The organism is Mesonia aestuariivivens, assembly GCF_019311235.1.
Lineage (GTDB): Bacteria > Bacteroidota > Bacteroidia > Flavobacteriales > Flavobacteriaceae > Mesonia > Mesonia aestuariivivens.
This window is the reverse complement of record NZ_JAHWDF010000010.1, coordinates 1-115343: the sequence shown is the minus strand read 5'-3', so window position 1 is coordinate 115343 and position 115343 is coordinate 1. Positions and strand designations below refer to the sequence as shown.

The 115343-nt window shown below is 33.1% G+C and carries 120 protein-coding genes and 2 pseudogenes (1 of these 122 running past the window's edge); 66 read left to right on the top strand and 56 right to left on the bottom strand.

Features of this window, described 5'->3' with window-relative positions; genetic code table 11:
* Window positions 1–5536: the 5' portion of an alpha-2-macroglobulin family protein gene (locus KW502_RS10540; protein ID WP_219040515.1), read on the bottom strand. 974 nt of this gene lie to the left of the window's left edge; only the first 5536 of its 6510 coding nucleotides appear in the window; the start codon lies at window positions 5534–5536; its stop codon lies beyond the left edge, outside the window.
* A 105-nt stretch (window positions 5537–5641) separates the two neighbouring features.
* On the opposite strand from KW502_RS10540, the gene KW502_RS10535 reads away from it, so the two are divergent.
* The 6 genes from KW502_RS10535 (at window position 5642) to KW502_RS10510 (ending at window position 11502) form a co-directional block, all read left to right on the top strand.
* On the top strand, window positions 5642–6376 hold the full coding sequence (locus KW502_RS10535; RefSeq protein WP_219040514.1) for a tetratricopeptide repeat protein: 735 nt from the start codon (window positions 5642–5644) through the stop codon (window positions 6374–6376).
* Between the two features lie 124 nt (window positions 6377–6500).
* Window positions 6501–7853 (top strand): UDP-N-acetylmuramate--L-alanine ligase, encoded by a 1353-nt coding sequence (locus tag KW502_RS10530; RefSeq protein ID WP_219040513.1) that lies wholly within the window; start codon window positions 6501–6503, stop codon window positions 7851–7853.
* Between the two features lie 150 nt (window positions 7854–8003).
* Window positions 8004–8702, top strand: a complete 699-nt coding sequence (gene radC, locus KW502_RS10525; protein WP_219040512.1) for a RadC family protein — start codon at window positions 8004–8006, stop codon at window positions 8700–8702.
* The gene (locus KW502_RS10520; RefSeq protein ID WP_219040511.1) at window positions 8699–10000 is read left to right on the top strand and encodes a DUF7033 domain-containing protein; all 1302 of its coding nucleotides are present in this window, start codon (window positions 8699–8701) and stop codon (window positions 9998–10000) included. Before radC ends, KW502_RS10520 begins: the two co-directional genes overlap by 4 nt.
* Entirely contained in the window at window positions 9993–10676 is a 684-nt protein-coding gene (locus KW502_RS10515) for a YjjG family noncanonical pyrimidine nucleotidase (RefSeq protein WP_219040510.1), read from the top strand. The genes KW502_RS10520 and KW502_RS10515 overlap by 8 nt, the downstream gene beginning before the upstream one ends.
* Before the next feature lies 1 nt (window position 10677).
* Window positions 10678–11502, top strand: coding sequence for a hypothetical protein (locus KW502_RS10510; RefSeq protein WP_219040509.1), 825 nt, complete (start codon window positions 10678–10680; stop codon window positions 11500–11502).
* A gap of 3 nt (window positions 11503–11505) precedes the next feature.
* Here KW502_RS10510 and KW502_RS10505 read toward each other — a convergent pair whose 3' ends face one another.
* Entirely contained in the window at window positions 11506–12783 is a 1278-nt protein-coding gene (locus KW502_RS10505) for a replication-associated recombination protein A (protein ID WP_219040508.1), read from the bottom strand.
* Between the two features lie 75 nt (window positions 12784–12858).
* On the opposite strand from KW502_RS10505, the gene KW502_RS10500 reads away from it, so the two are divergent.
* On the top strand, window positions 12859–13635 hold the full coding sequence (locus KW502_RS10500; protein ID WP_219040541.1) for a rhomboid family intramembrane serine protease: 777 nt from the start codon (window positions 12859–12861) through the stop codon (window positions 13633–13635).
* A 4-nt stretch (window positions 13636–13639) separates the two neighbouring features.
* Here KW502_RS10500 and rlmB read toward each other — a convergent pair whose 3' ends face one another.
* The 8 genes and pseudogenes from rlmB to KW502_RS15620 all read right to left on the bottom strand — a co-directional run.
* Window positions 13640–14377 carry a 23S rRNA (guanosine(2251)-2'-O)-methyltransferase RlmB gene (rlmB, locus tag KW502_RS10495; protein ID WP_219040507.1) on the bottom strand — a complete coding sequence of 246 codons (738 nt, stop codon included), beginning with the start codon at window positions 14375–14377 and terminating at the stop codon, window positions 13640–13642.
* Between the two features lie 65 nt (window positions 14378–14442).
* Window positions 14443–16353: a S8 family serine peptidase gene (locus KW502_RS10490; protein ID WP_219040506.1), complete on the bottom strand. Its 1911-nt coding sequence runs from the start codon at window positions 16351–16353 to the stop codon at window positions 14443–14445.
* Window positions 16354–16418: 65 nt separating this feature from the next.
* Entirely contained in the window at window positions 16419–17246 is an 828-nt protein-coding gene (locus tag KW502_RS10485; protein ID WP_219040505.1) for a hypothetical protein, read from the bottom strand.
* 11 nt (window positions 17247–17257) lie between these two features.
* Window positions 17258–18124: a hypothetical protein gene (locus KW502_RS10480; RefSeq protein WP_219040504.1), complete on the bottom strand. Its 867-nt coding sequence runs from the start codon at window positions 18122–18124 to the stop codon at window positions 17258–17260.
* A 10-nt stretch (window positions 18125–18134) separates the two neighbouring features.
* Window positions 18135–19571, bottom strand: a complete 1437-nt coding sequence (locus KW502_RS10475) for a RagB/SusD family nutrient uptake outer membrane protein (protein ID WP_219040503.1) — start codon at window positions 19569–19571, stop codon at window positions 18135–18137.
* A gap of 11 nt (window positions 19572–19582) precedes the next feature.
* Entirely contained in the window at window positions 19583–22654 is a 3072-nt protein-coding gene (locus tag KW502_RS10470) for a SusC/RagA family TonB-linked outer membrane protein (protein WP_219040502.1), read from the bottom strand.
* 118 nt (window positions 22655–22772) lie between these two features.
* Entirely contained in the window at window positions 22773–23222 is a 450-nt protein-coding gene (locus KW502_RS15405) for a BamA/TamA family outer membrane protein (protein ID WP_255554207.1), read from the bottom strand.
* Window positions 23223–23792: 570 nt separating this feature from the next.
* Window positions 23793–23921 (bottom strand): annotated as a pseudogene (locus KW502_RS15620) (POTRA domain-containing protein); the annotation flags it as partial.
* Between the two features lie 699 nt (window positions 23922–24620).
* Here KW502_RS15620 and rpsL point away from each other — a divergent pair.
* The 37 genes from rpsL to ctlX all read left to right on the top strand — a co-directional run bounded on the left by rpsL (window position 24621) and on the right by ctlX (window position 48008).
* A complete protein-coding gene (rpsL, locus tag KW502_RS10460; protein WP_010230128.1) occupies window positions 24621–24995 on the top strand; it encodes a 30S ribosomal protein S12 in 375 nt (124 codons plus the stop codon).
* A gap of 24 nt (window positions 24996–25019) precedes the next feature.
* Window positions 25020–25496, top strand: coding sequence for a 30S ribosomal protein S7 (gene rpsG, locus KW502_RS10455; RefSeq protein ID WP_219040501.1), 477 nt, complete (start codon window positions 25020–25022; stop codon window positions 25494–25496).
* 5 nt (window positions 25497–25501) lie between these two features.
* Window positions 25502–27610 (top strand): elongation factor G, encoded by a 2109-nt coding sequence (fusA, locus tag KW502_RS10450; RefSeq protein WP_219040500.1) that lies wholly within the window; start codon window positions 25502–25504, stop codon window positions 27608–27610.
* 10 nt (window positions 27611–27620) lie between these two features.
* Window positions 27621–27926, top strand: a complete 306-nt coding sequence (rpsJ, locus tag KW502_RS10445) for a 30S ribosomal protein S10 (RefSeq protein WP_007094989.1) — start codon at window positions 27621–27623, stop codon at window positions 27924–27926.
* Window positions 27927–28061: 135 nt separating this feature from the next.
* The gene (gene rplC, locus KW502_RS10440; RefSeq protein ID WP_219040499.1) at window positions 28062–28679 is read left to right on the top strand and encodes a 50S ribosomal protein L3; all 618 of its coding nucleotides are present in this window, start codon (window positions 28062–28064) and stop codon (window positions 28677–28679) included.
* Window positions 28679–29308 carry a 50S ribosomal protein L4 gene (rplD, locus tag KW502_RS10435; protein WP_219040498.1) on the top strand — a complete coding sequence of 210 codons (630 nt, stop codon included), beginning with the start codon at window positions 28679–28681 and terminating at the stop codon, window positions 29306–29308. Before rplC ends, rplD begins: the two co-directional genes overlap by 1 nt.
* A 5-nt stretch (window positions 29309–29313) precedes the next feature.
* A complete protein-coding gene (gene rplW, locus KW502_RS10430) occupies window positions 29314–29604 on the top strand; it encodes a 50S ribosomal protein L23 (protein WP_219040497.1) in 291 nt (96 codons plus the stop codon).
* A 9-nt stretch (window positions 29605–29613) separates the two neighbouring features.
* A complete protein-coding gene (gene rplB, locus KW502_RS10425) occupies window positions 29614–30441 on the top strand; it encodes a 50S ribosomal protein L2 (RefSeq protein WP_219040496.1) in 828 nt (275 codons plus the stop codon).
* A gap of 6 nt (window positions 30442–30447) precedes the next feature.
* On the top strand, window positions 30448–30726 hold the full coding sequence (gene rpsS / locus KW502_RS10420; RefSeq protein WP_219040495.1) for a 30S ribosomal protein S19: 279 nt from the start codon (window positions 30448–30450) through the stop codon (window positions 30724–30726).
* Window positions 30727–30734: 8 nt separating this feature from the next.
* Window positions 30735–31142 carry a 50S ribosomal protein L22 gene (rplV, locus tag KW502_RS10415; RefSeq protein ID WP_219040494.1) on the top strand — a complete coding sequence of 136 codons (408 nt, stop codon included), beginning with the start codon at window positions 30735–30737 and terminating at the stop codon, window positions 31140–31142.
* A gap of 8 nt (window positions 31143–31150) precedes the next feature.
* The gene (gene rpsC, locus KW502_RS10410) at window positions 31151–31870 is read left to right on the top strand and encodes a 30S ribosomal protein S3 (protein WP_219040493.1); all 720 of its coding nucleotides are present in this window, start codon (window positions 31151–31153) and stop codon (window positions 31868–31870) included.
* Window positions 31871–31888: 18 nt separating this feature from the next.
* The gene (rplP, locus tag KW502_RS10405; RefSeq protein WP_219040492.1) at window positions 31889–32308 is read left to right on the top strand and encodes a 50S ribosomal protein L16; all 420 of its coding nucleotides are present in this window, start codon (window positions 31889–31891) and stop codon (window positions 32306–32308) included.
* A 12-nt stretch (window positions 32309–32320) separates the two neighbouring features.
* On the top strand, window positions 32321–32524 hold the full coding sequence (rpmC, locus tag KW502_RS10400; protein ID WP_219040491.1) for a 50S ribosomal protein L29: 204 nt from the start codon (window positions 32321–32323) through the stop codon (window positions 32522–32524).
* Between the two features lies 1 nt (window position 32525).
* A complete protein-coding gene (rpsQ, locus tag KW502_RS10395) occupies window positions 32526–32783 on the top strand; it encodes a 30S ribosomal protein S17 (RefSeq protein WP_219040490.1) in 258 nt (85 codons plus the stop codon).
* Between the two features lie 2 nt (window positions 32784–32785).
* The gene (gene rplN / locus KW502_RS10390; RefSeq protein WP_150313912.1) at window positions 32786–33154 is read left to right on the top strand and encodes a 50S ribosomal protein L14; all 369 of its coding nucleotides are present in this window, start codon (window positions 32786–32788) and stop codon (window positions 33152–33154) included.
* A 10-nt stretch (window positions 33155–33164) separates the two neighbouring features.
* A complete protein-coding gene (gene rplX, locus KW502_RS10385) occupies window positions 33165–33476 on the top strand; it encodes a 50S ribosomal protein L24 (protein WP_219040489.1) in 312 nt (103 codons plus the stop codon).
* Window positions 33477–33478: 2 nt separating this feature from the next.
* Entirely contained in the window at window positions 33479–34030 is a 552-nt protein-coding gene (gene rplE / locus KW502_RS10380) for a 50S ribosomal protein L5 (RefSeq protein WP_219040488.1), read from the top strand.
* 2 nt (window positions 34031–34032) lie between these two features.
* Window positions 34033–34302 carry a 30S ribosomal protein S14 gene (gene rpsN, locus KW502_RS10375; RefSeq protein WP_219040487.1) on the top strand — a complete coding sequence of 90 codons (270 nt, stop codon included), beginning with the start codon at window positions 34033–34035 and terminating at the stop codon, window positions 34300–34302.
* 59 nt (window positions 34303–34361) lie between these two features.
* Entirely contained in the window at window positions 34362–34760 is a 399-nt protein-coding gene (gene rpsH / locus KW502_RS10370; RefSeq protein ID WP_219040486.1) for a 30S ribosomal protein S8, read from the top strand.
* Window positions 34761–34778: 18 nt separating this feature from the next.
* On the top strand, window positions 34779–35321 hold the full coding sequence (gene rplF / locus KW502_RS10365) for a 50S ribosomal protein L6 (RefSeq protein WP_219040485.1): 543 nt from the start codon (window positions 34779–34781) through the stop codon (window positions 35319–35321).
* 12 nt (window positions 35322–35333) lie between these two features.
* A complete protein-coding gene (rplR, locus tag KW502_RS10360) occupies window positions 35334–35687 on the top strand; it encodes a 50S ribosomal protein L18 (RefSeq protein WP_219040484.1) in 354 nt (117 codons plus the stop codon).
* Window positions 35688–35693: 6 nt separating this feature from the next.
* Window positions 35694–36218 carry a 30S ribosomal protein S5 gene (gene rpsE / locus KW502_RS10355; protein ID WP_219040483.1) on the top strand — a complete coding sequence of 175 codons (525 nt, stop codon included), beginning with the start codon at window positions 35694–35696 and terminating at the stop codon, window positions 36216–36218.
* A 12-nt stretch (window positions 36219–36230) separates the two neighbouring features.
* On the top strand, window positions 36231–36413 hold the full coding sequence (gene rpmD / locus KW502_RS10350; RefSeq protein WP_219040482.1) for a 50S ribosomal protein L30: 183 nt from the start codon (window positions 36231–36233) through the stop codon (window positions 36411–36413).
* Between the two features lie 9 nt (window positions 36414–36422).
* A complete protein-coding gene (rplO, locus tag KW502_RS10345) occupies window positions 36423–36875 on the top strand; it encodes a 50S ribosomal protein L15 (protein ID WP_219040481.1) in 453 nt (150 codons plus the stop codon).
* Window positions 36876–36884: 9 nt separating this feature from the next.
* The gene (secY, locus tag KW502_RS10340) at window positions 36885–38228 is read left to right on the top strand and encodes a preprotein translocase subunit SecY (protein WP_219040480.1); all 1344 of its coding nucleotides are present in this window, start codon (window positions 36885–36887) and stop codon (window positions 38226–38228) included.
* 2 nt (window positions 38229–38230) lie between these two features.
* Window positions 38231–38446 carry a translation initiation factor IF-1 gene (gene infA, locus KW502_RS10335; protein ID WP_014031991.1) on the top strand — a complete coding sequence of 72 codons (216 nt, stop codon included), beginning with the start codon at window positions 38231–38233 and terminating at the stop codon, window positions 38444–38446.
* A 114-nt stretch (window positions 38447–38560) separates the two neighbouring features.
* Window positions 38561–38677 carry a type B 50S ribosomal protein L36 gene (gene ykgO / locus KW502_RS10330; RefSeq protein WP_013305171.1) on the top strand — a complete coding sequence of 39 codons (117 nt, stop codon included), beginning with the start codon at window positions 38561–38563 and terminating at the stop codon, window positions 38675–38677.
* Window positions 38678–38679: 2 nt separating this feature from the next.
* Entirely contained in the window at window positions 38680–39054 is a 375-nt protein-coding gene (rpsM, locus tag KW502_RS10325) for a 30S ribosomal protein S13 (RefSeq protein ID WP_219040479.1), read from the top strand.
* 9 nt (window positions 39055–39063) lie between these two features.
* On the top strand, window positions 39064–39447 hold the full coding sequence (rpsK, locus tag KW502_RS10320; RefSeq protein WP_027885344.1) for a 30S ribosomal protein S11: 384 nt from the start codon (window positions 39064–39066) through the stop codon (window positions 39445–39447).
* Window positions 39448–39540: 93 nt separating this feature from the next.
* Window positions 39541–40146: a 30S ribosomal protein S4 gene (rpsD, locus tag KW502_RS10315; protein ID WP_219040478.1), complete on the top strand. Its 606-nt coding sequence runs from the start codon at window positions 39541–39543 to the stop codon at window positions 40144–40146.
* A gap of 24 nt (window positions 40147–40170) precedes the next feature.
* A complete protein-coding gene (locus tag KW502_RS10310) occupies window positions 40171–41163 on the top strand; it encodes a DNA-directed RNA polymerase subunit alpha (protein WP_219040477.1) in 993 nt (330 codons plus the stop codon).
* 65 nt (window positions 41164–41228) lie between these two features.
* Window positions 41229–41732, top strand: a complete 504-nt coding sequence (gene rplQ / locus KW502_RS10305) for a 50S ribosomal protein L17 (RefSeq protein WP_219040476.1) — start codon at window positions 41229–41231, stop codon at window positions 41730–41732.
* A gap of 91 nt (window positions 41733–41823) precedes the next feature.
* Window positions 41824–42936 (top strand): glutamine-hydrolyzing carbamoyl-phosphate synthase small subunit, encoded by a 1113-nt coding sequence (gene carA, locus KW502_RS10300; protein ID WP_219040475.1) that lies wholly within the window; start codon window positions 41824–41826, stop codon window positions 42934–42936.
* Window positions 42937–43093: 157 nt separating this feature from the next.
* Window positions 43094–44380: a phosphopyruvate hydratase gene (gene eno / locus KW502_RS10295; protein ID WP_219040474.1), complete on the top strand. Its 1287-nt coding sequence runs from the start codon at window positions 43094–43096 to the stop codon at window positions 44378–44380.
* Between the two features lie 221 nt (window positions 44381–44601).
* Window positions 44602–45888 (top strand): citrate synthase, encoded by a 1287-nt coding sequence (locus tag KW502_RS10290; protein ID WP_219040473.1) that lies wholly within the window; start codon window positions 44602–44604, stop codon window positions 45886–45888.
* 72 nt (window positions 45889–45960) lie between these two features.
* A complete protein-coding gene (locus tag KW502_RS10285; protein WP_219040472.1) occupies window positions 45961–46875 on the top strand; it encodes a dimethylarginine dimethylaminohydrolase family protein in 915 nt (304 codons plus the stop codon).
* A gap of 194 nt (window positions 46876–47069) precedes the next feature.
* Window positions 47070–48008 (top strand): citrulline utilization hydrolase CtlX, encoded by a 939-nt coding sequence (gene ctlX, locus KW502_RS10280; protein WP_219040471.1) that lies wholly within the window; start codon window positions 47070–47072, stop codon window positions 48006–48008.
* A gap of 98 nt (window positions 48009–48106) precedes the next feature.
* On the opposite strand, the gene KW502_RS10275 is transcribed toward ctlX, so the two are convergent.
* Together KW502_RS10275 and KW502_RS10270 are read right to left on the bottom strand one after the other, a co-directional pair.
* Complete coding sequence (locus KW502_RS10275) at window positions 48107–49615, bottom strand: BCCT family transporter (RefSeq protein ID WP_219040470.1); 1509 nt, start codon at window positions 49613–49615, stop codon at window positions 48107–48109.
* The gene (locus KW502_RS10270; RefSeq protein ID WP_219040469.1) at window positions 49590–51023 is read right to left on the bottom strand and encodes an SDR family oxidoreductase; all 1434 of its coding nucleotides are present in this window, start codon (window positions 51021–51023) and stop codon (window positions 49590–49592) included. Before KW502_RS10270 ends, KW502_RS10275 begins: the two co-directional genes overlap by 26 nt.
* A 68-nt stretch (window positions 51024–51091) precedes the next feature.
* Here KW502_RS10270 and KW502_RS10265 point away from each other — a divergent pair, with 68 nt between their 5' ends.
* Window positions 51092–51295, top strand: coding sequence for a hypothetical protein (locus KW502_RS10265; RefSeq protein ID WP_219040468.1), 204 nt, complete (start codon window positions 51092–51094; stop codon window positions 51293–51295).
* 165 nt (window positions 51296–51460) lie between these two features.
* Window positions 51461–51847, top strand: coding sequence for a hypothetical protein (locus KW502_RS10260; protein ID WP_219040467.1), 387 nt, complete (start codon window positions 51461–51463; stop codon window positions 51845–51847).
* Window positions 51848–51927: 80 nt separating this feature from the next.
* On the opposite strand, the gene KW502_RS10255 is transcribed toward KW502_RS10260, so the two are convergent.
* Together KW502_RS10255 and KW502_RS10250 are read right to left on the bottom strand one after the other, a co-directional pair.
* Complete coding sequence (locus tag KW502_RS10255) at window positions 51928–52560, bottom strand: MarC family protein (protein WP_219040466.1); 633 nt, start codon at window positions 52558–52560, stop codon at window positions 51928–51930.
* A gap of 166 nt (window positions 52561–52726) precedes the next feature.
* On the bottom strand, window positions 52727–53149 hold the full coding sequence (locus KW502_RS10250) for a hypothetical protein (RefSeq protein WP_219040539.1): 423 nt from the start codon (window positions 53147–53149) through the stop codon (window positions 52727–52729).
* A gap of 98 nt (window positions 53150–53247) precedes the next feature.
* On the opposite strand from KW502_RS10250, the gene argS reads away from it, so the two are divergent.
* Complete coding sequence (argS, locus tag KW502_RS10245) at window positions 53248–55023, top strand: arginine--tRNA ligase (protein ID WP_219040465.1); 1776 nt, start codon at window positions 53248–53250, stop codon at window positions 55021–55023.
* A gap of 62 nt (window positions 55024–55085) precedes the next feature.
* Here the strand turns inward: argS and KW502_RS10240 are convergent, their stop codons facing one another.
* From KW502_RS10240 to KW502_RS10225, 4 genes are read right to left on the bottom strand one after another with little or no spacing between them, the layout of a single operon-like run.
* Window positions 55086–56057, bottom strand: a complete 972-nt coding sequence (locus tag KW502_RS10240) for a YitT family protein (RefSeq protein WP_219040464.1) — start codon at window positions 56055–56057, stop codon at window positions 55086–55088.
* A 44-nt stretch (window positions 56058–56101) separates the two neighbouring features.
* A complete protein-coding gene (locus tag KW502_RS10235; RefSeq protein ID WP_219040463.1) occupies window positions 56102–58408 on the bottom strand; it encodes a TonB-dependent receptor plug domain-containing protein in 2307 nt (768 codons plus the stop codon).
* Entirely contained in the window at window positions 58401–59306 is a 906-nt protein-coding gene (locus KW502_RS10230; RefSeq protein ID WP_219040462.1) for a FecR family protein, read from the bottom strand. Before KW502_RS10230 ends, KW502_RS10235 begins: the two co-directional genes overlap by 8 nt.
* Before the next feature lie 54 nt (window positions 59307–59360).
* A complete protein-coding gene (locus KW502_RS10225) occupies window positions 59361–59876 on the bottom strand; it encodes an RNA polymerase sigma factor (RefSeq protein WP_219040461.1) in 516 nt (171 codons plus the stop codon).
* Between the two features lie 256 nt (window positions 59877–60132).
* Here KW502_RS10225 and ffh point away from each other — a divergent pair, with 256 nt between their 5' ends.
* A complete protein-coding gene (gene ffh / locus KW502_RS10220) occupies window positions 60133–61461 on the top strand; it encodes a signal recognition particle protein (RefSeq protein ID WP_219040460.1) in 1329 nt (442 codons plus the stop codon).
* A gap of 80 nt (window positions 61462–61541) precedes the next feature.
* Window positions 61542–62432 carry a bifunctional 5,10-methylenetetrahydrofolate dehydrogenase/5,10-methenyltetrahydrofolate cyclohydrolase gene (locus tag KW502_RS10215; protein ID WP_219040459.1) on the top strand — a complete coding sequence of 297 codons (891 nt, stop codon included), beginning with the start codon at window positions 61542–61544 and terminating at the stop codon, window positions 62430–62432.
* Window positions 62433–62473: 41 nt separating this feature from the next.
* On the opposite strand, the gene KW502_RS10210 is transcribed toward KW502_RS10215, so the two are convergent.
* From KW502_RS10210 to KW502_RS10170, 9 genes are all read right to left on the bottom strand, one after another.
* The gene (locus KW502_RS10210; protein ID WP_255554205.1) at window positions 62474–62872 is read right to left on the bottom strand and encodes a YkvA family protein; all 399 of its coding nucleotides are present in this window, start codon (window positions 62870–62872) and stop codon (window positions 62474–62476) included.
* 1 nt (window position 62873) lies between these two features.
* Window positions 62874–63950 carry an AI-2E family transporter gene (locus tag KW502_RS10205; RefSeq protein ID WP_219040458.1) on the bottom strand — a complete coding sequence of 359 codons (1077 nt, stop codon included), beginning with the start codon at window positions 63948–63950 and terminating at the stop codon, window positions 62874–62876.
* 3 nt (window positions 63951–63953) lie between these two features.
* Window positions 63954–64379 carry a VOC family protein gene (locus KW502_RS10200; RefSeq protein ID WP_219040457.1) on the bottom strand — a complete coding sequence of 142 codons (426 nt, stop codon included), beginning with the start codon at window positions 64377–64379 and terminating at the stop codon, window positions 63954–63956.
* A gap of 3 nt (window positions 64380–64382) precedes the next feature.
* Window positions 64383–64619 carry a DUF7218 family protein gene (locus KW502_RS10195; RefSeq protein ID WP_219040456.1) on the bottom strand — a complete coding sequence of 79 codons (237 nt, stop codon included), beginning with the start codon at window positions 64617–64619 and terminating at the stop codon, window positions 64383–64385.
* A gap of 50 nt (window positions 64620–64669) precedes the next feature.
* Complete coding sequence (gene rluF / locus KW502_RS10190; RefSeq protein ID WP_219040455.1) at window positions 64670–65473, bottom strand: 23S rRNA pseudouridine(2604) synthase RluF; 804 nt, start codon at window positions 65471–65473, stop codon at window positions 64670–64672.
* Window positions 65474–65485: 12 nt separating this feature from the next.
* On the bottom strand, window positions 65486–66325 hold the full coding sequence (locus KW502_RS10185) for an alpha/beta hydrolase (protein ID WP_219040454.1): 840 nt from the start codon (window positions 66323–66325) through the stop codon (window positions 65486–65488).
* Window positions 66326–66349: 24 nt separating this feature from the next.
* Window positions 66350–66526 (bottom strand): hypothetical protein, encoded by a 177-nt coding sequence (locus tag KW502_RS10180; RefSeq protein ID WP_219040453.1) that lies wholly within the window; start codon window positions 66524–66526, stop codon window positions 66350–66352.
* 74 nt (window positions 66527–66600) lie between these two features.
* Window positions 66601–67251, bottom strand: a complete 651-nt coding sequence (locus KW502_RS10175; protein WP_255554204.1) for an inorganic diphosphatase — start codon at window positions 67249–67251, stop codon at window positions 66601–66603.
* Window positions 67214–67765: a hypothetical protein gene (locus KW502_RS10170; RefSeq protein ID WP_219040452.1), complete on the bottom strand. Its 552-nt coding sequence runs from the start codon at window positions 67763–67765 to the stop codon at window positions 67214–67216. The genes KW502_RS10175 and KW502_RS10170 overlap by 38 nt, the downstream gene beginning before the upstream one ends.
* Before the next feature lie 141 nt (window positions 67766–67906).
* Between KW502_RS10170 and KW502_RS10165 the strand changes: the two genes are divergently transcribed.
* The 5 genes from KW502_RS10165 (at window position 67907) to KW502_RS10145 (ending at window position 71172) form a co-directional block, all read left to right on the top strand.
* Window positions 67907–68539, top strand: a complete 633-nt coding sequence (locus KW502_RS10165; RefSeq protein ID WP_219040536.1) for a 7-carboxy-7-deazaguanine synthase QueE — start codon at window positions 67907–67909, stop codon at window positions 68537–68539.
* 74 nt (window positions 68540–68613) lie between these two features.
* Window positions 68614–68949: an ArsR/SmtB family transcription factor gene (locus KW502_RS10160; RefSeq protein ID WP_219040451.1), complete on the top strand. Its 336-nt coding sequence runs from the start codon at window positions 68614–68616 to the stop codon at window positions 68947–68949.
* Between the two features lie 43 nt (window positions 68950–68992).
* Window positions 68993–69499, top strand: coding sequence for a DUF6428 family protein (locus KW502_RS10155; RefSeq protein ID WP_219040450.1), 507 nt, complete (start codon window positions 68993–68995; stop codon window positions 69497–69499).
* Window positions 69500–69511: 12 nt separating this feature from the next.
* Window positions 69512–70552, top strand: a complete 1041-nt coding sequence (arsB, locus tag KW502_RS10150; protein WP_219040449.1) for an ACR3 family arsenite efflux transporter — start codon at window positions 69512–69514, stop codon at window positions 70550–70552.
* A gap of 2 nt (window positions 70553–70554) precedes the next feature.
* Window positions 70555–71172, top strand: a complete 618-nt coding sequence (locus KW502_RS10145) for a low molecular weight phosphatase family protein (protein ID WP_219040448.1) — start codon at window positions 70555–70557, stop codon at window positions 71170–71172.
* A 63-nt stretch (window positions 71173–71235) separates the two neighbouring features.
* On the opposite strand, the gene KW502_RS10140 is transcribed toward KW502_RS10145, so the two are convergent.
* Complete coding sequence (locus KW502_RS10140; RefSeq protein WP_219040447.1) at window positions 71236–71772, bottom strand: DUF2911 domain-containing protein; 537 nt, start codon at window positions 71770–71772, stop codon at window positions 71236–71238.
* 231 nt (window positions 71773–72003) lie between these two features.
* Here KW502_RS10140 and gyrB point away from each other — a divergent pair, with 231 nt between their 5' ends.
* The 4 genes from gyrB to secDF all read left to right on the top strand — a co-directional run bounded on the left by gyrB (window position 72004) and on the right by secDF (window position 79205).
* On the top strand, window positions 72004–73941 hold the full coding sequence (gene gyrB / locus KW502_RS10135; protein ID WP_219040446.1) for a DNA topoisomerase (ATP-hydrolyzing) subunit B: 1938 nt from the start codon (window positions 72004–72006) through the stop codon (window positions 73939–73941).
* 79 nt (window positions 73942–74020) lie between these two features.
* The gene (locus tag KW502_RS10130) at window positions 74021–75025 is read left to right on the top strand and encodes a DUF6588 family protein (protein ID WP_219040445.1); all 1005 of its coding nucleotides are present in this window, start codon (window positions 74021–74023) and stop codon (window positions 75023–75025) included.
* Window positions 75026–75126: 101 nt separating this feature from the next.
* The gene (gene mdh, locus KW502_RS10125) at window positions 75127–76053 is read left to right on the top strand and encodes a malate dehydrogenase (protein ID WP_219040444.1); all 927 of its coding nucleotides are present in this window, start codon (window positions 75127–75129) and stop codon (window positions 76051–76053) included.
* A gap of 152 nt (window positions 76054–76205) precedes the next feature.
* A complete protein-coding gene (gene secDF / locus KW502_RS10120) occupies window positions 76206–79205 on the top strand; it encodes a protein translocase subunit SecDF (RefSeq protein WP_219040443.1) in 3000 nt (999 codons plus the stop codon).
* Window positions 79206–79607: 402 nt separating this feature from the next.
* On the opposite strand, the gene lgt is transcribed toward secDF, so the two are convergent.
* The 9 genes and pseudogenes from lgt to KW502_RS10075 all read right to left on the bottom strand — a co-directional run bounded on the left by lgt (window position 79608) and on the right by KW502_RS10075 (window position 86570).
* Window positions 79608–80438: a prolipoprotein diacylglyceryl transferase gene (gene lgt / locus KW502_RS10115; RefSeq protein WP_219040442.1), complete on the bottom strand. Its 831-nt coding sequence runs from the start codon at window positions 80436–80438 to the stop codon at window positions 79608–79610.
* Window positions 80439–80512: 74 nt separating this feature from the next.
* Window positions 80513–80749: a membrane protein insertion efficiency factor YidD gene (gene yidD / locus KW502_RS10110; RefSeq protein WP_219040441.1), complete on the bottom strand. Its 237-nt coding sequence runs from the start codon at window positions 80747–80749 to the stop codon at window positions 80513–80515.
* Between the two features lie 6 nt (window positions 80750–80755).
* Window positions 80756–82240: a cysteine--tRNA ligase gene (cysS, locus tag KW502_RS10105; RefSeq protein ID WP_219040440.1), complete on the bottom strand. Its 1485-nt coding sequence runs from the start codon at window positions 82238–82240 to the stop codon at window positions 80756–80758.
* Between the two features lie 40 nt (window positions 82241–82280).
* On the bottom strand, window positions 82281–82958 hold the full coding sequence (gene folE / locus KW502_RS10100) for a GTP cyclohydrolase I FolE (protein ID WP_219040439.1): 678 nt from the start codon (window positions 82956–82958) through the stop codon (window positions 82281–82283).
* Window positions 82959–83240: 282 nt separating this feature from the next.
* A complete protein-coding gene (fabD, locus tag KW502_RS10095) occupies window positions 83241–84122 on the bottom strand; it encodes an ACP S-malonyltransferase (protein ID WP_219040438.1) in 882 nt (293 codons plus the stop codon).
* Between the two features lie 99 nt (window positions 84123–84221).
* Entirely contained in the window at window positions 84222–84722 is a 501-nt protein-coding gene (locus KW502_RS10090; RefSeq protein WP_219040437.1) for a pyridoxamine 5'-phosphate oxidase family protein, read from the bottom strand.
* A 94-nt stretch (window positions 84723–84816) separates the two neighbouring features.
* A pseudogene (locus KW502_RS10085) lies at window positions 84817–85710 on the bottom strand (fructosamine kinase family protein).
* Window positions 85673–86158: a dihydrofolate reductase gene (locus tag KW502_RS10080; RefSeq protein WP_219040436.1), complete on the bottom strand. Its 486-nt coding sequence runs from the start codon at window positions 86156–86158 to the stop codon at window positions 85673–85675. The pseudogene KW502_RS10085 and the gene KW502_RS10080 overlap by 38 nt, the downstream one beginning before the upstream one ends.
* A 1-nt stretch (window position 86159) precedes the next feature.
* On the bottom strand, window positions 86160–86570 hold the full coding sequence (locus KW502_RS10075) for a 2TM domain-containing protein (protein WP_219040435.1): 411 nt from the start codon (window positions 86568–86570) through the stop codon (window positions 86160–86162).
* Between the two features lie 60 nt (window positions 86571–86630).
* Here KW502_RS10075 and KW502_RS10070 point away from each other — a divergent pair, with 60 nt between their 5' ends.
* On the top strand, window positions 86631–87716 hold the full coding sequence (locus KW502_RS10070) for an aminotransferase class V-fold PLP-dependent enzyme (RefSeq protein ID WP_219040434.1): 1086 nt from the start codon (window positions 86631–86633) through the stop codon (window positions 87714–87716).
* Between the two features lie 92 nt (window positions 87717–87808).
* Here the strand turns inward: KW502_RS10070 and KW502_RS10065 are convergent, their stop codons facing one another.
* The 4 genes from KW502_RS10065 to KW502_RS10050 all read right to left on the bottom strand — a co-directional run bounded on the left by KW502_RS10065 (window position 87809) and on the right by KW502_RS10050 (window position 91420).
* Window positions 87809–88777: an L-histidine N(alpha)-methyltransferase gene (locus tag KW502_RS10065; RefSeq protein ID WP_219040433.1), complete on the bottom strand. Its 969-nt coding sequence runs from the start codon at window positions 88775–88777 to the stop codon at window positions 87809–87811.
* 6 nt (window positions 88778–88783) lie between these two features.
* Complete coding sequence (gene egtB / locus KW502_RS10060; RefSeq protein ID WP_439651404.1) at window positions 88784–89950, bottom strand: ergothioneine biosynthesis protein EgtB; 1167 nt, start codon at window positions 89948–89950, stop codon at window positions 88784–88786.
* Window positions 89951–90113: 163 nt separating this feature from the next.
* Window positions 90114–90518, bottom strand: a complete 405-nt coding sequence (locus KW502_RS10055) for an energy transducer TonB (RefSeq protein ID WP_219040431.1) — start codon at window positions 90516–90518, stop codon at window positions 90114–90116.
* A gap of 77 nt (window positions 90519–90595) precedes the next feature.
* Complete coding sequence (locus KW502_RS10050; RefSeq protein ID WP_219040430.1) at window positions 90596–91420, bottom strand: thymidylate synthase; 825 nt, start codon at window positions 91418–91420, stop codon at window positions 90596–90598.
* A 280-nt stretch (window positions 91421–91700) separates the two neighbouring features.
* Between KW502_RS10050 and KW502_RS10045 the strand changes: the two genes are divergently transcribed.
* From KW502_RS10045 to KW502_RS10035, 3 genes are all read left to right on the top strand, one after another.
* Window positions 91701–92246 carry a YceI family protein gene (locus tag KW502_RS10045; protein WP_219040429.1) on the top strand — a complete coding sequence of 182 codons (546 nt, stop codon included), beginning with the start codon at window positions 91701–91703 and terminating at the stop codon, window positions 92244–92246.
* A 29-nt stretch (window positions 92247–92275) separates the two neighbouring features.
* Window positions 92276–93562: a hypothetical protein gene (locus tag KW502_RS10040; protein ID WP_219040428.1), complete on the top strand. Its 1287-nt coding sequence runs from the start codon at window positions 92276–92278 to the stop codon at window positions 93560–93562.
* A gap of 76 nt (window positions 93563–93638) precedes the next feature.
* The gene (locus KW502_RS10035) at window positions 93639–94157 is read left to right on the top strand and encodes a YceI family protein (RefSeq protein WP_219040427.1); all 519 of its coding nucleotides are present in this window, start codon (window positions 93639–93641) and stop codon (window positions 94155–94157) included.
* Between the two features lie 3 nt (window positions 94158–94160).
* Here KW502_RS10035 and KW502_RS10030 read toward each other — a convergent pair whose 3' ends face one another.
* The 5 genes from KW502_RS10030 to KW502_RS10010 all read right to left on the bottom strand — a co-directional run bounded on the left by KW502_RS10030 (window position 94161) and on the right by KW502_RS10010 (window position 99320).
* Entirely contained in the window at window positions 94161–95120 is a 960-nt protein-coding gene (locus KW502_RS10030; protein WP_219040426.1) for an abortive infection system antitoxin AbiGi family protein, read from the bottom strand.
* A 17-nt stretch (window positions 95121–95137) separates the two neighbouring features.
* Window positions 95138–96856, bottom strand: coding sequence for a NupC/NupG family nucleoside CNT transporter (locus tag KW502_RS10025; RefSeq protein ID WP_439651401.1), 1719 nt, complete (start codon window positions 96854–96856; stop codon window positions 95138–95140).
* Window positions 96834–97463, bottom strand: coding sequence for a bifunctional nuclease family protein (locus tag KW502_RS10020; RefSeq protein WP_219040425.1), 630 nt, complete (start codon window positions 97461–97463; stop codon window positions 96834–96836). The genes KW502_RS10025 and KW502_RS10020 overlap by 23 nt, the downstream gene beginning before the upstream one ends.
* Window positions 97464–97563: 100 nt before the next feature.
* The gene (locus tag KW502_RS10015) at window positions 97564–98532 is read right to left on the bottom strand and encodes an electron transfer flavoprotein subunit alpha/FixB family protein (RefSeq protein WP_219040424.1); all 969 of its coding nucleotides are present in this window, start codon (window positions 98530–98532) and stop codon (window positions 97564–97566) included.
* A 41-nt stretch (window positions 98533–98573) separates the two neighbouring features.
* Entirely contained in the window at window positions 98574–99320 is a 747-nt protein-coding gene (locus KW502_RS10010) for an electron transfer flavoprotein subunit beta/FixA family protein (RefSeq protein ID WP_219040423.1), read from the bottom strand.
* A gap of 171 nt (window positions 99321–99491) precedes the next feature.
* On the opposite strand from KW502_RS10010, the gene KW502_RS10005 reads away from it, so the two are divergent.
* The 4 genes from KW502_RS10005 to KW502_RS09990 all read left to right on the top strand — a co-directional run bounded on the left by KW502_RS10005 (window position 99492) and on the right by KW502_RS09990 (window position 104813).
* Window positions 99492–100475 (top strand): pyruvate dehydrogenase complex E1 component subunit beta, encoded by a 984-nt coding sequence (locus KW502_RS10005; protein ID WP_219040422.1) that lies wholly within the window; start codon window positions 99492–99494, stop codon window positions 100473–100475.
* Window positions 100476–100535: 60 nt separating this feature from the next.
* Complete coding sequence (locus KW502_RS10000; RefSeq protein ID WP_219040421.1) at window positions 100536–103031, top strand: DUF5686 and carboxypeptidase-like regulatory domain-containing protein; 2496 nt, start codon at window positions 100536–100538, stop codon at window positions 103029–103031.
* 86 nt (window positions 103032–103117) lie between these two features.
* Complete coding sequence (locus KW502_RS09995) at window positions 103118–103627, top strand: inorganic diphosphatase (RefSeq protein ID WP_219040420.1); 510 nt, start codon at window positions 103118–103120, stop codon at window positions 103625–103627.
* Window positions 103628–103775: 148 nt separating this feature from the next.
* On the top strand, window positions 103776–104813 hold the full coding sequence (locus KW502_RS09990; protein ID WP_219040419.1) for an App1 family protein phosphatidate phosphatase: 1038 nt from the start codon (window positions 103776–103778) through the stop codon (window positions 104811–104813).
* Here the strand turns inward: KW502_RS09990 and KW502_RS09985 are convergent.
* From KW502_RS09985 to KW502_RS09940, 10 genes are all read right to left on the bottom strand, one after another.
* Complete coding sequence (locus tag KW502_RS09985) at window positions 104810–105475, bottom strand: sterol desaturase family protein (protein WP_219040418.1); 666 nt, start codon at window positions 105473–105475, stop codon at window positions 104810–104812. The two genes, KW502_RS09990 and KW502_RS09985, sit on opposite strands and share 4 nt — an antisense overlap.
* Before the next feature lie 12 nt (window positions 105476–105487).
* Window positions 105488–106102 carry a deoxynucleoside kinase gene (locus KW502_RS09980; RefSeq protein ID WP_219040417.1) on the bottom strand — a complete coding sequence of 205 codons (615 nt, stop codon included), beginning with the start codon at window positions 106100–106102 and terminating at the stop codon, window positions 105488–105490.
* Window positions 106103–106106: 4 nt separating this feature from the next.
* Window positions 106107–106892 carry a hypothetical protein gene (locus KW502_RS09975; protein ID WP_219040416.1) on the bottom strand — a complete coding sequence of 262 codons (786 nt, stop codon included), beginning with the start codon at window positions 106890–106892 and terminating at the stop codon, window positions 106107–106109.
* Window positions 106893–106901: 9 nt separating this feature from the next.
* Window positions 106902–107228: a DUF6122 family protein gene (locus KW502_RS09970; protein WP_219040415.1), complete on the bottom strand. Its 327-nt coding sequence runs from the start codon at window positions 107226–107228 to the stop codon at window positions 106902–106904.
* Window positions 107229–107567, bottom strand: a complete 339-nt coding sequence (locus KW502_RS09965; RefSeq protein WP_219040414.1) for a DUF202 domain-containing protein — start codon at window positions 107565–107567, stop codon at window positions 107229–107231.
* A gap of 1 nt (window position 107568) precedes the next feature.
* Window positions 107569–109332, bottom strand: coding sequence for an SLC13 family permease (locus tag KW502_RS09960; protein WP_219040413.1), 1764 nt, complete (start codon window positions 109330–109332; stop codon window positions 107569–107571).
* Window positions 109333–109353: 21 nt separating this feature from the next.
* Complete coding sequence (locus tag KW502_RS09955) at window positions 109354–110283, bottom strand: 2-hydroxyacid dehydrogenase (protein WP_219040412.1); 930 nt, start codon at window positions 110281–110283, stop codon at window positions 109354–109356.
* Window positions 110284–110291: 8 nt separating this feature from the next.
* Window positions 110292–111653 carry an acyl-CoA dehydrogenase family protein gene (locus KW502_RS09950; protein ID WP_219040411.1) on the bottom strand — a complete coding sequence of 454 codons (1362 nt, stop codon included), beginning with the start codon at window positions 111651–111653 and terminating at the stop codon, window positions 110292–110294.
* 850 nt (window positions 111654–112503) lie between these two features.
* Complete coding sequence (locus tag KW502_RS09945; RefSeq protein ID WP_219040410.1) at window positions 112504–113379, bottom strand: outer membrane beta-barrel protein; 876 nt, start codon at window positions 113377–113379, stop codon at window positions 112504–112506.
* 10 nt (window positions 113380–113389) lie between these two features.
* Window positions 113390–115343: HYR-like domain-containing protein (locus KW502_RS09940; RefSeq protein ID WP_219040409.1), on the bottom strand; the 1954-nt coding region annotated here is incomplete at its 5' end.

The following is a 115343-nucleotide window of genomic DNA, read 5'->3' as shown; positions in this document are numbered from 1 at the left end:
TTTTAGTTTGTATAGGTAGTGTTATCCAATTTTTTTCTATTTCTGAAAATAATTTTTCTTTGTAAGTCTCGAAATTTTCATCTTTAAATCCATAGAAAAAGCTTCTAGCATAGATGTAATTTATTTCAGAGGTATTAAAGCTATCAGTTTCCTTGAATCGATCATTCTTTAAAAATTCATTATCTAAATAGATAATAAGATTGGTGGTGATATCATCGAAAGTTTCATTTTTTTCTAATTCAGGTGAAATGCTGAGTAATCTTCCCATTCCTTTTAAAAGATGTAAGGAGATAGAGCGATTAGCTCGACCACCATTAAACCAAGGAAAAGCTCCAGAACTTAGTTGAAGTGCTGAAAGTTTAGTAAAAGCTTGCTGAGTTCTCATTTTTGTCTCTTGAATATCGAGCAGTTGTGCCAAGCGTTTTTGCTGTTCTTCTTCACTTTCTGTATCCTTAAGCCAAGGGGTTTCTTGTAAGGCTATTTGCTTTAACTCTTCATTTTTGTTGAATGCAGAGAGCTCAGTTTTATTTTCTTTCCATTGCTGAAGTGTTTTTTTAATCTCAGGATTTTTCTCTAAAATAACTGTAGTTATATAATTGGCGTAAACCTTAGCAAAGGTTTGCTCGGCACAATCGTAAGGATATTCAATTAAATACGGAAGTGCTTGCAAGCTCGTCCAAGCTGGGTTCGAAGTGTATTCAAATACCAATTGATGGTTTTTAAGTGTAGTTGAATTATTATTTTTTAAGTTGTTAAAAGTTACACCTTTCTTTTCATTCGGATTCACCCAAATAGGAAGTGTTTCTGTGATGAAAATTCGGTTAGATAATACGGGAATGATATTTTCTTCTCCGTCAGAAAAGTTTCCAGCTTTGGCAACAATGCGGTAACGAACTGCTAATAGATTTTCTGGGATGACTAATTTCCAGCTTACTTCCGTATTTCCTTTAGGCATCATACGGAAGTTTTTAATTGAATTTTTGTCAGCAACCAATTTAATTTTTTGCTGTGTTACTTCATCGGTAAATTCTAATTGAATTACACCAGTAAGCACCTTTTTCGATAAATTATTGACTTTTGCAGAAATAATTACCGTGTCTTTACTTCTAAAAAAACGCGGGAAATTAGGAATAATGTTGAGGTCTTTTTGCGTGATGGTGGTTAAGTCAAGTTTTGCTTGGTGTAAGTTTTTATCGTGCGCAAAGGCTTGAAAATTCCAACGGGTTAAAGCCTCCGGAGTTTCAAACTCAAAAATTACTTCTCCTTTTTTATTGGTTTTTAACTGCGGAAAGAAAAAGGCAGTTTCCTTTAAATTAGTTCGGGTTTCTATCTGTTGCAATTCTTCTTCCGCAGCTTTAGTCGTGATAATTATGACTCCGTTAGCAGCTCTAGACCCGTATAAAGCAGTTGCGCTTGCGTCTTTAAGTACTTTTATAGATGTAATATTTTGGGTTGCTAATTCTTTGAACTCATTCTCAGAAATAGGAACTCCATCTATCACATATAATGGTTCTGCATTTCCATCAATAGAGCCAACTCCTCTTAGAGTTATCCTTTTAGAATAAAAATAATGAGAATCGTTTGTGCTTTCAACTCCTGAACTTTCTGTGAATAGTTTTTGATAAACATTTCCTCTGTAATAATTATCTTCTTCACTAATCGTTGAATTTGCGCCGGTAAATAAACGTTTTTCTGAATTGTCAAAACCAGTAATAACAACTTCATCTAGGTTTGCACTATCTGCTTTTAAGATAATTAATTTCGTTTGGTCAGCTCTTTTTTCTACACTGCTAAAACCTAAAGCACTAATAACTAAGAAATCATTTTCATTGGCTTTAATTGAATAATTTCCATCAAAATTGGTGGTAGTGCCAGTTGTAGTTCCTTTAATAATTACGTTAGCCGCAGGAATTGGAATGCCTTGTTCGTCTAGAACTGTACCGTTTATATAACCTTTTTTGTGTTCTTTATTTTCAGTCTCTATGACTAAATAATTGAGGAATAATTTATTGGTATTTATAGCGTTGATAAAGCTATACCCGAAATTTTTAAATACTGAATACCTTATGGGATAGCTGTAATAATTGGATTGATTGTAGTTTTGATTAATAAAATTGATGCTGTAAAAATTATTAATTTGTATAGATGAATTTGGCAAACCATTATTTTTATAGGAATAAGGTTTTTTATAAAGCTGGGCGTGCCAATTATGAGAAACAAATTCATCTAAAGAAGCATCGTACATACTGGCTAAAACTTCGGCATTTGCTGGTTTTTTCTCGTGATCGATCACTTTTAATTGCCAAGTTTCTTGTTTGCCAGGTTCGAGTTTGTTTTTGAAAGAGATTACTTCAAATTCAAGATTTTTATTAATCTCTTCTGGTTGTGGAATACCAATACTTTCTTTTTTTGTGAAATAATATCCTAGCTGATTAAACGTATATTCTAAATGAACATTTTCAGTTTTATTAGGAATCACATAACTTATTGAATTTTCACACTTGTTGAGTTGAATGTTTTTTTGTTCGACAAGCTGATCGTCAAATGCGATATTTAGAAGCAGAGGTAAGCTATCTAGCGAAGAGGTGAAATGCAGCGTGACTGTATGATTTTCGTTGGTTTCTTTTAAATCGTAAGTGTAACTAATAAATTCTTTTTCTTTTTGATCTAGCTTGTCGTTAGGGTTGTTTATTTTCAAAGCTTTAGAAGCTTCAACTTTAAAACCTAATTTTCCTATTCCTTTAAATTTTAAATAGTATTCTCCGGTTTTTAAGTCTTCACTATAATTATCTAGTTGAATTGTTGCAACAGAATCAATCTCTAGAGGAATTGTTGTGATGAGTTTTTTAGGCCAATTTTCTTTTAGATCTAAGCTGTCATAAACCGTATAGGGAAAATGTTTTATAAATTCTTCTTTAGGTATTTGCTGAATTTCTGGAGCCATCCAACTTCTATTTACCAGAATGCGATCGGGTTTTATGTATTTGTAAATCTTGAGTTCGCCTTCAGCTTTAGAAGCTAAATTGTTTAAATCTTTAGCTAATATTTTTAATTCTCGCTTTTCTCCAATTATAGGTTGATGTGGCGATTGAATATGAATTTCTGTAGCGTGATAGCCTATTCGAATACTTTGTTCTGCAGTTTGCGTTTCTCCATTAATATCTGTTACAGTAGCCTCAATTTTATAAGTAAAAATAGGTGTTGTTGTAGAATCTATAGCTTTATTTGGAATAGCTTTAAAATCAGTCTCAAAATTCCCTTTCTCGTCGGTTGTTGTTTTACCAGTTGCTATTCGCTCTGCTGAACGATTGTATTGGTAGCTGTACCAATAATTATAATCTTGTTGCCTATCTATGGTATAACTAACTCTAGCATTGGTAATATTGCCGCCAAAAAACGCTTTCGATATTCCTTTCAGTTGAATAGAATCATTAACAACATATGTTGAATCGATGTCTTTGAATTCAACTTCAAATTTAGGCCGTTTGTATTCTTCAACTTGAATGTTTTTATAGGTGTTGTTAAAGTAAAAATCTGTGTAATATGAATCTTCTTGAAAATTTTCTTCTAATTTTAATTTAAAATTCCCTGTCAATACACTTTTAGGAATTTTAAACTCTCCCTGTACTGAACCAAATTCATTTGTAGTAAGGCTTAAACTATCAACTAAATCGTAATTAGCATCATATAATTCAACATAAACTCGCTCACTAGGAACCACTTTTCTTTCGCTTTTACTTTGGTAAGAGAGAATTCCTTTAAAATAAATGGTTTGCCCTGGGCGGTAAATAGCGCGATCGGTAAGCAAAAAACTACGTATTTCGGGTTCTTTTTCATTAAGATCACCAGAAGAGGAATACGTTCTTCTAAAATTAAGGTTAGATTTTAAGGTATCTCCTTTATAATTTAGGGTGATTTTCTTTCTTTGGTAATAATTATTGGTTGAATAATGAATTTTTAATAACCCATTTTCATCTGAAAAATAAATCTTAGAGGGTTTGTCATCTAAAATTACTTTTACATCTTTTATTGGTTTTCCTGTAGTTCTATCTGTAATGTATAATTGCTGATCTTCATTGAAATCAAAATTAGTATAAGAAAGGTTGGTAACTTGTATGTTTTGGTATTGGTAGTTATCTTCTTTAAAATCTATCTTTTTAGACTTGTTAAATAAAAGTAAATAATTTCCAACAGGTAACTCATCTAGCAAAAGCTCGGTAGAATAGGAGAAATGATTTTCAATTTTGGGAAGTTTAAATTGTTGTTGCTGAAAGGGTTTTGCGTTTTTATATAAATCTCTAACGATAGAATCGGTGTCATTAATTTTTCGCTTAATTGTTTGACTAGAAATTTTATAAATATTTAGGTATAAACTATCAGTATTTTTAAAATTTACCAAGGCTCTAAACTTACGATTGGGTAGCGGTTTTTGCTTGGTTTTAATGTTGAGTTGAGAAGAAATAATAGCCTTTTCTAATTGAAGAGCCCCAATTCCTGGTGTTGAATTAGGTACCGTGCTTTTAATATTTTTAATTAACGAAATACTTTTTTCGAGGTAATCTGGAGTTTTGTATTTGTTAGCATTTTGATAATAGAATTGAGCTAGTTTATACGCTATCCAAGCTTTTCCAATTTTACTAGTTTTCCTTTTAAGTAAGTTTTGAAGTGATTCTTTAAATAATTCTCCAGAATTGGAATAAGAACCTTTATTTTTTAAATATTCAAATCGTTCTAGCGTAGTCATAACTAAAGATAAAGAGTCCTTTTGCTGAAGGTGTAATCGCGTGAGATCTTGATAAATTTGAAGTGTTTCTATTTTATGCGTTCTATCTTCATAAGTAGAAAAATCTATAGAGATGAAGTCTTCAGGTGAAGAAAAAAAGCTAGAATCTTTTATAAAATAAACTTCTTCTTGTTGCGAGTTATAATGTTCATACTTTAAAAAACTGAAGTAACGATTAGCGAGTAAATCGTATAACGTGCTTCTGTAATTATTATAATTTTCTCCGTATTTCAATATTTCGGTGAAATCTTTAAGTGGAGTTTTAATAAGTTTTTTTTCATGTTGAAGTGATTTTTGGTAATAACCCATCACTTTATTTTCGAAGTCATCTTTACTCCACGATAAGAAATCATTAGAAACAGTATCTATTTTAGTACGTTTATTAATGCGGTAACGGTTTTCTTTATAATAGTCGTTTAAACTTTCAGCTAAAAAGGAATAAAGAACCTGTTGGTTTGGTGTGTTTTGAGATTCAATTTCATCTAGAAAATCTTTATAAACTTCTTCTTGGCTATTTTTTTTCAGAATTAATTTATACTTAGAGACATATAAAAAAGCCTTTAGAAATTGTTGAGGGTTCTCTTTTCGGTCAGCTTTTCGTTTGATTTTTAGAGCTTTTTCAAAAGCATTGTCAGATTTACCTTCCAGCTCTAAGTTTTCTACTTCTTCCCACCACTTATCAAATCTTTGTTGTGCAAAATGCGTTTGTGTAAAGAGAAAACATATAATGCTTACCAAGTAGATTTTTTTCATAAGATTGGATTTTCGATAAATATAAAGATTAATTTCACCAAATAGAATTAACCTTTTTTTAAAATAATTAATACTATTTGGCAGCACTTTTGCTATTTTTAGCTTATGAAAAAAAAACTTACTTATATTATAATTCTTATCTGCGGTATTTTAAATGCTCAAGATTCATTTGAAAAAGGGGAAAAGTTTTTTAAAAATAAAGATTGGGATTTAGCAAAATCTGAATTTCAAGAAGTTAATTACGCTTCTACTTATTATTTAAAATCTCAGGAATATTTAGGAGATATTGCAGCTCAGCAAAAAAAGTGGGATCAAGCTTTAAATTTTTATAAATATTTAGTTGAAGAAGATCCAGATAATGCTAATTATAATTTTAAATACGGTGGTGCATTAGGGATGAAAGCACTCGAAATATCTAAAATGCGAGCAACATTTTATATTTCAGATATTAAATATTACCTTAAAAAAGCAGCACAGCTTGATGTGAAACATATTAAAACCCGTTGGGCATTGGTGGAATTATACATAAAATTGCCAAGTTTGCTAGGCGGAAGCTCCGCAGTTGCCTATAATTATGCAGAGCAATTACAAGAAATTAATGAAGTAGAAGGTTGGTTAGCCAAAGGGTTTATTGCAAAAGAAGAAGGGAATTATAGCTTGGCTGAAGAGAACTTTAAAAAAGCATTAAAAGTCGAAACTTCATTAACGTGTTATAAAAAACTTTTAGAGTTATACTTAAATCATACAAAAGAAAATTTAAAGGCTAAAAGATTATTAGAAGAAGCTAAGAAAAATTATCCCAGTACAAATTGGAATTCTTTTTCGCGTAAATTTTCATAAGAACTTTATGAATTAATATCTTTACTCTACTATCGAGACTTAGTGAAACGCTGTTCTCGAAATCTAACATACTAATAACCATTCTTTTTATTTAATTTAAAGAAATCGATCAAAAAAAAATTATATGCGTGTACATTTTATTGCTATTGGCGGAAGCGCAATGCATAACCTTGCTTTAGCATTACAAGAAAAAGGAGACGAAGTAACTGGAAGCGATGATGCTATTTTTGAACCTTCAAAATCTAGGTTGGAAAAAGCAGATTTATTACCTGAAGAACTAGGGTGGTTTCCCGATAAAATTACCTCAGAACTTGATGCCGTAATTTTAGGGATGCACGCCAAAGAAGATAATCCAGAATTAAAAAAAGCTCAGGAGCTTGACCTAAAAATATTTTCCTATCCAGAATTTTTATACGAACAAAGTAAAAATAAAACGCGTGTAGTTATTGGCGGCTCTCATGGCAAAACCACTATTACTTCTATGATTTTGCACGTTTTGCATTATCATGATAAAGAGGTAGATTTCATGGTGGGTGCACAATTAGAAGGGTTTGATACGATGGTTCATCTAACAGAAGAAAATGATTTTATGCTATTAGAAGGAGATGAATATTTATCTTCAGCTATCGATAGTAGGCCAAAATTTCATCTTTATCAGCCTAATATTGCTTTAATAAGCGGTATCGCTTGGGATCATATTAATGTATTCCCAAATTTCGAAATCTATGTAGAACAATTTAAGCTTTTTACAGATTCTATGGTGAATGGTAGTATTTTGGTTTACAATGAAGAAGATCCTTTAGTAAAACAAATTGCAGAAAGCGCCACGAAACCTACCCGAAAACATGGGTATTCAACTCCCGAGTATTCTGTAGAAGAAGGTGAAACATTTTTAAAAACCCCAGAAGGAGATATGCCAATTGAGGTTTTTGGAGAACACAACCTAAATAATATAGCTGGAGCCAAATGGATTTGCCAGCACATGGGTATAGATGAAGAAGATTTTTATGAAGCGATCGCAACTTTTAGTGGGGCTTCTAAGCGTCTCGAAAAAATTTCTGATGTTCGCGGTACTTTGGCTTTTAAAGATTTTGCTCATAGTCCGTCAAAAGTAAAAGCAACCACAAAAGCAGTGAAGCAACAATTTCCTAAAAAAAGATTGATCGCTTGTTTAGAGTTGCACACTTATAGTAGCCTGAATTCAGAATTTTTAAAAGAATATAAAGATACTTTAGCTTCTGCAGACGAAGCGATTGTTTTTTATTCTCCTGAAGCCGTTCAGCTTAAAAACTTACATGAGATCGATGCAAAACACATTGAAGAGGCTTTTCAACATAAAAACTTAAAGGTTTATACGAATCCGCAATTATTTCAAGAATACTTAAAAACCGGAGCTTTCATGAACACTGTAATTTTATTTATGAGTAGTGGTAATTATGGAGGTTTAGATTTTGAGCAAGTGAAAGAGTGGATTTAATAATATACACTTGTTTGCACAATTTTAATCCCATCAAAAACTATAGTCTTTGATGGGATTTGTTTTTAATTAAAATGAATTTATAAACTCTTCAACTATAAAACCTATAGACATAAATTCATATTTATTTTTTTGTGCTTATCTTTAAGTATGCAAGAAAACAAAACACCATTTTCTATTAAATATTGGGCAGAAGGAGATAGGCCTCGTGAAAAATTACTGCATAAAGGAAAAATGAGTTTAAGTGATGCAGAACTTATTGCTATTTTAATTGGGTCTGGTAATCGTGAGGAAAGTGCAGTTGAATTGTCTAAACGTATTCTGGCTAATTCTGAAAATAAATTAAACGAACTAGGAAAGCTTTCGGTACAACAACTCACAAAATTTAAAGGAATTGGTGAAGCTAAGGCCATAAGTATTGTTGCTGCAATGGAGTTAGCTCGAAGACGCAGAGGTGAAGAAGCAGTAGAACGCAAGAAAATAACATCTGCAGATTCAGTTTTTGAACTTATGCAACCTTTAATTGGTGATTTAGAACATGAAGAGTTTTGGATTCTTTATTTAAATAATTCTAATAAAGTTTTACAAAAGATTCAATTAAGCAAAGGTGGCATGACGGGTACTTTGGTAGATATTCGTCTAGCCTTTAAAAAAGCATTAGAAGTAGGGGCTACCGCCGTCATCTTGGCGCATAATCATCCATCTGGAAATTTAACGCCTAGTAGAGCAGACAAACAACTAACTCAGAAAATTAAAACAGCAGGTGAAAGTTTAGATATTAAAGTGCTTGATCATTTAATTGTAACACAAAAGTCCTATTTTAGCTTTGCAAATGAGAGCATTTTATGAGCGATACGCCTAAATTACTAATTTATGTAAGTGCAGTGACTCCTAGAATAAATTATACATTCAGGCATGTATGTACGCATATTTTAGGACTTCAAATTAAATTTACTTCTAAAATTGAAGAGTTTATTGCCCATGAAGGCATGAAACTCTCTTATGGGAAACAAAAATTAGGGAATGAACTATTTATTCAATCCTCGGGCTTACTATCTGAACAGGGTTTTTCAGATGTAGAAGTAAGAGTTTCTAAATGGGGTGATACGGTTTGTTTTTTTAGAAATTCAAAAGATAGCGACTTACCTTTTGATATTTTTGCGGCTACTTTTTATATGTTGAGTCGCTATGAAGAGTATTTGCCCCATGTAAAAGATGAAAACGGTCGTTTTCCCTACAAAGAAAGTTTAGCTTATAAGAAAAAATTTATCGAGCAACCAGTGGTAGATTTTTGGGCTTATAAATTTAAATCTAAATTACAAGAACGTTTTGATTATATAGACTTTCCTTCTAGAAAATATTCTACAAATAATATTTTAGCGGTAGCAGAAGCTTATAAGTATAAAAAGAAAGGAATTGTAAGAAGTATAGGAGCGAGTTTAAGAGATCTTTTTAGGTTGAATATTAATAATTTTCTAGAACGACTAGAAGTATTATTGTTTCTAAAAAAAGATCCTTACGATATTTATGACACGCTCATTCAATTTTCAAAACAAGAAAAATTAGCTTGGTATTTTATGTTTCAGCTTAGTAATTATAGCATACATAGTAAAAATATAAGCTATAATAAGATTAAATATCATGCACTTATAAAGTCTATGGGAGACTATGGTAAAATTGGTTTATTGCCAGGATTTGAAGCTTTATTTAAGCATAAAACATTAAAATTAGAAAAAAACAGGTGGGAAGCCATCGTTAACCGACCTTTAGAGATATGCTTAAGTCATTTTTTTGATATTAACTTACCAGACTTGTACAATACATTTGATAAGTTAGAAATAAAAGAAGATTTCTCAATGGCGTTTGTAGAATTACCAGGCTTTAGAGCTGGTACTTGTAGTTCTTTTTTGTTCTATGATATTAATTTTGAACGTATTTCTCCGTTAATACTTCATCCGCCGGCTTTAAATAGTAATGCTTTTGATAATTTTTCTTTTTTTGAAATTAAAAAACAATTAGAAACCATAAAAGCGAACGTGAAAAAAGTAAATGGCACGCTTTCTGTTATTTTTGAAAATTCAATATTTGAAGAAACAGGAAAAGATGAAAAAATGTTAGATTTAGTAAAGATGGTTAACAATGAGTAAGAAATTGAAGCATGTTTTTTTTGATTTAGATCATACGCTTTGGGATTTTGAAAAAAATTCAGCTTTAGCTTTTGCTGAAATTTTTAATAAAAATAAAATAGAAGTAGACCTTCTTCAATTTTTAAAAAGCTATAAACCAATTAATAACTTGTATTGGTCTCAGTATAGAAAAGATGAAGTCTCTAAAGAAAATTTAAGGTTTGGACGATTAAATGATACCTTTAAAGAATTAAAGATTAATGTAAGCGATGCTCAAATTAATACCTTGGCAGACGACTATATTTCTTATTTACCAAAGCATAACTTTTTATTTGATGATGTTACATCAACATTAATTAGTTTGCAAAAAAAATATGTATTACACATAATTACGAATGGATTTTCTGAAGTACAGCAGTTAAAGTTGAATAATAGCAATATTAATAACTATTTTACTACAGTAACTACTTCTGAAGAAGTAGGAGTTAAAAAACCGCACCCAGAAATTTTTAAATATGCTTTACATAAAGCTCAAGCAATAGCTTCTGAAAGCTTAATGATTGGAGATAATTTAGAAACTGATATTTTAGGAGCAGAAGCTTCTGGTATACAGACTATATTATATGATATAGATAATTCTATAGTATATTCAGGAAATAAAATAAAAAAATTAAAACAAATTTTAGATTTAATATAATATGAAAAAAATAAGTTTTTTATTCATAATAGCGACTACTTTATTATTTTCTAATAAGGTAGTTTCCCAAGAAAATAATATAGATAGAGTAAATTATTTTAAATATGTGGTGATTCCTGTTCAGTATAAATTTCAGGATGAAGAAAATAAATATATGCTTAATTCATTAACCAAGCATTTATTTAATGAAGAAGGTTTTGAAACTTATATGAATGTAGAAACAAAACCCAAAGATTTAGCATTTAACAAATGCTTAGCGCTATATGCAGAAGTGCAAAGTGAATCTGAAAGTTTTTTTTCATTGAATACTCAATTAAAATTAATTCTCAGAGACTGTAATGATCAAATAGTTTTTAAATCTGAAGGAAGAAGTAAACTTAAGAATTATAAAGAGGCATATCATGATGCATTAAAAAATGCTTTTAAAGTATTTAATACTTTTAACTATTCTTATAATGGTAAAAATAGTTATGATCAAAAAATTAGCTATTTAGAAAGTGAAACCTCTACGGTAGAAAATTCAAATAAAATAAATACACAAAAGCCTACTTTAGAAGAAGAGCTAAATACTACTTTACCCGGAACCTATTCATTGTTTAATGAAAACTATAGCATTCGTAAAATAGAGGCAGGCTTTATACTCACTAATAATTCTACGGGAAATAAAAAAGCCTTTATTAATATTACCAGTAATAATTCAATTTTATTTAATTCAGAATCAATTAATGGTACGCTAAGTATTAATGATGATCATGATTTAGAAATAGAATACTTCAATAAAAAATCTAGTAAATTAGAGAAAGTTACGCTTTATCGTATTGATTAAAGTTTAATAATCATATTTCTCTTTCCATAAAGCTTTAAGGTATTCCCTTAAAGCTTTTTCTCTTTTATTATTACCGGGTTGATATAAAGTTGTGTTTTTAATCTCTGTAGGTAAAAATTCTGCTTGTATAAAATTATTTTCATAATTGTGAGCATATTTGTAATCTTTACCGTAGCCTAGATCTTTCATTAATTTTGTAGGTGCATTTCTAATACCTAGCGGTACTGAAAGATCTCCTGTTTGTTTTACTAATTGTTGGGCATGATTAATAGCCATATAACTTGCATTGCTTTTAGCAGAAGTAGCTAAATAAATAGCACATTGGCTCAAAATTATTCTTGCTTCGGGATAACCTATCGTATTAACAGCCTGAAATGTATTGTTAGCCACTTGAAGCGCTGTGGGATTAGCATTACCAATATCTTCACTCGAGAGTATGAGCATTCTCCTTGCTATGAATTTTATATCCTCTCCGCCTTCAATCATACGTGCTAACCAATAAACAGCAGCATTGGGGTCACTGCCCCGAATAGATTTTATAAAAGCAGAAATAATATCGTAATGTTGCTCTCCAGTTTTATCGTAACGTACCGTATTTTTCTGAATTTTATCTTCTACCATATCATTGGTAATGGTAACCTTTTTATCATCTTCAGAAGTTACAATCAGTTCAAATATGTTTAGTAGTTTTCTAGCATCACCACCGCTAAGCTTAAGTAAAGATTCATTTTCTTTAATAGTTATGTTGTAGGTAGCCATCAAATTGTCTTCTCTCATTGCTCTTGCCAACAATTGCATTAAATCATCTTTAGAAAATTCATTTAAAATATAAACCTGACATCTGGACAGTAGTGCAGGAATAACTTCAAAGCTTGGATTTTCTGTTGTGGCACCAATTAAAGTTACCCATCCTTTTTCTACAGCACCTAATAATGAATCTTGTTGAGATTTGCTGAAACGATGAATTTCATCAATAAATAAGATAGGGTTTTTAGTGGTGAATAAACCGTCTTGTTTTTTAGCCTTTTCTATAACTTCACGTACATCTTTAACTCCGCTACTAATTGCACTAAGCGTAAAAAAAGGACGTTCGGTTTCGTTAGCAATAATATTTGCTAATGTTGTTTTTCCTACTCCAGGAGGTCCCCATAAAATTAATGAAGGTATAAGTCCCTTTTTAATTTGATTTTTTAAAGATCCGTTTTCACCAATTAAATGAGATTGACTTAAATACTCTTCTAATTTTTTAGGTCTTAATCGTTCTGCAAGTGGTTTATTCATACTACAAAAGTATAATTTGTATATGACAATTTTGCCTAAATTTAAAAATGGTTAAACTTTTGTCTTTTGTTTAGAATGATAAATAATCAACATTTATATAAACCCCGTAAAGATGTGATTTTTATGCCTGCTTTTATGGTATTAATCCTGTGGGTCTTGTATTGGTTTGAGTTTAAATTTGGATTTAATTTTAATAGTTTCGGAATAGCTCCTCAAACTTTAAAAGGATTAAGAGGTATTTTGTTTTCTCCATTTATTCATGGGAGTGCTAAACATTTATACAGTAATACAATTCCGTTATTCTTATTGAGTTTAGCCTTGTTTTATTTTTATAGAAAACTCGCTTACAAAGTTTTATTATGGGGAATAGTAATTTCTGGATTATTAACTTGGTTAATGGGGCAGGAGGGAAGTTACCATATTGGTGCAAGCGGATTAATATATGTATTAGCTAGTTTTTTATTTTTTAAAGGAATTTCGTCAAAGCATTATCGCTTAATGGCATTGTCCTTAATTATTGTTTTTATATACGGTAGCTTAGTTTGGGGTGTTTTACCGGGCGTTCCTGGTATTAGTTGGGAAGGACATTTAGCAGGTTTTCTCGCTGGATTGTTATTAGCTTTTTCTTATAAAAATGTAGTAATTATTGAAAAACCTACTTATGAATGGGAAAAAGACAATTACGAGGAAAAGGATGATGAGTTTATGAGACATTTTGATGAAGATGGAAATTTTATGCCTTCTTCTGAAATGGAATCAAAAGCGGAAGAAAATCATGCTGACTCTACAATGACTGAAGTAGAATTTACTTATATATTTAATGTCGAAAAAGACAAAACAGAAGATATTTAATTTTTTATATTAGTCGTTGTCTTACCATTTCATATAATATAACTCCGCAAGCTACAGAAACATTTAGAGATGAGGTTTCACCAAGCATCGGTAATTTAGCCTTTACTTTTGCCATTTTTAATGCGCTTTTAGACACTCCTTTTCCCTCGCTACCCATAATTAAAGCTGTAGGTTGTTTTAAGTCTATTTCGTAAATTAATTTATCTGTTTTTTCTGAAGCGGCAAGTGTTTGAATGTTATAGCTATCCATATAAAATAAAGCGTCTTTAATATGGTCTATTTTACAAATAGGAATATTGAAAATTGCGCCTGTAGATGTTTTGACTGTTTGTTCATTAATAGATGCTCCGCCGTGTTTTAACATAATAATACCATCTACACCAGTAGATTCAGCCGTTCTAATTATTGCTCCTACATTACGTACATCTGTAAGTTCATCTAAAATGAGAAAAAACGGATTTTCTTTTTCTTTTAGAATAGCTTCTAAAAGTTCTTCAATACTAATATATCCTATCGGTGATAATCTAGCGAACACACCTTGATGATTTTCGTTTTTACTCAATTTGTTAAGCTTCTCAATAGGAACATAAGAAACCTGAATATTTTTAGTTTGAGAAAGTGATATAATTTCTTTTATGCCTTCACCTTGTGTGTTTTTTTGCACATAAATCTTCTCTATATTTTGATCAGCTTTTAAAGCTTCTAATAACGGTTTTACACCGTAAACTTGAGTTGTTTCCATATTGGCAAATATAATAAAAAAGGGTAGCCCTTTGGCTACCCTTTTTTATTATAAATTAATTATAATTATTCCTTGATAAATTTTTTAGTAATGAATTTATTATTGAGTTTCGCGTTTAAAAAATATGTGCCTTTCTCTAAAAATTTTAAATTAATATTTGATTTCAAATTTTTGATTGATGAATTATCAGTATATATTAATCTTCCTGTAATATCATATATTTTTAAACCTAGTTTACTAGTTGAATTTAAATTTTCTAAAAATTGAATGTTTAAAATATCTTTAACTGGATTTGGATAAATTACAAATTTAGAATAATTAAAATTATCAGTATTTAAATCAAAATCAATTCCAGTTGCAATAATACTATAATCTTGCGGGTCTTCTAAAAGACCTTTATGCGAAATAGTAACAGTATAAATACCTGAAGGGTTTTCAATATTTACTATTTCTAAATTATCAACATTGTTATTGCCTTTGATAGCATTTCCATTAATATTATTTGGATTTAATTTATAAGGAAAATAGGTAACCTCATTTTGAACTACTTTTATGTCTAAGTCATTTATTAAAGCAGGAATAGGATCGTTTGCATTTGTATTATTTGATATATTACCTGCAGGATCATTCCAAGATATAGATATTTTTAAAGGTTCATTACCTATAGCTTGAACATTGAACGTATATGAATCAAAAGGGGTAAGTGTTCTTTCTTCAATTAATGAAAATTCACTATTTTTTTCAATAGTCTCTGCAGCTTTTTTAGCATTCAATAAACCCCATCCAAAAACAATATCAGGTCCTATTTTACCTGCATCGTCAGCAGTATGACAAACTAAACCTTTTAATGTTGCAGCCTTCATATAATTTTCATTCAAATTATTATAATATTCTTGAAGCAAAAGTAATGTTCCAGCTACATTGGGTGAAGCCATTGAAGTACCTGTTAAAGTGGCATAACTTGAAGGACTACTGTCAATTGAAGAATAAACATTTGTTCCCATTCCAGCTATATCAGGTTTAATTCTCAAGTCATCTGTAGGTCCTTGGCTGCTAGAACTAGCTATGGCAACTGTCACTAATTCTCCATTTGATGGGTTAATTTGAGCATTTTGTGCGTTTGCTACTACCAAATTATTTTTAGAATTGGTATTTCCAACTAGCTTATCTCTATTTGGTATAATAGAGCCTTCGTAAGATAGATTGCCTTCGTTTCCAGCAGCTACGACCATTAAATAATATGGAAAAGCATTAGCTATTTCGTCCCATTGTTTAGCTTCATCATCATATTTTCCAGGTAAATATGCAGGCAACTGTTGTACTCCATTTTCATTAAAAATTGGAGTACCATATGAATGATTTGAAATTAATAAATTATTTTCTTGAATTTCGTTTATAACTTCACTTGCATCATTTGTCCAGTTGTACGATACTATGTTAGCCCTTGGAGCCATTCCTTTAGCTTCTGGTACAACTCCATAAGCAACCATTGTTCCTGCTACATGAGTCGCATGTGCACTATTTGAATTTTGTGATGAAGAAGATTCTCCAATCGAAGATCTATACGAGAAAAGACCATCTGTAAATTCATTATGATCGGTGAGAATAGTTCCTCCATCCCATATGCCTATTCTCATATCCTGTCCTTGAAGATTTAAATTTAAACTACCTCCAGGATTCAAATAATTAGTTCTTGTAGTGTTTGCTGCATTGATATTACTTAAAGTATAGTATCTAGGAGTTCCGTCAAAATGAAAACCGATTAGTTCTTTAAAAGTTCCATCAGCATTATATTGCTTTTTGTTTATTTTGTGATTTTTTAGATATGATGTAATTTCTATTATCTCTTTCTTTTTCTTCTCATTAACTTTTAATTTTAACTCTGTTATTTTTTTATTATAGTCTTGAGCTACCAAATTTTTTGGAAGTATAAGGAAAAGTAATGTTAAGAATAAATATGCAATTTTTATTTTCATTATTTCTTTAATTTAAATAAGACAGCCATAACAATTTAAGGTATTATGGCTGCTTAGTTTTAATGTTATTGAGTAACAAGGGTCACATCAACCAAGAAGTTACTTGTAAATAAAGTTTGATTTAAAGAATATGTAAATGTACGAGTGCAAGCATCGTAAGATCCAGATCCACCTTGGAATAATCCTGTATTTTCAGGATCTAGCGCCTCAATAATAATAGAATTATCTTCATTTACGTATAACAAAGCCTCATATAAAAACATTCCTTGTAGATCGTCGTTGCCTGTAACATTTGCAACAAAATTATCACCCCAAGCGGTAGATAACTTATAAACATCACTTTCTCCTTCTACATTCATAAGGTTAATTTCAAACGAACTAGCTAAATCTCCTTGAACAAATGAAGAGCCTAAATATGACGTCTCGGTTTTAATTGTATCATCACAAACAGTTAAAGAGTGAGTAATAGGGTATTTATTAGTAGGTTCTTCATCAAGACCTATTTTTAAATTCTTTTTATTAGAATTTAAAATTGTAATTTGTACCGTATAACTATCTTCGGTTTTCGTTATAGGTATTATTAATTCTCCGTCTAACTCATCTTTATTTATAGTTGCTGTAAAGTTTCCTAAAATTTCATTAGGAGCTGTTCCTTCTAAACTTTCAACTAAGAAGTTGATTTTTGTTGTTTCAGAATTGGTTTCAGAATTTTGTTCTACAGGTATGCTTATAGAAGACATTTTGTCTGTTGTTTGCGTGGATGCTGTTTCAAAATTTATCCAACCTGAATTTGAATCACTGTCAAATTTATCCTCATTAGGGTCATCATGGTGACAAGAAGATAAAGTAATAAATGATAAAGCAATTATGGTATATAAATATAATTTATTCATTTTTAGATTTTTTAGATTTTTGTAAGACTAAATGAACTTAGCATAGGTCCGCCACAAGATCCTTCGATGTCTTCTGTATAGTTTATAATAATAGAATCATCACCTTCTTCTTCTAATGAGTAAGTGGTGTTTATATAGCCCCCAGCCGTAGCTTTTGCAAGAATTAAATTATTGGGATCAGAGCATCCTATTCCACTGTCTATATCTTTTGCGAAAACTAATTCTGAACAAATCAAAGATATTTCTATTGTTTTTGACCCAACGATGCCAGGATATAAATCTGTAGTGAAAACTCTTGATGTTGAAGTTTCTCCAATAGTAATATTTACTGTTGCTGGTCCAAAATTTGTAGTTCCATTCGCAGGTCCTATAGCTGCAGATATATCCTCTATAGCGTATTGACCAACTAAAAAGTCTTGAGGTATCGGACATACTTCATAAATGCTAATTTCTGCTGCAGTATAACCTAAATTTTCACCCTCAATAGCTTCAAATTGAATATATAAAGATTCAGGGGCTATATTTACATTATTATCAATTCCTTTAATTGTTACTTCTCCTATATATTCATCAGCAGGTATAGTAATAGTAGAAGGTATTTCATAAGTATTAGGCTCTGCTGAGGTTAGGGAGTCGATAACATTTAAATTATAAGTTCTAGCTGCACTGCGTTTTGCACTAGATTGTAATTTTATAATTAGTGATCCTTCGGCATTTCTTTCAACAGGTAAGTTATAAGCTTGCTTATCAAAGCTAACGAAAGTATCGTTATTAACATCACCATTGTAAATTGCTTCTTCTGCATCATCACAAGAAGCAAAAATACTTGCTAAAATGAAGAGAAATGATAGTTTGTATATAATATTGTTTTTTTTCATAATTTTAATTTTAATATCCTGTATTTTGAGTAATATTAGAATTTGCATTTAGCTCTAATTGAGGAATAGGTAAAGTGAATCTGTAATCTTGTCTAGGCAAGCCACAACTAGCACTAAAGCTTGCACAATCTGTTGAATTTCTATTTATACCTCTATTAATGTCTTTACCAATTCTTTTAATATCTAAATATCTTTTGCCTTCAAATGCAAACTCAAGCCTTCTTTCTTTTAAAATTTCTGACAGGGCATTATTTAGATTACTATAGTTTGGTAATGGTTGTGTACTTCCAAACCTTACATCTCTAAGTTCTTTAATTGCTTGAGCTGCTCCTGCAAGATCATTAAGTCTTGCTTTAGCCTCAGCTATAATTAATTGCATTTCACTAGATCTTATTAATTTAATGTCATTAATTAATGGTTCTACAGAACCTGGGTATTTATTAATTAAAAGAATATTGTTTTCTGAGTCTTCTCCAATATATTGAGATTCAGGACCAACTATTACTTCTTTTCTTACATCTTGACTGTTTAATTCATTATAAAGACCGTTAGAAACCTCTAAGTATGGATCACCATCAAGCGCAACAGTATTGAAATAAAATAATCCTGCAACTTGAGAATCACCCTGGCCTCTAGCTAAACTAAAAATAGCTTCACCTTGAGCCTCATCTCTAAACATTGCTGTGTATTCATCTGTATTGGATAAAGGGTATTTTGAAACTAATTCCTCTGCAAGGTTGATTGCGGTTTGGTAATTAGCCTCAATTAAAGCAACTTGAGCTTTTACTGCATTTATAGTATTTGCATTAATATAAAAATAATCACCAGTTACGGTTTCTGAAGAAATTAATTCCGATGCTCTATCTAAATCAGCATTAATAAATGCAAGTACTTCAGAGACAGTATTTCTTTCTGGAGTAGCTGTAATTTCAGGAACGTAATCTACTATCGGGATAGCTAAACCATTCGGATCTGAATAATCTTCTGTGTAATACTGAAACAAATTGAAATGAAAAATAGCACGTAAAGTTAATAATTGTGCTTCAATATTATTTTCTTGTTCTTGTTCTGCACCTTCAAATTCTAGCGTTTCAACACCATTTAAAACTCTATTTGCGTAATTAATACCTGCGTAATTTCCAGCGTATATACTTGTAGCTTCGCTTGTATTAGGTATTAAATTAAAATTATATAGACCTTGACCTTGTCCATTACTAGAAGTTCCTCTTTTAATATTATCTGTAAAAATACCATTAAAATTAATCTGGTTTTCGAACGAATATTGTCCATAAACACTATTTAACCCTAATTGAAGATCATTCACGTTTTCCCAAACGTTTTGATCACTTATAATTCCATCTTGAACGATATCTCTAGCGTCATTACAGGAAGCACCTAAAAGCAAACCTGTACTTGCTAGAAAAATTTTTATTTTATTTAATTTCATTTTCTTTTTTTTTAGAAGTTAACATTTAATCCAAAGGTGTAAATTTTCGGAGTAGGATAGTTTGATGCAGCTGTGTCTGTGAATCCACTTTGTGGGTCATAACCTTTCCATTTGCTAAATGTTAAAAGATTTTCTCCTTGAACATATATATTTAATGCTGTGAAAGGTGTTTTTTCTAAAATTTCAGGAGAAAAATTATAAGCTAACTGAATATTTCTCATTCTAAGGTAAGATGCATCTTCTAAATATCTATCTGATATATTGATGAAATCTACACCTGAAAACTGTCCGTTCATTCTAGGTATACTGGTAATATCACCTGGTTGTTTCCAAGCACTTAAAAGTGACGTTGCACTATTACTGTTTACAATACTTGAATTAGCTTCTAAGTCTGATAAATCTAAGTTATTTCTATATACATCAGCAAAAAACACCCACTGATTACTCAATGTGAAATTTTTATATGATACTTGTGCTCCAAATCCTCCTGACCAAGTTGGGTATTGTGATTTATCTGAAAATCTTCTATCGGCATCTTGTAAAGTTTCGGTTAGATTGCCATTAGCATCTTTAAATAAAGGGTTACCATTAGCAGGATTAACTCCAACATAATCAACTACGTAAAAAGACCCAACAGCCTCTCCTTCCCCTAAAGCTGTAGACCCTCCTTCAAAAATAATACCTTCTTCATTAGCGCCTGCTAATTCTAAGATTTCATTTTTATTGAAAGATCCATTTGCATTAATTGAAAGTCTCCAGTTATCATTATTTAAAATACTGTAGTTAAATATAGCTTCAACACCTCTGTTTCTCATTGATCCAATATTTGCTTGGATAGATTCTGTTGCGTTAATTAAAGATATAGGTCTATCCTGAAATAAATCTGTTGTTTTCTTTTCATAAACATCTAAACTACCTGAAAGTTTGTTATTCCATAATCCAAAATCTAGGCCAATATTAGCTTGTGAAGTTTTTTCCCATCTAAGTGAGGTGTTTGCTATAACAGATGGTGCATATCCATTTGTATTATTATACCCTGTAGTAAATGCATATAAGTTTTGTGTTAGATTTAAACCTCCAAACATGGTACCGATGATTCTTTGATTACCTGCAGTACCATAAGATGCTCGTAGTTTTAAAAGATTGAAAGCAGATTCTTCCATAAATGATTCTTCTTCAATATTCCATCGACCGCTAACAGAATAAAAAGTACCCCATTTGTAGTCATCTTCAAATCTAGAAGATGCATCACGTCTAATACTAGCACCAATTCCATATTTATTGTCAAAGTCATAATCTAATGTAGCAAAATAAGAAAATAATCCAGTTTCTAAATTAGTTTTGCTTATAGTTGGAATATATGGTCTTGCTTCTGTTCCATTAATTGTTTCTACAGTCGTTCCATCAACAAAAGCATTACCACTGCCTAATGATTTTGGATCTAAACCTCTTTGCTCAAACCCAAATCTGTATCTATGTTGTTTTACATACTCAGTATATAGATTTACATCGATAGAATGTTTTTTGCTAATTATAGTAGAATAACCTAAGTTAAGTGTGTTGTTGAAATATACATCTTGCCAAGAACGATTTCTTTCTAAACCGCCAAATTCAGCGCCACTTTGTGCTTGAAATGGACCTAGAAGACTTTTAGGGTCTATAGTTTGTTTTTTGGTAATACCTGTGTAATCCATCCCGAATGAATTTCTTATGTGCCAATTTTCAGTGAAATTGTACTGAGCGTTAAAATTACCAATGATTTTAATTTCATCATCTAATTCAGTGTTGTAAGCAGCAGAATTTAAAAGTATGTATGGCTTTAGATCTGCAGTTATTCCATTAATACTACCATAAGGAATACCTCCCGTTTTAGTTACTTCTCCGTTTGTGTCATAAGGACTTAGGAAAGGTAAGCTTGTCATAGCTGCTGCAAAGGGGTTGAAATATGTATTTCTTGAACCTTCTGCGTCTCTATAGTTACTTCGAGAGAAATTAGCACTCACATTAGCTGTATAAGTCAATTTATCGTTTTCACTTTTCCCTGTAAATTTATTTCTAAAACTAAACCTTTTAATATCCGAGGCAATAAAAGTACCTTCTTGCTCAAAATAACCAATAGAGGTGTAGTTGTTAGTGTTCTCAGAACCTGAAGAAAGTGATAAATTTTGATTGTTGGTTGTGCCAGTTCTAAAAAAGAAATCTTCCCAATACGTGTTAGTGGTTCTAGATAAAGCATCAATTTCTGCATTACTTAGATCAGCCCCTAATCCTTGCCCTAAAGATTTTTGAAAAGTCAATTTTTCTCTAGAATTCATTAAATCAATATTAAGATTCTGAAGCTTAGCAAATCCATACTGAGCTGAATATTTAATCGATAAGTTTTGATTAAACTTCCCCGCTTTAGTATTTATAATTATTACACCATTAGCACCTCTATTACCGTAAATAGATGTTGCAGCAGCATCTTTTAAAACAGATACGCTTTCTATATCGCTAGGATTTATACTTCTGAAATTGTCCTCATCTACAGGTACGCCGTCAACAATCATTAGTGGTTCTACATTTCCGTTAATAGAACCAACACCTCTTAGAATGATCTGGCTGTTTGCGCCAGGTTGACCGCTACTAGTTGATATGTTAAGACCAGGTATTTGACCCTGCATACTCTGAATAAGAGACGCGTTAGGTCTGTTTTCAAAGGTTTCTGCAGTAATCGTAGTGACTGCTTGATTACTTCTTTTTTTAGTTGTTGATCTGTACGCTGTAACTACTACTTCATCAAGTTCAGAGTCTTTATTCATCACGATGTCATAAGAGTTTCTTCTTGAAACTACTACATTTTGTCTCGCAAAACCAACATAACTAAAGGTTAAGGTTTCTCCAATTTCAGCTTTAATGGAGTAATTTCCATCAAAATCTGATTGAGTTCCTGTTGAAGTTCCCTCAATAATAACATTTACGCCAGGTAACGGTAATCCCTCACTGTCGGTAACCGTACCGGTAATTGTTTTTTCTTGTGCAAAGGAAATTTGCACGACAAACGCCAGTAATAGCGTTAAAAATCCACTAAACTTTGTTTTCATTTTATAATTTATTTGAATTAGCCAGTGCCAAAAATGCTAATTTAAAGTTAATTACACAACTAATTTTCACTAAAATTTATCTTTTCTTGAAGTTAAGGTTAAGAAAATGGTATCTTTTTTAGAATTGTGTAGTCAGGCTTAAGTGTACTTTAGTATTCTTAAATTCGAAATTTTGATTATTAGTTTTACCGTTCGCGATTAGTAATTTTAATAATCCTGATCTTGTTTTTAAGCCTAACCCAATTCCAATACTATATACGTTGGTGTCTGTTTTTTGGTTTTGATTTTCGAATTTGCCGAAATCAAAAATACTGTGGGTGTAAAGATTTTGGTCTAAAAGATATCTGTATTCTGTGTTGAAGAAGGTATAGAAGTTGGTGATAATACTGTTTTCTTGAAAGCCTCTTAAATTTTGTATGCCGCCAGTTCTGAATAATTCGTTATTTAAATAATTTTCAGAATTAATGAATCCAGTATGGTTGGCTATATAAATAAAATTCCGTTTATTAATGTTGAATATTTTATTGGCTGAAAATTTTATTTTTTGCTGATCTGTTTTTTCATTCAAGCTTATTCGTTTTCCGATACCCGCTTCTAATGCTCCGTATATTTTGTTATTAAATAATTCATTATTGTGTTTTTGTGAGTATTCAGTTTTAAAATTAAGGTAGTTGGTTTCGTAGTCTTCTTGATTAGTTTGAACTGCTGTACTTGTATTTTCTAAAGATTTAGAGTTTTCTGTTTCATAATTAATACCGGTAATTAATTCTGGTAATATTTGGTAATTAATTCCTATTTTTTGATTGGTAGTAGAAAATGTGCTATCCTGTCTTGTAATTCGGAGTGATGCTTCTGTTCCTAACGGCGTGTTAAAAAGAAATGGGAGTTTTAGGTTTGCGAAGAAAAGTGATAGTTTATCTCCATTGTTTTTGTATTCGACTGTTAATTCTTCACCGTAATTTAAGTTGTTTTTTAGTTTTAGATTAATATAGCCGTTTAGTTGAAGGTTATTCGATTCTTCTTCGTTAGAGAATCCTAGAAATCCATCAAATGTATTGCTGTTTTTTTTTTGTAGAAAAAGATATAATGTTGTTGAGTCTTTGGTGAAAAGTACTTCGGGGGTTCTTGTAGATTTAGCAAAATCTAAGTTTTTTATTTTTTTAATATTTTTGTCAATCTTCTTTTTGTTGAAAATTCTACCTTTCCTGATGTTTAAAAAGTTTTTTAAGTAACTTTTGGGGAATTTCTCGTAACCTTTAATTATGATATTGTCTATGGTTCTTTTTTGATTGATGTTTTTTTGAAGGGTACCAATAAGAATGGTGTCTCTTTTTTCGATATTTTTTAAAAAGAGTGAGTTAAAAGGCTGACCTTGATTTGCGATTTCTTCGTTTAATGTTTGTAAGAAATTTTCGGTATTTTGAAATTCGATCGTAAACTCTTTTTTGTTTTTATATTTTTTAGGTAAAACTTTTTCAACCTCTTTAGGGATGTTAATCTTTATTTGTTTAATTTTTAAACCTAAAAAAAAATCACATATATATAAGGAGTCATTTTTTTTTATTAATTTATGAAAAACGTCTATTTGTCCTTTTTTTATGAACCTTTTTTGAACAGAAGAAACTTCCTTCTTTAATTCCTTTATATTTTTGAATTCATTTCGGTAGTTAATAGAATCTGATAAGGAGCCTTGATCTTTAATTTTGACTTGAAGATGTAGATTTTGCCCGCAACTAGGCGTGTGTAATGAGAATAAAAATAGTAAAGTGAGTAGAAGTTTAATCGCTGTCTATTTATTTTGTTTTAAAACGTAAAATTAATTTTTTTCTTGTAGAAATGACTATTTCTTTTTAATCATGTTGAAAATTAATGAATTATAATTTGAATAGTGAAAATATATTTCTACATTTGCAGACCCTTAAAAATAGGGTTATTTAAATTTAATTAATTAGTTGTAATAGATTTTATGCCAACAATTTCACAATTAGTACGAAAAGGAAGAGCCAAAATAACTAAGAAGAGTAAATCGGCTGCTTTAGATTCGTGTCCTCAAAGAAGAGGGGTTTGTACGCGTGTTTATACTACTACGCCTAAGAAGCCTAACTCTGCTATGCGAAAAGTAGCAAGGGTAAGGTTAACTAATGGTAAAGAAGTAAATGCTTACATCCCTGGTGAGGGTCACAATTTACAGGAGCACTCGATAGTATTAGTTAGAGGTGGAAGGGTAAAAGATTTGCCAGGTGTTAGATATCACATCGTGAGAGGAGCTTTAGATACCGCAGGTGTTGAAGGTAGAACTCAACGTAGATCTAAGTATGGAGCAAAGCGCCCTAAAAAGTAATTAAAGAACTTTTAAAAAGAAGAAATGAGAAAAAGACAGGCTAAAAAAAGACCTCTTTTGCCAGATCCTAAATTTAATGATCAGTTAGTGACGCGTTTCGTTAACATGATGATGTGGGATGGTAAGAAATCTGTATCGTTTAAGATTTTTTACGATGCGATGGATATTGTAGAGGAAAAAAAGCAAGACGACGAGAAGACTGCATTAGAAGTATGGAAAGATGCTTTATCTAATGTAATGCCTCACGTTGAAGTTAGAAGTAGAAGAGTAGGTGGTGCTACGTTCCAGATTCCTATGCAGATTAGACCAGATAGAAAAGTGTCAACAGCTATGAAGTGGTTGATTTCTTTTTCTAGAAAAAGAAATGAAAAAGCTATGGCTGCTAAATTAGCTGCTGAAGTTTTAGCTGCTGCTAAAGAAGAAGGTGCTGCTGTTAAGAAAAGAGTAGATACTCACAGAATGGCAGAGGCGAATAAAGCATTCTCACATTTTAGATTCTAAAAATAATGGCACAGAGAGATTTAAAATTTACAAGAAATATAGGTATTGCTGCTCATATTGATGCTGGTAAAACAACAACAACAGAGCGTATACTTTATTATACAGGTATTAGTCATAAAATAGGAGAAGTGCATGATGGAGCTGCTACTATGGACTGGATGGAGCAAGAGCAAGAAAGAGGTATTACAATTACTTCTGCTGCAACTCATTGTACTTGGCCTTATAGAGATCAAGAATATATAGTGAATATTATTGATACTCCTGGTCACGTTGACTTTACAGTTGAAGTTGAGCGCTCATTGCGTGTGCTTGATGGTGTTGTGGCTTTATTTAGTGCGGTTGATGGTGTTGAGCCTCAATCAGAAACAGTTTGGAGACAGGCTGATAAGTATAGAGTGCCTCGTTTAGGTTTTGTTAATAAAATGGATCGTCAAGGGGCAGATTTCTTTAACGTGTGTAAGCAGGTGAAAGAAATGTTAGGAGGTAATCCTGTTCCTTTGCAAGTTCCTATCGGTGATGAGATTGATTTCCGAGGAGTGGTTGATTTGATTTCTAAAAAAGCAATTATTTGGAATGATGAAGATCACGGAATGACTTACGAAGAAATTGACATTCCTGAAGAATTGAAGGATGATGTTGATATGTATAGAGCTCAGTTAGTTGAAGCAGTTGCTGAATATGACGAAGCTTTAATGGAGAAATTCTTTGAAGATGAGTCTTCTATTTCAGAAGATGAAATTATTGCTGCGCTTAGAGCTGCAACTATAGATATGTCTATCATACCTATGATGTGTGGTTCTGCATTTAAAAACAAAGGTGTTCAGGCAATGTTAGATGCGGTTATGCGTTACTTGCCTTCTCCTGTAGATGTTGAGGCGATCGTGGGTACAAATCCAGATACAGGTGAAGAAGAATCTCGTAAACCTAACGTGGATTCTCCATTCTCAGCCTTAGCTTTTAAAATTGCTACAGATCCTTTCGTTGGACGTTTAGCATTCTTTAGAACTTATTCTGGTACTTTAGATGCTGGTTCTTATGTCTTGAATAATCGTTCTGGAAAAAAAGAGCGTATTTCTAGAATGTATCAAATGCACTCTAATAAACAAGAACCTATCGATAGAATCGAAGCAGGAGATATTGGGGCGGCTGTAGGTTTTAAAGATATTAAAACTGGTGATACGTTAACAGATATGAATCATCCTATCGTTTTAGAATCAATGACTTTTCCGGCGCCAGTAATTGGTATCGCTGTTGAGCCAAAAACTAAGGCAGATGTTGATAAAATGGGTATGGCTTTAGCTAAATTAGCTGAAGAAGATCCTACATTTGTTGTCAAAACCGATGAGATTTCAGGTCAGACTATTATATCTGGTATGGGAGAATTACATATCGAAATTCTAGTAGATCGTTTAAAAAGAGAATTCAAGGTGGAGGTTAACGAAGGTGAACCTCAGGTTGAGTATAAAGAAACTGTTACTAAAACTGCTCAACATAGAGAAGTTTATAAGAAGCAGTCTGGTGGTCGAGGTAAATTCGCGGATATCGTTTTTGAAATGGGACCTGTGGATGAAGATTTTGAAGGTGTAGGTTTGCAATTTGTTGATGAGATTAAAGGGGGTAGAATTCCAAAAGAATTTGTTCCTTCTGTTCAGAAAGGTTTCGAAGAAGCAATGAAGAACGGTCCATTAGCAGGATTTAAGGTAGATACTTTAAAAGTTGTATTGAAAGACGGATCTTTCCACCCAGTGGATTCAGATCAATTATCTTTTGAATTGGCTGCAAAAATGGGATTCAAAGCTGCTGCTAAAGCTGCTGGAGCTGTGATTCTAGAGCCTATCATGAAGAATGAAGTTGTGACTCCTGAAGAAAATATGGGAGATATCGTAGGTGACTTAAATAGAAGAAGAGGTCAGGTAAATAGTATGTCAGACAGATCTGGGGCTAAAGTTATTAAAGCTGAAGTGCCTTTATCAGAAATGTTTGGTTACGTAACTACCTTAAGAACTTTGTCTTCTGGTAGAGCTACATCTACAATGGAATTTTCTCACTATGCTCAAACTCCTTCTAATATTTCAGAAGAAGTAATAAAAGCAGCAAAAGGAGCAAACGATTAAAATTAGGAAAATGAGTCAGAAAATTAGAATAAAATTAAAGTCTTACGATCATAATTTGGTAGATAAATCTGCTGAGAAGATCGTGAAAACTGTAAAAACTACAGGAGCAGTGGTTACGGGTCCAATTCCATTACCAACTCACAAAAAGATTTTTACCGTACTTCGTTCTCCTCACGTGAACAAAAAGTCTAGAGAGCAATTTCAGTTAAGTTCTTATAAAAGATTACTTGATATTTATAGCTCTTCATCAAAGACAATTGATGCGTTGATGAAACTTGAATTGCCAAGTGGAGTAGAAGTAGAGATAAAAGTATAATCCTACTTTCTGAGAATTTCTCAGAAAAACATGTCCTGAGCCGCGTGCGAAGGAAAAACGGAAAATTATATTCAGGGCTTGAATGTGTTTTCTTGCCCTGAATTTTTTTAAATAAATCATTAATTAATAATTATTATGTCTGGGTTAATAGGAAAAAAAATCGGTATGACCAGCATTTTCGACGAGAACGGGAAAAACATCCCTTGTACCGTCATTCAAGCTGGGCCATGCATAGTTACCCAAGTCAGAACCAAAGAGGTTGACGGGTATGAAGCAATTCAACTTGGTTTCGATGACAAGACAGACAAGAGTACTACAAGTGCCGCAAAAGGTCACTTTAAAAAAGCTGGTACTGTTGCTAAACGTCGTGTTATTGAATTTCAAGGGTTTAAAGAAGAATTGAAATTAGGTGACGAAGTTACTGCTGAACATTTTAAAGAAGGAGAATTCGTAGATGTTGCTGGTACTTCTAAAGGTAAAGGTTTTCAGGGGGTTGTTAAAAGACACGGCTTTGGTGGTGTTGGGCAAGCGACTCACGGTCAACATAACCGTTTAAGAGCGCCTGGTTCAATTGGAGCCGCATCTTACCCTGCAAGAGTATTCAAAGGAATGCGTATGGCAGGTCAAATGGGTGGTGATAAAGTAAAAGTACAAAATCTTAAAGTGTTAAAAGTAGTTGCGGATAAAAATCTACTTGTGGTTAAAGGATGTGTTCCTGGTCATAAAAACGCTTATGTAATCATTCAGAAGTAATGGAAGTAGCAGTATTAGATATTAAAGGAAAAGAAACAGGTAGAAAGGTTACTCTTTCTGATGCTGTTTTCGGTGTAGAGCCTAATGAGCATGCTATTTATTTAGATGTGAAGCAGTACTTGGCAAATCAACGTCAAGGTACACATAAGGCAAAAGAACGTGCAGAAATTACTGGGAGTACCCGTAAGATTAAAAAACAAAAAGGTACAGGTACTGCTCGTGCAGGTAGTATTAAGTCTCCTATCTTCAAGGGTGGAGGTAGAGTTTTTGGTCCTAGACCAAGAAATTACGGATTTAAATTAAATAAAAGTTTAAAGAAACTTGCTAGAAAATCTGCATTAAGTCAGAAAGCGAAAAATAAAGAAGTTTTGGTTGTTGATAATCTTGATTTTGATTCAGCAAAAACTAAAAACTTTATCTCGCTAATGCAAGGTCTTGGTATTGAGGGGAAAAAATCATTATTTGTGTTGGCAGAGTCAAATAATAATGTATATTTGTCCTCACGTAATTTGAAGGCTGCTGATGTTATAACAGCTTCAGAATTAAATACTTACAAAATATTAAATTCAAGTAATATTGTGTTTGTAGAGGGGTCTTTAGAAGGAGTAGAGTCGAATTTGAGTAAATAAACGTTATGAGTATCTTAATAAAACCTATTATTACAGAAAAAGCTACTAACGATAGTGAAATGAATAATCGTTTCTCTTTTGTAGTGAATAATAAGGCGAACAAGATTGAAATTAAAGATGCAGTTGAGTCTGCTTATGGCGTTTCAGTAGAAAAAGTTCGCACTATGAATGTCCGTCCAGATCGTAGAACTCGTTATACGAAAACTGGGATCGTAACTGGTAAAACAAAAGCTTTTAAGAAAGCGATTGTACAGTTGGCGGAAGGTGAAACAATTGATTTATATGCTAATCTTTAAGATTAAAAAATGTCAGTAAGAAAATTAAAACCAATCACACCTGGTCAGCGTTTTAGAGTTGTTAATGGTTATGACGCTATTACAACTGATAAGCCGGAGAAGAGTTTGTTAGCTCCGAAAAAAAGATCTGGTGGTAGAAACAGTCAGGGAAAAATGACTATGCGCTATTTAGGCGGTGGTCATAAAAAGCGTTATCGTGTTATCGATTTTAAAAGAGATAAGCAGGGAGTTCCTGGAACGGTAGCGAGTATTGAGTACGATCCAAACCGTACAGCTTTTATTGCATTGTTGAATTACCAAGATGGTGAGAAAAGATATGTGATTGCTCAAAATGGTTTGCAGGTTGGGCAGAATTTAGTTTCTGGTCAGTCTGATGTGGCTACAGAAATAGGTAATGCAATGCCGTTATCTCAGATACCGTTGGGTACTGTTATTTCTTGTATAGAATTACGTCCTGGTCAAGGAGCTGTTATGGCTCGTAGTGCTGGAGCTTTTGCTCAGTTAATGGCAAGAGAAGGTAAATACGCTACAGTGAAACTTCCTTCTGGTGAAACTAGAATGATTTTAGCTAATTGTTTGGCAACTATTGGAGCAGTTTCTAATAGTGATCATCAATTGTTAGTTTCTGGTAAAGCTGGTAGAAGTCGTTGGTTAGGTAGAAGACCTAGAACTAGACCAGTGGTGATGAACCCTGTCGATCACCCAATGGGTGGTGGTGAAGGTCGTTCTTCTGGAGGTCATCCAAGATCAAGAAAAGGTCTTCCGGCTAAAGGATTTAGAACACGTTCTAAGACCAAATCGAGTAATAAGTATATTGTAGAACGTAGAAAGAAATAATAAGATATGGCACGTTCATTAAAAAAAGGACCTTACGTTCACTATAAATTAGAAAAGAAAGTAGCTCAAAACGTTGAGTCTGGTAAGAAGGCTGTGATCAAGACTTGGTCACGTGCTTCTATGATTACTCCAGATTTCGTTGGGCAAACTATCGGAGTTCATAACGGGAAGCAATTTGTTCCTGTTTATGTTACAGAGAATATGGTAGGTCATAAATTAGGAGAATTTTCACCAACCCGTTCTTTTAGAGGACATGCTGGTGCTAAAAATAAAGGTAAAAGATAATTGAAGCTATGGGAGTTCGAAAAAAAGAAAGAGCAGAGCAGATAAAAGAAGCTAAGAAGCTAGTGGCTTTTGCCAAGCTGAATAACTGCCCTACTTCACCAAGAAAGATGCGTTTAGTTGCAGATTTAGTTCGAGGTGAAGGTGTAGAGAAAGCGCTTCAAATACTTAAATTTAATAATAAAGAGGCTTCTTTGAAATTAGAGAAACTACTTCTTTCTGCAATTGCTAATTGGCAAGCGAAGAATGAAGATGCTAGTGTCGAAGATGCAGAATTATTTATTAAAGAAGTTCGTGTAGATGGTGGTGCGATGTTGAAAAGACTGAGACCGGCGCCTCAAGGTAGAGCACATAGAATAAGAAAGAGATCTAATCACGTTACATTAGTGTTGGGGTCTAAAAATAATACACAAAGCTAAGAAGTAGTATGGGACAGAAAACAAATCCAATCGGGAATAGACTTGGTATCATAAGAGGATGGGAATCCAACTGGTACGGAGGAAACGACTACGGTGATAAATTAGCCGAAGACGATAAGATTAGAAAGTATATCCATGCTCGTCTTTCTAAAGCGAGTGTATCAAGAGTAATTATTGAGCGTACGCTTAAACTTGTAACCGTTACTATCACCACTGCTCGTCCTGGTATCATTATTGGTAAAGGAGGTCAAGAGGTAGACAAGTTAAAAGAAGAGCTTAAGAAAATTACAGGTAAAGAGGTTCAGGTTAATATTTTTGAAATTAAAAGACCTGAATTGGATGCTCATTTAGTAGGTGCAAGTGTTGCAAGACAAATAGAAAATAGAATTTCTTATCGTCGAGCAATTAAAATGGCAATTGCAGCTGCAATGCGTATGAACGCTGAAGGAATTAAAATTCAAATTTCAGGTCGTTTAAACGGTGCTGAGATGGCTCGTTCAGAAGCGTATAAAGATGGAAGAATCCCTTTATCAACATTTAGAGCTGATATTGATTATGCTTTAGTTGAGGCACATACTACTTATGGTAGATTAGGTGTTAAAGTGTGGATCATGAAAGGTGAAGTTTACGGAAAAAGAGAATTATCTCCGCTTGTTGGCTTAGCTAAAAAGCAAGGAGGAAAATCTGGATCTGGGCGAGGTGGTAATAAATCACGTCGTAGAAAGTAATTTTTTAAAGTAAAAGAAATGTTACAGCCTAAAAGAACAAAATATAGAAAACAGCAAAAGGGACGTATGAAAGGTCTTGCTCAAAGAGGGCATAGATTATCAAACGGAACTTTTGGAATCAAATCTTTAGATTCAAGTTTTGTTACAGCGAGACAAATTGAAGCTGCTCGTATTGCTGCTACCCGTTTTATGAAAAGGGAAGGATCAATATGGATTAAAATTTTCCCAGACAAGCCAATTACCAAAAAACCTTTAGAGGTTCGTATGGGTAAAGGTAAGGGTAATGTGGAATATTGGGCAGCAGTAGTGAAACCAGGAAGAATTCTTTTTGAATTAGGAGGAGTGCCATTGGCGACTGCTAAAGAAGCGTTGCGTTTGGCGGCACAGAAACTTCCTGTAAGAACTAAGTTTATCGTTGCAAGGGATTATCAAGAATAATTTTTGAAAGTTATGAAACAATCAGAAGTAGAGAAATTATCAGTAGCTGAATTACAAGATGAGTTAGCGAATAGCAGAAAATCTTATAGAGATATGAGAATGGCTCATGTAATTACGCCTTTAGATAACCCTGCGCAGTTAAGAACTGTAAGAAGGACTATTGCGCGTTTAGCGACAGAATCGAGAAAAAGAGAATTGAATAATTCTGCTGAGTAAGATGGAAAAAAGAAATTTAAGAAAAGAGCGTATAGGTGTAGTTACTAGTAATAAAATGGAGAAATCTATTGTTGTTGCTGAAGTAAAGAAAATGAAGCACCCTATGTATGGAAAATTCGTTTTAAAAACGAAGAAATATGTAGCGCACGACGAGAAAAATGACTGCAACGAAGGCGATACTGTAAAGATCATGGAAACAAGACCTTTAAGTAAAACTAAAAGTTGGAGATTAGTAGAAATAATTGAAAGAGCGAAGTAATTATGGTACAACAAGAATCTAGATTAAGAGTAGCTGATAATACTGGTGCTAAAGAAGTTTTAGCAATTAGAGTATTAGGTGGTACAAAGAAGCGTTATGCTTCTGTAGGTGATAAAATTGTTGTAAGTGTAAAAGAAGCAACTCCTAATGGAAACATTAAAAAAGGAGCGGTTTCAACAGCAGTTGTAGTTCGTACCAAAAAAGAAGTTCGCAGACCAGATGGTTCTTATATTCGTTTCGATGATAATGCTTGTGTATTATTAAACCCAACTGGGGAAATGAGAGGAACTCGTGTTTTTGGTCCTGTAGCTAGAGAACTTCGCGATAGACAATTTATGAAAATTGTATCATTAGCACCAGAGGTGCTTTAATACGCAAAAGATGGCAAAGCTTAAAATTAAATCAGGAGATACTGTAAAGGTTATCGCTGGAGATCACAAAGGTCAAGAGGGTACTGTAAAAACGGTATTAATTGAGAAAAATAAAGCAATCGTTGAGGGGGTTAACATGATATCAAAACATGAGAAACCTAGCGCAGCTAATCCTCAAGGAGGAATTGTAAAAAAAGAAGCTCCTATCCATATTTCAAATTTATCTTTATTGACTAAAGATGGAGATACTACGAGAGTAGGTTATAAAATGGACGGAGATAACAAAGTGAGATTTTCTAAAAAATCTAATGAAGTAATTTAGTTATGAGTTACGTACCAAGACTTAGACAAGAGTATAATGACAAGGTCATTTCTGCTCTTACCGAAGAATTTAGTTACGAAAATGTAATGCAAGTACCAAAACTTACAAAGATTGTTGTAAGTAGAGGTGTTGGTGCAGCTGTAGCAGATAAGAAATTAATTGACCATGCGGTTGATGAACTTTCTACAATAACTGGTCAAAAAGCTGTTTCAACAATATCTAAAAAAGATGTTGCTTCATTTAAATTGCGTAAAGGTATGCCAATTGGTGCTAAGGTTACACTTAGAGGAGATCGCATGTATGAATTTTTAGACCGTTTAATTACAGCTTCACTTCCACGTGTACGTGATTTTAGCGGAATCAAAGCTACTGGTTTTGATGGTAGAGGAAATTATAACTTAGGTATTACCGAGCAAATTATTTTTCCTGAAATTAATATCGATAGAGTGAATAAAATCTCTGGTATGGATATTACATTTGTAACTACTGCAGATACAGATAAAGAAGCAAAATCATTGTTAACAGAACTAGGATTACCTTTTAAAAAGAACTAATTATGGCTAAAGAATCAATGAAAGCCCGTGAGGTAAAAAGACAAGATTTGGTAAAAAAATATGCTGAAAAAAGAGAAGCTTTGAAAGAAGCTGGCGATTATGAAGCATTACAAAAATTACCAAAAAATTCTTCTCCAGTTCGTTTACATAACAGATGTAAACTTACAGGTAGACCAAAGGGATATATGAGACAGTTTGGACTTTCTCGTGTAATGTTCAGAGAAATGGCGAACCAAGGATTAATTCCAGGAGTTAAAAAAGCTAGTTGGTAAGAATTTTAATCGGTTGAAGGTTCTGAAAAATAGAAAACCACAACCACAAATCAAAATAGATGAATACAGATCCTATTGCAGATTATTTAACTAGAATTAGAAACGCGGTGGCAGCAAGTCACCGTGTGGTAGAAATACCAGCTTCTAATCTAAAAAAACAAATTACTAAAATATTATTCGATCAAGGGTATATTCTTAGTTATAAATTTGAAGAAGAGGGTTCAAGAGGGACAATTAAAATTGCTCTTAAGTATGATAAAGATACTAAGGACTCCGTCATCAAAAAGATACAAAGAATTAGTAAACCTGGACTTCGAAAGTATGCTGGTTCAGGCGAATTACCACGTATCTTAAATGGTCTTGGTATTGCGATCATCTCTACTTCTCACGGAGTAATGACTGATAAGCAAGCAAGAAGAGATAATGTAGGTGGTGAAGTTCTTTGCTACGTTTACTAATATTTAAAAGACGAAAACATGTCAAGAATAGGTAAAAGTCCAGTATCAATTCCAGAAGGCGTAACCGTAAGCGTTAAAGACGGAGTAGTTACTGTAAAAGGAAAAATGGGAGAATTATCCCAGGAGTTTAGTGATATTGATGTAAAGATTGAAGAAGATCAAGTAATTCTTGAGCGTCCTTCAGAAAAAAAAGTATTCAAAGCTAAACACGGTTTATATAGAGCTTTAATCAATAATATGATTGAGGGAGTTACTAATGGCTTTACTAAGCAACTTGAATTAGTAGGTGTGGGTTACCGTGCAACTAATCAAGGTCAAAAGTTAGATTTGGCAATTGGTTTTTCTCATAACATTGTGATAGATTTGGCACCAGAAGTAAAGGTTGAAACCATTTCTGAAAAAGGTAAGAATCCAATAATTAAGCTATCATCATTTGACAAACAGTTGGTTGGTCAAGTAGCAGCAAAAATTAGATCTTTCCGTAAACCAGAACCTTACAAAGGAAAAGGTATTAAATTCGTAGGTGAGCAAATAAGAAGAAAAGCAGGTAAATCTGCTTAATAAAGTGTAATTATGGCATTTTCAAAAGTAAAGAGAAGAAATAAAATTAGAAGAAGAATTCGTAAGACAATTACGGGTACTGAAAGTAGACCGCGTCTATCTGTTTTTAGAAGCAATAAAGAAATTTATGCTCAAATTATAGATGATGTAAACGGTAAAACCGTTGCAGCTGCTTCTTCTAGAGATAAAGGAGTTTCTGAAAAAGGAACCAAAAGCGAGGTAGCTGAAGCTGTAGGTAAAGCTATCGCTGAAAAAGCAAAAGAAGCCGGAGTAGAAGTTATTTCGTTTGATAGAAGCGGATATTTATATCACGGGAGAGTTAAATCATTAGCAGAAGGTGCTCGCGAGGGAGGACTAAAATTCTAAAAGATTATGTATCAAGATTATAAAAATGTAGAGCTTGTAAAACCAAGTGGTTTAGATTTAAAAGATCGTTTAGTTGGAGTACAACGTGTAACTAAAGTTACAAAAGGTGGTAGAGCATTTGGTTTTTCTGCTATCGTTGTTGTAGGAGATGAAAGCGGCGTTGTGGGTCACGGTTTAGGCAAGTCTAAAGAAGTAGCTGAAGCAATAGCTAAAGCTGTAGAGGATGCAAAGAAGAATTTAGTTAGAATTCCTTTAAATAAAGGAACTCTACCTCACGAACAAAAAGGTAAATACGGTGGAGCAAGAGTTTTATTACTTCCTGCTGCAACGGGTACTGGAGTAATTGCTGGTGGTGCTATACGTGCGGTATTAGAAGCGGTTGGAGTGCATGATGTGCTTTCTAAAAACCAAGGTTCTTCTAATCCACATAATGTGGTAAAAGCTACTTTCGATGCATTACTGCAACTAAGAAGTGCAGAAGCTGTAGCGAAACAACGTGGTGTTTCATTAGACAAGGTATTTAACGGATAATAATTCAGGGAAATGGGAAAGATTAAAGTAACTAAAGTGAAAAGTGCTATCAATCGCACCAAGAACCAAAAGCTTACATTGGAAGCTTTAGGTTTAAGAAAGATGGGGCAAACTGTCGAACACGAAGATTCGCCTAATATCCTTGGAATGGTAAATAAAGTAAAACATTTAGTTTCTGTTGAAGAAACAAAATAAACTTATACGATGGAATTAAATAACTTAAAACCTGCAAAAGGTTCAGTTCGTGCAAATACGAAACGTATAGGTAGAGGTCAAGGATCTGGTAAAGGTGGTACTTCTACACGTGGGCACAAAGGAGCTAAATCTCGTTCAGGATATTCTAAGAAAATCGGTTTTGAAGGTGGTCAAATGCCACTTCAAAGAAGAGTTCCTAAATTTGGTTTCAATAACAGAAACCGTAAAGAATATCAAGGGATAAATTTAGATACGCTTCAGAAATTAGTAGACAACGGTCAAATTAAAGATACTGTAGATTTTCAGACTTTAATAGATAATAGATTGGCTACAAAATCAGAGCTAGTTAAAATATTAGGAAGAGGAGAACTTAAAGCAAAACTAAAAGTTACTGCACATAAGTTCACTGCAACTGCCAAAGAAGCTATTGAGGCTGCTGGTGGAGAAGCTGTAACCTTATAATACTTTAGAATGAAATTTATTGAAACAATAAAGAACGTTTGGAAAATAGAAGAACTAAAGAATCGTATTTTGATTACTTTAGGGCTTCTATTAGTCTATCGTTTTGGTACTCAAGTAGTACTTCCGGGTATTGATGCGTCGCAATTATCAAGTTTAGCAAACCAAACCGAAGACGGTTTATTAGGTTTGCTAAATGCGTTTACAGGTGGTGCTTTTTCTAATGCATCTATATTTGCTTTGGGTATTATGCCTTACATATCAGCATCGATTGTTGTGCAATTAATGGGTATAGCTGTTCCTTATCTTCAGAAACTTCAAAAAGAAGGAGAAAGTGGTAGAAAGAAAATTAACCAGATAACAAGATGGTTAACAATAGCTATTACATTGGTTCAAGGGCCTGGCTATATTTATAACCTTTATGGTACATTACCAGATAGTGCTTTCTTGTTGGGTGATTCAATAAGTTTTGTAGCTTCTTCAGTAATTATACTTACCACTGGTTGTATTTTCGCAATGTGGTTAGGGGAGAGAATTACAGATAAAGGTATTGGTAACGGTATTTCTTTATTAATTATGGTAGGTATTATCGCTAGATTGCCGCAGTCGTTCTTGCAAGAATGGGTGTCTAGAGTATCTGGTTCAGATGCTAATGGTGGTCTTATTATGATACTTATAGAACTGTTTATCTGGTTTGCTATTATCTTTGCTTCGGTAATGTTAGTAATGGCTGTTAGACAAATTCCTGTTCAATATGCGAGAAGAAACGCGACTGGTGGTTATGAAAAAAATATTTTTGGCGGAGCTAGACAGTTTATTCCTTTAAAGCTTAATGCTTCAGGGGTAATGCCAATCATTTTTGCACAAGCTATTATGTTTATTCCTTCCGCTGTAGCTGGTTTATCAGATTCAGAAATGGCTCAAGGTATAACAGCTGAATTTCAAAATATATTTGGATTGTGGTATAATGTAGTATTTGGTTTACTAATTATTATATTCACTTATTTCTATACAGCGATCACTGTCCCTACAAACAAAATGGCCGATGATTTAAAAAGGAGTGGTGGTTTTATTCCTGGTATTAGACCGGGTTCTGAAACGGGAGAATACTTAGATAGAATTATGTCTCAAATCACTTTACCGGGTTCTGTGTTCTTAGCACTTATTGCAGTTTTTCCTGCAATTGTGGTATCAATAGGAGTTCAGCAAGGTTGGGCATTATTTTTTGGAGGAACCTCTTTAATCATTATGGTAGGTGTAGCAATCGATACTATGCAACAAATCAATTCATATTTATTGAATAAACACTACGATGGTTTAATGAAATCAGGTAGAAATAGAAAAGCAGTAGCATAATTATGGCAAAGCAACCCGCAATAGAGCAAGACGGAACAATTATCGAGGCATTATCTAATGCAATGTTTAGAGTTGAGTTGGAGAACGGTCACGTAGTTACCGCTCATATCTCAGGAAAAATGAGAATGCATTATATAAAACTTTTGCCTGGCGATAAAGTGAAATTGGAAATGAGTCCTTACGATTTAACGAAGGCTCGTATAACCTATAGATACTAATAAATCTTATAAGTGTGATTTATTCAAAATTTTTTATTACTTTTGCAGTCTGAAAAATTTTGATAAGTTTCTATTTAACAGAAACTTCGCATTTGTTAGAAAAAAATAAATGAGATGAAAGTAAGAGCATCAGTAAAAAAGAGAAGTGCCGACTGTAAGATTGTACGCAGAAAAGGGCGCCTTTATGTTATTAACAAAAAGAATCCTAGATTTAAACAAAGACAAGGCTAATTATGGCAAGAATTGCAGGGGTAGATATACCTAAACAAAAGCGAGGAGTTATAGCATTAACCTATATCTTCGGAATTGGCAACAGTAGAGCTCAAAAAATTCTTGAAGCTGCCAAAGTAGATGAGAGTACTAAAGTTTCAGATTGGACTGATGAAGAAATTGGGAAAATCCGTGAAGCTGTTGGTCAATTTACTATTGAAGGTGAATTGAGATCCGAAGTTCAGCTTAGTATTAAGCGTTTAATGGATATTGGATGTTACCGTGGTATTCGTCACAGATCAAGTCTTCCATTAAGAGGTCAGCGAACTAAGAATAACTCTAGAACGCGTAAAGGAAAGAGAAAAACAGTTGCGAACAAGAAAAAAGCAACTAAATAATAAGTAGTTATGGCAAAGTCAACAACTAAAAAACGTAAAGTAATCGTTGATTCTTTTGGTGAGGCGCACATTACAGCTTCTTTCAATAATATCATTGTTTCTTTAACTAACAAAAAAGGAGATGTAATCTCTTGGTCAACTGCCGGTAAAATGGGTTTTAGAGGATCTAAGAAGAATACTCCTTACGCTGCTCAACTTGCTGCAGAAGATGCTGCTAAAGTTGCTCACGAAGCAGGTTTAAGAAAAGTGAAAGTTTATGTGAAAGGACCTGGTAATGGTAGAGAATCTGCTATTCGTTCTATCCATAATGGTGGAATTGAAGTAACAGAAATTATCGATATCACTCCTATACCGCACAACGGTTGTCGTCCTCCTAAAAGACGTAGAGTTTAATTAATTAGAAAATATCAACAAAGAGTATTACGATTATCGAAGGATTATTTAAGAAAGACCTTAATTCATAATCACTCTTTAAAATTTAAATAAATGGCAAGATATACTGGTCCAAAGAGTAAAATCGCAAGAAAGTTTGGAGAAGCTATTTTTGGAGATGACAAATCTTTCGAAAAAAGAAATTACCCTCCAGGACAACACGGAAACAACAGACGCCGTGGTAAAAAATCTGAATATGCTATCCAGTTAATGGAGAAGCAAAAAGCAAAATATACTTATGGTATATTAGAGCGTCAGTTTAGAAATATGTTTAAAAAAGCAACTGCAGCACAGGGTATTACTGGTGAGGTTCTTTTGCAATTATGTGAATCTCGTTTAGATAATGTAGCTTACAGAATGGGTGTTTCTCCTTCTAGAAGTGGTGCTAGACAATTAGTTTCTCATAGACATATTACTGTAAACGGCGAGATCGTAAATATACCTTCTTACCAATTAAAAGCTGGTGATGTAGTTGGGGTAAGAGAAAAGTCTAAATCTTTGACAGCTATCCAAAGTTCTTTGGAAAATGCTAGTAATGTTTACGAATGGATTACCTGGAATTCTGAGAAGAAAGAAGGAACTTATGTTTCTATACCTTCAAGAATTCAAATTCCAGAAAACATTAACGAACAATTTATCGTCGAATTATATTCGAAATAATCTTTAACAGACAGAACTCATAATATGGCCATACTAAATTTTCAGAAGCCCGATAAAGTTATCATGATTGATTCGACTGAGTTCGAGGGCAAGTTTGAATTTCGTCCCTTAGAACCAGGATATGGATTAACAGTAGGTAACGCTCTTAGAAGAGTACTGTTGTCTTCATTAGAAGGTTTCGCAATAACCTCTTTGAGAATAGAAGGTGTAGATCATGAGTTTTCTACCATTGCTGGTGTTGTAGAAGACGTTACTGAAATTATTTTAAATTTAAAACAAGTTCGTTTTAAAAGACAAATAGAAGATGTAGATAATGAAACTGTAACCATTTCTTTTTCGGGTAAGGATCAACTTACTGCAGGAGATTTTCAGAAATTTATTTCAGGATTCCAAGTACTAAATCCAGATTTAGTAATTTGTAATATGGAAGATAAAGTAAATCTCAATATCGAACTTACAATCGATAAAGGTCGTGGTTATGTGCCTGCTGAAGAAAATAAAAAAGCTAACGCTCCTTTAGGAACTATTTTTACAGATTCTATTTATACACCAATAAAAAATGTAAAATATAGTATAGAGAACTTTCGTGTAGAACAAAAAACTGATTATGAAAAATTAGTTTTTGAAATCTCTTCAGATGGTTCAATTCACCCTAAAGATGCTTTGACTGAAGCTGCTAAAATATTAATCCATCACTTTATGTTATTCTCTGATGAAAGAATAACATTAGAGGCAGATGAAATTGCTCAAACTGAAACTTATGATGAAGAATCACTTCATATGAGACAGTTGTTGAAATCTAAATTAGTAGATTTAGATCTTTCAGTAAGAGCTTTAAACTGTTTAAAAGCAGCAGAAGTAGATACTTTAGGAGACTTAGTTTCTTACAATAAGAATGATTTAATGAAGTTCCGTAACTTCGGTAAAAAATCTTTAACAGAGCTAGAAGAACTAGTAAACGTAAAAGGGCTTAACTTCGGAATGGATTTATCAAAATACAAATTAGATAAAGATTAATACGTCATATTTTGCTCCCCATCAAAAAGGGTTTGGAAGCAAGATGATGATTAAACAACAATGTCATGAGACACGGAAAAAAAATAAACCACTTAGGTAGAAAAACTGCTCACAGAAAAGCAATGCTAGCCAATATGGCTGCTTCTTTAATTGAGCACAAAAGAATCAATACTACTGTTGCTAAAGCAAAAGCTTTAAAACAATTTATTGAGCCTTTAGTAACAAAATCTAAAGAAGATACTACGCACAACAGAAGATTAGTTTTTTCTAAACTTCGTGATAAATATGCGGTTAGTGAATTATTTAGAGAAGTTGCACCTAAAGTTGGAGATCGTCCAGGTGGTTATACTAGAATCATAAAACTTGGTAATCGTTTAGGAGATAATGCTGATATGGCACTTATTGAGTTGGTAGATTTCAACGAGATCTATAACCCTAAAGGTGGCGATGCTAAGAAGAAAACTACTCGTCGTAGTAGAAGAGGTGGTAAAAAGAATGCAGAAGAAACAACTAATTCTGAAGCGACTACTCCTGAAAATGATGAAAAAGCATCTAATGAAGAGAAGTAAAATGATTTTTATTTTTCAATAATATTAAAAGGATAAACTCTAAGGGTTTATCCTTTTTTTTTAACTTAACCTAAAATATTATTCAATCGTAATGAAATATAACGTTCGTAAAAAAGCAATTTTATTATTAGAAGATGGTACAATTTTTCACGGAAAAGTTGTTGGAGATAAAGAAGGTACTTCATTTGGTGAAGTATGTTTTAATACCGGAATGACAGGGTATCAAGAAATTTTTACAGACCCTTCTTATTATGGACAATTAATGATTACAACCAATGCTCATATTGGTAATTACGGTACATTTTCTGAAGAAATAGAATCAGAAAATATTAAAATCGCCGGATTAATTTGTAAGAATTTTAGTTATAATTATTCTAGAGAACGTTCAGATTTATCTTTAGAAGAGTTTTTAACCAAGAATAATTTATTAGCCATTTCAGATGTAGATACACGTGCTTTAGTTTCTTACATTAGAAAAAACGGTGCGATGAATGCTGTTATATCAACCAAAGTTGAAGAAATAGAATCATTAAAAAAAGAACTTGCAGCTGTTCCTTCTATGAAAGGGCTCGAGTTAGCGTCAAAAGTTTCTACTAAAGAACCATATTTCGTAGGTGATGAAAATTCTTCTTTAAAAGTAGCTGCTTTAGATATAGGGATTAAGAAAAATATCTTAAGAAATTTAACCAAAAAAGGATGTTATGTAAAAGTATTTCCATTTGATACAACTTTTGCAGAAATGGAAAGTTGGAATCCTGATGGATATTTTCTTTCTAACGGACCTGGTGATCCAGAGCCTTTAACAAGTGCGATTGAAGTTGCAAAAAATATTATAGAAGCAGATAAACCACTTTTTGGTATTTGCTTAGGTCATCAAATTATAGCTTTAGCAAATGGAATTGATACCTTTAAAATGCACCATGGACATAGAGGTATTAACCACCCAATAAAAAACCTAATTACAGGTAAAGGTGAAATCACTTCTCAAAATCATGGCTTTGCTGTAAGTAAAGAATCATTAGAAAAAAATACAGAAGTAGAAATTACCCATATTCATTTAAACGATGAAACTGTAGCTGGTTTACGTATGAAAAATAAAAATTGTTTTTCTGTACAATACCATCCAGAAGCAGGTCCTGGGCCTAATGATGCGCTCTATTTGTTTGATCAGTTCATTGAGAATATGAAAAAACTTAATGCCTGATATTAAAGTCCTTAAAATTTTTAAGGGCTTTTTTGTTAACAATAACGTTTTCGGGAGTTTTAAAATTCAATTTTTCGTAAGAGTTGACATTAATTTAAAGCAAGAAAAATACATTAATTCGTATCTTGCGAGTATATATATTAATTATAAAAATACTATGAGCTTAATTATTGAAATTCACGCTAGACAAATATTTGATTCAAGAGGAAATCCAACCGTAGAGGTAGATGTAATTACAGAAAACGGTATCTTAGGAAGAGCAGCAGTTCCTTCAGGAGCTTCAACCGGAGAACACGAAGCTGTAGAGCTAAGAGATGGAGGTGATGATTTTATGGGGAAAGGCGTAACCAAAGCTGTAGAAAATGTAAATACAACTATTGCTGAAAATTTAATTGGTTTTTCTGTTTTTGAACAAGAAGCTATCGATAAAGCAATGATCGAATTAGACGGTACTCCAAATAAATCTAAATTAGGAGCTAATGCAATTTTAGGAGTTTCTTTAGCTGCTGCAAAAGCTGCTGCCAACGAGTTAAATCTTCCTTTATACAGATATATAGGTGGTGTAAGTGCTAAAACACTTCCTGTACCTATGATGAATATTATTAATGGGGGGTCTCACTCAGATGCACCAATTGCATTTCAAGAATTTATGGTGATGCCAGTAAAAGCAAAAAGCTTTTCTCACGCAATTAAAATGGGAACTGAAATTTTTCATAACCTTAAAAAAGTTTTAAAAGATAGAGGCTTAAGTACAGCTGTTGGTGACGAAGGTGGTTTTGCTCCAACGTTAGAAGGAACAGAAGACGCAATTGAATCGATTCAAAAAGCAGTAGAAAATGCAGGTTATAAATTTGGTGATGAAGTAATGATCGCATTAGATTGTGCTGCAGCAGAATTCTACGAAAATGGAGAATACAATTATAAGAAATTTGAAGGTGAAGGCGGTGTTGTAAGAACTAGTGAAGAGCAAGCAACTTATTTAGCTGAATTAGCTTCAAAATACCCAATTATTTCTATTGAAGATGGAATGGATGAAAATGACTGGGAAGGTTGGAAATCATTAACAGATAAAGTTGGTGACAAAATTCAATTAGTTGGTGATGATTTATACGTAACGAATGTTGAGCGTCTTTCTCGTGGTATCGATGAGGGAATCGCTAATTCAATCTTAATTAAAGTGAACCAAATTGGTACACTAACAGAAACGATTGCTGCAGTAAATATGGCTCATAACGCAGGTTATACTTCTGTAATGTCTCACCGTTCTGGAGAAACAGAAGATAATACGATTGCAGATTTAGCAGTAGCTTTAAATACTGGACAAATTAAAACAGGTTCAGCTTCTCGTAGTGACCGTATGGCAAAATACAATCAATTACTAAGAATTGAAGAAGAATTAGGTGAGATCGCTTATTATCCTCAAGATAAGGCTTTTAAAATCTAATTTTTAAATAAATAAAGCATTGTTGAAAAAGTCCTATTTTAATGAATAGGACTTTTTTATGTTATCAAATAAAACCTAGAAATGTTTAATTACGATAACCTTTTCGGAAATAAGAAAATTCTATAGGTCAGAGTCAAATTATAAAGTATTCTTAACGGCTATTTAACACTTAATTTTGTAAATTAGCGATACTTAAAAATTAAAATTCAATTATACATAACATGTCAAAAACAGCTACGATAGAACTTGACGGGAAAAAATATGAATTTCCTGTTATAGAAGGAACAGAAGGTGAAAAAGCAATTCAAATTAAATCTTTAAGAGGAGATACTGGTGGATTAATTACATTAGATCCAGGTTTTAAAAATACAGGTTCTTGTGAAAGCGCCATTACTTTTTTAAACGGTGAAGAAGGTATTCTTAGGTATAGAGGATATTCTATAGAAGATTTAGCTGAAAAAGCTAGCTTTTTAGAAGTAGCATATTTATTAATTTTTGGTGAACTTCCAAGTCAAAAAGAATTAGATAAATTTTACGGAGATATTAAAGAAGAATCTCACGTAGATGAAGAAATGAAGAAAATCTTAGACGGTTTTCCTAAAACGGCTCACCCAATGGGAGTGCTTTCTTCTCTAACCAGTGCATTAATAGCTTTTAACCCAAGCTCAGTAAATGTAGAGTCAGAAGAAGATATGTACAAAGCAATCGTGAAATTAATAGCTAAATTTCCGGTTTTAGTTGCTTGGACACTAAGAAAAAGAAATAGTAAGCCATTAGATTATGGTGATAGCTCTTTAAACTATGTAGACAACATATTAAAGATGATGTTTAAAAAGCCAAATGAAGAGTATAAAGTAAATCCTAAGGTTTCTGAAGCTTTAAATAAATTATTAATCCTTCACGCAGATCATGAGCAAAACTGTTCTACTTCTACGGTAAGAATTGTGGGTTCTTCTCACGCAGGTTTATTTGCATCTATATCTGCAGGTATTTCTGCTCTTTGGGGGCCACTTCACGGTGGCGCTAATCAGGCAGTGATAGAAATGCTTGAAGGTATTAAAGAAGACGGCGGAGATACTAAGAAATTCATGGAGAAAGCCAAAGACAAAGAAGATCCGTTTAGATTAATGGGCTTTGGTCACCGTGTTTACAAAAACTTTGATCCGCGTGCTAAAATCATCAAAAAATCTGCAGATGATGTATTAGGTGATTTAGGAGTTGAAGATCCAGTATTAGATATCGCAAAAGGATTAGAAAAAGAAGCATTAGAAGACGATTATTTCGTAAAAAGAAAACTTTATCCTAACGTAGATTTCTATTCAGGTATTATTTACAGAGCATTAGGTATTCCAACAGAAATGTTTACCGTAATGTTTGCTTTAGGTAGACTACCAGGATGGATCGCACAGTGGAGAGAAATGAGATTGAAAAAAGAACCAATTGGTCGTCCACGTCAGGTGTATACTGGTGAGAATCATAGAGATTTTAAAGATATTGAAAAGAGATAATCAAATCATTATCAAATTCATAAAAGCTTCATAGAAATATGGAGCTTTTTTTATATTTGCTAAAAAAATAAAATGCTTTCATTACATATCACCAACGAGACCAATCGCCTTAAAGCCGTAATTTTAGGTCTTGCCAGAAATATAGGCGATCAACCCAGTGTCGAAGATACTTACGATCCCAAATCTTTAGAACATTTAAAGGCGGGGACTTATCCTGTAGAACAGGATATGGTCAAAGAAATTAAAGCTGTAGAAGAAGTGTTGAAAAAACATCATGTAGAAGTTTATCGTCCGAAAGTAATAGAAAATTACAACCAAATATTTACCCGTGATATTGGTTTTGTGATTGAAGATAAATTTATTATTGCCAATATATTGCCTGATCGTGAACGTGAGATTGAAGCGATTCAGCATATTATAGATTTGGTGCCTCAAGAAAATTTAATTCGTTTTCCTGAAGAAGCGCACGTAGAAGGTGGCGATGTAATGCCACACGGCGATTATATTTTTGTAGGAACTTATCGAGGTGAAGATTACCCAGATTTTATTACAGCCAGAACCAATGCGAAAGCAATAAAAGCTTTGGAAGAATTGTTTCCACATAAAAAAATAAAATCTTTCAACCTTAGAAAATCAAACACAGATGCAAAAAATAATGCGTTGCATTTAGATTGTTGCTTTCAACCAGTAGGCAAAGACAAAGCGATTATTCATAAAAACGGATTTTTAGAAGAAGATGAATATGAATGGTTGGTGAATTTTTTCGGAAAAAAAAATGTATTTGAAATTACCAGTGACGAAATGTATCATATGAATAGCAACATTTTTTCAATCTCTTCTGAAGTGGTTATTTCTGAAAAGAATTTTACACGTTTAAATACTTGGCTTCGTCAAAATGGTATTACTGTTGAAGAAGTCCCTTATGCCGAAATTTCTAAACAGGAAGGCTTGTTGCGGTGTTCTACTTTACCTTTAATTAGGCAATAACCGCGTCAAGGATTAAGCCAGCGTGTTTGAGCTCTTTTTTGTCACCTTGAGCGGAGTCGAAAGGTTTGATAGATAAAAAAAGCGAGTAGCGAAAGCCTGCCCGGACGCCCAGAGAAAAATATAATTTCTTGATTCAGTTTAAAGAGTATTAAGAAATTTATAATTACAAAACTTAAATTGTTTAGTACAAAAAGATGAAACAAATTACAGATAGTATTTTAATGATTAGACCGGTTGCATTTCGAATGAATGAAGAGACGGCGGTAAATAATTATTTTCAGAAAAATATAGATGGGAATGTAGATGAAATTACCCAAAAGGCGCAAAAAGAATTTGATGAATTCGCAACTAAACTTAGAAGAGTAGGAGTGAAAGTTATGGTAGTAGATGATATTGCAGAAAACAATACACCAGATTCAATTTTCCCAAATAACTGGGTTTCTTTTCACGAAACAGGAGATATTGCTTTATACCCAATGTTTGCTGAAAATAGGCGTAGAGAGCGTCGTGAAGATATTCTACAACGCTTAGAAGATGAAGGTTTTCAAATTAATAATATCATAGATTATACGGCGGGAGAAGAAGAACAAGTTTATCTAGAAGGTACAGGGAGTTTGTTATTAGACCGTGCAAACGAAAAAGCGTATTGCGCACTTTCTGAACGTGCAAGTGAAGATCTGTTAATCGAATTCTGTGAAGATTTTGAATACTTTCCTGTTATTTTTGAAGCGAATCAAACTGTAGAGGGTGAGCGTAAAGCAATTTACCATACCAATGTGATGATGTGCTTGGCAGAACAATTTGCTGTAATTTGTTTAGATACTATAGATGATAAGAAGCAACGTAAAGCTGTACTCAATAGCTTAAAAGAAGACGGAAAAGAAATTATTACGATAACAGAAGAACAAATGCACCAATTTGCTGGCAATATGCTTCAAGTACAGGGTGCTTTCGGTAAAAAGTTTTTAGTGATGAGTGAGCGTGCTCATCAATGTTTAACTGAAGATCAAGTCACTAAAATTGAAAAGCATTGCGAAATTTTGAGCAGTAGTTTACAAACTATAGAAACACTTGGTGGTGGAAGCGCTCGTTGTATGCTTGCAGAAATTTTCTTACCAAAAATTTCTGAATAACATTTTCTATCTATTTCTTTATCTGAAAAAAGTTCTGATTCCAGATTTAAAATATAGTCAACGAAAAAACCTTACCGTTTTAAAACGGTGAGGTTTTTTTATGTCTTTAAAGTTCGGAAATCTTTCACCAATCGAATACCAATTAAAACACTCAATAAAGCAAAAGGCAACGACGTGATAATTAATAATTTTTGCATTGCGGTAAGTACATCAACTTCAGCATTAAAATTTCCTAATATTAAAATGGCTTCGGTGAAAATAAACATAAGTATCGCCCAAATAAGTCGGTGTGTTTTTTTAGGATTTTGTTTTCCTTTATCGGTAAACATACTCAACACGTAAATAGCAGAATCTACCGAGGTAATTAAAAAGCCGACTAACAAAACAATCGTTATTATAGAGGTGAAAGTGGCAAGCGGATAAGCTTCTAAAAAAACGAAAATGGAGGTAAATACATTATCAAAACCTCCATTATAGTTGCCCATAGCTTCAATGAGCTGGAAAGAAGAAGTGCCAAAAACACTAAACCATAAGAAACTACCCAATGATGGAATTAAAATACCCCCTAATATAATTTGACGAATGCTTCTTCCTTTAGAAATTCTGGCAATAAAAACACCAGTAAACGGAGCCCAAGCTAACCAAAATGCCCAATAGTAAAGCGTCCAATCGGTTAAAAATTCTTTTCCTGGATTATAATTTCCTAAAGCTAAACTTAGTGGTAGAAAATCTATCACATAATGATATGTAGCCAATCCAAAATTTTCTAATATTTGAAGAATATCACTTTGCACAAAAATGAAAATCAATAATAAAAATGTGAGTGCAATATTCCAATTCGATAATTTTTGAATTCCTTGGTGAATACCACGGTAAGCAGAAATAAAGCCAAGCAAGAAAATAATGAAAGTAAAAATATAGGCGAAATAATAATTGTTCTCGGTATCGAGTAAGTAGGTAAGTCCGCCTTCAATTTGTGCAGTTCCTAAACCAATAGCAGCTACAATGCCAATTACAGTCGTTAATACGGTTAGTAAATCTACCCCTTTAATTAACTTACTTCCCTCAAATTGTGGAAAAGCATTGCTGAGCAACATTGATTTTTTCCTTACAAACAGATAATAACCCATTACTAAAGCAAAGAAAACATAGAACGCCCAAGCGGTAAATCCCCATTGGTAAAAGGTATATTCTAGCGCAATCACTTCAGCAGAACTTGTTGTTGAAATTGGCGAATTTTGCTGCATAAACACTGGTTCTTGTACCGCTCGTAATAAAATACCAGCGCCCATACCTGCACTGTATAACATAGAGATCCAAGATAAAGTCTTATATTCAGGTTTTGTGCCACCTAATCTTATTTTTCCGAAGGGTGTAAATGCTAAAATCAATAGAAATAATACACATCCCAATCCTAACCATAAATAAAAACTTCCGAAGATATTTCTAATGCTTATTGAATATGATTCAATAGAGGAATAAAAAGTTTCAGGCGAGCTGAAAATCAATATGGAAAGAGCTAAAATAAAAACAATAGAAATCGATAAGAGTAAGTTGTTTTTTAAAAATTGAAGTATTTTGTTAATCACTAGATTTTGCAATTTCATTCAACATTCCTTTAAAGATAAAAAAATGAAACGGAAGCATACTGTACCAATAAGCTCTTCCTGCAAGTCCTTTAGGTCTAAAAGTTGCGGTTTGATGAACAATTCCTTCATCATCAATACAAAATTCTAGCCAAGCTTCTCCAGGAACTCTCATTTCAGCAAACAATAATAAACGTTTATTTTCTTTATCCGCAAGTAATACGCGCCAAAAATCTAAGGAGTCTCCGGTGTTTATTTTATTAAAATGTGTTCTTCCTCTACGTAAACCTACGCCTCCAAAAAGCTTATCTAAAAAACCCCTAAATTTCCATAGTGTGTCGGCATAATACCAACCATTTTTTCCGCCTATGCTCCAAATTTTTTCTAGAGATTCATCGGGATCATCAGCTTTTTGTTGTTGACTATCTTTCAAGCAACCGTGCATAGGAACTTGTACGTATTTATTAAGGTCTTTTTGTTTATATCGGCCACTAGATTTTGAATCTTTCCAGCTAGAAATAACTTGATTTTGTTCAATTTTATCAAATGCCATTTCAATTGCTTTCTCATAAGAAATAGGTTTAATGCCTAGCATATTTTGTAATCGTTTATCTTTAGAGGTAACTTCTACTGTCATACTATCAACTAAATTTACCGCTAATTTATAAGAGGTTGAAGTCACAAAATATAACCAATAAGAGGAAAGTCGTGGGGTCATAAATGGTACGCCAAAAATATGCAATCTTAATCCTCTAATTTTTGAATACTGCAGCATCATTTTTTTGTAGGTAAGCACTTCTGGACCGCCAATATCAAAAACTTCATCATAGCATTTTTCATTTCCTAGAACTCCAGAAAGGTATTGTAAAACATTTCTAATGGCGATAGGTTGGGTTTTGGTATCTACCCAGCGTGGAGTAATCATAAAAGGTAACTTCTCACATAAATCTCTAATAATTTCAAAAGAAGAACTTCCAGAACCTACAACAATTCCTGCTTGTAAGCGGGTGAGGTGAAAGTTGCCTTCTTGTAGTATTTTACCTACTTCTTCTCGCGAACTTAAGTGCTTGGAGCTTTCATTATCATTTGTCATTCCTGTAAGGAAAATAACTTGCTTAACATTTAGAGTTTCTAAATAAGCATTGAAATTTTTAGCTGCTTGTGCTTCTTTTTCGTCAAAATCTTTAGTTGAAGTTGTCATCGAGTGAATAAGATAGTAAGCCGCATCAATATCTTTAGGGAGTATATTGTGCTGTACTTCTTTTAGAAAGTCTATTTCTACAATTTCAATTTCCTTTCTTACTTCAGGATCAACCGAAAGTCTATCAGCACTTCTTACTGCGCAAATTACTTGGTGACCTTGTTCTAGCAATAAAGGTAACAATCGCATACCAATATAACCGTTGGCGCCGGTAAGAAGAATTTTCATGATTTAATTTTTGAAGTAAATTACAATTAAATCCTTAACTTTCGATGCTTTTAAGATGGGTTTATAATATGAAAAATACATTGAAGGTTGTTTTGTTGCTTGTTGGAGCGGTGTTAATTGGCTACGGAATTTACACTATACTTTTTCCGCATATTTCTTTAGAAAACGGAACAGATAAAGTAATAGCGGAAAGCGATAGTACTCAATCTTTCGCTATGATCTGTTTAGGGATTCTAACTTTAGTTTGTGGTATTGCTTTTCGAAAACGATAAAAAATTATTTTAATGATGAAATTATTAATTTCCTTTTTACTATGCCTACCTCTTTTAACTTTTTCTCAAAAAGTAGGTGGAGGTTTTTTTGCTGTTAACCCATTTTATGAAGCCGAAATCGAATTGTGAAACGGAGAAATAATACAGGGATTAGCAAGATTAAACTTGAATAATGAGATAGTTTTTAAAAATAATATTGATGCTAAAAAAGTTTTTTATGATTACAAAAAAGCTAATAATTTTATTTTAAATGATCATGGTGAATTTAAAAAATACGCTTATAAGATTGTTGATGGTGTCGAATATCCTCATGCTATTAAATTATTAGAAGTATTTACAGACGGGAATGTAATTCTTTATTTTAATAAGAAAACTTCTAATACTGCTCATACAGGTGTTACTTCTTCGGGTATGGGAATGATGTATACAAACTTCGATTATTATTTAGGAGTTTCTGGTGAAGATGTCGTTACCGATTTACGAAACGGAAATACTTATTCTAAACGTTTCAAAAAAATCGCTAAAAATACTTTAGCGATTGTCCAGAATTAATAAAAAAAATTAAGTCAAAATATTTTAAACGCAACGGAATAAGAACTGTAGTAAAATACTACAATAACGATTGTAAGTAATTACCTAAAGGCTACCTCTAAAACTGCCATTACCGAAGAGCTAATATATTCTATACCAATAGCGATCACGATAAAACCTATAATTCGTGAAATAGCATTGATACCTGATGCGCCTAAATATTTTACGATTAAGGGAGCGCTTTTCAAAACTAAAAAAGTAGCAAAACATACCGTTAGAATTGATAATACAATTATTATTTTATCTAAGATTAGGTTACGCTCTTCATTTAAACCAATTAAAAATGAAATAGAACCCGGCCCAGCTAACATGGGTATAGCTAGTGGAGTTAAAGATACGCTTTCCCTTTGGTAGGCGTCATCTTTTACTTTTTCACGATCCATACCTTTATGTTTATTGAAGGAGCCTGTAAGTAATGCAAAGCCTGAAGAAACAATAATAAGTCCGCCAGCGATACGGAGCGATTCAATACTAATTCCGAAGAAATTGAGAATGTATTTTCCAGTAAAAAAGGCAATCACTAAAATCACAAAAATATTAATAGCGGTAAAAATTGAAGTTCGAGATTTTTCTGCATTACTATCTTCTTTGGTGAGTCCTACAAAAATAGGAACTGTGCCTAACGGATTGATTACAGAAAATAATGCGGCAAAAACATAGATAAATAAGTCCATTCTTTTTTGCGGCAAATGTGTTTTTTTAAAACTAGATGTAAGTCAGCAATTCTTTAAATGAATGTTTGTAAAAGGTTAAAAAGAAGTGTTGGTATGTGAATTTAATGTTTTATATACTCATGGCCATTTGTATAGAACCACCTGATAAATTTTAATTATAAAACGTTTAAGGCTGAGATGAAGAAGTCCAATGATTGGCCTTAAAGTCAAGCACTTTTTTCATAAAATTATGAGTGCTTTTATTGTCCACTTTCACTTTAATAAAATAGTGATCTCGATAAATAGAATATTCCTCAGCTTTACCTTTATAGAGCTTAAGTTTGTAGTATGGTATTATCAGCGCATAAGTTTCTAACAACGATCTAAAACTTACAATAATTCCGTCTGGGCGCATTTCAATATTACACGTGTTAGTATATTTATCAAGAATAAGCAGGTTATGAATTTTAATACTTGTTGAGGTGATAAAAAGCTTATTAGAGCCTATACCTTTCATCTTTATGCGTTCTGCTAACGAAAAAGCTTTACCAACTTCGGTATTAATTTTTTCTTTTCGTTCAGGGTTATTGTAAGAAACGTTTAAAAGCATAAAAATAATCTTAATAATTCTATATAAAGGTAATTCAAACTTATTATAAAAACTCGCGTAGAGTTCATTATCTTTGCGGTTCAAAATTTTTTGAAGAAATGACTATTCAAGACACATTAGCAGAAAAAGTTAAAGAAGCTGTAAAACACCTTTACCAAGCAAAATTAGAAAGTGTAGAATTTCAAGCAACTCGTAAAGAGTTTGATGGAGACATAACCGTAGTGGTTTTTCCTATGTTGCGCCAAGTAAAAACTAATCCTGTGCAATTAGGTGAGGCTATAGGGAAATATTTAGAAGAAAATGTTGAAGAAGTTTCTGGCTTTAATGTGGTGAAAGGTTTTTTGAATATTGTATTGAGTGATGCATATTTCTTAAATTTTTTCAATCTGATGAAAGATGATGAGCATTTTGGAAGCATTTCTACAGACGATCAGTCACCAAAATTAATGGTAGAGTATTCTTCACCCAATACCAATAAACCACTTCACTTAGGGCATATTAGAAACAATTTATTAGGGTATGCTGTTGCTGAAATTTTAAAAGCAGCGGGAAATACAGTTTATAAAACTCAGATTATTAATGACCGTGGTATTCATATTTGTAAGAGTATGTTGGCTTGGCAAAAATTTGGGCAAGGAGAAACTCCAGAATCTACCGGATTAAAAGGTGATAAGCTGGTAGGGAATTACTATGTGAAATTTGATAAAGAATATAAAACTCAAATTGCCGAGTTACAAAAACAAGGCGCATCAGAAGAGCAAGCAAAAAAAGAAGCTCCACTTATTTTAGAAGCACAAAAAATGCTATTGCAATGGGAAGCCGGAGACGATGAGGTGGTAGCGCTTTGGGAAAAAATGAACCAATGGGTTTACGATGGTTTTAAGCAAACTTACGCAGCACTTGGGGTAGATTTCGATAAAAATTACTACGAAAGTAATACCTATTTATTAGGAAAAGAAGTGGTGAATAAAGGACTTGAGAAAGGCGTTTTTTACAGAAAAGAAGATGGTAGTGTTTGGATAGATTTGACCGACGAAGGTTTAGATGAAAAAATCGTTTTGCGTGCCGATGGAACTGCGGTTTACATGACGCAAGATATTGGTACCGCCATTCAGCGTGTAGAAGATTATGCCATTAATGGTATGGTTTATACGGTAGGGAATGAGCAAGATTATCATTTTAAAGTTTTGTTTCTTATCTTGAAGAAACTAGGTTTTGAGTGGGCAAATCATTTATACCATTTAAGTTATGGGATGGTAGATTTACCTAGCGGAAAAATGAAAAGCCGTGAAGGAACCGTTGTTGATGCTGATGATTTAATTGAAGAAATGACCAAAACTGCACAGAAAATTTCTGAAGATTTAGGCAAATTAGATGGTTATACCGATAAAGAAAAAAACAAACTTTATAAAACTATAGGACTAGGCGCTTTAAAATATTATATATTGAAAGTAGATCCTAAAAAAAGAATCTTATTTAATCCCGAAGAATCGGTAGATTTTCAAGGAAATACGGGACCGTTTATTCAATACACGTATGCAAGAATTCGTTCTATATTAAGAAAAGCAGATTTTAACCATTCAGCAGATTTAACTAATTATCAATTGAATGAAAAAGAGCGTGAAGTCTTGAAGTTGCTTCAGCAATATCCTGAAATTATTCAGTTGGCAGCAGATCAACACAGCCCAGCTTTAATAGCGAATTATACCTATGATTTAGTGAAAGAGTTTAATTCATTTTATCAAAATGTAACAATTCTAGGTGCCGAGGTAGAAGAAGAAAAAATCTTTAGAGTTCAGCTTTCAGAAGCTGTAGCCAATACTATTAAAAATGCTTTTTCATTGTTAGGAATAGGAGTTCCTGAACGTATGTAAAATAGAGTTTCATTAAAGAATACTTAAAAAGCTGCATTTTTATAGATGCAGCTTTTCTGTTTTTAATGTAAAGGTCTTCTTTTAATCATTCCGCCTTTGGTGTCTTTTACCGCAGTCATCACTACAAAAGCATTTGGGTCTATTTTTAAAATTTCGGTATTTAATTTATTTAATTCTAGTCGAGTAAGCACGGTAAAAATAATATCTAAGTTATCGTTACCACCATCGTGCTTGACACCGCGTTCACCTTTGTAAATGGTAACCCCGCGGCGTAAATCGTTTAAAATCATTAAGCGAACTTCTTCACTATGTGTAGAAATGATGTGAACACCGATATATTCTTCGATACCTTCGACTACAAAATCTAAAGTTTTAGAAGCCGCAAAATAAGTAATCATCGAATATAGAGCTGCTTCAATAGAAAGAAGCCAAGCGGCAGTTGCAAAAATTATTACGTTTATAATCATAATAATATCTCCAATAGTAGCTCCAGATTTTCTACTTAGAAATATCGCTAATACTTCTGTACCATCGATTACTGCACCACCACGTATAGAGAAACCAATTCCAGCCCCAAGAAAAAAACCACCAAAAACAGCAACAAGTAGTTTGTCGTCGGTCACTTCAGGAAAATGAATATTTGCTATAACTAAAGAAAGTAAAATAATGGCTAAGCCAGTTTTAATAGCAAATTGTTTACTTATAATATTGTAACCTATAATTACAAAAGGTAAATTAATAAGTAAGATAAGCCAGTGCAATGGTAAATCTGTAATTCCTGTAAAAAGTAAAGCTATACCCGTAGCGCCACCATCTATAAAATTATTGGGTAGTAAGAAGCTTTCCAGCCCAAAAGCAGCAGCAAAAATACCACAGATAATAAAAATAGCTTCTTTAGTAAGTTGCCTTAAGCTAATTCTAAACTTTCTAACTGCTTTTGCATGTTTAAAATCTGAAACAGGTGTGCTTTCTTGAGCCTTATCTTCACTTTTGTTAATGAGTTGATTTAGGAACCTTCGCCAAATATTTTTCATGAAGTTTTATTTGAAAAGGAAAGATGAGCATTTTTTAGCTCTTATTAAAATTTAAGTCTAAATACAAAGTTAGGAGTTAGGCCTAAAGCTTTTTGATTAACTAGATAAACTTGATTGTTATTATTTAATCGATAGTAAGAATTGATAATGTTTTTTCGGTCAAGCAAATTCCAAATCGATAAACCTGCGTAGGCGATTAATTTCTTTTGAATTTTAAATTCTTGGCTTACCGAAACATCAACTCGCATATAGTTTTTTAAATTACCACTATTCATAAGTTCATAATCAAATTGATTGTTAGTTATTCCGTTAGCCGATATTGGGGTGAAGGGTTTACCGCTGCGCCATATAAGTCCGCCAGATGCTTTAAAATTTTTATAACTGTAGGAACTTGCGAAGGTAAATGAGTTTGCAATTTCAAAATTATTAGGAATTGTTGAAGCGGGTAAATCTTTAAAATAATAATTATTTTCTGTAAAGGAATAACTCAACCGAGCGTCAAAATTTTTAAACTTTTTATTAATTAATAGGTCTACTCCCAGAATTTTGTAATCGCCAATAAGCTGAGCATATTCATATTGATTCTGAAACCCTTGAGTTTGAGAAGAAATACCTTCTACCTTTTTTAAATAGGATTCTATACTTGCCAACCAGTTATTTTTTTGATAGTTTATACCTAACGAAACTTGTTTACTTTTCGTAACTGGTAAGGTTTGCTGATTGGCCAATTGCCATTTTCTATTTTCTATGCCTAAGAAGTCATTCTGAAAATTAATTACTTGAGATATAGATTGATTTTTTATCTCTCCTAAAATTTCTATTGAAAAATGCTTGAAAAATTGTTGATTAAAACTTAATCTTGGTTCAGCTAATAGAGAATGAAAAGTATTGATGTAATTTAAACGCAATCCAGTATTCAGTACTGTTTTTCTGTCCTTACTCTGGTATCGTAAATTAGAAAATACATTGTTTGCATTTATTCCGTTTTTAATCGCTTCTTCATTAGTAATGGTTGTTTCGGTTTCAGTATCTTTAGTGTTTGTGGTGATGAATTGGTAACCCGCATTCAGTTCAAATAGATTGTTTAATGCCCAGTTGCTCGTGATTTTTAAACTATTTTCATATAAAATATTTTCTTGTTCTAAGTAAGTATTCGCATTTATACTACTGTTTGTAGAGTTTAAATTATAGTTAGAATGATATAATTGAAGACTTGTAGCTAAATTTTCAGACCAATTTCTATGGTAGTAAGCACCCATTCCTAAACTGCTTTGGGAGAGCTCGCTAACTTTGCGTTGAATTGAATTAAGAGAAAATTCTTCTGCAGTAAACTTTAATTCATTATTGATAGAAAAGTAATTTAATCTCAATACGTCTTGTTCTGAAAGTTTATAGAGCCAACGAAAACTTACATCAGAAAAATAAAATTTTTCTTTTGTATTCAACATTTTATCAGGGTTAGCTGTTAATTCTGTGTTTTGAAAAGCTCTGTCGTAATATTGTAAATAGGTAGGAGTAATAAAGGCATTATTAATAGAAGTTCTAGCTGAAATTTGTATGGAAGATTTTTGGTCTAACGGAGTGTCTATAAAAGCATCTGTACTCAAAAAAGTAAGCCCAAGCTCTGCAGTAAAATCCTGATTTATTTTTTTATCTGAAGAGAGCTCAATAACACTCGAAACACTATTTCCGTAAGAAGGGGGCGTTCCGTTCTTAAATAATTTTACGGTATGATTTTGGTGTGGATTAATAGCTGAAATAAGTCCGAAAAAATGTCCTGCTTGGTAAATCCTAATGCCATCCCACAAAATTAAATTTTGATCGTTAGTGCCTCCTCTAATGTTGATATTAGAAACTTTTTCGTTTACACTTTCAACACCGGGTAAGGCTTGAATGGTCTGAAAGGCATCGTTTTCAATAAGACCGGGAATAATTCCTATTTTATCAAAATTAATTTTGTAGCTGCCGTCTTTCATTTTAGAAACTCCTTTGGCAATCACATTGGCGAGAATTATTTCATCTAATTCTTCAACTATTAATTTTTGAGAATTAGCTTTAATGGCAATTTTAGCATCAACAATAATTTGATTTCCCCCTATTAAAGTGAATTTAAATCCTGTTTTACCTTCTAGAAAAGTAATAGTTTCGCTAACAGATAACATATTAGGGGGTTCGGGAACTTCAATATTTTTTAAATCATCGTCTGCATAAGAAAATTTATAATTAGAATGCTTTTCTAAAATTTCAAGAAGTTCAGTAAGCGGAAAGGTATTTTGACTTTTTTGTTGAGAAAAAAGTTGCTGGCAAAAAATGAAAAAAACTATAAAAAAGAGGTAGTTTTTATTACTCACGCTTAGCAATACTTACAATATCACCTTCTATTTTGTAGGTAAAATGAAAAGGGATGGTAATCGCCTTTAAAGCCTGATCTAAATTACGATGTACAAAACTTCCAGTAAAGGTTTGGTTTTTATCAAAAGTAAGATTTTTTACCTGAATTGTAACCTGGTATTGTCGCTCTAGTTCATTTAAAACTTCTTGAATAGGTATGCTGGTAAAACTGCTTTCTCCTTTGGTCCAAGTAGGAGTGATTTCAGAAATGTTTTCTACTATACTAGTTTGGTTAATTTGTCTAAACTCTTTGCCTGCAGGCAATAAAACGGTTTTATTTTTAGTTTTCACTTCAACTAAACCTTCATAACAAGTAACTATAAATATCTGGTCACGTTGTTTTACATTAAATTGAGTGCCTCTTACGCTAACTGCTCCTAGTGCTGTTTGTACCGTAAATGTTTCACCTTTTGCTACTTTAAAAAATGCCTCCCCATCTAAGTTAACTAGCCTGTTTTCACTCCAATGGTCTTCGCTAAAGTTTAAATGAGAACTTGCATTAAGTTGAAGTGTTGAGTTGTCTGGTAGTTTAATTTCTTCTGTAGAAGCGATTTGAGTTGTAAATTCTTCAGAAGAATTACTAAAAAACATTGTATAGCTAATAAATGCTAGAACTAATATCGCTGCAATTTTACCAAAAACACTCAACCAATTGCTAGAATTGTGATCGCTATTCTGGATATCTTCTTTAATTTTTTTATAAGTGGTATCAGCGTCAAATTTTGGCGCTTTAAAATATTGGGAAGCAGTAGCAATTTTTTGATAATCTTTAAAAGCATCAAGCTGCTCTAGTGCTGCTCTTTCTTCTTGAGAAAGTTCACCGTCTAACCACTTTTGTATAAGTTTTTCTTCTTTCATCTTCTTGTCTCTACTACTAAAACAAATAAGTTTCTTTTTTTCCTACCCTGTTATTTAAATTTCTTTTAAATCTTCTCTCAGTTTTTTTAAAGCCGAATAAATTCTTTTTTCAACAGCTTTTCTAGAAATGCCTAAAATCTCTGCAATTTCCTTATGTTTTTTACCTTCGGTACGATTCATCATAAAAGTAACACGTTGGGCTTCGGTAAGTTTAGAAAGCGCTAATTGAAATTTTTCTAAGTATTCTTTTTCTTCAACTAAAAATTGCGGGTCTTGATGATTTATTTTCTGCGTTTGTGTTTTTTGATATTTTAAGACAACTTTCTGATGGTTAAATTCATTAAGCATCAGGTTATTGGCAATCGTAAATAAAAAAGATTTAGCTTTTGTGGGAGGTACATCTTTGCATTTTTTCCACAATTTTATAAAAGCTTCTTGTACTTTGTCTTGGGGGTGAAGTTGATCTCCAAATTTATAATAAAGAAAATTGTATAAATGAGTAGCGTGATTGTTGTAAATCTTATTAAAAAGATGCTCTTCACAAACGTTTTCTTTTAAAGATTTTCTCATTCATTAAAATTTTAAGAGGATAAATGTAGAAAAATTTATTTTAAAGTAGGAGTTTTTGGTTTTCAATTGTTATAAAGAAAACAGATCGTTTTTCAATAACCGTGAATTCTAGTTATTAAAAAACAAAAAAGTATTTGTTGTTTATGTTTAAGGGGAAAACGGCCGTTTTAATAACGGTCGTTTTTTTATTGATTACTTTTTATTGTTATGTTTCAAATCGTTAACTTTGCAAATCTCAAAAATTGACTGAAAGATTATGTTTGATAATTTAAGTGATAAGTTAGATAAGGCGTTACACGTATTAAAAGGGCACGGCCAGATTACAGAAGTTAATGTTGCAGAAACATTAAAAGAAGTAAGACGTGCTTTAGTAGATGCCGATGTAAACTTTAAAACCGCTAAAAACTTTACCAATGTGGTGAAGGAAAAAGCATTAGGGCAAGACGTACTTACCGCCTTAAAACCTGGGCAACTTATGGTAAAGCTTGTAAAAGATGAGCTTACCGAACTTATGGGAGGAGATGCTGAAGGCATTAATCTTTCTGGTGACCCTAGCATCATCTTAATGTCAGGTTTACAGGGTAGTGGTAAAACAACTTTCTCTGGTAAGCTGGCTAATTTTCTTAAAACTAAGAAAACTAAAAAACCTTTATTAGTTGCTTGTGACGTTTATCGTCCGGCAGCGATCGATCAGTTACACGTGGTAGGTGATCAGATTGGTGTGGAGGTGTTTTCTGACCGTGAAGAAAAAAATCCTGTAGCGATTTCTCAAAAAGCAATTGCTTACGCTAAAGAGAATGACTTTAATGTGGTAATTATAGATACCGCTGGTCGTTTAGCAGTAGATCAAGCGATGATGAATGAAATTTCAGACATTCATAAAGCTATCCAACCTCAAGAAACACTTTTTGTAGTAGATTCTATGACAGGGCAAGATGCTGTGAATACAGCAAAAGCTTTTAACGATACTTTAAATTTTGATGGAGTTATTCTAACAAAATTAGATGGTGATACTCGTGGTGGTGCTGCAATCTCTATTAAATCTGTCGTGAATAAACCAATTAAGTTTATTGGTACAGGTGAAAAGATGGAAGCAATAGATGTATTCTATCCTGCACGTATGGCAGAACGTATCTTAGGGATGGGAGATGTGGTGTCTTTAGTAGAAAGAGCTCAAGAACAATATGACGAAGAAGAAGCGAGAAAGCTTCAAAAGAAAATTGCTAAAAACCAGTTTGGATTTGACGATTTCTTAAATCAAATACAGCAGGTGAAGAAAATGGGGAATATGAAAGACCTTATTGGTATGATCCCTGGTGCTGGAAAGGCAATGAAAGATATAGATATTGATGATGACGCTTTTAAACATATTGAAGCGATTATTCATTCAATGACTCCAGCAGAGAGAACACAGCCTACTTTAATTAATGCTAGTAGAAAAAGAAGAATAGGTAAGGGGTCTGGTACTTCTGTTACTCAAGTAAATCAATTGTTGAAGCAGTTTGATCAAATGAGCAAAATGATGAAAATGATGCAAGGCGGCGGCGGAAAGAAAATGATGCAAATGATGAAGGGAATGAAATAAAATAAAAAGGCTGGACGCAAAATGTTCCGGCCTTTTTTAATAAGCAGAAGTTAATTACCACGATTCAATTTATAAAAAAAATGATATTATTAGACGGTAAAAAAGTTAGCAACGACATTAAAAATGAAATTGCAACTGAAGTTGAAAAAATGGTTAGCCACCAAGAAAAGGTTCCTCATTTAGCTGCAATTATTGTAGGGAATGATGGTGCTAGTATGACATACGTTAATAGTAAAGTAAAAGCCTGTAAGCGCGTAGGTTTTGAGTCTAGCTTAGTGCGACTATCAGGAACAACAAGCGAAATGGAATTGCTTGATAAAATTGAAGAATTAAATAATAATGATGATGTTGACGGATTTATTGTTCAATTGCCACTACCTCCGCAAATAGATACACAAAAAGTATTAATGGCGGTAGATCCAGATAAAGATGTAGATGGTTTTCATCCTACCAATTTTGGTAAGATGTCTTTAGATATGACCTCATTTATACCTGCTACTCCCTTTGGGATTCTTGAGTTATTAGAGCGTTATGATATTCCAACCAAAGGAAAACATACGGTAGTGATAGGGCGAAGTCATATTGTAGGAAGGCCTATGAGTATTTTAATGGGAAGAAGCGGTTTTCCTGGAAATTCTACGGTTACCTTAACGCATAAATACACTAAAAATATCACCCAAATTACTTCACAAGCAGATATTATAATTATCGCTGTTGGGATTCCTCATTTTCTAAAAGCAGAAATGATAAAAGATGATGCGGTAGTAATTGATGTAGGAATCACCAGAGTCCCTGATGATTCTACAGAAAAAGGTTATAAAATTGTTGGTGATGTAGATTTTGATAATGTAAAAAAGAAAGCATCTCACATTACTCCAGTTCCTGGTGGTGTAGGCCCTATGACTATTGCTATGTTATTAAAAAATACACTTTTAGCAAGAGAGCGTCACAGAAAAAGAGAAAAATTATAAAATAAATAAAAAAAGGAAGCTAAACAGCTTCCTTTTTTTATTTAATCTTGTTCAAGTTTCCAATCTAAGTATTTGTGTAAATCTGTTTCTACAAAACGAAGTGCTAAAGTAAAAACACTAAAATCGTCTACGTAGCCAAAACCAGGAATAAAATCTGGTATTAAATCTAAGGGGTTTAATACATATAATAATGCAAAAACAATAGAAGCAATGCTAAACCAAGGTACATCTTGGTAAAATCCTTGCTTGTAATCTTTTAGCATATTGATCATAAGTTTGCCTAATTCTGCATATTTTTTCAGCATTCCGGCAGCAGACATTTTTTTGTCTATTTGTTCTTGATTGTCTAACGTATCTGTAACATCTTTTTCTCGTGTATTACTAGCTCCATGTTTAACGTACTCTTCGTTAATTTTGTCTTTAATTCCTTCAAACATCATATTATAATTTTTTTTGATTCATTTCTTTTTTTAGCTTTTCTTCATTTACACTATCATCTTCTTCTTTTAATTTGTGCTTTCCGTATTCTTTTTTATAGATCATGATAATCAATAGAAATAAAGATAGTAATAACGGACCAAATATTAGGCCAATAAACCCAAATAGTGGAACGCCTACCACTACGCCTAATAGCGTTATTAGAGGATGAACGTCAGATAGTCTTTTAAGAACATATAACCTAATGATGTTATCTGAATTACCAACAACTACGAGTCCATAAATAAGAATGCCAATAGCTTGCCAGTTTTCTCCTTGTGAAAGCAATAAAAGAATTACAGGTACTATACCAATCGCTGTACCTATAAATGGGATCATAGAGCCAATGGTTGTAATTACGAACCAAAAAAACGGGTCTGGCACGCCAAAAATTAAAAATCCAATAAGTGCAATTATTCCTTGTACCAGAGCTACAAGCGGAATACCTATTGCATTTGCAATTACCATGTTGCTACTCTCATTACCTATAAGTACTAAGTTTTCATGATTAATAGGTAAATATTCATCTAACGACTCTCTAATTTTATCTTGATAGGTGAGCATGTAATATAAAATAAAGTACATAATGCCTATAGCAATAAAAGCATTAAAAGTACCGCCTGCTAAATTTTGTAAATTATTTGAAACCCAACTTGTAATTTCTGAAGTATTAATTTGGTCACTTATACTGTAGTTAAGTGAATGTTCCCATGTATCTACTTGAGATTTAAATACCTGTACTATTTTTTCTGAATTATTTACTGCTTTACCTATTTTAGAAGTAAGCATTAAAATAATTCCAGTTACAGGAACCAAAATTCCTATAAATGAACCTATCATTAATAAAGCGGCGGCTAAATCTTTATTCCACCCTTTATCTACCAATTTTTTCATCCATCCCTTTAATAGAAAGAAGAGCGTGATGGCGCCTAAAATTCCGGAGAGGTAAGGGGTAAGTTCTTTAAAGATCAGTACGCTTAAAAAGAGAATAAGCAATAAAATAAAAAGTTGCCTTACTAAAGAAGGTTGTAATGTTTTCATAGGCTAGTTTGCAAATAATTGTCGTTGGTCTTTAAAAGCTTTAAACTCTAATGCATTTCCGCAGGGATCGTAAAAAAACATGGTAGCTTGTTCTCCTATTGTTCCTTTAAATCTTATATAAGGCTCAATTTCGAAAGCCACTTTTTTTTGCTGAAGTTTTTTTGAAAATAAATGAAAATCTTCCCAAGTTAATACAACTCCAAAATGAGGAACTGGTACTTGTTTGCCATCTACCAAATTTGTTTTATCTTCTTGTGAAACTTCTTTTTCTTTGTGATGAATTACTAATTGGTGACCAAAAAAATTAAAATCTACCCAATGTTCGTCGCTTCTGCCTTCTGAAAGTTCTAAAACATCGCTATAAAAACTTCGGGCAGTTTTAAGGTTATCTACAGGAATAGCTAAGTGAAAAGGTTGAATTTCTTTCATCAATTAGTGACTTCTAAGTGACTTTATTAATTCTTCTTTAGACATATTAGAACGACCTTCTATACCTACTTTTTTTGCTTGTTGGTATAACTCTTCTTTTGTGCGATCTTCATATTTATGACTCTTTCCACCTTTTTTCCCGGCATTTGGAGTGTTTGCTATGCGTGCAGATTTTTCTTTACTATAGCCTTGATCACGTAAAGCTTCGTATTGATCTTCGTTTTTAATTCTGTTAGCCATTTTTATTTTAAAAATAGGAAGAATTAAAAATCTTTATACTTAAAAATATGTTACTTTTTACGTGATATTCTATTACGCTTTGGTTTGGTTGAGGTTATTGTTTCTGCTGAAGCTTGAGAGGCTTCTTCCGTTTTTATAGAACCGCTAATTAATTCATTTAAATCATTAAATTCTTCTTCAGATAGTTCTCTGTATTTTCCGACAGGCAAGTCTAATTCTATATTCATAATACGAACTCGCTTTAAATTAATTACATCGTAATTTAAATATTCACACATTCTTCTAATCTGACGGTTGAGTCCTTGAGTGAGTATAATTTTAAACTCGTGGCTACTTATTTTAGAAACCTTGCATTTTCTGGTAACGGTATCTAAAATAGGCACGCCATTACTCATTTTATTTAAAAAATCATTATTTATAGGTTTATTAACCTCTACAATGTATTCTTTTTCGTGATTATTTCTTGCTCTCAAAATTTTATTAACAATATCACCATCGTCTGTAAGTAAAATAAGACCTTGACTAGGTTTGTCTAACCTGCCAATCGGGAAAATTCGTTTGGGGTAATTAATGTAGTCAATAATATTATCTTTTTCTACGCGTGTGTCTGTAGTGCAAACAATACCAATAGGTTTGTTGAAAGCGAGATAAACATTTTTTTCTTTTTTAACCGAAATTAATTCTCCGTTTACTCGAACTTCATCATCATTAGAAATTTTAGTTCCCATTTCTGGTACATTTCCATTAATGGTTACTCTGCCTTGGTCTATAAGTAGATCGGCTTTTCTGCGTGAACAATAGCCTACTTCACTTAAAAATTTATTGATTCTTTTTAATTTTTTTTCTTCTGACACAGATGGGAGTTTTTATTTTTTTAGAAATTGAATAATTTCGGAATAAATATAATCATTATTGAGCGAATGCCCAGCGCCTTCAGTCTCTATAAATTCTGAATGGTGAAGGTTTTTATGAATACTCATAGAAGCTTCTACGGGTGCAATTTTATCATATTTATCATGTATAAGCAATGTATATTGTTTGACTTTCTTAGCAAATTTGGCAATAGAAAATTCATGGAATTTAAAGCCTAATTGAGTTTGAAAGCTATTCTCTAGACCTCTCATAACTCTTGGTTTTAAATTTAAAATTTTCCTATAATCGTTCATGATTTGCTCTAGTTCTGACGGAGGTCCTAAAAGCACTAATTTATTTATGGCGTTATTTGAGTACTCATGTTGATGAAAGACCGTCGTCATTGCACCAATACTATGGCCAATTATTATTTCTGGGGAAAATTCTTGCACCATTTTTTCTACACATTTTGCATAGAAAGGAACATGAATAAAGTTTCCGCCAGAATACCCATGAGCCGGAGCATCAAAAGCATAAATATTATAATTTTCTTCTTTTAATTTTTCAATTAAGGCTTTCCATCGGTAGGTATTGCTTTCCCAACCGTGAACGAGTAAAATGGTTTTACCAGAACCCTTCCAGTGATATGTCTGAAGTTTAATTTCATTTACTAATACAGTGTTGGTTTTAGCCTTATTTAGAAATTCTTCTTGTTCAGGTTTTACTCTTCCTCGTCGAGGAGTGCAAAATAGGTAAAATGCTTTTTTTACAGCTTTTTGAGGCTTAACCAAATGCAATGTGTTTAATCTTGCACCAATTATTATTGGAAGGTATTTGTTTATTGTTTTTTTCATATCAACCTCAGGTTTGGGGTAAACTTAGTCGTGATTATTTTTGTATTTTACAATTCCCATTCCTAAAAAAAAGAAGAGAATGCCTGAAAAGATAAATGTCCACGGTATTGAAATAGCGATAGTTCCTAAAACTCCCAAAAAACCTACAATTAAACTCGCAAAACTAATTACAATCGATGATGTTCCTAAAAATTTTATCATGCCTATTTTATTAAGATATAAAAATACAAGGTTTAGTTTTTAGCAAGGATCGATTAACATATATTAAACAAAGCTTAATTCGTTTTCCATTTTTTTATTTCACGTATGGCAGCTTCTTCACCAGTCCATCTTAGTATTTGCACCTCGTCTTTCAAATCATAATTATCAAACCAATTTCCAATCATTTTTCTAATAGCTGGATATTGAGTTGAAAAGTCATGAAAATTTGCGGCTTTGATAATACGTTGTTTTTCATTGCTAGGAATAGCTATAATTTTATGGTCAACGGCTCCATCATCAATCATCTCTAACATCGCTATAGGGATAATTTCCATGATACTTCCAGTAGGTGTGTTTTCTCCTAAAACAAGTACATCTAGCGCATCTCCATCGCCACCATGATCAGGATCTGAATAGGTTGAAGGGATAAAGCCATAATTTCCTAAGTAGGGAAGAAAATCAATGATTCGTTCTTTTCCTTCTAACGAGTCAACTATAAATTTTCTAGCAACTTTATCATACTCGATTTTATGATTTGTTCCTGCTGGAATTTCAACTACCGCTTGAATGTTATTGTTAGAGGAGTATGTTGGTAAATGGTAATAGTCTTTATTTTCTTTAGGAGCATCGCAAGAAAAAAATATTATACACAAACCAATTGTTATTATAAATATAGATTTGTTCATTTTATTCCCAACCAATCCAAAAGCGTTTAATTTTTGCATCATCAGGTATTTGATTTGGTTCTACAGGAATATCTGTGTTGTATTTGGCATCACCAGAAATGTATTTTTTATCGATGGCGATATAAGCATTAAGTTCATCTATGAAAATAACAATATTGCTTAATGTGTTTTCTATACGTGAGATTTTATAATTTGTAGAAATGTCTTTAAAAGTACTCTTTAAAGTTAATCCTTTTTCGGTTTTAAAGCGTTTGTCTTTTATCTGAATACTAGCGACAGTGCTAGTACTATCAAATTTTTGTACCGGCGTAAGTAATAAAAGTTGATTTCCTTTTTTATCGTAAACAGAAATTTGATTACCACCTCTAAATTGATTTCTACCATTTTTTACAATAGAATCGTTAGCATAAATTGAGTCTAGTTCTTTTACTTTTACTTCTTTGTTAAGTAGCCCTACTTGATCTTTAGAAATTAGAAAAGGAGTTACTTTTTCTTTTTTACTACAAGAAGCTATCATTGCAATTAGCGTAAAAAGAGCGATTATTTTTTTCATTTTTAAGTCGGTTTTTAAAGGGTAAAAATAGTAATTGTTATTTGCTCTTAGAAATAAAAATCAATTTATCTTATAGTTACTTTTAATTTATAATGCTGAAAAAATTTCAGTTCTTCTGTGAATCACTATCTTTGCGGCGTGATGAAAAAAGAAGAAATAGAGCAGTTGGTAAATGAAGGTAAAATGCTTCCTTTAATGGAAGAATTTTATACCATTCAGGGAGAAGGTTTTCATAAAGGAACAGCCGCATATTTTATAAGAATAGGCGGTTGTGATGTCGGTTGCCATTGGTGTGATGTGAAAGAAAGTTGGGATGCCGAAAAGCATCCGCCAACCGCTACCGAGCAAATTGTTGAAAATGCGACTAAGTATAGCGATACTATTGTTATTACTGGCGGAGAACCTTTAACTTGGGATATGACCGAGCTTACTACACAGTTAAAAGCAAAAGGTGCTCAACTACATATAGAGACTTCTGGAGCTTATGAGCTAACCGGAGTTTGGGATTGGATTTGCCTTTCACCTAAAAAACTTAAATTCCCAACTCAAAAAGCTTACGATAAAGCTCACGAATTAAAGGTAATTGTCTTTAATAAACACGATTTAAAGTTTGCTGAAGAGCAAGCTGCAAAAGTAAACGGAGAATGTATTCTTTATCTACAACCAGAGTGGAGCGTTCGTGAAAAAATTATTCCGCTAATTGTAGATTATGTAATGAAAAATCCAAAATGGAAAGTTTCTTTACAAACACATAAATACTTAAATATACCTTAAAATTTTTAAATTGAATTAATTTTAACGCCTACGTTAATTTGTTAATCGTAATATTGCAATATACAATTAAAATAATGGGATTAACCAAATCAGCTATTTTTACCGAAGAGCAAAATCATTTAGCGAGAATGGCTAAAGTTTTAGCGCATCCTGCACGCGTGGCTATTCTTCAATATTTGGTAAAAGTAAATCAATGCATTTGCGGAGATTTAGTTCATGAAATTGGTTTAGCGCAAGCAACCATAAGTCAGCATTTACGTGAGCTTAAATCAGCAGGAATTATAAAAGGCAATATTGAAGGAACTAGCGTTTGCTATTGTATCGATGCCGAAGTTTGGCAAGACGTACAACAATTATTTGATGGTTTTTTCAATATCAACTCAACATCTCAAAGTGACGATTGTTGCTAAAAAAATTTAAATCAATTAATCGTAATATTGCAATAATACAATTATGAAAACTAAAGAATTTTTAAACGTACTCAAAACAAATCAAAATCTTCCTGTGTATTTCGAATATCAGTCAGGGAACTTTGTGAGAACAGATTTTCATCTTACAGAAATTAAAAACGTCGATTACAATACGGTAGATTGCGGTGGAGTACAGAATAAGTGGCAAGAAGTTCATGTGCAATTATGGGAAAATGAAACACCAGAACCCAGTCATCAGCTTACCGCAAGTAAAATGTTATCAATTTTTGAATTAGTTAATAAAGTAAGAACCACTTTAAAGAATGTTGAAATTTTATTTGAATATCAAAACCAGAACTTCCATAAAGCAACTTTACCAGTAAATGATTTTGAAGTGAAAAACGATTTATTAATTTTTCGTTTAGGCGAAGGGTTTACCACTTGCAAAGCAAAAGATAGAGTTACAACAGAAGACGAAAAAGCTCAAGCTTGCTGCGCTTCTCCTGTAGAAGAAGTAAAAACAGAAGCCAACCAATGCGGTTGTTGCTAAACTTTATTCAGTATGAAAAAATTAAGTTTTTTAGATCGTTACCTAACCTTGTGGATTTTTATAGCCATGTTATTAGGAGTCGCTATTGGATATTTTTATCCTCAAAGCTCAGAAACTATCAATAGCTTTCAGCTCGGCTCAACTAATATTCTAATTGCTGTAGGATTAATTTTAATGATGTTTCCGCCTTTAGCAAAAGTAAACTATGCATTATTACCTAAGGTTTTTAAAAACACAAAAGTGCTTACACTTTCGCTACTGATGAATTGGGTTTTAGGGCCCTTGCTTATGTTTTTCTTAGCAATTACATTTCTAAGAGATTATCCAGAATACATGATTGGTTTAATTTTAATTGGTTTAGCTCGTTGCATCGCTATGGTTTTAGTATGGAACGATCTAGCGGAAGGAAGCCCCGAATATGGAGCTGGATTGGTAGCTTTAAACAGTATTTTTCAGATTTTTGCCTATAGTTTTTATGCGTGGTTATTTATAACTAAACTGCCGCCATTATTCGGTTTTGAGGGTGCGCTTGTCGATATTTCTATCGCTACCATAGCAGAAAGCGTCGCTATTTATTTGGGTATTCCGTTTTTGTTAGGAATTGTTATTAGGTATATAGGAGTGAAAACCAAAGGAGAAAAATGGTATAATGAAAACTTTATTCCGAAGATTTCGCCACTTACTTTAATCTCGCTTTTATTTACCATCGTTTTAATGTTCAGTTTAAAAGGAGAGTTAATTGTAGAAATTCCGCAAGATGTTCTGATTATAGTAGTTCCATTGCTTATTTACTTTGTGGCGATGTTTTTAATAAGTTTTTTTACAGGTAAAAGTTTAGGAGCATCATATAAAGTGAATACTTCAGTTGCATTTACCGCAAGTGGTAATAATTTTGAATTAGCAATTGCGGTGGCTATTGCTGTATTTGGGTTAAATAGCGGTCAGGCTTTCGCTGGGGTTATCGGTCCGCTGGTAGAAGTTCCGGCACTTATTTTATTAGTAAAAGTAGCTTTTTGGCTTAAAAAGAAATATTATCATACGCAATCTGTCTAACTATGAAATTTTATCCTCAAATTGAAAAATTAATTAAAGAATTAGAACAAGATTTCTCCTTTATTTCTGAAGAACGAAAAACCGATTTAAAACTTTTTGCAGAAAAAATTAGAGAAAGCATCCAGCAGTTTAAAAAGGCGAAAGTAATTGTAATTTGTACGCATAATTCTAGAAGAAGTCATTTGGGACAAATTTGGCTTCGATTGGCAGCAGAAAAATATAATATTCCTATGGAAACATTTTCTGGAGGAACAGAAGCAACGACTTTTCATCCTAATATGATTTCAGCATTAAAAATTTCCGGATTTAGAGTAGAAGAAATTAACTCAGGTGAAAATCCTAGTTATCAAGTTAAAATTTCAGAAGAAGATAATAATCGCGAAGAATTATTTTCTAAAGTTTATTCAGACCAATACAATCCACAAGGAAATTTTATAGCCGTAATGGTTTGTACAGAAGCAGATGGCGGTTGTCCTTTTGTGGTGGGGAGTGTAGCAAGATTATCACTTCCGTATCAAGATCCTAAGTATGCAGATAAAACTTTGCATCAAGCAGCAGCTTATCAGGCAACGTTAAATGAAATAGGGAGAGAGATGCTTTTCGTGGCGTCACTTGTCTAATGTCTAATTATGCAATAAAAAAAAGCCTCACTAATTAAAGAAAGGCTTTTTTGTTCATTTGATTTATTCTGCATTTTGTAACGGGACTTCAATAAAAGTATTTTCCCAGCCAATTAACAAATTAGTGCCATTTTCAATGGGTTGAAAAGCGATAGAAAAGTCTTCTATAGGTGCAGCAGCTTTTCTAGCTGGTGCTTTAATTCTTAATAAATCTTTGCTATCATCATATTCGTATGCGCCCCATTGATTTCTTGCTTTGTTCAAAATAAGCGTCCATTCTGTTTTTTCTGGTATGGTATATAAAGAATAAGTACCAGCAGGAATAGTTTGTCCGCCTATAGTCATATCATTATATATTCTTAATTCTGTAGCTTCATTGGCTCCGGTTCTCCAAACTTTACTGTAAGGTACGAGTTCTCCAAATATTTCACGTCCACGCATTTTTGGTCTACTATAAATTACTCTCGCCATAGGAGAGCTGTCATCGTTTCTAATAATAGCAACATCCATTGGACTTTTATCGAGGTCAGAGAAATCTTGTGCTTGAATATCTACACTCAATAAGCTAAAGATCATAAATAAACTTAAAACTGCTTTCATAGTTGTATTTTCTATTTTCTTTAAATATAACTTAAACGCAGAAGTATTATTGTTAAGGTTTTATATATCTTCTGTTAAAATTAAAGGTAAGGTATGTAGGGGTTTAAATTGTTGCTTAGAAAGCTTATTTCGAGTTAATTGTTAATAACTTGAAGGTTTGCAGGCTTTTCAGGCTCTATTAGTAGCACTGGTTTTGCTATATTTGTGTTCTAAGTATGTTAAAAATTGAATATGAGCGAAGAAGTTAAAAAAGATTATTCTGCAGATAGTATACAGGCCTTAGAAGGTATGGAGCATGTACGTATGCGTCCGTCAATGTATATTGGTGATGTTGGAGTGAGAGGGTTGCACCACTTAGTTTACGAGGTGGTAGATAACTCTATCGATGAGGCGATGGCTGGCTATTGTGATGCTATTGATGTAGTGATAAATGAAGATAACTCTGTATCTGTAAAAGATAATGGTCGTGGTATTCCTATTGATCTTCACAAAAAAGAAGGGGTTTCAGCATTAGAGGTTGTGATGACCAAAATTGGAGCCGGAGGTAAATTTGATAAAGATTCTTATAAAGTTTCAGGTGGTCTTCACGGTGTAGGGGTAAGTTGTGTTAATGCACTTTCTATTCACTTACACGCTAAAGTTTATAAAAAAGGCCAAGTTTGGGAGCAAGAATATGAGAAAGGGAAGCCGCTTTATCCTGTAAAAAGTACGGGTGAAACAGATGATAATGGTACCTCTGTAACTTTTAGACCAGATCCAGAAATATTTAAAGAAATTACCGTATTTAGTTATGATACATTAGCTAAACGATTAAGAGAGCTTGCTTTCTTAAATAAAGGAATTAAAATTTCTTTAATAGATCGTAGGCATAAAGATGAAAAGGGTGAATTTATTTCTGAAAATTTTCATTCTGAAGAAGGTTTAAAAGAGTTTATTCGCTTTTTAGATGAAACGAGAGAGCCAATTATTGCTGATGTTATTGCTATGGAAGGGGAGAAAAATGGTATTCCTGTAGAAGTAGCAATGATTTATAATAATTCATACAATGAAAATCTTCATTCGTATGTAAATAATATTAATACTCATGAAGGAGGGACCCATCTTTCTGGGTTTAGGAGAGGATTAACTTCTACCTTAAAAAAATATGCAGATAACTCAGGCATGCTTGATAAGCTAAAGTTTGAAATTGCAGGAGATGACTTTAGAGAAGGCTTAACTGCAATTGTATCTGTTAAAGTTTCTGAACCTCAATTCGAGGGACAAACTAAAACAAAATTGGGTAACCGTGAGGTGACATCCGCAGTATCTCAAGGGGTTTCAGAAATGCTTGAAGCGTACTTAGAAGAAAACCCTAACGATGCAAAAACAATTGTGCAAAAAGTAATACTAGCAGCACAAGCACGTCACGCAGCTAAAAAAGCGCGTGAAATGGTTCAGCGTAAAACCGTGATGAGCGGTGGTGGTTTGCCTGGTAAATTATCAGATTGTTCAGAAATAGATCCTGAACAGTGTGAAGTATTTTTGGTAGAGGGTGATTCTGCAGGTGGAACTGCTAAACAAGGTCGTGATCGAAACTTTCAAGCTATTTTGCCTTTACGTGGTAAGATTTTGAACGTAGAGAAAGCCATGCAGCATAAAGTTTTTGAGAATGAAGAAATTAGAAACATATATACGGCTCTTGGAGTTACTATAGGTACAGAAGAAGATAGTAAGGCATTGAACCTTTCAAAATTAAGGTATCATAAAATTGTAATTATGTGTGATGCAGATGTTGATGGTAGTCACATTGCTACCTTAATACTAACCTTTTTCTTTAGATATATGCGAGAGCTTATTGAAGCTGGACATATTTTTATAGCAACACCGCCATTATATTTAATCAAAAAAGGAAACAGAAAACGTTACGCTTGGAATGAAAAAGAACGTGATGAAATAACTAATGAATATGCTGGGGGAGTAGCTGTACAACGTTACAAAGGTCTTGGTGAGATGAATGCCGAGCAGCTTTGGGATACCACCATGAATCCAGAATTTAGAACCCTACGTCAAGTAACCATCGATAATGGTGGAGAAGCAGATCGTATCTTTTCTATGTTAATGGGTGATGAGGTGCCACCACGTAGAGAATTTATCGAAAAAAATGCTGTTTATGCAAATATTGATGCATAAAAAAGAATAATTATCATTTATAAAATAAAAAACCGTAATTTACGTAAAGTAATTACGGTTTTTTTAATTTATTGATAAGATGAAAAGTGTTTTATTTGTTTCGGCTTTGTTGAGTACTTTAATTTTAAATGCTCAAGATAATATTAAAGATTTTTTAAGGGCAGGTGTTGATAACGCAGAGCGTTTTAGTGAGAGTTATATCGCTCCAGCTGCAGAAGCATCCGTTTATAATTTAGCTAATGGTTGGTATAATTCAGGAAAGGTGAAAAAAACCTTTCATTTTGAAATTTCTGTTGTAGCAAATGCAGCATTCGTAAGTGATGATAAGCAAAATTTTGAATTAAATGTAGGTGATTATTCAAACATTAGTTTCCCTGATGGTGCTCAGCGTAAAAGTGTAGCGACTATATTTGGAGAAAATAACCCAGATCAATTAGTAATTATCGAGTACGATACGGGTATAGCAACCGAAACTGCAGAAATTAAACTTCCGCAAGGTTTAGGAGATAGTAATATTAATTTTGTTCCTTCTGCTTACTTACAAGGAAGTTTGGGGCTTATTAAGGGGTTTGAACTTAAAGCTAGATTTTTGCCAGAAATTGAATATGACGGAACAAAAACTAAACTTTATGGTGCTGCATTACAGCATGAATTTACAAATTGGTTAAAAGGTGCAGATTTACTGCCAGTTGCTATTTCTGGACTAATAGGTTATACACGAATTGATGCTTCTTATGATCTAGATGAAAGCTCTATAGCAGGTGCCGGACAAGAAATAAGTTCAGAAATGAATAGTTGGGTTTTTAGTGCAATAGCCTCTACTAAACTACCAGTAATTAATTTTTATGGAGGTTTGGGCTTTGTGAGCGGTAATGCGACCACAGCTTTAAAAGGAAGTTATATAATCGATGCTGGTCCTTCTCAGGGGATAGAGTTGATTGACCCTTATGCTATAAAAACATCTATTAATGGCATAAATGCTACGCTTGGTTTTAAATTGAAACTTTCTTTCTTCAGGTTAAATGCGGCTTATAGCTTTCAAGAATACCAAAATTTTAATATCGGACTTAATTTTGGGTATTAATTCTATTTTATGGCTGTAAAATTTACCTTAAGCGAAATCAATTTTGTATTTTAGCAAGAATTAAAAAATTATATATAAATTATTTATAAAAATTTAAAATAATGAAAGTTACAGTAGTAGGTGCAGGTGCCGTTGGTGCAAGTTGTGCAGAGTATATCGCAATTAAAAATTTTGCTTCAGAAGTAGTGTTGGTAGATATTAAAGAAAATTATGCAGAAGGAAAAGCAATGGATCTTATGCAAACGGCTTCTTTAAATGGTTTTGATACAAAAATCACGGGAAGTACAAATGATTATTCTAAAACTGCTGGAAGTGATATTGCTGTAATAACAAGTGGTATCCCTCGTAAACCAGGAATGACGAGAGAAGAGTTAATAGGGATTAATGCAGGTATTGTTAAAGAAGTATCTTCTAATATAATTAAACATTCTCCAGAGGTAACTATTATAGTAGTTAGTAACCCAATGGATACGATGACCTACTTAGTTCATAAAACAACTGGATTGCCTAAAAATAGAATTATAGGTATGGGCGGTGCTTTAGATAGCGCACGTTTTAAATATAGATTATCAGAAGCCTTAGAAGCTCCTGCCTCTGATGTTGACGGAATGGTGATCGGTGGACATAGTGATACAGGAATGGTGCCGTTAACAAGATTGGCGACAAGAAATAGTGTGCCGGTTTCAGAATTTATTTCTGAAGAAAGACTAACACAAGTATCTGAAGATACCAAAGTTGGAGGAGCAACATTAACTAAAATGTTAGGAACAAGTGCTTGGTATGCGCCAGGAGCTGCAGTTTCTGGATTAGTACAGGCAATTGCTTGTGACCAAAAGAAAATTTTCCCTTGTTCAACTTTACTTTCTGGTGAATATGGTTTAGATGATTTATGTATTGGCGTTCCTGTAGTATTAGGAAGAGGCGGTATAGAGAAAATTGTTGAAATCGAATTAAATGAAGCAGAAAAAGCTAAGCTTAAAGAAAGCGCTGAAGGCGTGAAGAAAACCAATGGATTGTTAGAACTGTAAGTATTTAAGAAATAAATTGTAAAGCCTGTTGATTGTTAAAATCAACAGGCTTTTTTTGTGAAATTTATCTTAAAAAAATAATTGGCATTTCATGTTTGAAACCCTATATTTGTCCGTTTTTAAAAATAGATTAATCAATAACTTAAAGAATAATGCAGAATAAGGGGATAATTAAGCTATTCGCAATTTTATTCGGATTGGTAAGTATTTATCAATTGTCGTTTACATTTATCGCAAATAAGGTTGAAGATGAAGCCAAAACCTATGCGAACCAAAAAATTAGTGAAGATAAAGACGATTATGCTACTCTAAGAGATCTAGCAGAGCGTAGGTATCTAGATTCTATTGGTGGCGAAGAGGTTTTTGCAGGAATTACCTATAATACCGCAAAGAACAAAGAGCTTAATAAAGGTTTAGATTTAAAAGGAGGTATTAACGTGATTCTTCAAATATCAGTAAAAGATATTTTGAAAGAATTAGCTAATGGTTCAGATAATCCTGCATTTACGACAGCTTTAACTAGAGCAGATGAGTTACAGAGAAATGGTTCTGGGGATTATTTAGATTTATTTTTTCAAGCTTTTGCAGAAAATGAAGATGCTAAATTAGCTTCTCCAGATATTTTTGCTAACAAAGCTTTAAGTGAAGAAATTAATTTTGACACTCCAAATGCTCAAGTTGAAAAAGTTATTAAAAGAAAAGTAAACGAAAGTATTACTTCAGCTTTTGAAGTACTTCGTAAGCGTATCGATAAATTTGGCGTAACACAGCCAAATATTCAACGTTTAGGAGATTCTGGAAGAATCTTAGTAGAACTTCCAGGTGCAAAAGATGTAGATCGTGTAAAAGGACTTTTACAAAGTACTGCTCAATTAGAATTTTGGGATGTATATAAAGGCCAAGAGTTATTTCCTTTCTTAGGAAAAGCTAATGAAAAATTAAAATCTATAGTAGGTAACGATAAAGTTGAAACATCAACAGATTCTACCCAAGTTGCAGACGAAGATAATATTGATGATTTATTGGAAAACGCTGAAGAGGAAGAAGCTACAGAAGAAGGCGAAAATCCAATTTTCGATTTAATTCAAGCTCCAGGGCAACAAGGAGGTCCAGTAATTGCTAGTTTTCAATTAAAAGATACAGCTACCGTTGGTGAGTATTTAAGAATGCCAGAAGTTAAAGCATTACTACCATTAGAGCAGCGCTATGCGAAATTTGTATGGGGTAAGCCGCTTAGAGATAGTGAGCTGGTAGATCTTTATGCTTTAAAAGGAAATAAAAGTAGTGAGCCAGATTTGAGCGGAAGTGTAATTACAGATGCCACCCAAACTTACGATCAATTAGGAAGAATCGTAGTTTCTATGAATATGAACGGTAAAGGAGCTAAGAAATGGGAAGAGATGACCAACAATGCTTACCAGCAAGGCTCTCAAATTGCAATCGTTCTTGATAATGTGGTATATTCTGCACCAGGATTAAGTAATGGTCCAATCGCAGGAGGAAGAAGTCAGATTTCTGGTGATTTTACAGTAGCAGAAGGAAAAGATTTAGCAAATGTTTTAAGAGCGGGTAAATTGCCAGCTTCCGCAGATATCGTTCAAAGTGAAATTGTAGGTCCTTCATTAGGGCAAGAAGCTATTGACAGCGGAATTAATTCATTTTTAATAGCATTACTTTTTGTTTTAGCTTGGATGATTTTTTACTATGGTAAAGCAGGTCTTTTTGCAGATGTTGCTTTAGCCGTAAACATTTTATTCATTTTTGGTATTCTAGCCGGATTAGGTGCGGTCTTAACTTTACCAGGTATTGCTGGTATTGTATTAACTATTGGTATGTCGGTAGATGCTAACGTGCTTATTTTTGAAAGGATCAAAGAAGAATTGGATAAAGGTAAATCTCAAGTAGAAGCCATAAAAGATGGATTTAAAAATGCTTTATCTTCAATCCTAGATGCCAACATTACAACTGGTCTTACTGGGGTAATTTTATTAGTTTTTGGTACAGGTCCAATTAAAGGTTTTGCAACTACCTTATTAATAGGTATTGCAACGTCATTATTTACTGCGATATTTATCACTCGATTATTTATAGATGGTTACGGTAAAAATGGTAAATCTTTAGCCTTTTCAACAGGAGCAACTAAAAATTTATTCAAGACCGTAAACATTAAATTTATAGCTAAAAGAAAAATTGCTTATGTAATTTCAGGAATTGCAATTGTAGCGAGTTTAATTTCTTTAGCTACCGTAGGTTTAAACCAAGGTGTAGATTTTGTTGGAGGTAGAACATATACAGTTAGATTTGATCAGCCTGTAAGTCCTACTGAAATTGAACAAGATTTAGTAGCAGAATTTGGTAGTGCCGAAGCAAAAACTTTTGGTTCAGATAATCAATTAAAGATTACAACTAAATATAAAGTTGAAGAAGAAGGAACAGAAGTAGATAACGAGATATCTGAAAAACTTTATGGTGTTTTACAATCCTACTTACCAAACGGAACTTCTTATAAAGATTTCTCTGTTGCTAATGAAGATAGTGAAGTAGGAATAATGTCGTCAATGAAAGTGGGACCAACCATCGCAGATGATATTAAAGAAGCTTCTTATTTTGCTGTAATAGGGTCGCTTATTGTGGTATTTCTTTATATCTTATTTAGATTTAGAAAATGGCAATTTAGTTTAGGAGCTGTAGTTGCAGTTTTCCATGATGTGTTAATCATTTTAGGGATATTCTCTTTAACATATAGTTTTATGCCTTTCAACATGGAAATTAATCAAGCATTTATTGCGGCTATTTTGACAGTTGTAGGTTACTCCTTGAATGATACCGTGGTTGTTTTCGATAGAATTAGAGAGTATTTTGATGAATACGAAAATTGGCCGTTTAATAAAACGATCAATTCAGCATTAAACAGCACTATTAGCCGTACCGTAAATACCTCTTTAACTACTTTAATTGTGTTATTAGCGATCTTTATTTTTGGAGGTGAAAGCATTAGAGGCTTTATGTTTGCCTTAATTATTGGAGTTGTTGTAGGTACATATTCATCTTTATTCATTGCAACACCAATTATGTATGATACTGCTAAAAAGAAAAGTGAAGATCTTTTAAAGCGTAAAGAAGAAGAAAACGAACAAGAAGAGTTAGCTTAATTAAGTAAACTTGTATATATTCAAAAAGCCATCTATTATAGATGGCTTTTTTGTTTTATAGGTTAATGAGAACCTGTTGTTCTGCTAATTGATTAATACGTGTTACATCAAGAGTTTGAATTAATTAATTTAGTAGAAGTCTTTAAAATCTTTAAGTCAATCAAAATTAATCTGTCTTAAACTTAGTCTCTGCTCTAAATAACTATTTTGATTAGAGGTTGTAAGAAATTGTTTTACAAAGTAAATCAGTAAGTTTAGATGATTCTAATGCGACGCACGATATCATCTTTATATGGATAAATAGAAGTATTCTTATTCTTTTTGTAAAATAAAAAAAACACCTTTAACTAGTAAAAGTGTTTTTTGTGAAAATCTAATTAAGTGAAATTTTAGATTATTAAACTATTTTTTAATGGATTGAGTTTCTTTTTTAGGTCTAAAAATTAGATAGAAACCAAAAAGTATAAAAGGTATACTTAGCAATTGTCCAGTGTTAAGAGTCCAGCTGCCTCTTTGTATAACCTGTGCTTCTTTTACAAATTCTATAAAGAACCTTACCGACCATAATAATACTAAGAATAGTCCAAAAATAAAGCCCGTTTTTTCTTTTTTGTTCGTGCTCCAATAGATAAACCATAAAATAATAAACACAATTACATAACATCCAGCTTCGTATAATTGAGCAGGATGTCTTGGGAAATTTTCACCAAGTTGCTTAAAAATAACTCCGTAATCACTATGAGTGGGTTTTCCAATAATTTCTGAATTGATGAAATTTCCTATTCTAATAAAAACACCTCCAATAGCAACGGTAATTGCAACCCGATCTAAAATGAAGAGCATACTTTTCTTTAAATGTTTTTTATTGTAAAAATACATGGATATGATCACACCAATTGCGGCACCATGACTTGCTAATCCTTGAAAACCAGTAAATTCAAATCCATTTTTGAAGCTGAAAGGTAAAACGATAGAAAGCGGATCTTCCCAAAAAAGTTCGGTTTGGTAAAATATAACATGCCCTAATCTAGCACCAATTAAAGTACCTAAAACGGCATAAATAAATAAAGGATCTAGTTTCTCTTCATCAATATGTTCATTTGAAAAGAACTTTTTCATAATGTACCAGCCCAACACAAATGCTACTAAATACATTAAACTGTAATAACGAATCAAGAAAAAACCTAAATCTATTCCTTTTGAGGGATCCCAAACAATAGCTGAAAAAAGCATAGTTGAATTTTATTATTTCTGAACTGTAAATATAAGTATTTGAAGCTTTTTTAATGTGTACTTGTAAAAAAGTTCTAATTGTCTTTTGGAGGAACTGGATCCCAGCCAGAATCACCCCAAGGGTGACACTTTTTAATTCTAGAAATAGCTAATTTACCACCTTTCCAAAGGCCGTGAATTTTTAAAGCTTCAAATGTGTAATGAGAACAAGTAGGTTGAAATCTACAGGTTGCAGGTGTAAGTGGAGAAATAAGATATTGATAGACCTTAATGAGAAGTAAAAAAGGTGCTATCAATATCTTCTTTAACATAAAGTTTTATAAGCTGAAAGAAGTTCCTTCTTTGCCATCTTTTAATTGAATTCCGTTAGCTGCAAGGCCATCTCTAATTTTGTCGCCAGTAGCAAAATCGCGATTTGCTCTAGCTTTTGCTCTAAGCTGAATTAATAATTCAACAACATTTGCTAAACGCTCGCTATCTTGATTGTTTTCTAGAGCACTAACCGCTTCTAGACCTAATACATCAAAGATAAAAGCATGTAAGCTATTCTCTAATTCGGTTAAATCTTCTGGTGTAATGTTTGTTTTTTTAGCTTCAACTGCATTAATTATTTTAACAGCATCAAATAAATTAGCAATTAATACTGGGCTATTAAAATCGTCATTCATCGCATCGTAACATTTCTGTTTCCATTCAGAAATATTTATAGATGAATTAGCTGAAGTTTCAAGTTTAGGAATGAGAGCAACAGCATCCATTAGTTTTTGAAAGCCTTTTTCTGCAGCAGTTAAAGCTTCATCAGAAAAATCTAAAATACTTCTATAATTGGCTTGCAACATAAAAAAACGGGCTATACTTGGCGAATATGATTTGCTAAGTACATCGTTATTACCAGAAAAAAGATCACTTGGTAAAATATTATTACCTGTGCTTTTTGCCATTTTTTTACCGTTTAAGGTAAGCATGTTGGCGTGCATCCAGTAATTAACAGGGTTTTTGCCATTTGCGGCTTGTCCTTGAGCAATTTCACATTCGTGATGCGGAAATTTTAAGTCCATTCCTCCTCCGTGAATATCAAACTCTTTGCCTAAATATTTAGAACTCATAACGGTACATTCTAAATGCCACCCTGGGAAGCCGTCACTCCAAGGTGAAGGCCAACGCATAATGTGTTGCGGTTCAGCTTTTTTCCAAAGTGCAAAATCTTGCGGATTTTTTTTATCACTTTGTGCAGTAAGTTCTCGCGTATTGGCTATCATATCTTCTAGCTTTCTTCCGCTTAGAATTCCGTAATGATTGGTTTTATTATATTTCATTACATCAAAGTAAACAGAGCCGTTAGCTTCATAGCCAAAACCTTGATCTATAATTTCTTTAATAATTTCAATTTGTTCTACAATGTGTCCTGTAGCTGTAGGTTCTATACTAGGCGGTAGGTTATTGAATTTTTGTAGAATGGTATGAAAATCTACCGTATATTTTTGAACCACTTCCATAGGTTCAATTTCTTCTATACGTGCTTTTTTAGCAATACGATCTTCACCAGTTTCGGCATCATTTTCTAAGTGGCCGGCATCGGTAATATTTCTAACGTATCTTACTTTATACCCTAAATGTTTTAGGTAACGAAAAACCAAATCGAAAGAAATAAATGTACGGCAATTTCCTAAATGCACATTACTGTAAACGGTAGGGCCACAAACATACATGCCTACATAGCCATCTGTTAAAGGTTTAAAAACTTCTTTCTCTCCACTAAGGGAATTGTAAATTTTTAATTCTTGGTTTTCGTATAAGGGCATTTTTAATACTTTAAAATATTAGTAAAATAGATGGTGAATTTTAAAATTCAGTATCTAGTTTAATGTAATCTAAAAATTCTCTTCGTACAGCTTTTTCTTTAAATTTTCCGCCAAATTCACTCGTTACGGTGCTGCTTTCAATATCTCTAATACCTCGGCTATTTACGCACAGGTGCTTAGCATCAATCACACAGGCTACATCTGGAGTGCCTAAAACTTCTTGAAGTTCATTTACAATTTGCATTGTTAAACGCTCTTGTACTTGTGGTCTTTTTGCAAAATAATCTACCACTCTATTCATTTTAGATAGGCCAACTACGGTTCCGTTAGAAATGTAGGCTACGTGAGCACGGCCAACTATTGGTAATAGGTGATGTTCACAAGTAGAGTAAACGGTGATGTTTTTTTCAACTAACATTTCTCCGTACTTGTACTTGTTATCAAATACAGAGGATTTTGGTTTCTTGTCAGGGTGTAGGCCTCCAAAAATTTCGTTGACAAACATTTTGGCAACTCGAAGTGGAGTGCCTTTAAGACTATCATCAGTAAGATCTAATCCTAAAGTTTCTAGAATGTTTTTAACATCTCCTTTTATTAAATCAATTTTTTCTAAATCACTTTTTTCAAATGCATCTTTACGTATAGGATTGTCTGTGCTAGATCCTATATGATTGTCTCCTATTTCTTCAATATCGTTCAATACCTTATCTATTTTCATAACTCGTTTCTAATAAACTGCTAAGTTGGCAAAGATACAGAAATTAGAATGGATTGAAATAGTTTAGGTTGAAGAAATACTTGATGCTAATATTACAAATGCTTATGATTTTAGGATGTTTTCCTGAAATTATATAGGCATTACTGTTCAACTCTTTAATAAAAGCATTGCTTGTAATTTTAAATATGTTTTTTGAAATTGTACTAAAGAAGAAATTTGAGCACAAACTGAATTAAAGCTTATGCTCATTAAAATTACTATGGTGAGTTTATTCTTATTTTATTATAACACTGGACTATTAGTCACAGCGGTACGGTCAATTTTCTTTACAAGACCTTGTAAAACTTTACCAGGACCAACTTCTGTAAATGAAGTAGCTCCGTCTTTAATCATATTTTGTACACTTTGAGTCCATTTTACTGGTGCTGTGAGTTGAAATATTAAATTCTCTTTAATCTCATCAGGATTAGTTACGCTAAAAGTACTAACGTTTTGGTATATTGGGCAAATAGGTGTGTTAAATTTTGTTTCTTCAATTGCTTTCGCTAATTCTTCTCGAGCAGGCTCCATTAAAGGAGAGTGAAAAGCGCCTCCTACGGGTAAAACTAAAGCTCTTTTTGCTCCTTTTTCTTTCAAAGCTTCGCAAGCCGCTTCAATAGCTTTCACTTCACCAGAAATTACTAATTGTCCTGGGCAGTTGTAATTTGCAGCAACAACAATTCCGTCAATCTCAGCGCAAATAGCTTCTACTAACTCATCTTCTAAACCTAAAACCGCAGCCATAGTAGATGGTTGTAATTCACACGCTTTTTGCATGGCTTCAGCTCGTTTAGAAACTAGTCGTAAAGCATCTTCAAACTCTAAAGTTTTGTTGGCAACCAATGCAGAAAATTCACCTAATGAATGTCCTGCAACCATTTCTGGTTGAGCATTTTCACCTAAAACATGTTGCAAAATTACCGAATGTAAAAATATTGCTGGTTGGGTTACATTGGTTTGTTTTAACTGTTCCGCAGTTCCTTCAAACATAATATCGGTAATGTTGAATCCTAGAACTTGGTTAGCTTTTTCAAACAGTTGTTGTGCTTCAGGAAATTTTTCATATAAATTTAATCCCATTCCTGTAAATTGAGCTCCTTGTCCCGGAAAAACGTATGCTTTCATAATATTTTTAATTTTCTTTTAAACAAATGTACTATAAAAAAGACCTAATAAGAAAATTCTTCCTTATTAGGTCTTTTGGGGATAAAACAGAATTTAGTTTTATACGCTTAATTTTCCTTTTTCACCAACATCAGCTTTTTTTCCTGTAACAGCGCCAACTCCCATTTTGAAAAGGCTTACTAATTTATTGGTTTTGGTATCCCAATAATAAGCTTCTTTTGGGGTAAATTTAATTGCGGTTAAATTTGGGTCGTCTTTACCGTTAAACCAGTTGTCTGAAACCGAAGAATAGAGTTCTTCAAGAATTGCTTGCTCTACGACAATTTCAGCTTCGCCAAAAGTGCTTAAAAATTTATGAGAAGATGGGTCGCTATAGAGTAGTTGAGTTTCTTTGTTTTTAATAATGTTCTTATTATGATCACTGTCTCCTGGACTTAAAAACCAAATGTCACCATGAATATCAATTTTCTTTTGTGTCATGGGGACAGCTTGTAATGGAGTTTTGCCAAGAGCTGTTACCATCATTGAGGTTTTAATGTCTTCGGTTAGCTCTTTTATTTTTTTCTTAGCTTCTTCGTTATATTTGTTTTCGGTACTCATAAGTTTTTATTTTAAAAGTACAAGTTATAGGGCTTAAAATGAGCCAATAAACTATTAAAAATAGAGGCTTTGCTGTTAATAAATGTGAAAATGCTTAAGTAAATTTCTTTAAAATATTTTTTACCGAGGCTAAATACCCTTTTCCAAATAGATTTAAATGAACCAACAAATAATAGAGCTGCCAAATAGGTAGCCTTTCTTGCCATTGTGAAGTTAGCGGAAACACTTCATTATAGGTTGAAAACACTTCAGTAGAAAAACCGCCAAAGAGCTGCATCATTGCTAAATCCATTTCTCGCGGGGCAAAACATACGGCAGGATCTATTAACGCCGGATTTCCTTTTTCATCAACCAAGTAATTACCATTCCATAAGTCACCGTGAACGAGGCTTGGTTTTTCTTTTGGAATAATTTCTGAAATATGCTTATAAAACAAATTTAAATTTCTAAACTCAAATCCGTTTTCTAGCGCTAATTGAAATTGTGGTTTTAGCCGTTTTTCAATATAAAATTCGCTAGCATCTTTAAGGTTAGAAGTGTTATACTGCGGCAAGCTACCCATATCATTATCATCACTTAACCCAAAGCTGTGACGTGTAACCAAATGCTGTTTAGCTAAGCCTGTGCTAAATTATTCCCAAAAATTTGTCGATTTTGAATTAGAGGGTAAATATTCTAATAATAAATAAGCTTGGTTTTCAATAACTCCGTAATTCAACACTTTCGGTATTCTTAAAGCTTTAGCAGAATTTAATGTTTTCAAGCCTGAAGCTTCTTTTTTAAACATTTCTGGAAACCGGTCTGCTTTATTGAGTTTGACCACCAACTTTTGATTACTGGTGGTGAGAAGATAGGTATCATTAATATCACCGCCCGATAATACCGAAACATTTTTCAGTTGAAAATTTTCTTTTCTGCTATTTGTTGAAATACCTCTGGTAGAATAAATTTTATTTTTTGCGTTGGTAAGTGAAGTAGGTAAATGCATAGTTATGTTTGTCATCCTTCTCATGAAATTCTTCATTTACCAATTGCCAGTCATTCAAATCTAATTCAGGAAAATAAGCATCAGCTTCAAATTCACCATGAACACGTGTTAATTCAATTTTATCGACCTGAGGTAAACTCAATTTATAAATTTCTCCTCCGCCAATAATAAAAGGTTGTTCATCTTTACTAGCCAAAGCCAGCGCTTCTTCTAAATTATGAACTACCAAGCAATTTTTATCTTCATAATCTAGCTGACGGGTAATTACAACGTGTGTACGATTTGGTAAAGGTTTAGGGAAAGACTCGTAGGTTTTTCTTCCCATAATAATATAATGACCAGTGGTTAACTTTTTAAAACGTTTAAAATCATCTGGTAAATGCCAAACCAAGTCATTATCTTTACCTAAGGCATTGTTTTCTGCTGCTGCTGCAATTATAGTAAGCATATTATGCGTTTAAAGAACTGTTAGAAGTAGACGTAGGTAGCGGATGCTCTTTTTCTACTTGTTGTTGTAATTTAAGAATTTTATCTTTTTGTTTGGCTACCAAACGTTCCAATTGTTTGTTTTCCCATTCTTTGCCCATTAATTTATTTACAAAAAATACATTAATCGCATGTATCAAAAAGAAAAAGAACCACAGTAAAATTGCCCAAACAAACCAGTCGGTACCAAAAAGCTGAAATTCTTTACCAAAATCTAGTACTACATTTAAAATAATAAATAAAATAGAGCCTGCTATAAAAATCACAAAGTGAGTAGTTAAGCGCTTTTTTTGCTTAATTCTACGTTGTGCATTTTCAAAAAGTTCTCGTTGTTCTATATCTGTTCTGTGTGTTTTTTTTTCTGCTGAAGCCATATTATTGTAACTTAGTTGTGTACCAAATTAAAGATTTTTAGTTTAAAATTTTTTCTGCTTATGAAGAATTTAAGAAATGAATTTCCAATTATCGGCCAATATACTTATTTAAATACTGCCGCCACAGGATTACTTTCTGAAACTGTTTTTGATTATCGCCAAGATCAAAATTTAGATATGCTCACGCAAGCCAGTATGTTTAGAGATCAAAAATCTAATTTGTATGCAGAAGTTCGTGAAGCATTGGCTCATTTTTATAAAGCTGAAGCCAATAAAGTAGCGCTCGTTCCTAGTTTTTCTTTTGGCTTTAATTCGCTGCTAGAAGGTCTACCAAAAGATGCTAAAATTTTATTACTAAAAGGCGATTATCCATCTATCAATTTGCCAATAGAAGCTAGAAATTTTGACATTAGCTATGCAGAAATTGATGAGAATTTAGAAATGAATATAAGTGCGGCGGTGAAAGAACATCAACCCGATGTATTTATGTTTAGCGTCGTTCAATACGTTAGCGGAATTAAAATAGATCTTGATTTTATAAAAGAATTGAAAAAAAATAATCCTAAGCTATTAATTGTAGGTGATGGTACACAATTCTTTGGTAGCGAAGTTTTTAATTTTGAAAACTCAGGTTTTGATATCCTCGGAGCTAGCGCTTACAAATGGTTGAATGCTGGTTTCGGAAATGCTTTTTTCTTGTTTAAAGAAGAAGTCGTAGAGCGGGTTTACCCAAAGGCTATTGGTTTTGGTTCTAACATAGGAAAGTACAAACAAGAAGAAAATACATTAATAGGTAAATTTGAACCAGGACATTTAGATACCTCGAACTTAGGAAGTATAAAAGCGGCATTAAAACTACAAAGTGATATTGGTGTCGAAGCAATAGAGCAACAGGTAAATAAATTAAAAATTTTAGCCAAAGCAGAATTTGAAAAACTAAAGTTACTAGAAGAAAAAGTAGTGAAGCGAAAAGCGCATTCTTCAATTTTTAATATTAAAGGGAATGCTGAATTATTTAATTTTTTGAATAACAATGCGGTGATTTGCTCACAACGCGGTAACGGAATTCGGGTAAGTTTTCATTACTATAACACCGAAGAAGATTTAGAGAAATTATTAAGCCTACTTCAGAAGTTTAGAGGTTAATAGAACAATAAACGTCACTAAAAATTAATTTAAAGTGACGTTTATTGTTTTACGATATCAAGTGTTTTCTTAAAATTCAGTAATTCTTGTTACTACTTTTTCTCGAAAATATAGTTTTTATAAAAGTGTTGGTCGTCTGTAAAATATTCGATCAACTTTAACCCAGCTTGATCGGCAAGCCAATCCACAACTTCATCGTCATATTTTTGAGAAATCTCTGTATGAATACTCTCCCAAGATTTAAAGCTTATATTTAAATTAAGGGCATTAATGGCTACGGTTTGCTCTTCTGTACTAATTAAAAAGCTTTTAGCGGTTCCTGTTTCGGGATTGTAAGTTTCCCAATGCTTAAACTTGTTAAGATTAAAATCTGCCTCTAGTTCTCGGTTAATTCTTTCTAATAAGTTCTTGTTGAATGCTTCAGTAACGCCTGTTTGATCATTATAAGCGTCTAAAATTGTTTGCGGATTTTTCTTCTGATCAAATCCCATAAAAAGCATATCACCCGGATTCATTGCTATTTGGATATTTTTTAAAAACTCAATAGCACTGTCATGATTAAGATTTCCGATGTTGGAACCCAAAACCATGATTACTTTCTTGCGTAACTTGTACTGAGAAACTTCTTTTAAAACATCAAAATAAGATCCCTGTAAGGTTTCTACATTTACTTTGGGAAGTTCTCTAGCTAGCGAGTCTTCTAAATTATCTAAAATATTTTGACTAATATCGATGGGTAAATACTTAAAATCGATTTTATTATCGATAAGGTATTTTAATAAGATTTTTGTTTTTTTACCATCGCCAGCACCTAATTCAATTAAATCAAAACCAGATTCAGCATTAAAATAATCACTAAGTGCAGCTTTATGTTTTTCAAGAATATCAAATTCACAATTGGTGAGGTAGTAATCAGGTAAATTCATGATATCTTGAAAAAGCTTATCGCCCTTTTTATCATAAATAAACTTTGAAGATAAATATTTAGGAAAGGCTGTTAGTCCTTCTTGTACTTCTGAAGCAAATTCAGAATTATGTTTAGTTTGCGTATCTTTTTTCATTTTTTTCTATTTGGCTAAGCGTATTCCTGTAAACTGCCATCTTAAATTAGCGTGAAAGAAATTGCGGTAGGTATAGCGTGTATGTTCTGGAGATGTTGCTACAGAACCACCACGTAGCACTTTTTGATTCACCATAAATTTACCATTGTATTCACCTAAAGCTCCTTCAGGTTTCTTATAATTAGGGTAGGGAGCATAGGCGCTTTCTGTCCATTCCCAACGTTGTCCCCAATCAAATTTTTCTTGTGCTATTTCCCATTCAGCTTCCGTAGGTAAACGCATATCTTTCCATTGTGCAAAGGCAAAAGCTTCGTAATAAGAAATGTGTGCTAAAGGAGCTTCAGGGGTTAGTGGTTGTAATCCGCTAAGCGTATATTGGTGCCAGCAACCATCGATGAGATACCAATATGCTGGGGCTTTTATTTTTTCAGCATTTATCCAATCCCAAGCTTCGGCATGCCATAAAAGTACATCTTGGTAACCGCTGGCATTCATGAATTCTAAATACTCGGCATTAGTAACTAATTTATTAGAGATGAAAAATTCATTTAAATATACCTTATGTCTCCCTTTTTCGTTGTCATAGGAAAATTCACCATCGTCAGGTTTTCCTATTTCGTATACACCTTCTGCTAGCGTTAACCACTTGTGTGGATGTTTCTCTATCTTATTTTCGTTGAAATTTTCTTTATACTGCGGAAGTAATGGATTATTCCCTAATATGTATTTAATATCTGTTAGCAGTAATTCTTGATGTTGCATTTCGTGATGAATCCCTATTTCTAAAACTTCTTCTAACGCTTCGCTAATTTCATTTTCATTGAAGAATCTTTCTATAGCATTGGTAACGTAATTACGGTATTCATAAATTCTACTTACCGTGGGTCTAGATAAGTTACCACGATGAGTGCGGATTACTTTTTCACCTACACTTTCGTAATAACTGTTAAAAACATAAGCAAATTGCTCATCAAAGATTTGATAATTTTGCTGATGCTTTTTCAAAATAAACTCTTCAAAAAACCAAGTAGTGTGACCCAAGTGCCACTTTGGTGGAGAGACAAACTCTACCGGTTGAACCACAAAATCTTCAATTTCTAACGGTTCACAAAGTTGTTTGGTTAACTTTCTGGTTTTTAAAAATTTTTCTAATGTAGAAGTAGACGATGTGATCATAAATGAATAGCGTTTTTACGCTCAAATCAAATTTACGATTTTTTAAATGCGAACTTCTTTAAGCTTTGTTAAAGCAAAAGTTAAAGTTGAAAAATTATAATTAATTAGACAATTAGGGTTTAAAAAAAGCCTGTAATAACAGGCTTTTTTTAGCTAAAAGCTAAAAATTAAAAGGAACCGTATATTTAATTTCTCTAGGCTTTCCGTTTAGAGAGCCAGGTTGCATTTTAGGAATGGCTAAAATATTACGCTTGGCTTCTTCTTGTAAAGAATTTCTGCCTCCTTTAACTTGTGTGATCTCAATTTCACCTTTTTTATTGACTATAAAACTGACTAAAACTTTAGTGCCTTTATCTGCTGCAGTGTAATCTTTAGGAAATTTAAAATTTTTCTGAATGTGTGTGGCAAGCATTTTATTAAAGCAATTAGAAGTAGAACTTTCGGTCTCACAGCCCGGCCAAACTGGTGGAATTTCTTTAGAAGAAACTGTATTGCCTTTTGTTACTTGAGCTTGGCTAATGCTTACGGCACAAATAAAACTAAGTATAAATAAAACTTTTCTCATTGTTTTTTTATTGAAAATAACTAAAATTCTAGATCTAGCTATTATAAAGTTAAGATTTTTTTAAGTTTGATAATAGATTAAATAGCTACAGCAGCCTTAATGTGTGGATGCGGATCGTAACCTTCTAAACTAAAATCTTCAAACTTAAAATCTAAAATATCTTTTATTTCAGGATTTAATTTCATTTGTGGTAATGCTTTTGGCGTTCTTGATAATTGTAGCTTTACTTGTTCAAAATGATTATTATAAATATGTACATCACCAAATGTATGTATAAAATCTCCAGCTTCGTAACCACAAACTTGCGCCATCATCATGGTAAGTAACGCATAAGAAGCAATATTAAAGGGAACGCCTAAGAATACATCTGCACTACGTTGGTAGAGCTGGCAAGACAATTTACCATCGGCTACATAAAATTGAAAAAAGGCATGACAAGGCGGTAAAGCAGCTTTTCCGTTGGCGACATTTTCGCTAAAAGAAACCGAGGTGTCTGGCATGACACTTGGGTTCCAAGCAGAAACAATCATTCTTCTGCTATTAGGGTTTTTCTTTAAAGTTTCTACTACTTCTTTAATTTGGTCTATTTCTTCACTGTTCCAGTTTCTCCATTGGTGGCCATAAACCGGACCTAAATCTCCGTTTTCATCTGCCCATTCATTCCAAATTCTTACGCCGTTTTCTTGCAAATACTTCACATTAGTATCTCCATTTAAAAACCATAGCAGTTCATAAATAATAGATTTTAAATGCAATTTTTTAGTGGTCACCATCGGGAAGCCTTTACTTAAGTCAAACCGCATTTGGTGGCCAAAAACGCTACGGGTTCCTGTTCCTGTTCTATCTCCTTTATCGGTGCCGTTTTCTAAAACGTGTTGTAGTAAGTCGTGATATTGTTGCATGAAAATTGGTTTGGGCGTTCTGGCGGGCTCTCGTGAGTCGCTTTTTTAAATTTCTAAAAAAGAAAAATTTAAAAAGAGCTTCAACAAATCACTCCATCCCTAACGCAATGTAATTTGTGTAAAACTATGAAAGAGAACTTATATGTAAAGTCTGCTAAGCGATAGATTTTTAAAAAAGTTATGCACATTTTCAACTTTATGCTTAGATATGATTTATGTCATAATTCAAGCAGAACTTAGGAGGTACTTTTGTAGGGTAAACTTTTAAAAACCTCTACAAATGAAATCATTATTTGCAATTACACTAGGCTTACTTATGCAGGTAGCAACTGCACAACAATTTACCGTGCAACCAGAGAACTCTAAACTTAGTGTGTCCGGAACATCAACGTTGCATGATTGGGAATGTGTTGCAGAAACTTTTAAAGGAAATATTTCAGCAAAAATAGAGAACGATCAAATTGTAAGTATCGATAAATTCAACTTTCAGTTTCAAGTAGAAGATTTGAAAAGTGGAAAGTCTGCGATGGACAATAAAACCTATGATGCTTTAAAGGAAAAGAAACATCCAACCATTACCTATAACGGTACCGCTGTAGTGATGAACGGTCATTCTGCTACTTTTTCAGGAACAATGAAAATAGCAGGTAAAGAAAGAGAAATGGTCACTAAAGTAAAAATGAATTACAGCAATGGAGTCATTAAACTTTCAGGAGCTAAAGCTTTCAACTTAACCGATTTTAATATGGATCCTCCAACCGCTGTGTTTGGAACTATAAAAACGGGAGACGAAGTTAAAATTCATTATAACATTCAACTTAAATAAAAATAACAAACCATTTAAATATATATAAAATGAGAACGCTAGGCAAACTTTTAGTAATCGTATTTGTAGTAGTCATGTCTGCTCAAGTACAAGCTCAACAAATTAATTTTGATAGAAATATTGATAATTTTAGATATCCTGACAAACGAGGTGTAAATGTTTTTGAATCTCCAAAAGATACCACTTCTACTTTTGATGGAGTAGATGTAAGAGTGGGAGGATCTTTTGCATTACAATTTCAGGCTATAGAAAATGAAAATGCTGGATTACCAGGCTACCAGCTTAAAGAGGCAGGGAGTAACTTTAATTTAGCAACCGCTAATATGGATTTAGATGTGGCGCTTTACGATGGAGTAAGAATGCATTTACGTACCTACTTATCTTCACGTCACCACCACGAACCTTATGTAAAAGGAGGGTATTTATTAATTGATAAACTAGACTTTGTAAGTGAAGGTTTTTTAAGTGACTTTATGCAATACACAACCATTAAAGTGGGGCATATGGAGAACAATTACGGTGATGCTCACTTTAGAAGATCTGATAATGCACAAGCTTTATACAATCCGTTTATAGGAAATTTAATTATGGATGCTTTTACCACAGAAGTGGGGGCAGAAGTATACTATAGAAGAGATGGCTTTATAGGAATGGTAGGTTTTACTAATGGTAAACTTAATCAAAATGTAGAAGAAGATATAACTGGGAAAACAGGTGGAGCTTCATTTTTAGCTAAACTAGGTTATGATAAACAAGTAAATGATGATTTACGACTTCGATTAACAGGGTCATTATATAATACGGGTTATGTACCAAGTTCTTATTTATATAATGCAGATAGAGCAGGAGCTCGTTATTACGGAGTGATGCAAGCTTTAGATGCTGATAGTGATGATTTTAGAGCGGGGCGTTACAATCCTAACTTAACAAACAGTATTACAGCGGTGATGATTAATCCGTTTGTGAAATATGGAGGCTTAGAATTTTTCGGAACCGTAGAGATGGCAAAAGGTAAAGCCTCTGCTGAAACTGATGATAGAACCACAATGCAATATGCAGGAGAACTTATTTACCGCTTTGGTGCAGATGAAAATATTTATGTAGGTGGAAGATATAACCTAGTAGATGCTGAAGATATTTCTGGAGAAGATGTTACTATAAACAGAGCACAAATTGCAGCAGGTTGGTTTATGACAAGAAATATTCTTTTAAAAGCAGAATACGTAATTCAAAATTATGATGACTTTGGTCAAAATAGTATCTTAAACGATGGGAAATTTAACGGGGCGATGGTTGAAGCCGTGATCTCATTTTAATTATCTTTCAACCAAAACTCTTAGAAAACAGTACAGAAAGATAATTTCTGTGCTGTTTTCGGTTTAAAACACTATCATGATGAAGACAATACTAACCATATTCTTTTTCTTTTCGCTAATATCAGCTTATGCACAAAGCGGAATAGTAAACATAGAAGTAAGAACCAACGTTAATAAGTTTAATTGTTCTTGTAAAGAAGAGAGTTTTATATGTCAAGAGTTTACTGCACAAGAAAAAGTATTAAAGCTTCCTGTAGCCTCTTTTGATTGTCCTAAACGAATGATTGAGAAAGATTTAATTGAATTATTTGAAGCAGAAAAATACCCTCATATTGCTATTGAGATATTAAACTATACAGAAAGTAATGGGGCTATTACAGCATCTATAAAGATTACTGTAAAAAAGACCGCAAAGGTTTATCAATTACAATTAGGAGAAACTTATGATAGTGAAGCCTTTTATTTCACAGGAACACAAGAATTAGATCTTACCGATTATCATATAGAACCGCCAGTAAAAGCTTTAGGTTTAGTAAAAGTAAAACCAGTAGTAACTATTGAATTTAAAATACCAGAAGAGTTTGTAATTAATTAGATTTTAAAAATCTTGAAATATTCGATTTCTGGTAAGAATAATTAGATTGCCATTTTCAAGTTTTTGAGAGACATTTTCTTTTTCAAAAGTAGTTTTGAGACAATCAATAATTTTTGGGACCTCGTTCTTTTCTTTAACTAGAATATATTTGATATCCTCTAAATCAAATTTTAAAGAATAGTTGTTTTGTCTAAAATGAGGTTTCTTAGTTTCTCTTGAAGAATATTTTTTAAATAAATCTTGTAGGTTTTTATCATTTGAATTTATTATTCTTGGGTAAATTTCTGTGTCAGTATTTTCTATAGTTGGTACAAACCTCCATTCTCGTTCATTGTAACAGTTTATAGTTGATTTGAAGTTTTCATTTTTATATACAACCTTATCTTTATTATCTTTTAGTATTATATGTTTTTTAACTTCAGCTTCCCAGTATTTTGAAAATTGAATATTTTTTATTGTTAATTCTAATAGATCTTGAATGGGCTTTTCAGGATCAGTCATAGATTTAATAATATTAAGAGGGAGTTTAAAATGCGAATTTTCTTTTGTTTCATTTTCTAACCCTAACCCTAACCTTATATCGTTAGGTTTTTGCTGTAATAAATACCTAATATTATTTATTGCTTTAATATTCTCTGAAAGAGAATTAATTTTTAATGGAGTATTGTTTACTAAATACTTTACAGGTTCAATGTTGTTTTTTATTCCCCATTCTTGTGATAGTCCAATTCCATAATCACCATAATACAAGAAATTGGGAACTAGTGATAAAGGAATGTTGCAAAAAGAAACCATTGGGATTAGAATTTCATAATTGCCGAAGTTTTCTTTACAATAAGAAGGCTTAAAAGATTTACTTTTTAATATTTTTTCAATTGTCTCTAATTCTTCTGTATACTGAAGAAGATGAGGAATCTTTTTGTAATTAAAGATTTGTTCAGATAGTGATATTTCTAAAGCCATATCAAAACATATTATGATTAACCAATAATCATTCCGGCAATTGTTGCAGAAAGTAACGAAGCTAGCGTACCACCAATTACCGCTTTAATACCAAATTCAGATAAATTTTTACGCTGTCCGGGTGCTAAAGAGCCAATACCTCCCAATTGAATACCAATAGAGGCAAAATTAGCAAAACCACAAAGCATATAAGTTGCCATAATAATAGATTTTTCGTAAGTTAAACTTAATGCAGTAGTAGGGTCTTTTAATTCGGCTAATTGAATGTAGCCTACAAATTCACTGGCAGCAAGCTTTATCCCTAGCAACTGTCCCATGAGCATCATATCTTCTTCAGCTACACCAATTAACCACATTAGTGGGGCGAAGACTGTCCCAAGAACCGCTTCAATAGAAAAAGATTGATAAGGTGTGTTTTCAGCTAAAAAAGTATTTAAAGTAGTGATTTCTCCAAATTTTCCAAAACCATAATTTACCATCGCGATTAAAGCCACAAACACCAATAACATTGCACCAACATTGGCAGCTAATTTTAAACCTTCAGTGGTTCCTATAGCGATGGCATCTAAAACATTTGAACCAATTTTTTCTGAAGAAACTTCAACATCGGTATTAATTTTCTCTTGCTGTGGGTAAAGCATTTTAGAAACTACAATAGCCCCAGGTGCTGCCATTACTGATGCAGCAAGCAAGTGTTTAGCAAACTCTAAACGTGCCACAGGATCGTCGCCACCAAGAAAACCAATATAAGCGGCAAGAACTCCACCAGCTACGGTTGCCATACCCCCAATCATGACTAATAAAATTTCAGAACGCGTCATACGTTCTAAATAGGCTTTAATCATAAGAGGTGCTTCGGTTTGTCCTAAGAAAATATTTCCGGCTACATTTAAACTTTCAGCACCAGAAATACCTAAAAGTTTAGTCAGTATAAAGGCAAAACCTTTGACTACAACTTGAATAATACCGTAATAAAAAAGGATAGAAGTTAAGGCAGAGAAAAAGATAATGGTCGGTAAAACCTGAAATAAAAATATATATCCAAAACTAGAAGTATCCATTAAACCGCCCAATAAAAATTCACTACCAGCAGCAGTAAACTCAAGAATTTTTACAAAAATACTTCCTACAAATTCAAAAACACTTTTTACCCAATCTACTTTCAAAACCCCGTAAGCAAGTAATAATTGTAGACCAAGGCCAACGCCTACAGTTTTCCAGTTAATGGCTTTGCGATTACTACTAAGTAAAAAAGCGATAATTAATAAGGTAAACATGCCTAGAACACCGCGCCAAAAACTATTAAATGTAAACCCTTGGTTTTTTATAATTTCTTTACTTGCTATTGCTTTAAGCTTTTTTGGAGCTAATTTTAAATAGAGTTTACTTTTATTTTCTACTAAAGTTAGCGTAGAGTCTGTCTGTGTTTCTATTTTAAATCGTTGAATGCTATCTTTTGGCGTATTATAAAAGAAAACTAGATTTTTATTCTGAAAAATATAAGAGCCTGAAAGTTGTTTTTTTTGCTGTGTGTTGCTCCAAGAAAAATCACCTTCTTTTAATAACAATCGATCAAAATCTTTTGTGATGATGGCTTCAATATTAGCATCTATTTGGGGGGTGATTTCCCATTCTTGTTCAATTTCTTGAGCATTGATAAATGGAATAATAGCAATGATAAATAGTAGGGTAAACAAGTTTTTCATGCCTTGTTTATTTACGTTTAGAAATTTCATCTCTTAATTTAGCGGCTTGTTCGTAATCTTCATTATTGACGGCTTCTTCCAATTCATCTTCTAATTGCTCTAAAGATTTTGTTGGTGAAGGTTTAGCTGATGCAGAAGGTTCTGAAGATTCTTTGAGAACATCTTCAATAATCAATTCTGTTTTTTTAATTTCTTTTTCTTCCTCTTCAGAAGGTGTATCGGTATTTTTAAGGAAAATACCTGCTTTATCTAAAATATTCTTATAAGTGAATATAGGCGCATTAAACCGAAGGGCTAAAGCTATAGCATCACTGGTTCTTGCATCGATGATCTCTTCAATTTTATCTCTTTCGCAGATTAAACTTGAATAGAAAACACCATCAACTAATTTGTGAATAATTACTTGCTTTACTGTAATAGAAAAACGTTCAGCAAAACTTTTGAATAAATCATGAGTGAGTGGGCGAGGAGGTCTAATGTCTTTTTCTAATGCAATGGCAATAGATTGTGCTTCAAAAGCACCTATAACAATAGGGAGTTGTCTTTCGCCGTCAGCTTCACTTAATAGAAGTGCATAGGCGCCATTTTGGGTTTGACTGTAAGAAATTCCTTTTATGGTTAAACGCACTAAACTCATACTACAAATTAATCAAAATAGATAAAATAAAAAAGCGACCTAAATAAGAGCTTTTCGTTATTTAGGTCGCCCTAATTTGAGGGGCACAATTTATAAAAAATTACGCGTTATTTGCTTTAAATTCTTTTAATTTTTCATTGAGTTGCGGAACGATCTCAAAAGCATCGCCTACTATGCCGTAATCTGCGGCTTTAAAGAAAGGTGCTTCTGGGTCATTATTGATGACAACTTTATATTTAGAGGCATTAATTCCCGCTAAATGTTGAATAGCACCAGAAATACCAATAGCAATGTAAAGATTTGCGGCTACGGGTTTGCCTGTTTGCCCTACGTGTTCGCCGTGGGGTCTCCATCCCATGTCACTTACAGGTTTAGAGCATGCCGTTGCAGCTCCCAATGTAGTTGCAAGGTTCTCAATCATATCCCAATTTTCAGGTCCTTTGAGTCCACGACCAGCAGAAACTACAATTTCTGCATCGGCAATGGTTACTTTATCTGTAGCTTTATCTACAGAGGCTACATGTACAGAAAAGTCACTAGCTTCTAAGCTTGGAGAGAATTCTTCTATAGTAGCAGTAGTTTCGTTTTCTTTTAATCCGTAAGCGTTTTTAGCAATTCCTAATACTTTTATTTCGCTGTTAATAGAAGTGAAATTAAATGCTTTATTGGTAAACGCATTTCTTTTTACTGTAAAAGGGGAAAAGCTTTCTGGCAGAGCAACAACGTTAGAAGCGTAACCTGCTTCTAGGTTTACAGCGATAATAGGCGCTACATATTTATCATTAGCAGTTTGCCCAAGCACTACAACTTTGGCGTCTTCGCTTTTTGCAGCTTGTGAAATAACATCTGCATAAGCATCTGCATTAAATTTAGAAAGTTGGTCGTTTTTTACTTGTAATACTTTATTGACACCGTATTTTGATAAACTTTCGTGATCATCTGCATTAATGGTGATAGCGGTAACAGATGTGCCTAATTGATCTGCAACACCTTTTGCGTAAGATGCAGACTCGTAAGAGGCTTTTTTAAATTTTCCGTTTTCTGATTCTATATATACTAAAACTGACATAGTTTTCTTTTTTTATTTAATTCGACTAATTTGAAATTCTTTTAAATTGCTTTTGCTTCATTATGTAGAAGGTTAATCAATTCATCTAAATTGTCTTTATCGATAAGTTTAACCTCTCCTTTAGGAGCAGGTTTTTCAAATTTATTGGCTGAGGTTTTTTCATCAGCACCCAGAGGTTCAACTACATTTAATGGTTTTTTACGGGCCATCATAATTCCACGCATGTTAGGTATTTTAAGATCACTTTCTTCCACGAGACCTTTTTGCCCTCCAATAACTAAAGGAAGTTCTGTCGTTAGGGTTTCTTTACCACCGTCAATTTCTCTAATTGCTGTAGCTTTATCTCCTTCAACCTCTAAACTAACACAGGTATTTACAAAATTAGCTTTCATTAATTTAGCAAGCATACCTGGTACCATTCCTCCATTGTAATCTATAGATTCTCTCCCTGCAATAATTAAATCATAACCACCGTCTTGTGCAACTTTTGCTAATTCTTTTGCGACTTGAAAACCATCTTTGGCAGGAGTGTTCACTCTAATGGCATTATCTGCACCAATGGCTAATGCTTTTCTAAGTGTAGGTTCTGTATCTGCTTCTCCTACATTTACTACATCTACAGATGCGCCTTGCTTTTCTTTAAACCACATGGCACGAGTTAAACCAAACTCATCGTTAGGATTAATTACAAATTGAACTCCGTTCGTATCAAATTTGGTATCCCCTTCTGTAAAGTTAATTTTAGAAGTAGTGTCTGGAACGTGACTTATACAGACTAATATTTTCATTTTCGTAGTATTTTATGTTTAAAAATTAGATTTATAAAATTGTTTATTGCGAATATAATGAATTTCATAATAAAATACTATGCTTGCATAATATTTTTTTTCTTTGATTTTCTATAGGTTTTGCAACTGTATTCCTTATTTTTGTGAATTGTAAAATATAGCCGAATAATAATGAGAACAATTCAATTTAGAGAAGCAGTAGCTGAGGCAATGAGTGAGGAAATGCGTCGTGATGAAGCGGTGTATTTGATGGGTGAAGAGGTTGCTGAATATAACGGAGCTTATAAAGCTTCTAAAGGAATGTTGGACGAGTTTGGTCCAGAACGTGTAATCGATACACCAATTGCTGAAGCTGGCTTTAGTGGTATTGGTGTGGGATCTACAATGACTGGTGCGAGACCAATTATAGAATACATGACCTTTAACTTTAGTTTGGTAGGTATCGATCAAATTATTAACAATGCAGCTAAAATTAGACAAATGTCTGGTGGGCAATTTAATTGTCCAATTGTATTTAGAGGCCCAACAGCTTCCGCAGGTCAATTAGGAGCTACGCACTCTCAAGCTTTTGAAAGTTGGTATGCAAACTGCCCTGGCTTAAAAGTGATTGTCCCTTCTAATCCTGCAGACGCAAAAGGTTTGTTAAAAGCCGCTATTCGTGATGACGATCCTGTAATTTTTATGGAAAGTGAGCAGATGTATGGTGATAAAGGCGAAGTGCCAGAAGCCGACGAAGATGTGGTGATCCCAATTGGAAAAGCAGATATTAAAAGAGAAGGTTCTGATGTGACCATTGTTTCTTTTGGTAAAATTATCAAAGAAGCTTATAAAGCTGCTGATGAATTAGCGAAAGAAAACATCTCTGCAGAAATAATAGATTTAAGAACGGTACGTCCATTAGATTATGATGCGATTATTAAATCTATCAAGAAAACTAATAGATTAGTAATTTTAGAAGAAGCTTGGCCTTTTGGTAATGTTTCTACAGAAATAACTTATAGAGTACAAGAGCAAGCATTTGATTTCTTAGATGCGCCGATAATTAAGATAAATACAGCAGACACTCCAGCACCATATTCTCCAGAATTGCTGAAAGAATGGTTGCCTAATAGCAATGATGTTGTTAAAGCTGTTAAAAAAGTTATGTATAAGTAAATTATACACTTATATTTACCACTTCATCTCCTGCCCAGGAGATGAAGTTTTTTATTTTATATGAGATATGTTTACCTACTTTGTTTAAGCCTTTTTAGTGTTCTTTCTGTATTTTCACAGACCAAAGTTAGTGGTGTGGTGAATGATGAAAGCGGCAGCCCCGTTCCGTTTGCGAACGTTATTTTTACAAACTCTTCTGTAGGTACTATCACCAATGATGATGGTAGTTTTTATTTAGAATCTGAAAATAACTACACTTCTCTTCAAATTTCATTTGTAGGTTTTAAATCTACCTCTTTAGACCTTCAGAAATCTGTCACCTATGATATAAAAATCATCTTAGAAGAGGAAGCTAGTGCATTAGATGAAGTCGTTATTTATCAAGGTAAAACTTCAAAAAAAAATAACCCAGCGATAGATATCTTAAAAAAAATCTGGGAAAATAAAAGAGACAATGGTATTTACATGTTTGATCAATACCAGTATAAAAAATACGAAAAGCAAGAGTTTGATTTAAATACGATAGACAGCTCTTTAATTAATAGTCGTATTTTTAAAGGTATGGAGTTTATTTTTGAAGAAACCGATACCAATAATATTACCGGAAAAACCTACCTGCCCATTTTTATAAATGAAGCAGTTTCTAGAGTTTATGGTAATAATGAAACCAATCAAAAGAAAGAAACCCTTATAGGAAATAAAAATTCTGGTTTTAGTGATAACCAAACCTTAATTGCCTTCATTAAAGACTTATATAAAGAGTATAATGTATATGATAATTACCTGAAATTCTTTGATAAAAGTTTTGTAAGCCCTCTGTCTACTACAGGCGTTGGTGTTTATAATTATGTATTGGCCGATAGTAGTTATATAGATAATAAATGGTGTTATAAAATTGTTTATTACCCAAGACATAAAAACGAACTTACATTTAAAGGTGATTTTTGGGTAAATGATACCACTTGGGCAATAAAGAGAATAAAATTAGCAGCTACCAAAAGCGCTAATATTAATTGGATTAGAGATATCTATATCGAACAAGATTTTGAAGTATTAAATGATTCAATTTTTCTCATTACCCGAGATCATTTTATGTCAGATTTTTCATTTCAAAAAAAAGAAGATGCTAGGGGTGTGTATGGTAAGCGTACTACACTTTATGATGAGTATAGTTTTAATATAGATAAGGGAGAAGCGTTTTATAATAATAATCGAGAGCAATATATAGATCAGGTTTATCACCGTGATAGTACCTTTTGGGAACAGAATAGGTTAGAAGCACTAAATAAAGATGAGCGTAAAGTGTACGATATGTTAGATACACTTAAAACAGTTAGAGCATTCCAGCGCTTATATAATATAGGATCTATTTTAGCATCAGGCTATGTAGAATTTGATAATTTTGACTTCGGGCCTATATTTTCAACTTTCGGTTATAATGATGTTGAAGGCATTAGAGTACGTGCTGGAGGGAGAACTTATTTTGGAAGAAATGACCCTTGGCGAATTGAGGGGTATACGGCTTATGGTTTTAAAGACAACAAGTTTAAGTATGGTTTGGCAGGTAAGTTGTTGGTAGATGAACGCTCAAGATTAATTTTAAGTGGAGGTAATCGTAGAGATATAGAGCAATTAGGAGCCAGTTTAACCAACACTAACGATGTCTTAGGTCGTAGTTTAGCTTCTTCTTCTTTAATTACAGTAGGCTCTAATACGAGTCTTACCGATATAAATTTAAGCACTTTAGCTTTAGAAATAGAGCCCTTGAAAAATTTAGAAGTTCGTGTAGGCGGTTCTTTTAGAACCTTACAATCTGCTTCAGATCAATTTAGTTTAGATTACTACACCAATGAAGCGCGAACAGAAACAGCTTCAGAAATTAAGCAAACTGAAATTTCTACCATGATTACCTACTCGCCAGGAAGGAAAACTACGGGTTATGGGGTAGAACGTATCCTAATTAACGAAGGAGATTTTCCACGCTTGTTTTTAAATTATGGGGTAGGAGTTAAAGATGTATTCAATAGTGATTTTGAATACGAAAGACTTCAGTTTTATTATAGGCATCCTTGGCAATTGGGAGGTGTGGGTAAACTCACCACGACTATCGAAGCAGGAAAAACCTTTGGAGATGTGCCTTTAGGTCTTCTCAATGTTGTCCCTGGTAATCAAACGCTTTTTTCTATTTATGGTTCTTATCCATTATTAGATTTTTATGAATTTGTGACAGACACCTATACCAGTATACATATAGAGCATAATTTTAACGGAAGATTTTTTGGTAGAATACCATTGTTAAGAGATTTAAATTTACGAGAAATTGTTGCGGTAAGAGCTGTAAGCGGAACCATATCTGACAGTAATCAAGCACTTAATGCCTCTTATTCTAATCCTGTTTTAATGGCGCCTAGTGATAAACCTTATTGGTCCTATAGTGTAGGAGTAGGTAATATTTTTAGAGTATTTAGACTAGACTTTCACTTTAGAGGAAATTATTTTGAAAATCCAGGGGCTAGAAAATTTGGTGTGACGGGATCTTTTGGTTTTTATTTCTAAAAACGTAGTTAATAAGCGCGACATTTGTTAAATTTGCAGTCTTGTTTAAATTTAACTAATAAGATTAACAGATAATATTTTTTACAATGACGTTTGATGTTTTAATAGAGATACCGAAAGGAAGCCGAAATAAATATGAATATGATTTTGAGCTAAAAAAAATTAGATACGATAGAATGATTTTTTCATCTATGATGTATCCTGCAGATTATGGTTTTGTGCCAGAAACTTTAGCGTTAGATGGTGATCCGTTAGATGTTTTAGTTTTAGTAACCGAACCTACATTTCCTGGTTGTGTGATAGAAGTAAAGCCTATTGGTGTTTTTCATATGGCAGATGAAAAAGGTCCTGATGAAAAAATTATCTGTGTACCAGTAAGTGACCCTATTGCTAATAAAGTAGATGACCTTAGTGGTTTAAACCCTCACCTAATTAAAGAGATAGAACATTTCTTCCGTGTTTATAAAGATTTAGAAGAAAAGAAAGTAGATGTAGGAGATTGGGGAGACGCGAAAGAAGCTAAAGATATTGTAGAACAATGTATTGCTAGATTTAAAGATAGTGATGTGCCAATGCAAGAAGTAAGCATTAAGTAATTTTAGCTAATTATAAAATAATAAAAAGCGGTTCGTAAAGAATCGCTTTTTTTATACCCTGTTTCAAATTAAAAATACTCTTAAAGAAACTCTAAGTTTATAGAAATCGTTGATAAAATCTTTACCTTTCAAATCCAAAAATAAATGAATGATTAGAAGGATAAAAAAACTACTTGGGCGATATAAAAATTATGAACAAATTTTAATAATGCCTTATCGTAGTTATGCCACCCCACATCATTTATATGTTTACGGTCGTTTATTAGATAACGAACCCCTTAAGATTGAACAAGAACAAAACTTTTTTAAAACTGTAAAAAATACTTATAAGCAGTTTGATAGTTTTGAAATTCCGGAAGAGAAAATTTTATTACAACTTCCCAATAAACAAGAGTTTGTTACTCAAACCAATAAAGAAGGCTATTTTTTATTTGATAAAAAATTAAATGAAGATCTAGCAGAATACGCCGACAAAGATGGCTGGTTAGACGTTAAATTATTTTATAAAGGACAGCTTTTTGCGAAAACTAAGTTAATAGCTAACCCATTTAAAGGAGAGCTGTTAGTACCCGATAAGAAAGCTGAATTTGGAGTGATTAGTGATATAGACGACACTATTTTGCATACGGGAGTAACTTCTTTTTTAAAATGGCGTTTATTAAAAAACTCGTTGTTTACTAATGCTTATAAAAGAATACCGCTAAAAGGTGCTCCAGAGCTTTATCAAAAATTGGCAGTAGGCTTGCAAGAAAGTTCGAAAAACCCAATGTTTTATATCAGTAACAGTCCGTGGAATTTGTATGAATATTTAAAGCTGTTCTTAGATCACAATCACTTTCCTAAGGGGCCTATTTTGTTAAGAAATATACACGGACCTTTTGACACTACTCTAAAACCAGAAAAACCACACAAGCAACGACAAATTATAAATATTTTAAACAATTATCCGCATTTAAATTTTATTTTAATTGGAGACAGTGGCGAACACGATGCTTCTATTTATACAGATATAGCGGCACAGTTTGCAGATAGAATTTTATGTATTTACCTAAGAAGTGTAAATCATAAGAAGCAAATGCAGCGTGTAAAAGGTATTATTGATAATTTTGAAACCACCCCGGTGCTTATGGTGCATAATTCGGAAGAAGCAACACAACACGCACGTGAAAATGGTTATATTATTTAATCATCTATACTTGTTCCTGTTGCAGCTCTTCTCCCTAACGGATTTTTTCTAGGCATTGTTCTGAAAATATGATCCCATAAGGTTGAAGAAACACCAAAAGCCCTATCAGATTCGCGATAATGATGAATACTATGATGATGCCATAGTACTTTTAAAAAGTTATTGGGCACCTTAAAAGCGTGTACAGAATAGTGAACCGCTAAATAACCAGCATAGCCAATTAAGAATCCTGCTAGAAAACCAAAAACAAAATCTCCTAAAACCACTCTGTAAACTATAAAAAGTACAGTAGCTATAATTAAACTAAGCACGGGCGGCATGGCTAATCTAGATTTGTCTTTTGGGTAATCGTGGTGTACGCCGTGCATGGTGTAAGAAATCTTTTGCTTGCGCTCCGATGTTGCTGGAATATGGTATAAATAACGGTGCATCATATATTCTACAAAAGTGAAGAATAGCAGCCCTGCAAAAAACAACAAAATAATTTCTGGAGTTTTAAATCCTTTTTCAATAATACCATAATAAATTAATGCAGCAGAAATTGCCGAAAAAATAATTAGTGGTAAGGAGATATGCGTATGGGTTAACTTTTCTAAAATAGGATTTTTAAAAAGTTGAGGTGAGCCTTTATGTTTAGGTCTTTTTAGTTTAGTAGATTCCATATTTATTTTCATTTAAAACAATCCGTGTAGTTCACCGTCAATCTTATTGATAATTTCCCCTAAATCTTCAGGATTATCTACAAAATTAATATCATCTACATCTATAATTAATAAATTTCCTTTTTTGTAATCGTGCGCCCAAGCTTCATAGCGTTCGTTTAATCTACTTAGGTAATCTATAGAGATGGAGTTTTCATACTCTCTACCTCTTTTTTGAATTTGCGCCACCAAATTAGGAATGCTGCTTCTCAAATAAATAAGCAGATCTGGAGGTTTGGTAACACTTTCCATTAAATCGAACAATGACTTATAATTTTCAAAATCTCTGTTTGTCAATAAGCCCATTGCATGAAGATTGGGAGCAAAAATAAATGCATCTTCATAAATGGTGCGGTCTTGAATAATACTCTTTCCACTTTCTCTAATTTCTAGAATTTGACGAAACCTACTGTTTAGAAAATAAATCTGAAGGTTGAACGACCAACGTTCCATTTGGTTATAAAAATCTTCTAAATAAGGGTTTTCTAAAACATCCTCATATTGAGGTTCCCACTGATAATGTTTAGCTAATAATTGGGTTAAGGTAGTTTTTCCTGCACCAATATTTCCAGCAATGGCAACATGCATATGCTTATTCGTTTGATAGGTTAAGTTGATATTGATAAATCAAATTATCGACGTAAATATAAAGGTTTTCGTTATTTAAATAAAAATCTTTAACGGCATTTTGAGAAACTGATAAGGTTTCAAATGAAGAATGATTCTTTCTTAAGATCAACCATTTCTCATCAGTTTTACCAACAATAAGATGGTTGTGTTCTGAAAATTTAAAGTTTTTAGGAACTTTGTAACTCCCCATAAAACTTCCGTAGCTATTGTAATATTCTAGCTTTTCTTGCTGCAATAACCAGCAGAAATTATAATTACTTTTTTGAGATAATAGTTCGTTACTAATAGGTTGGGTATGTAAAATAGCTTTTGAAGTATGATAATTAAAGAGTTCTAGTTGTTGTTCATCTATATTATAAATCCATAAACTTTTATCTTTGCCTGTAGTGGCAAAAGCAATATTTCTGAAATTAGAAATTGTCGTAAAGTTAATTCGATTAATTTCATTTAAGCGATTGTCTACAAAAACTACGGTATTGGTATTTTTGTAAAACAGTGTTATTTTTAAAGGGTTTAATAAATCTACCGAGGTGAGTTCTCCCAGTTGTAAATCTGCAAATTGATAGTGTTTAGCTCCCTCTAACTTATACAGTGTGTTATTCTTTATTCCGTAGAAATTGTTAAACTTATCTACCCCTACAAATTGTTCTAAATTAAACGGCGTTTTTTCTACTAGGCTAGTGGTGATTTCTTGAGATTTCACTTGAAGCGTGATCAAGATGAAAATAATAAACGTATAGATTTTCATAAATTAAAGTTAGCCAAAATTATTCCATAAACAATCAATTTTGTCGGTAAACATATGAAAACAAAGTCCGATACAAATCAATCTTACAATTTTATGCTTTATTAAAATGGCTCCTAAACAATAAATCGTAATAGCATAATACGTGTGCAATAAATGAAAATTAATACTACATCGTTGGGGTTGAAAAATAGGATCTGCCAATACGTGATCTACATCTACAAGCATAGTCGCTACTAAAATAAGCCAATACATTTTCCAGTTAGTTTTATCATAAAGGTAAGCAATACCTCCAATAGCAATAAAATGAAGAAAGTAGTGCGTAAAATTTTGCAGCATTTAAGACTCGATTTTTTCTTCAGAAATTTCTTCTGAAGCATCATTGGGCAAAAGTAGATTTTTTAATTTTCTCTCTAAAGCAATATAACGCCAAACCCCAATAATAATGAAGATCACACATACACAAAGCGAAATATAACCCAAGCTGTGCACTTCTGGATATTCTTCAATTTTAAGCAAGGCAATACCACCAACTAATAAATATAATGAAGCTCTTATGTAAGCCAAGAGTGTACGCTCGTTGGCAAGTTTAGTGCGTTCTAAAGCTAAGTGTTCCCTTAACTTTTTTTCGTTAATAACCTTTGGTTTAAATGGATTATGTAGTCTTACTTTTTTCATATTAAAACGGGAAAAATAATGGAATTATAAATGAGGCAGCTACCCAAATAATAAAATTTAGCGGAGTACCAATTTTTAAGTAATCTTTAAATTTATAATTACCCGGTGCATAAACCATCGTATTGGTAGGGTAGCTTACCGGTGTCATAAAAGTTAACGAACACGCAAACATCACCGCAATTAAAAAGGGTTTGGCTTCCACTTGCATGGCGGACGCTAAGCTAATGACAATTGGGGTCATTAGTGCCGCTGCCGCTTTACTCGAGAGCACATTGGTCGATAAAAAGGTAGCTAAAAAAATTAAACTTAAGGTGATTCTTGGATCGAAACTGCCCATAAAATCGTAGATAAAGTCTGAAATTAAATCTGAACCTCCCGTTTTTTCTAAAGCTTTGCCCATAGACAGTACGCCTGCCATCATAAAAATCACTTTCCATTCAATAGCTTCGTAGGCTTCCTTTGGTTTTAAAATGGTTGTGGTGACAATTAATAAAGCACCCACTAATGCACTTATTAAAATAGAGGTGATGTTTAAAGCTGCTGCTAAAATAACACCGACTAAAATAACTAAGGTAGGAATTGCTTTTTTAAGGTTTAATTTTTTCGCCTTGTACTTAGATAAAGTTACGACTAGTTTTTTAGATACGAGCTTCGTTAAACTCGCATCTGAAGTATATAGCAATAACATATCGCCTTCTCTTAGCGTAAGATTAGAAACATCTTCTGTAATCATTTCTTTACGATGCCTAATGGCTAAAACGGAAGCATAATAACTATTTCTGAAATTGAGTTGTTGTAAAGATTTACCAGCAAGCGATGAACCATAGGGTATCATCACTTCATAGATTTTCTTCTCGGCATCATCATCTTCAAGAAGTTGTTCGTCACCAAAAAGTGCATAGTTTTTACTTTCTTTAAGTTTAGCTAAGTGTTGTGGGTGAATAATAATTTTTAGTACATCACCTTTTCTTAAGATTGTTTCTTCATTAATTTCATACACCCGATGATGACTTCTTTTCAGCATTAAAACCTGAGCGTTGTAATCCTGAATCAAACTGGTTTTACCTATCTTTTTATCAATATCTTGACTTTCTTCTGTCAGCTCTAATTCAGCTAAATATTTTTCGGTCTGTTTTTTTAAGGAGTTTTTATGGCTTTTTCGCTTCGGAAGTAATAATGGAGAAGCGATTAATAAATACGTCATCCCAATCGTAAATAAACACAAAGCAGGTAGCGAAAACTCGAACATACCCAAAGGTTCGAGTCCGCTTTTTTGCGCATAACTACTCACCAAAATATTGGTTGAAGTACCTATTAAAGTGCAAGTACCTCCAAATAATGCTGAAAATGAAATAGGAATTAGTAAACGTGAAGGCAAAATATTGGTTTCTCTACATACCAATAGCGCCATCGGGATGAGTAAAGCAACCACAGCAGTATCATTAATAAATGCAGAAAATACTGCTGCCGATAAGCAAAAAATAAGCAGCGCAAAAAAGTAATTTATTTTGGCGACTCGTATAATTTTACTCGATAAACCGTCAATAAGCCCCGATTTAAAAATCGCGGCGCTAATCACAAACATACAGCCTAAGGTGATTGTTGCAGGATGATTAAAGCCTGAAAAGCCTTCTTCTGGATTTAAAACTCCAGACACAATAAATAGCGACATAATTAAAATAGAGGTCGTATCGATAGTGAAATAATCTTTTATAAAAAGAAATATTCCTACCGCAATTATTGCAAAAGTAAGGTAGAGCATCATTAGGTTAAGATATAAAAACCATTAATAACCTTTTTGTAAATCTACTTCGTCTTTCAAAGTTTCATTGTTTTTCATTCGATTATAATTTTCTATCATTTTAGGCACAATAGTTTTCGGATTGGTAATGCTTGCTGTATGTGGGGTAATGGTTATTTTATCGTGATTCCAAAATGAATGTTCTTTAGGTAATGGCTCGGTTTTAAATACATCTAAAGCAGCTCCAGAAAGTTGCCCCGATGCTAAAGCAGCTAAAAAATCTTCTTCCTGTAAATGCGCCCCGCGCCCCACGTTAATAAGATAAGCTCCTTTCGGTAATTGCTGAAACAATTTTTTATTTAAAATATTTTCAGTTGCTGGCGTATGTGGAAGCATACAAACCAAAACTTCAACTTTAGCTAAAAACTCATCTAGTTGAGGTTCTTCGTAAGTGGTGATTCCTTCTACTTCTTTTTTAGAACGAGACCAACCCAAAACTTCAAAATCGTTTTTGTGCAATACTTTACCTATCGCTTGTCCAATATTTCCGAAGCCTAAAATACCAACAGTGGTGTCTTTTGGTCTTTTATAAGCTTGTCTATTCCACGTTTTTTCTTCTTGATGCTGAAAATATAAGGGCATATTTCGTAAATAATTCAAAATAGAATTCAACACAAAATAGCTTAAATCGTAATTGAGATAATCGTCTTTAACTCGGGTAACTTTTACATTCTTTGGAATTTCTTTTGAAGTAATATGTTTTACTCCAGCAGCCATAGAAGCAATTACTTTTAAATTCGGAAACTTTTCAAAAGCATCTGCCGGCGGATTCCAAGTAGCAACAAACTCTGTTTTTTCGCGATCGGTATCCTCGGGATATACTTCAATGGTTAATGATTCATTTTCTTTTTTAAACGTTTCTACCCATTTAGAAACATCGTTTCTTTCTGGGCAGATCAATACAATTTTATTCATGAAAAATTTTATACAAATGCGCTATATCCTGTAATAGCGCGTCCTACAATTAGTGAATTTATTTCTTTAGTTCCTTCATAGCTGTAAATAGCTTCAGCATCGGCAACAAATCTTGCCACATCGTGCTCTAACAAAATACCGTTGCCTCCTAATACTTCACGTGCTCTACTTACAATATCTCGCGTTCGCATACTGCAATATACTTTTGCGAGAGAGGCGTGTTCATCGGTTAAAATACCAGCGTCTTGCATTTCTGAAAGTCTAAAAACCATGGTTTGCATGGCGGTTAAATTAGAAAGCATTTCTACCAAATGATTTTGTACCAATTGGTACGAAGCAATCGGTTTTCCAAATTGCTCTCTTTTTTTAGTGTATTTTAAAGCGCTTTCGTAAGCTCCGCGTGCGCAACCAACGGCTTGCCAAGCTACACCAGCGCGAGTCATCTTCAGCACTTTTGCGGTATCTCTAAACGAATTGGCATTTTGTAAGCGGTCGCTTTCAGTAATTTTACAATCGGTTAAAGTAATAATGGCATTTTGAACAATTCTCAACGCCATTTTATCTTCCATTTTTTCTGCTTTAAAGCCTGGATTTTCTTTTCTAACAATAAAGCCTTTTACTTGGTGAGAATCTACATCTTTTGCCCAAATAATTATCACATCGGCAAACGTAGCATTACCAATCCACTTTTTTTGTCCGTTAAGAACCCAATTTTCACCATCAAATTTGCAAGTGGTTTCCATGCCTTGAGAAACGGCAGAACCTACATTAGGTTCGGTAAGACCAAATGCGCCAATTTTTTCTAATTTTTGCATTTTGGGTAACCATTCTTGTTTTTGCTCTTCACTACCGCAGAGGTAAATTGAGCCCATCGCTAAACCACTGTGAACTCCGAAGAAAGTAGAAATAGAAACATCTACACGAGCAATTTCTTGGGCAATAATCCCTTCCATTAAAAACGGAAGGTTGGGGCAACCATAACCTTCGTAAGGAACTCCCGTAATATTTAGTTTGGCAAATTTTTCGATGATTTCAAAAGGAAATTTTGCTTTATTCCAGTAATCGTTAACTAGTGGCTTAACTTCATCTTCCATGAAATTTCTTACCCTCATCTGCAGTGCTCGCTGCTCTTCGGTAAGTTTTAAATCGAGATTATAAAAATCTCCATCTATAGGAGGAAGTTTGTGTTGTCCTTTTTTGCCTTGGTTATTCAGCATCTTCATTAATCCTTTAATCTGCCTGTCGTCGAGACTTCCTAAAGTATTCATCGCTTCCTTCAAATCAATTTTTTCATTGAGTTTAGCAAGCTTGTCTAAGTCTACATCTTTAAGTAAACCAATGGTGTTTTTGATTTTACTGAGCAAAGCCATAATTTAAAGTTTTAGTACTCTAAAGTATAAATTAAAAACACAGCCAATTGTTAAAGGTTTCTGAAGAAATGTAATTTGTTGAATTTAGCTATTTTTTTTGAAATTTAGGGTTTATCTTGTTTTTATTCTTGTTTTCCATAGGTTTTGTAAGTGTTTCTTCAACCATTACTGAAAAAATAAAATAGGGGAGTTGAATACAAACAGCTATAAGTTTATAAAGTAAAGATAGTAGTGCTTTTAGGGTTCGAAGCCAGAAAATTGATAATCAAAAAACTTAAGTTTAATTGAAAAATATGATTCTTATGAAAATTTAATAGAAGAGCGTATTCATGAATTTTTAAGCCAATAATTTGATATTGCTAAGAATAATGTAGCGTTTAAGGTTGAAAAAAAATAGCCAAACAGGCTGTAGACGTATATAATTCGTAGTGTAAATACAGTGTAAAAAGTATCACTCCAGTTTCAGTCCACTATATAGTGCTGTATAGTGGTTTAGATATGCTTGCATACTGGACTCACTATGCTCGCACTAGGGGGATGCCTAGGCTTTGCTAGTGACAGCCTTAGAGTGCTTAGGGAAAATGTTTAAAATAAAGTTGTATGCTTCTATTTTTAGCAATTTTCTATGTTAATAGGTGCTACTAATTTAAAAAACTTTTAGCTGGTTAGTTAGCCTATATAATGTTAATTGTGAGGTAGTGATAACTCTAATTTAATAAAATTATTCTTTTCGCTACTTACTACTGCTTATTGCTAGGTAGTGGAACAAATACTAGAATCGTATTGAACCTCAATAAAAAAAGCCTTCCGGGTTAGGGGAGGCTTTTATTTTTTAAAAAAAACTTAGTGATTAATACCCACCTAAAGCAAACCTCAGTTTAATTCCATAAGAGATTAGTCTTACGTCTTCAGCTAGGTTGGTGTTTAGCACACTGTTTGTTTTTAAGCTTGTAGGGTTTTCAGTATTGTATTCAATTAGCGGTGTGTTTTCTGTATCTTTATCTATGGTATTTAAGCCGTAGTTACAGAAAAGCCCAATGTATAGTCCACCAATATTATCGATTTCACGTTTTACGCCAGCTTCAATCACTGCAGCAAAAGAAGTGTCGAGTTCTAATTCTTGACTTTTTTGAGAAAGGTTAGTATATCTTCCAAAACCCATGAAGCTAGGGTCAAACAACTCTGCATCATATTGCGCGTAATATCCGCTAGTAGTCAAAGTTCTAATCGAGGTAGCGTATTCAGCTTTATTAATTAGACTTACTTGACCTCCTAAACGGGCATAGAATTTAGTCTCTCCATCAGTTTGAAACTGTACGGTCAACGGAATGTTAATCACATTTAGTTTTTGCTCTTCCTCATAATTATCGGCGCTGTAACGATATTCAAAATTTTCACCTTCTATATCTACCGCTTCACTGCTTAACTGCAACGTATTATAAACAAGGCTAGCTTTAAATTGCTCATATTCAGCTCCAATATTTACCGCCCATTGGCGACTAAAATAGAAGCTATAACCTAGGCCAATGCTTCCGTTTTGAGCTTGATCTATATAGGCGTTTTGAGTATCGTAAGATACCGTTGAAAATACTCCTGAGCCTACGATAGAGATTTCGTGTTGTGATTGAGCAAAGCCTAGCTGACTCATAAATAACAGCGTAAGGCTAACCAAGGCAACATTATATTTTGCCTTGGTTAGTTTACTATATTGATTTTTTAAATTCATATTGATGATATTATTCTATAATTAATTTAAAGGTACGTTTGTTTTTTCCTGAAGAACAATCTACAATATACACCCCAGCAGCTAACAGGTTAGGAATACTTAATTGTGTGTAGTTGTTAGTAGATTTCCAATCTCCCACTTGTACTCCTTGCAGCGTAAATAATTGAACGTGTAACGGATTTTTTGCTGAAATTTTATAATCTTCAATTGCTACATTTAAAACTCTTCCAGGTTCATTAGGGTTGGGGTATATGTTAGCAGAGAAACTATTCACCAAAGTAGGGTGCCCCACACAGGTTTGTAGCCACGCTCCATTTTCAGTTTTCATTCGTACATAATAATCAGCGGCTGGATCTAACTTGTCTGTCGCATTAGGTCCGGCAGAATAATACTGGGAATCATCTCCTATAAGAACATCATCTTTAAACCACTCATAATCTACAAAACGATACCCCCCGTTGGTATTAGTGTTGTTATTGACCAGTAACACATTATCAAATTTTTGTGTTATAATATCAGAAAATTGAAACTGCTTTTCGATCATCACTTTGTAAGTTTCTGTATTGTTTTCATCTTGAGAGGTCACCGTTATTTCTTGTTGGTAGATACCGGGAACTGGTGTTTCAATGATAAAGCCATCACTAGGAAAAAGGCTTGCATTAGCTTCAGTTCCAATTTCTATTTCAACTTGACTTACGTTATTTTGACAATCGATCAAATAATAGATTTCATTGGAAGGATTATCATAAATATCTCCTGCCACACGAATCCAGCTTATAGCGGCATCTTGACTGGTAATTGTTAAGGTTTGCGTTACTGGAGCTGCAGGTAAATAATTAGCATTTCCAGGCTGTTGTGCCGTAATTTCGATACTACCAGAAGTTATTAAATCAACAAAACCTGTAGAAGTAACCGTTGCTGGAGGATTTGCTGCAGTAAACGTATAAGTGTAGGCTACTGGAAGTCCGGAACTCGCTGTGGCTTCCAGCTGAAAATCAGCATCATTTTCTAAACTCATTACTGGAAGTGCATCAAAATTGATGATTTGTGTAGCTTGCTCAATGCTTAAGGTGGCTGTCAGTGTAATTGGATCACAATTTACAGCGGAAGCCGCAGGACTTACTACAGCGGTTACCGTATAAGTTCCTACATCAATAGCTCCATTGGAAGTTCCTGTACTAGGTGAAGTAGTATAACTTACACTTGCATCGGCAGGTAAATTATTTACGGATACTGTGTGTACACTTCCATCATAGGTAACGGTAACATCATCTAAAGAAACTCCTGCAATCGGTGAAGCCACTACATTGATGTTTTGTGTTTGCGTTGAAGTATTACCGTTTTCATCTTCATAGGTCCAAGTGATTATGGTAGTTCCTTGTGTGGTGATCGGGAAAGTTGCATCATTGGTTACGGTTACTGTTCCTCCACAGTTATCGGTAGCTGTTGGATCGGTTACATCTGTAGCTAGAACTTCACATTCCGCATTAATATCGGCTAGAGTAGCTTGATCGGCAACCGGAGCGGTGATATCATCAATGATTACGTTTTGTGTTTGCGTTGAAGTATTTCCGTTTTCATCTTCATAGGTCCAGGTAATGACGGTAGTCCCCTGTGTTGAAATAGGGAAACTCGCATCGTTAGTTACGGTTACTGTTCCACCACAATTATCGGTAGCTGTTGGCTCGGTTACATCTGTAGCTAGAACTTCACATTCCATGGTTACATCAGCTAAAGTAGCTTGATCGGCAATCGGCGCGGATACATCATCAATGATTACGTTTTGTGTTTGCGTTGAAGTATTTCCGTTTTCATCTTCATAGGTCCAAGTGATTATGGTAGTCCCCTGTGTTGAAATAGGGAAACTCGCATCGTTAGTTACGGTTACTGTTCCACCACAATTATCGGTAGCTGTTGGCTCGGTTACATCTGTAGCTAGAACTTCACATTCCATGGTTACATCA

Bases quoted from the DNA above. Each gene is read 5' to 3' on its own strand.
- KW502_RS10155 (WP_219040450.1), top strand. From the start codon at position 68,993: ATGAAAACTAAAGAATTTTTAAACGTACTCAAAACAAATCAAAATCTT.
- rpsH (WP_219040486.1), top strand. From the start codon at position 34,362: ATGAATACAGATCCTATTGCAGATTATTTAACTAGAATTAGAAACGCG.
- KW502_RS10010 (WP_219040423.1), bottom strand. From the start codon at position 99,320: ATGAAAATATTAGTCTGTATAAGTCACGTTCCAGACACTACTTCTAAA.
- KW502_RS10470 (WP_219040502.1), bottom strand. From the start codon at position 22,654: ATGAAAACAAAGTTTAGTGGATTTTTAACGCTATTACTGGCGTTTGTC.
- KW502_RS10175 (WP_255554204.1), bottom strand. From the start codon at position 67,251: ATGCAAAAATTAAACGCTTTTGGATTGGTTGGGAATAAAATGAACAAA.
- KW502_RS10485 (WP_219040505.1), bottom strand. From the start codon at position 17,246: ATGAATAAATTATATTTATATACCATAATTGCTTTATCATTTATTACT.
- KW502_RS10195 (WP_219040456.1), bottom strand. From the start codon at position 64,619: ATGGCTAACAGAATTAAAAACGAAGATCAATACGAAGCTTTACGTGAT.
- KW502_RS10210 (WP_255554205.1), bottom strand. From the start codon at position 62,872: ATGATGTTTGAAGGAATTAAAGACAAAATTAACGAAGAGTACGTTAAA.
- fusA (WP_219040500.1), top strand. From the start codon at position 25,502: ATGGCACAGAGAGATTTAAAATTTACAAGAAATATAGGTATTGCTGCT.
- rplR (WP_219040484.1), top strand. From the start codon at position 35,334: ATGGCATTTTCAAAAGTAAAGAGAAGAAATAAAATTAGAAGAAGAATT.
- ykgO (WP_013305171.1), top strand. From the start codon at position 38,561: ATGAAAGTAAGAGCATCAGTAAAAAAGAGAAGTGCCGACTGTAAGATT.
- KW502_RS10030 (WP_219040426.1), bottom strand. From the start codon at position 95,120: ATGGCTTTAGAAATATCACTATCTGAACAAATCTTTAATTACAAAAAG.
- yidD (WP_219040441.1), bottom strand. From the start codon at position 80,749: ATGTTAAAGAAGATATTGATAGCACCTTTTTTACTTCTCATTAAGGTC.
- KW502_RS09965 (WP_219040414.1), bottom strand. From the start codon at position 107,567: ATGAAAAAAGTAAGACTACATAATCCATTTAAACCAAAGGTTATTAAC.
- KW502_RS10075 (WP_219040435.1), bottom strand. From the start codon at position 86,570: ATGGCTTCAGCAGAAAAAAAAACACACAGAACAGATATAGAACAACGA.
- KW502_RS10145 (WP_219040448.1), top strand. From the start codon at position 70,555: ATGAAATTTTATCCTCAAATTGAAAAATTAATTAAAGAATTAGAACAA.
- fabD (WP_219040438.1), bottom strand. From the start codon at position 84,122: ATGAAAGCATACGTTTTTCCGGGACAAGGAGCTCAATTTACAGGAATG.
- KW502_RS10000 (WP_219040421.1), top strand. From the start codon at position 100,536: ATGAGATATGTTTACCTACTTTGTTTAAGCCTTTTTAGTGTTCTTTCT.
- KW502_RS10045 (WP_219040429.1), top strand. From the start codon at position 91,701: ATGAAATCATTATTTGCAATTACACTAGGCTTACTTATGCAGGTAGCA.
- KW502_RS10530 (WP_219040513.1), top strand. From the start codon at position 6,501: ATGCGTGTACATTTTATTGCTATTGGCGGAAGCGCAATGCATAACCTT.
- KW502_RS09955 (WP_219040412.1), bottom strand. From the start codon at position 110,283: ATGAATAAAATTGTATTGATCTGCCCAGAAAGAAACGATGTTTCTAAA.
- KW502_RS09950 (WP_219040411.1), bottom strand. From the start codon at position 111,653: ATGGCTTTGCTCAGTAAAATCAAAAACACCATTGGTTTACTTAAAGAT.
- KW502_RS10230 (WP_219040462.1), bottom strand. From the start codon at position 59,306: ATGAAAGAAGAAAAACTTATACAAAAGTGGTTAGACGGTGAACTTTCT.
- rpmD (WP_219040482.1), top strand. From the start codon at position 36,231: ATGGGAAAGATTAAAGTAACTAAAGTGAAAAGTGCTATCAATCGCACC.
- KW502_RS10035 (WP_219040427.1), top strand. From the start codon at position 93,639: ATGATGAAGACAATACTAACCATATTCTTTTTCTTTTCGCTAATATCA.
- KW502_RS10130 (WP_219040445.1), top strand. From the start codon at position 74,021: ATGAAAAGTGTTTTATTTGTTTCGGCTTTGTTGAGTACTTTAATTTTA.
- KW502_RS10475 (WP_219040503.1), bottom strand. From the start codon at position 19,571: ATGAAATTAAATAAAATAAAAATTTTTCTAGCAAGTACAGGTTTGCTT.
- secY (WP_219040480.1), top strand. From the start codon at position 36,885: ATGAAATTTATTGAAACAATAAAGAACGTTTGGAAAATAGAAGAACTA.
- KW502_RS10165 (WP_219040536.1), top strand. From the start codon at position 67,907: ATGAAAAAAGAAGAAATAGAGCAGTTGGTAAATGAAGGTAAAATGCTT.
- KW502_RS10265 (WP_219040468.1), top strand. From the start codon at position 51,092: ATGAAAAATACATTGAAGGTTGTTTTGTTGCTTGTTGGAGCGGTGTTA.
- KW502_RS10285 (WP_219040472.1), top strand. From the start codon at position 45,961: ATGCTTTCATTACATATCACCAACGAGACCAATCGCCTTAAAGCCGTA.
- mdh (WP_219040444.1), top strand. From the start codon at position 75,127: ATGAAAGTTACAGTAGTAGGTGCAGGTGCCGTTGGTGCAAGTTGTGCA.
- rplC (WP_219040499.1), top strand. From the start codon at position 28,062: ATGTCTGGGTTAATAGGAAAAAAAATCGGTATGACCAGCATTTTCGAC.
- rpsK (WP_027885344.1), top strand. From the start codon at position 39,064: ATGGCAAAGTCAACAACTAAAAAACGTAAAGTAATCGTTGATTCTTTT.
- KW502_RS10520 (WP_219040511.1), top strand. From the start codon at position 8,699: ATGAGCGATACGCCTAAATTACTAATTTATGTAAGTGCAGTGACTCCT.
- rpsQ (WP_219040490.1), top strand. From the start codon at position 32,526: ATGGAAAAAAGAAATTTAAGAAAAGAGCGTATAGGTGTAGTTACTAGT.
- KW502_RS10180 (WP_219040453.1), bottom strand. From the start codon at position 66,526: ATGATAAAATTTTTAGGAACATCATCGATTGTAATTAGTTTTGCGAGT.
- KW502_RS10480 (WP_219040504.1), bottom strand. From the start codon at position 18,124: ATGAAAAAAAACAATATTATATACAAACTATCATTTCTCTTCATTTTA.
- rpsN (WP_219040487.1), top strand. From the start codon at position 34,033: ATGGCTAAAGAATCAATGAAAGCCCGTGAGGTAAAAAGACAAGATTTG.
- lgt (WP_219040442.1), bottom strand. From the start codon at position 80,438: ATGCTTTTTTCAGCTATTGTTTGGGATCCCTCAAAAGGAATAGATTTA.
- rplQ (WP_219040476.1), top strand. From the start codon at position 41,229: ATGAGACACGGAAAAAAAATAAACCACTTAGGTAGAAAAACTGCTCAC.
- KW502_RS10275 (WP_219040470.1), bottom strand. From the start codon at position 49,615: ATGAAATTGCAAAATCTAGTGATTAACAAAATACTTCAATTTTTAAAA.
- KW502_RS10200 (WP_219040457.1), bottom strand. From the start codon at position 64,379: ATGAAAGAAATTCAACCTTTTCACTTAGCTATTCCTGTAGATAACCTT.
- rpmC (WP_219040491.1), top strand. From the start codon at position 32,321: ATGAAACAATCAGAAGTAGAGAAATTATCAGTAGCTGAATTACAAGAT.
- cysS (WP_219040440.1), bottom strand. From the start codon at position 82,240: ATGCCCTTATACGAAAACCAAGAATTAAAAATTTACAATTCCCTTAGT.
- argS (WP_219040465.1), top strand. From the start codon at position 53,248: ATGACTATTCAAGACACATTAGCAGAAAAAGTTAAAGAAGCTGTAAAA.
- rplP (WP_219040492.1), top strand. From the start codon at position 31,889: ATGTTACAGCCTAAAAGAACAAAATATAGAAAACAGCAAAAGGGACGT.
- rplV (WP_219040494.1), top strand. From the start codon at position 30,735: ATGGGAGTTCGAAAAAAAGAAAGAGCAGAGCAGATAAAAGAAGCTAAG.
- rplW (WP_219040497.1), top strand. From the start codon at position 29,314: ATGAGTATCTTAATAAAACCTATTATTACAGAAAAAGCTACTAACGAT.
- rplF (WP_219040485.1), top strand. From the start codon at position 34,779: ATGTCAAGAATAGGTAAAAGTCCAGTATCAATTCCAGAAGGCGTAACC.
- rpsG (WP_219040501.1), top strand. From the start codon at position 25,020: ATGAGAAAAAGACAGGCTAAAAAAAGACCTCTTTTGCCAGATCCTAAA.
- rpsS (WP_219040495.1), top strand. From the start codon at position 30,448: ATGGCACGTTCATTAAAAAAAGGACCTTACGTTCACTATAAATTAGAA.
- rplN (WP_150313912.1), top strand. From the start codon at position 32,786: ATGGTACAACAAGAATCTAGATTAAGAGTAGCTGATAATACTGGTGCT.
- KW502_RS10490 (WP_219040506.1), bottom strand. From the start codon at position 16,353: ATGAAAATAAAAATTGCATATTTATTCTTAACATTACTTTTCCTTATA.
- KW502_RS10240 (WP_219040464.1), bottom strand. From the start codon at position 56,057: ATGAAAAATATTTGGCGAAGGTTCCTAAATCAACTCATTAACAAAAGT.
- KW502_RS10020 (WP_219040425.1), bottom strand. From the start codon at position 97,463: ATGAGTTTAGTGCGTTTAACCATAAAAGGAATTTCTTACAGTCAAACC.
- KW502_RS10515 (WP_219040510.1), top strand. From the start codon at position 9,993: ATGAGTAAGAAATTGAAGCATGTTTTTTTTGATTTAGATCATACGCTT.
- KW502_RS10290 (WP_219040473.1), top strand. From the start codon at position 44,602: ATGTCAAAAACAGCTACGATAGAACTTGACGGGAAAAAATATGAATTT.
- rpsJ (WP_007094989.1), top strand. From the start codon at position 27,621: ATGAGTCAGAAAATTAGAATAAAATTAAAGTCTTACGATCATAATTTG.
- KW502_RS09980 (WP_219040417.1), bottom strand. From the start codon at position 106,102: ATGCATGTTGCCATTGCTGGAAATATTGGTGCAGGAAAAACTACCTTA.
- KW502_RS10065 (WP_219040433.1), bottom strand. From the start codon at position 88,777: ATGAAAAAAGATACGCAAACTAAACATAATTCTGAATTTGCTTCAGAA.
- KW502_RS10310 (WP_219040477.1), top strand. From the start codon at position 40,171: ATGGCCATACTAAATTTTCAGAAGCCCGATAAAGTTATCATGATTGAT.
- KW502_RS10170 (WP_219040452.1), bottom strand. From the start codon at position 67,765: ATGAAAAAAATAATCGCTCTTTTTACGCTAATTGCAATGATAGCTTCT.
- KW502_RS10070 (WP_219040434.1), top strand. From the start codon at position 86,631: ATGAAGAATTTAAGAAATGAATTTCCAATTATCGGCCAATATACTTAT.
- KW502_RS10535 (WP_219040514.1), top strand. From the start codon at position 5,642: ATGAAAAAAAAACTTACTTATATTATAATTCTTATCTGCGGTATTTTA.
- KW502_RS10160 (WP_219040451.1), top strand. From the start codon at position 68,614: ATGGGATTAACCAAATCAGCTATTTTTACCGAAGAGCAAAATCATTTA.
- rpsC (WP_219040493.1), top strand. From the start codon at position 31,151: ATGGGACAGAAAACAAATCCAATCGGGAATAGACTTGGTATCATAAGA.
- KW502_RS09960 (WP_219040413.1), bottom strand. From the start codon at position 109,332: ATGATGCTCTACCTTACTTTTGCAATAATTGCGGTAGGAATATTTCTT.
- KW502_RS10255 (WP_219040466.1), bottom strand. From the start codon at position 52,560: ATGGACTTATTTATCTATGTTTTTGCCGCATTATTTTCTGTAATCAAT.
- rplB (WP_219040496.1), top strand. From the start codon at position 29,614: ATGTCAGTAAGAAAATTAAAACCAATCACACCTGGTCAGCGTTTTAGA.
- eno (WP_219040474.1), top strand. From the start codon at position 43,094: ATGAGCTTAATTATTGAAATTCACGCTAGACAAATATTTGATTCAAGA.
- KW502_RS10140 (WP_219040447.1), bottom strand. From the start codon at position 71,772: ATGAAAGCAGTTTTAAGTTTATTTATGATCTTTAGCTTATTGAGTGTA.
- KW502_RS10080 (WP_219040436.1), bottom strand. From the start codon at position 86,158: ATGCTTACTATAATTGCAGCAGCAGCAGAAAACAATGCCTTAGGTAAA.
- KW502_RS09975 (WP_219040416.1), bottom strand. From the start codon at position 106,892: ATGAAAATCTATACGTTTATTATTTTCATCTTGATCACGCTTCAAGTG.
- rpsM (WP_219040479.1), top strand. From the start codon at position 38,680: ATGGCAAGAATTGCAGGGGTAGATATACCTAAACAAAAGCGAGGAGTT.
- KW502_RS10015 (WP_219040424.1), bottom strand. From the start codon at position 98,532: ATGTCAGTTTTAGTATATATAGAATCAGAAAACGGAAAATTTAAAAAA.
- KW502_RS10225 (WP_219040461.1), bottom strand. From the start codon at position 59,876: ATGAGAAAATCTTTAAAAGAAAACGTTTGTGAAGAGCATCTTTTTAAT.
- carA (WP_219040475.1), top strand. From the start codon at position 41,824: ATGAAATATAACGTTCGTAAAAAAGCAATTTTATTATTAGAAGATGGT.
- infA (WP_014031991.1), top strand. From the start codon at position 38,231: ATGGCAAAGCAACCCGCAATAGAGCAAGACGGAACAATTATCGAGGCA.
- KW502_RS09990 (WP_219040419.1), top strand. From the start codon at position 103,776: ATGATTAGAAGGATAAAAAAACTACTTGGGCGATATAAAAATTATGAA.
- ffh (WP_219040460.1), top strand. From the start codon at position 60,133: ATGTTTGATAATTTAAGTGATAAGTTAGATAAGGCGTTACACGTATTA.
- folE (WP_219040439.1), bottom strand. From the start codon at position 82,958: ATGAAAATAGATAAGGTATTGAACGATATTGAAGAAATAGGAGACAAT.
- KW502_RS10205 (WP_219040458.1), bottom strand. From the start codon at position 63,950: ATGAAAACATTACAACCTTCTTTAGTAAGGCAACTTTTTATTTTATTG.
- KW502_RS09945 (WP_219040410.1), bottom strand. From the start codon at position 113,379: ATGAATTTAAAAAATCAATATAGTAAACTAACCAAGGCAAAATATAAT.
- rplE (WP_219040488.1), top strand. From the start codon at position 33,479: ATGAGTTACGTACCAAGACTTAGACAAGAGTATAATGACAAGGTCATT.
- rpsD (WP_219040478.1), top strand. From the start codon at position 39,541: ATGGCAAGATATACTGGTCCAAAGAGTAAAATCGCAAGAAAGTTTGGA.
- KW502_RS10090 (WP_219040437.1), bottom strand. From the start codon at position 84,722: ATGAGTACCGAAAACAAATATAACGAAGAAGCTAAGAAAAAAATAAAA.
- rpsE (WP_219040483.1), top strand. From the start codon at position 35,694: ATGTATCAAGATTATAAAAATGTAGAGCTTGTAAAACCAAGTGGTTTA.
- KW502_RS09995 (WP_219040420.1), top strand. From the start codon at position 103,118: ATGACGTTTGATGTTTTAATAGAGATACCGAAAGGAAGCCGAAATAAA.
- KW502_RS10005 (WP_219040422.1), top strand. From the start codon at position 99,492: ATGAGAACAATTCAATTTAGAGAAGCAGTAGCTGAGGCAATGAGTGAG.
- rplO (WP_219040481.1), top strand. From the start codon at position 36,423: ATGGAATTAAATAACTTAAAACCTGCAAAAGGTTCAGTTCGTGCAAAT.
- secDF (WP_219040443.1), top strand. From the start codon at position 76,206: ATGCAGAATAAGGGGATAATTAAGCTATTCGCAATTTTATTCGGATTG.
- KW502_RS10025 (WP_439651401.1), bottom strand. From the start codon at position 96,856: ATGAAATTTCTAAACGTAAATAAACAAGGCATGAAAAACTTGTTTACC.
- rplD (WP_219040498.1), top strand. From the start codon at position 28,679: ATGGAAGTAGCAGTATTAGATATTAAAGGAAAAGAAACAGGTAGAAAG.
- arsB (WP_219040449.1), top strand. From the start codon at position 69,512: ATGAAAAAATTAAGTTTTTTAGATCGTTACCTAACCTTGTGGATTTTT.
- KW502_RS10050 (WP_219040430.1), bottom strand. From the start codon at position 91,420: ATGCAACAATATCACGACTTACTACAACACGTTTTAGAAAACGGCACC.
- radC (WP_219040512.1), top strand. From the start codon at position 8,004: ATGCAAGAAAACAAAACACCATTTTCTATTAAATATTGGGCAGAAGGA.
- KW502_RS10510 (WP_219040509.1), top strand. From the start codon at position 10,678: ATGAAAAAAATAAGTTTTTTATTCATAATAGCGACTACTTTATTATTT.
- KW502_RS09970 (WP_219040415.1), bottom strand. From the start codon at position 107,228: ATGCTGCAAAATTTTACGCACTACTTTCTTCATTTTATTGCTATTGGA.
- KW502_RS10270 (WP_219040469.1), bottom strand. From the start codon at position 51,023: ATGAAAATTCTTCTTACCGGCGCCAACGGTTATATTGGTATGCGATTG.
- KW502_RS10215 (WP_219040459.1), top strand. From the start codon at position 61,542: ATGATATTATTAGACGGTAAAAAAGTTAGCAACGACATTAAAAATGAA.
- KW502_RS10055 (WP_219040431.1), bottom strand. From the start codon at position 90,518: ATGAGAAAAGTTTTATTTATACTTAGTTTTATTTGTGCCGTAAGCATT.
- KW502_RS10040 (WP_219040428.1), top strand. From the start codon at position 92,276: ATGAGAACGCTAGGCAAACTTTTAGTAATCGTATTTGTAGTAGTCATG.
- KW502_RS10505 (WP_219040508.1), bottom strand. From the start codon at position 12,783: ATGAATAAACCACTTGCAGAACGATTAAGACCTAAAAAATTAGAAGAG.
- KW502_RS10185 (WP_219040454.1), bottom strand. From the start codon at position 66,325: ATGAAAAAAACAATAAACAAATACCTTCCAATAATAATTGGTGCAAGA.
- KW502_RS09985 (WP_219040418.1), bottom strand. From the start codon at position 105,475: ATGGAATCTACTAAACTAAAAAGACCTAAACATAAAGGCTCACCTCAA.
- rpsL (WP_010230128.1), top strand. From the start codon at position 24,621: ATGCCAACAATTTCACAATTAGTACGAAAAGGAAGAGCCAAAATAACT.
- gyrB (WP_219040446.1), top strand. From the start codon at position 72,004: ATGAGCGAAGAAGTTAAAAAAGATTATTCTGCAGATAGTATACAGGCC.
- ctlX (WP_219040471.1), top strand. From the start codon at position 47,070: ATGAAACAAATTACAGATAGTATTTTAATGATTAGACCGGTTGCATTT.
- KW502_RS10500 (WP_219040541.1), top strand. From the start codon at position 12,859: ATGATAAATAATCAACATTTATATAAACCCCGTAAAGATGTGATTTTT.
- KW502_RS10250 (WP_219040539.1), bottom strand. From the start codon at position 53,149: ATGCTTTTAAACGTTTCTTACAATAACCCTGAACGAAAAGAAAAAATT.
- rlmB (WP_219040507.1), bottom strand. From the start codon at position 14,377: ATGGAAACAACTCAAGTTTACGGTGTAAAACCGTTATTAGAAGCTTTA.
- rplX (WP_219040489.1), top strand. From the start codon at position 33,165: ATGGCAAAGCTTAAAATTAAATCAGGAGATACTGTAAAGGTTATCGCT.